This window comes from Streptomyces sp. NPDC024698 (assembly GCF_055559015.1).
This window is the reverse complement of sequence record NZ_JBVHLK010000016.1, coordinates 1-115,343: the sequence shown is the minus strand read 5'-3', so window position 1 is coordinate 115,343 and position 115,343 is coordinate 1. Positions and strand designations below refer to the sequence as shown.

General features: G+C 71.0%; 98 protein-coding genes, 1 pseudogene and 2 riboswitches. Of the genes and pseudogenes, 38 read left to right on the top strand and 61 right to left on the bottom strand.

The window, feature by feature from the left end; genetic code table 11:
• Nucleotides 1-74 precede the first annotated feature (74 nt).
• From ACZ4AA_RS28510 to ACZ4AA_RS28465, 10 genes are all read right to left on the bottom strand, one after another.
• On the bottom strand, nt 75-596 hold the full coding sequence (locus ACZ4AA_RS28510) for a hypothetical protein (protein WP_467609087.1): 522 nt from the start codon (nt 594-596) through the stop codon (nt 75-77).
• 99 nt (nt 597-695) lie between these two features.
• Nucleotides 696-2,210 carry an Asp-tRNA(Asn)/Glu-tRNA(Gln) amidotransferase subunit GatB gene (gene gatB / locus ACZ4AA_RS28505; protein WP_467609085.1) on the bottom strand — a complete coding sequence of 505 codons (1,515 nt, stop codon included), beginning with the start codon at nt 2,208-2,210 and terminating at the stop codon, nt 696-698.
• Between the two features lie 16 nt (nt 2,211-2,226).
• A complete protein-coding gene (locus ACZ4AA_RS28500; RefSeq protein WP_401337522.1) occupies nt 2,227-2,457 on the bottom strand; it encodes a hypothetical protein in 231 nt (76 codons plus the stop codon).
• 8 nt (nt 2,458-2,465) lie between these two features.
• Nucleotides 2,466-3,971, bottom strand: a complete 1,506-nt coding sequence (gene gatA, locus ACZ4AA_RS28495; RefSeq protein WP_467609083.1) for an Asp-tRNA(Asn)/Glu-tRNA(Gln) amidotransferase subunit GatA — start codon at nt 3,969-3,971, stop codon at nt 2,466-2,468.
• Between the two features lie 5 nt (nt 3,972-3,976).
• Nucleotides 3,977-4,273 carry an Asp-tRNA(Asn)/Glu-tRNA(Gln) amidotransferase subunit GatC gene (gene gatC / locus ACZ4AA_RS28490; RefSeq protein ID WP_015036350.1) on the bottom strand — a complete coding sequence of 99 codons (297 nt, stop codon included), beginning with the start codon at nt 4,271-4,273 and terminating at the stop codon, nt 3,977-3,979.
• Nucleotides 4,274-4,778: 505 nt separating this feature from the next.
• On the bottom strand, nt 4,779-7,016 hold the full coding sequence (locus tag ACZ4AA_RS28485; protein WP_467609081.1) for a putative bifunctional diguanylate cyclase/phosphodiesterase: 2,238 nt from the start codon (nt 7,014-7,016) through the stop codon (nt 4,779-4,781).
• Between the two features lie 262 nt (nt 7,017-7,278).
• Nucleotides 7,279-9,474, bottom strand: coding sequence for an NAD-dependent DNA ligase LigA (gene ligA, locus ACZ4AA_RS28480; protein WP_467609078.1), 2,196 nt, complete (start codon nt 9,472-9,474; stop codon nt 7,279-7,281).
• 15 nt (nt 9,475-9,489) lie between these two features.
• Nucleotides 9,490-10,497 carry a methionine synthase gene (locus ACZ4AA_RS28475; RefSeq protein ID WP_467609075.1) on the bottom strand — a complete coding sequence of 336 codons (1,008 nt, stop codon included), beginning with the start codon at nt 10,495-10,497 and terminating at the stop codon, nt 9,490-9,492.
• A gap of 30 nt (nt 10,498-10,527) precedes the next feature.
• A complete protein-coding gene (locus ACZ4AA_RS28470; RefSeq protein ID WP_467609073.1) occupies nt 10,528-11,226 on the bottom strand; it encodes an SDR family oxidoreductase in 699 nt (232 codons plus the stop codon).
• Between the two features lie 96 nt (nt 11,227-11,322).
• Nucleotides 11,323-11,862 carry an LOG family protein gene (locus tag ACZ4AA_RS28465; RefSeq protein ID WP_467609071.1) on the bottom strand — a complete coding sequence of 180 codons (540 nt, stop codon included), beginning with the start codon at nt 11,860-11,862 and terminating at the stop codon, nt 11,323-11,325.
• A gap of 50 nt (nt 11,863-11,912) precedes the next feature.
• Here ACZ4AA_RS28465 and ACZ4AA_RS28460 point away from each other — a divergent pair, with 50 nt between their 5' ends.
• Entirely contained in the window at nt 11,913-12,236 is a 324-nt protein-coding gene (locus ACZ4AA_RS28460; protein ID WP_467609069.1) for a DUF427 domain-containing protein, read from the top strand.
• A gap of 64 nt (nt 12,237-12,300) precedes the next feature.
• Nucleotides 12,301-13,086: an alpha/beta fold hydrolase gene (locus ACZ4AA_RS28455; protein ID WP_467609067.1), complete on the top strand. Its 786-nt coding sequence runs from the start codon at nt 12,301-12,303 to the stop codon at nt 13,084-13,086.
• A 207-nt stretch (nt 13,087-13,293) separates the two neighbouring features.
• On the opposite strand, the gene mnmA is transcribed toward ACZ4AA_RS28455, so the two are convergent.
• Nucleotides 13,294-14,415: a tRNA 2-thiouridine(34) synthase MnmA gene (gene mnmA, locus ACZ4AA_RS28450; protein ID WP_467609065.1), complete on the bottom strand. Its 1,122-nt coding sequence runs from the start codon at nt 14,413-14,415 to the stop codon at nt 13,294-13,296.
• Nucleotides 14,416-14,475: 60 nt separating this feature from the next.
• Here mnmA and ACZ4AA_RS28445 point away from each other — a divergent pair, with 60 nt between their 5' ends.
• The gene (locus ACZ4AA_RS28445; RefSeq protein ID WP_467609063.1) at nt 14,476-15,177 is read left to right on the top strand and encodes an N-acetylmuramoyl-L-alanine amidase; all 702 of its coding nucleotides are present in this window, start codon (nt 14,476-14,478) and stop codon (nt 15,175-15,177) included.
• A gap of 25 nt (nt 15,178-15,202) precedes the next feature.
• Here the strand turns inward: ACZ4AA_RS28445 and ACZ4AA_RS28440 are convergent, their stop codons facing one another.
• The 3 genes from ACZ4AA_RS28440 to ACZ4AA_RS28430 form a co-directional block, all read right to left on the bottom strand.
• Nucleotides 15,203-16,372, bottom strand: coding sequence for a cysteine desulfurase family protein (locus tag ACZ4AA_RS28440; protein ID WP_467609061.1), 1,170 nt, complete (start codon nt 16,370-16,372; stop codon nt 15,203-15,205).
• Nucleotides 16,373-16,538: 166 nt separating this feature from the next.
• Nucleotides 16,539-16,883, bottom strand: coding sequence for a DUF4190 domain-containing protein (locus ACZ4AA_RS28435; protein WP_467609059.1), 345 nt, complete (start codon nt 16,881-16,883; stop codon nt 16,539-16,541).
• A gap of 77 nt (nt 16,884-16,960) precedes the next feature.
• Nucleotides 16,961-17,128 (bottom strand): hypothetical protein, encoded by a 168-nt coding sequence (locus tag ACZ4AA_RS28430; RefSeq protein ID WP_339131743.1) that lies wholly within the window; start codon nt 17,126-17,128, stop codon nt 16,961-16,963.
• 185 nt (nt 17,129-17,313) lie between these two features.
• Between ACZ4AA_RS28430 and ACZ4AA_RS28425 the strand changes: the two genes are divergently transcribed.
• Nucleotides 17,314-17,940, top strand: a complete 627-nt coding sequence (locus ACZ4AA_RS28425; protein ID WP_467609057.1) for a TetR family transcriptional regulator — start codon at nt 17,314-17,316, stop codon at nt 17,938-17,940.
• Nucleotides 17,941-18,110: 170 nt separating this feature from the next.
• Here ACZ4AA_RS28425 and ACZ4AA_RS28420 read toward each other — a convergent pair whose 3' ends face one another.
• Together ACZ4AA_RS28420 and ACZ4AA_RS28415 are read right to left on the bottom strand one after the other, a co-directional pair.
• Complete coding sequence (locus tag ACZ4AA_RS28420; RefSeq protein WP_467609055.1) at nt 18,111-18,461, bottom strand: hypothetical protein; 351 nt, start codon at nt 18,459-18,461, stop codon at nt 18,111-18,113.
• A 136-nt stretch (nt 18,462-18,597) separates the two neighbouring features.
• Nucleotides 18,598-19,560, bottom strand: coding sequence for a helix-turn-helix transcriptional regulator (locus tag ACZ4AA_RS28415; protein ID WP_467609053.1), 963 nt, complete (start codon nt 19,558-19,560; stop codon nt 18,598-18,600).
• A gap of 103 nt (nt 19,561-19,663) precedes the next feature.
• Between ACZ4AA_RS28415 and ACZ4AA_RS28410 the strand changes: the two genes are divergently transcribed.
• Complete coding sequence (locus tag ACZ4AA_RS28410; protein ID WP_467609051.1) at nt 19,664-20,254, top strand: TIGR03086 family metal-binding protein; 591 nt, start codon at nt 19,664-19,666, stop codon at nt 20,252-20,254.
• 154 nt (nt 20,255-20,408) lie between these two features.
• Here the strand turns inward: ACZ4AA_RS28410 and ACZ4AA_RS28405 are convergent, their stop codons facing one another.
• Nucleotides 20,409-21,269 carry a thioesterase family protein gene (locus tag ACZ4AA_RS28405; RefSeq protein WP_467609049.1) on the bottom strand — a complete coding sequence of 287 codons (861 nt, stop codon included), beginning with the start codon at nt 21,267-21,269 and terminating at the stop codon, nt 20,409-20,411.
• A 160-nt stretch (nt 21,270-21,429) separates the two neighbouring features.
• Between ACZ4AA_RS28405 and ACZ4AA_RS28400 the strand changes: the two genes are divergently transcribed.
• Nucleotides 21,430-22,800: an alpha/beta hydrolase gene (locus tag ACZ4AA_RS28400; protein WP_467609047.1), complete on the top strand. Its 1,371-nt coding sequence runs from the start codon at nt 21,430-21,432 to the stop codon at nt 22,798-22,800.
• On the opposite strand, the gene ACZ4AA_RS28395 is transcribed toward ACZ4AA_RS28400, so the two are convergent.
• The 10 genes from ACZ4AA_RS28395 to ACZ4AA_RS28350 all read right to left on the bottom strand — a co-directional run bounded on the left by ACZ4AA_RS28395 (nt 22,700) and on the right by ACZ4AA_RS28350 (nt 34,218).
• Nucleotides 22,700-23,365, bottom strand: coding sequence for a trimeric intracellular cation channel family protein (locus ACZ4AA_RS28395; protein ID WP_467609045.1), 666 nt, complete (start codon nt 23,363-23,365; stop codon nt 22,700-22,702). The two genes, ACZ4AA_RS28400 and ACZ4AA_RS28395, sit on opposite strands and share 101 nt — an antisense overlap.
• A gap of 47 nt (nt 23,366-23,412) precedes the next feature.
• On the bottom strand, nt 23,413-24,804 hold the full coding sequence (locus tag ACZ4AA_RS28390) for a M1 family metallopeptidase (protein WP_467609043.1): 1,392 nt from the start codon (nt 24,802-24,804) through the stop codon (nt 23,413-23,415).
• Between the two features lie 107 nt (nt 24,805-24,911).
• Complete coding sequence (locus tag ACZ4AA_RS28385) at nt 24,912-26,207, bottom strand: ABC transporter ATP-binding protein (RefSeq protein ID WP_467609041.1); 1,296 nt, start codon at nt 26,205-26,207, stop codon at nt 24,912-24,914.
• Nucleotides 26,204-27,301, bottom strand: coding sequence for an ABC transporter ATP-binding protein (locus ACZ4AA_RS28380; protein WP_467609039.1), 1,098 nt, complete (start codon nt 27,299-27,301; stop codon nt 26,204-26,206). The genes ACZ4AA_RS28385 and ACZ4AA_RS28380 overlap by 4 nt, the downstream gene beginning before the upstream one ends.
• On the bottom strand, nt 27,298-28,305 hold the full coding sequence (locus tag ACZ4AA_RS28375) for an ABC transporter permease (protein WP_467609037.1): 1,008 nt from the start codon (nt 28,303-28,305) through the stop codon (nt 27,298-27,300). Before ACZ4AA_RS28375 ends, ACZ4AA_RS28380 begins: the two co-directional genes overlap by 4 nt.
• Nucleotides 28,306-28,374: 69 nt before the next feature.
• Nucleotides 28,375-30,126: an ABC transporter substrate-binding protein gene (locus tag ACZ4AA_RS28370; protein ID WP_467609035.1), complete on the bottom strand. Its 1,752-nt coding sequence runs from the start codon at nt 30,124-30,126 to the stop codon at nt 28,375-28,377.
• A gap of 59 nt (nt 30,127-30,185) precedes the next feature.
• Nucleotides 30,186-31,184 carry an ABC transporter permease gene (locus ACZ4AA_RS28365; protein ID WP_385400240.1) on the bottom strand — a complete coding sequence of 333 codons (999 nt, stop codon included), beginning with the start codon at nt 31,182-31,184 and terminating at the stop codon, nt 30,186-30,188.
• 476 nt (nt 31,185-31,660) lie between these two features.
• Nucleotides 31,661-32,461: an enhanced serine sensitivity protein SseB C-terminal domain-containing protein gene (locus tag ACZ4AA_RS28360; RefSeq protein ID WP_467609033.1), complete on the bottom strand. Its 801-nt coding sequence runs from the start codon at nt 32,459-32,461 to the stop codon at nt 31,661-31,663.
• 227 nt (nt 32,462-32,688) lie between these two features.
• A complete protein-coding gene (locus ACZ4AA_RS28355) occupies nt 32,689-33,465 on the bottom strand; it encodes an enhanced serine sensitivity protein SseB (protein WP_467609031.1) in 777 nt (258 codons plus the stop codon).
• An 87-nt stretch (nt 33,466-33,552) separates the two neighbouring features.
• On the bottom strand, nt 33,553-34,218 hold the full coding sequence (locus tag ACZ4AA_RS28350; RefSeq protein WP_467609029.1) for an AAA family ATPase: 666 nt from the start codon (nt 34,216-34,218) through the stop codon (nt 33,553-33,555).
• A 197-nt stretch (nt 34,219-34,415) separates the two neighbouring features.
• Nucleotides 34,416-34,512, top strand: a riboswitch (glycine riboswitch).
• Nucleotides 34,513-34,624, top strand: a riboswitch (glycine riboswitch).
• 34 nt (nt 34,625-34,658) lie between these two features.
• Here ACZ4AA_RS28350 and gcvT point away from each other — a divergent pair.
• From gcvT to ACZ4AA_RS28330, 4 genes are all read left to right on the top strand, one after another.
• Nucleotides 34,659-35,777 carry a glycine cleavage system aminomethyltransferase GcvT gene (gene gcvT / locus ACZ4AA_RS28345; RefSeq protein ID WP_467609027.1) on the top strand — a complete coding sequence of 373 codons (1,119 nt, stop codon included), beginning with the start codon at nt 34,659-34,661 and terminating at the stop codon, nt 35,775-35,777.
• A gap of 158 nt (nt 35,778-35,935) precedes the next feature.
• Nucleotides 35,936-36,313: a glycine cleavage system protein GcvH gene (gene gcvH / locus ACZ4AA_RS28340; protein WP_467609025.1), complete on the top strand. Its 378-nt coding sequence runs from the start codon at nt 35,936-35,938 to the stop codon at nt 36,311-36,313.
• 12 nt (nt 36,314-36,325) lie between these two features.
• Complete coding sequence (locus ACZ4AA_RS28335) at nt 36,326-37,585, top strand: serine hydroxymethyltransferase (RefSeq protein WP_467609023.1); 1,260 nt, start codon at nt 36,326-36,328, stop codon at nt 37,583-37,585.
• Nucleotides 37,586-37,749: 164 nt separating this feature from the next.
• Entirely contained in the window at nt 37,750-39,117 is a 1,368-nt protein-coding gene (locus ACZ4AA_RS28330; RefSeq protein WP_467609021.1) for an L-serine ammonia-lyase, read from the top strand.
• A 130-nt stretch (nt 39,118-39,247) separates the two neighbouring features.
• Here the strand turns inward: ACZ4AA_RS28330 and ACZ4AA_RS28325 are convergent, their stop codons facing one another.
• The 7 genes from ACZ4AA_RS28325 to ACZ4AA_RS28295 form a co-directional block, all read right to left on the bottom strand.
• Nucleotides 39,248-39,448, bottom strand: a complete 201-nt coding sequence (locus ACZ4AA_RS28325) for an acyl-CoA carboxylase epsilon subunit (RefSeq protein WP_467609019.1) — start codon at nt 39,446-39,448, stop codon at nt 39,248-39,250.
• A 20-nt stretch (nt 39,449-39,468) separates the two neighbouring features.
• On the bottom strand, nt 39,469-41,019 hold the full coding sequence (locus ACZ4AA_RS28320) for an acyl-CoA carboxylase subunit beta (protein ID WP_467609017.1): 1,551 nt from the start codon (nt 41,017-41,019) through the stop codon (nt 39,469-39,471).
• Nucleotides 41,020-41,205: 186 nt separating this feature from the next.
• Nucleotides 41,206-41,760 (bottom strand): NAD(P)H-dependent oxidoreductase, encoded by a 555-nt coding sequence (locus tag ACZ4AA_RS28315; protein WP_467609015.1) that lies wholly within the window; start codon nt 41,758-41,760, stop codon nt 41,206-41,208.
• A 589-nt stretch (nt 41,761-42,349) separates the two neighbouring features.
• On the bottom strand, nt 42,350-42,757 hold the full coding sequence (locus ACZ4AA_RS28310) for an OB-fold protein (RefSeq protein WP_467609013.1): 408 nt from the start codon (nt 42,755-42,757) through the stop codon (nt 42,350-42,352).
• A complete protein-coding gene (locus ACZ4AA_RS28305) occupies nt 42,754-43,614 on the bottom strand; it encodes an oxidoreductase (protein ID WP_467609011.1) in 861 nt (286 codons plus the stop codon). The genes ACZ4AA_RS28310 and ACZ4AA_RS28305 overlap by 4 nt, the downstream gene beginning before the upstream one ends.
• Before the next feature lie 213 nt (nt 43,615-43,827).
• On the bottom strand, nt 43,828-44,928 hold the full coding sequence (locus ACZ4AA_RS28300) for a hypothetical protein (RefSeq protein ID WP_467609009.1): 1,101 nt from the start codon (nt 44,926-44,928) through the stop codon (nt 43,828-43,830).
• 13 nt (nt 44,929-44,941) lie between these two features.
• Complete coding sequence (locus tag ACZ4AA_RS28295) at nt 44,942-46,300, bottom strand: FAD-dependent oxidoreductase (protein WP_467609007.1); 1,359 nt, start codon at nt 46,298-46,300, stop codon at nt 44,942-44,944.
• A 915-nt stretch (nt 46,301-47,215) separates the two neighbouring features.
• Here ACZ4AA_RS28295 and ACZ4AA_RS28290 point away from each other — a divergent pair.
• The 10 genes from ACZ4AA_RS28290 to ACZ4AA_RS28245 all read left to right on the top strand — a co-directional run bounded on the left by ACZ4AA_RS28290 (nt 47,216) and on the right by ACZ4AA_RS28245 (nt 57,486).
• Nucleotides 47,216-47,725 (top strand): PhzA/PhzB family protein, encoded by a 510-nt coding sequence (locus tag ACZ4AA_RS28290; RefSeq protein ID WP_467609005.1) that lies wholly within the window; start codon nt 47,216-47,218, stop codon nt 47,723-47,725.
• Between the two features lie 47 nt (nt 47,726-47,772).
• Nucleotides 47,773-48,939 (top strand): 3-deoxy-7-phosphoheptulonate synthase, encoded by a 1,167-nt coding sequence (locus ACZ4AA_RS28285; RefSeq protein ID WP_467609003.1) that lies wholly within the window; start codon nt 47,773-47,775, stop codon nt 48,937-48,939.
• 24 nt (nt 48,940-48,963) lie between these two features.
• Nucleotides 48,964-49,587, top strand: coding sequence for an isochorismatase family protein (locus ACZ4AA_RS28280; RefSeq protein WP_467609001.1), 624 nt, complete (start codon nt 48,964-48,966; stop codon nt 49,585-49,587).
• On the top strand, nt 49,584-51,449 hold the full coding sequence (locus ACZ4AA_RS28275; RefSeq protein WP_467608998.1) for an anthranilate synthase family protein: 1,866 nt from the start codon (nt 49,584-49,586) through the stop codon (nt 51,447-51,449). Before ACZ4AA_RS28280 ends, ACZ4AA_RS28275 begins: the two co-directional genes overlap by 4 nt.
• Complete coding sequence (locus tag ACZ4AA_RS28270) at nt 51,446-51,799, top strand: hypothetical protein (RefSeq protein WP_467608996.1); 354 nt, start codon at nt 51,446-51,448, stop codon at nt 51,797-51,799. The genes ACZ4AA_RS28275 and ACZ4AA_RS28270 overlap by 4 nt, the downstream gene beginning before the upstream one ends.
• A complete protein-coding gene (locus ACZ4AA_RS28265; protein WP_467608993.1) occupies nt 51,799-52,632 on the top strand; it encodes a PhzF family phenazine biosynthesis protein in 834 nt (277 codons plus the stop codon). The genes ACZ4AA_RS28270 and ACZ4AA_RS28265 overlap by 1 nt, the downstream gene beginning before the upstream one ends.
• A 13-nt stretch (nt 52,633-52,645) precedes the next feature.
• On the top strand, nt 52,646-53,293 hold the full coding sequence (gene phzG, locus ACZ4AA_RS28260; RefSeq protein WP_467608991.1) for a phenazine biosynthesis FMN-dependent oxidase PhzG: 648 nt from the start codon (nt 52,646-52,648) through the stop codon (nt 53,291-53,293).
• Between the two features lie 99 nt (nt 53,294-53,392).
• On the top strand, nt 53,393-54,493 hold the full coding sequence (locus ACZ4AA_RS28255; RefSeq protein ID WP_467608988.1) for a phenazine antibiotic biosynthesis protein: 1,101 nt from the start codon (nt 53,393-53,395) through the stop codon (nt 54,491-54,493).
• Nucleotides 54,493-55,857 (top strand): aldehyde dehydrogenase family protein, encoded by a 1,365-nt coding sequence (locus tag ACZ4AA_RS28250; RefSeq protein ID WP_467608985.1) that lies wholly within the window; start codon nt 54,493-54,495, stop codon nt 55,855-55,857. Before ACZ4AA_RS28255 ends, ACZ4AA_RS28250 begins: the two co-directional genes overlap by 1 nt.
• A 114-nt stretch (nt 55,858-55,971) precedes the next feature.
• Nucleotides 55,972-57,486 carry a GMC family oxidoreductase gene (locus ACZ4AA_RS28245; protein ID WP_467608982.1) on the top strand — a complete coding sequence of 505 codons (1,515 nt, stop codon included), beginning with the start codon at nt 55,972-55,974 and terminating at the stop codon, nt 57,484-57,486.
• A 160-nt stretch (nt 57,487-57,646) separates the two neighbouring features.
• Here ACZ4AA_RS28245 and ACZ4AA_RS28240 read toward each other — a convergent pair whose 3' ends face one another.
• From ACZ4AA_RS28240 to ACZ4AA_RS28210, 7 genes are all read right to left on the bottom strand, one after another.
• Entirely contained in the window at nt 57,647-58,699 is a 1,053-nt protein-coding gene (locus ACZ4AA_RS28240) for an Lrp/AsnC family transcriptional regulator (protein ID WP_467608979.1), read from the bottom strand.
• A gap of 805 nt (nt 58,700-59,504) precedes the next feature.
• Nucleotides 59,505-60,749 carry an amino acid kinase family protein gene (locus ACZ4AA_RS28235; protein ID WP_467608976.1) on the bottom strand — a complete coding sequence of 415 codons (1,245 nt, stop codon included), beginning with the start codon at nt 60,747-60,749 and terminating at the stop codon, nt 59,505-59,507.
• Nucleotides 60,746-61,795 carry an aspartate-semialdehyde dehydrogenase gene (locus tag ACZ4AA_RS28230; protein ID WP_467608973.1) on the bottom strand — a complete coding sequence of 350 codons (1,050 nt, stop codon included), beginning with the start codon at nt 61,793-61,795 and terminating at the stop codon, nt 60,746-60,748. Before ACZ4AA_RS28230 ends, ACZ4AA_RS28235 begins: the two co-directional genes overlap by 4 nt.
• A gap of 29 nt (nt 61,796-61,824) precedes the next feature.
• Nucleotides 61,825-62,799 carry a GlxA family transcriptional regulator gene (locus ACZ4AA_RS28225; RefSeq protein ID WP_467608970.1) on the bottom strand — a complete coding sequence of 325 codons (975 nt, stop codon included), beginning with the start codon at nt 62,797-62,799 and terminating at the stop codon, nt 61,825-61,827.
• A 120-nt stretch (nt 62,800-62,919) separates the two neighbouring features.
• Nucleotides 62,920-63,402 (bottom strand): LuxR C-terminal-related transcriptional regulator, encoded by a 483-nt coding sequence (locus ACZ4AA_RS28220; protein WP_467608967.1) that lies wholly within the window; start codon nt 63,400-63,402, stop codon nt 62,920-62,922.
• Nucleotides 63,403-63,485: 83 nt separating this feature from the next.
• A complete protein-coding gene (locus ACZ4AA_RS28215) occupies nt 63,486-64,943 on the bottom strand; it encodes an aldehyde dehydrogenase family protein (RefSeq protein WP_467608965.1) in 1,458 nt (485 codons plus the stop codon).
• Nucleotides 64,944-64,987: 44 nt separating this feature from the next.
• Complete coding sequence (locus ACZ4AA_RS28210) at nt 64,988-66,295, bottom strand: hydroxyacid-oxoacid transhydrogenase (protein WP_467608960.1); 1,308 nt, start codon at nt 66,293-66,295, stop codon at nt 64,988-64,990.
• 369 nt (nt 66,296-66,664) lie between these two features.
• Between ACZ4AA_RS28210 and ACZ4AA_RS28205 the strand changes: the two genes are divergently transcribed.
• From ACZ4AA_RS28205 to ACZ4AA_RS28185, 5 genes are all read left to right on the top strand, one after another.
• Nucleotides 66,665-67,960 carry an ATP-grasp domain-containing protein gene (locus ACZ4AA_RS28205; RefSeq protein ID WP_467608955.1) on the top strand — a complete coding sequence of 432 codons (1,296 nt, stop codon included), beginning with the start codon at nt 66,665-66,667 and terminating at the stop codon, nt 67,958-67,960.
• Between the two features lies 1 nt (nt 67,961).
• Nucleotides 67,962-69,224 carry an ATP-grasp domain-containing protein gene (locus ACZ4AA_RS28200; RefSeq protein ID WP_467608950.1) on the top strand — a complete coding sequence of 421 codons (1,263 nt, stop codon included), beginning with the start codon at nt 67,962-67,964 and terminating at the stop codon, nt 69,222-69,224.
• Complete coding sequence (locus ACZ4AA_RS28195) at nt 69,221-70,597, top strand: MFS transporter (RefSeq protein ID WP_467608947.1); 1,377 nt, start codon at nt 69,221-69,223, stop codon at nt 70,595-70,597. Before ACZ4AA_RS28200 ends, ACZ4AA_RS28195 begins: the two co-directional genes overlap by 4 nt.
• A gap of 176 nt (nt 70,598-70,773) precedes the next feature.
• Entirely contained in the window at nt 70,774-72,132 is a 1,359-nt protein-coding gene (locus ACZ4AA_RS28190; protein WP_467608943.1) for a M20/M25/M40 family metallo-hydrolase, read from the top strand.
• Nucleotides 72,129-73,148, top strand: a complete 1,020-nt coding sequence (locus tag ACZ4AA_RS28185; RefSeq protein WP_467608939.1) for a class I SAM-dependent methyltransferase — start codon at nt 72,129-72,131, stop codon at nt 73,146-73,148. The genes ACZ4AA_RS28190 and ACZ4AA_RS28185 overlap by 4 nt, the downstream gene beginning before the upstream one ends.
• A gap of 79 nt (nt 73,149-73,227) precedes the next feature.
• Here ACZ4AA_RS28185 and ACZ4AA_RS28180 read toward each other — a convergent pair whose 3' ends face one another.
• The 5 genes from ACZ4AA_RS28180 to ACZ4AA_RS28160 form a co-directional block, all read right to left on the bottom strand.
• Nucleotides 73,228-74,346, bottom strand: a complete 1,119-nt coding sequence (locus tag ACZ4AA_RS28180) for a M14 family metallopeptidase (RefSeq protein WP_467608934.1) — start codon at nt 74,344-74,346, stop codon at nt 73,228-73,230.
• Nucleotides 74,347-74,423: 77 nt separating this feature from the next.
• Nucleotides 74,424-75,191 (bottom strand): hypothetical protein, encoded by a 768-nt coding sequence (locus ACZ4AA_RS28175; RefSeq protein WP_467608931.1) that lies wholly within the window; start codon nt 75,189-75,191, stop codon nt 74,424-74,426.
• A 10-nt stretch (nt 75,192-75,201) separates the two neighbouring features.
• Nucleotides 75,202-75,930: a hypothetical protein gene (locus tag ACZ4AA_RS28170; RefSeq protein WP_467608928.1), complete on the bottom strand. Its 729-nt coding sequence runs from the start codon at nt 75,928-75,930 to the stop codon at nt 75,202-75,204.
• A 21-nt stretch (nt 75,931-75,951) separates the two neighbouring features.
• Nucleotides 75,952-77,040, bottom strand: a complete 1,089-nt coding sequence (locus tag ACZ4AA_RS28165) for a hypothetical protein (RefSeq protein ID WP_467608925.1) — start codon at nt 77,038-77,040, stop codon at nt 75,952-75,954.
• Between the two features lie 194 nt (nt 77,041-77,234).
• Nucleotides 77,235-78,320, bottom strand: coding sequence for a hypothetical protein (locus tag ACZ4AA_RS28160; protein ID WP_467608922.1), 1,086 nt, complete (start codon nt 78,318-78,320; stop codon nt 77,235-77,237).
• A gap of 302 nt (nt 78,321-78,622) precedes the next feature.
• Between ACZ4AA_RS28160 and ACZ4AA_RS28155 the strand changes: the two genes are divergently transcribed.
• Both ACZ4AA_RS28155 and ACZ4AA_RS28150 read left to right on the top strand, forming a co-directional pair.
• Complete coding sequence (locus ACZ4AA_RS28155) at nt 78,623-79,180, top strand: glycoside hydrolase family 25 protein (RefSeq protein ID WP_467608920.1); 558 nt, start codon at nt 78,623-78,625, stop codon at nt 79,178-79,180.
• 194 nt (nt 79,181-79,374) lie between these two features.
• The gene (locus tag ACZ4AA_RS28150; protein ID WP_467608916.1) at nt 79,375-80,547 is read left to right on the top strand and encodes a N(5)-(carboxyethyl)ornithine synthase; all 1,173 of its coding nucleotides are present in this window, start codon (nt 79,375-79,377) and stop codon (nt 80,545-80,547) included.
• Nucleotides 80,548-80,604: 57 nt separating this feature from the next.
• Here the strand turns inward: ACZ4AA_RS28150 and ACZ4AA_RS28145 are convergent.
• Together ACZ4AA_RS28145 and ACZ4AA_RS28140 are read right to left on the bottom strand one after the other, a co-directional pair.
• Nucleotides 80,605-81,303, bottom strand: a pseudogene (locus ACZ4AA_RS28145) (NADPH-dependent F420 reductase); the annotation flags it as partial.
• Between the two features lie 129 nt (nt 81,304-81,432).
• On the bottom strand, nt 81,433-81,645 hold the full coding sequence (locus ACZ4AA_RS28140; protein ID WP_328553301.1) for an EF-hand domain-containing protein: 213 nt from the start codon (nt 81,643-81,645) through the stop codon (nt 81,433-81,435).
• Nucleotides 81,646-81,835: 190 nt separating this feature from the next.
• On the opposite strand from ACZ4AA_RS28140, the gene ACZ4AA_RS28135 reads away from it, so the two are divergent.
• Entirely contained in the window at nt 81,836-82,471 is a 636-nt protein-coding gene (locus ACZ4AA_RS28135) for a GNAT family N-acetyltransferase (RefSeq protein WP_467608911.1), read from the top strand.
• Nucleotides 82,472-82,505: 34 nt separating this feature from the next.
• Here ACZ4AA_RS28135 and ACZ4AA_RS28130 read toward each other — a convergent pair whose 3' ends face one another.
• The 6 genes from ACZ4AA_RS28130 to ACZ4AA_RS28105 all read right to left on the bottom strand — a co-directional run bounded on the left by ACZ4AA_RS28130 (nt 82,506) and on the right by ACZ4AA_RS28105 (nt 89,290).
• Nucleotides 82,506-83,705 (bottom strand): YVTN family beta-propeller repeat protein, encoded by a 1,200-nt coding sequence (locus ACZ4AA_RS28130; protein WP_467608908.1) that lies wholly within the window; start codon nt 83,703-83,705, stop codon nt 82,506-82,508.
• Complete coding sequence (locus ACZ4AA_RS28125) at nt 83,705-84,544, bottom strand: polysaccharide deacetylase family protein (RefSeq protein ID WP_467608904.1); 840 nt, start codon at nt 84,542-84,544, stop codon at nt 83,705-83,707. Before ACZ4AA_RS28125 ends, ACZ4AA_RS28130 begins: the two co-directional genes overlap by 1 nt.
• Before the next feature lie 361 nt (nt 84,545-84,905).
• Nucleotides 84,906-85,409 carry an ATP-binding protein gene (locus tag ACZ4AA_RS28120; protein WP_365739183.1) on the bottom strand — a complete coding sequence of 168 codons (504 nt, stop codon included), beginning with the start codon at nt 85,407-85,409 and terminating at the stop codon, nt 84,906-84,908.
• A gap of 343 nt (nt 85,410-85,752) precedes the next feature.
• Nucleotides 85,753-86,520, bottom strand: coding sequence for an enoyl-CoA hydratase/isomerase family protein (locus ACZ4AA_RS28115; protein ID WP_467608901.1), 768 nt, complete (start codon nt 86,518-86,520; stop codon nt 85,753-85,755).
• A 123-nt stretch (nt 86,521-86,643) separates the two neighbouring features.
• On the bottom strand, nt 86,644-87,891 hold the full coding sequence (locus ACZ4AA_RS28110) for a L,D-transpeptidase (protein ID WP_467608899.1): 1,248 nt from the start codon (nt 87,889-87,891) through the stop codon (nt 86,644-86,646).
• Between the two features lie 181 nt (nt 87,892-88,072).
• Nucleotides 88,073-89,290: a L,D-transpeptidase gene (locus ACZ4AA_RS28105; RefSeq protein ID WP_467608896.1), complete on the bottom strand. Its 1,218-nt coding sequence runs from the start codon at nt 89,288-89,290 to the stop codon at nt 88,073-88,075.
• A 151-nt stretch (nt 89,291-89,441) separates the two neighbouring features.
• Between ACZ4AA_RS28105 and glgX the strand changes: the two genes are divergently transcribed.
• Nucleotides 89,442-91,766, top strand: coding sequence for a glycogen debranching protein GlgX (glgX, locus tag ACZ4AA_RS28100; protein WP_467608894.1), 2,325 nt, complete (start codon nt 89,442-89,444; stop codon nt 91,764-91,766).
• A 32-nt stretch (nt 91,767-91,798) separates the two neighbouring features.
• Here glgX and ACZ4AA_RS28095 read toward each other — a convergent pair whose 3' ends face one another.
• From ACZ4AA_RS28095 to ACZ4AA_RS28080, 4 genes are read right to left on the bottom strand one after another with little or no spacing between them, the layout of a single operon-like run.
• Nucleotides 91,799-92,440, bottom strand: coding sequence for a response regulator (locus tag ACZ4AA_RS28095; RefSeq protein ID WP_467608891.1), 642 nt, complete (start codon nt 92,438-92,440; stop codon nt 91,799-91,801).
• The gene (locus tag ACZ4AA_RS28090; RefSeq protein ID WP_467608889.1) at nt 92,430-93,695 is read right to left on the bottom strand and encodes a sensor histidine kinase; all 1,266 of its coding nucleotides are present in this window, start codon (nt 93,693-93,695) and stop codon (nt 92,430-92,432) included. The genes ACZ4AA_RS28095 and ACZ4AA_RS28090 overlap by 11 nt, the downstream gene beginning before the upstream one ends.
• A gap of 25 nt (nt 93,696-93,720) precedes the next feature.
• A complete protein-coding gene (locus tag ACZ4AA_RS28085) occupies nt 93,721-94,455 on the bottom strand; it encodes an ABC transporter permease (protein WP_467608887.1) in 735 nt (244 codons plus the stop codon).
• Nucleotides 94,452-95,354, bottom strand: coding sequence for an ABC transporter ATP-binding protein (locus ACZ4AA_RS28080; protein WP_467608884.1), 903 nt, complete (start codon nt 95,352-95,354; stop codon nt 94,452-94,454). The genes ACZ4AA_RS28085 and ACZ4AA_RS28080 overlap by 4 nt, the downstream gene beginning before the upstream one ends.
• Nucleotides 95,355-95,513: 159 nt before the next feature.
• Between ACZ4AA_RS28080 and ACZ4AA_RS28075 the strand changes: the two genes are divergently transcribed.
• Genes ACZ4AA_RS28075 through ACZ4AA_RS28060 form a run of 4 tightly spaced genes read left to right on the top strand, consistent with a single transcriptional unit; the run spans nt 95,514 to nt 102,980 of the window.
• Nucleotides 95,514-97,328, top strand: coding sequence for an ABC transporter ATP-binding protein (locus ACZ4AA_RS28075; RefSeq protein WP_467608881.1), 1,815 nt, complete (start codon nt 95,514-95,516; stop codon nt 97,326-97,328).
• A complete protein-coding gene (locus tag ACZ4AA_RS28070; RefSeq protein ID WP_467608878.1) occupies nt 97,325-99,229 on the top strand; it encodes an ABC transporter ATP-binding protein in 1,905 nt (634 codons plus the stop codon). Before ACZ4AA_RS28075 ends, ACZ4AA_RS28070 begins: the two co-directional genes overlap by 4 nt.
• 56 nt (nt 99,230-99,285) lie before the next feature.
• On the top strand, nt 99,286-101,112 hold the full coding sequence (locus ACZ4AA_RS28065; protein ID WP_467608874.1) for an ABC transporter ATP-binding protein: 1,827 nt from the start codon (nt 99,286-99,288) through the stop codon (nt 101,110-101,112).
• Nucleotides 101,109-102,980: an ABC transporter ATP-binding protein gene (locus ACZ4AA_RS28060; RefSeq protein WP_467608870.1), complete on the top strand. Its 1,872-nt coding sequence runs from the start codon at nt 101,109-101,111 to the stop codon at nt 102,978-102,980. Before ACZ4AA_RS28065 ends, ACZ4AA_RS28060 begins: the two co-directional genes overlap by 4 nt.
• Before the next feature lie 39 nt (nt 102,981-103,019).
• On the opposite strand, the gene ACZ4AA_RS28055 is transcribed toward ACZ4AA_RS28060, so the two are convergent.
• Nucleotides 103,020-103,469 carry a hypothetical protein gene (locus ACZ4AA_RS28055; protein WP_467608867.1) on the bottom strand — a complete coding sequence of 150 codons (450 nt, stop codon included), beginning with the start codon at nt 103,467-103,469 and terminating at the stop codon, nt 103,020-103,022.
• Nucleotides 103,470-103,555: 86 nt separating this feature from the next.
• A complete protein-coding gene (locus ACZ4AA_RS28050; protein WP_467608862.1) occupies nt 103,556-104,356 on the bottom strand; it encodes a TNT domain-containing protein in 801 nt (266 codons plus the stop codon).
• Nucleotides 104,357-104,882: 526 nt separating this feature from the next.
• On the opposite strand from ACZ4AA_RS28050, the gene ACZ4AA_RS28045 reads away from it, so the two are divergent.
• From ACZ4AA_RS28045 to ACZ4AA_RS28035, 3 genes are all read left to right on the top strand, one after another.
• Nucleotides 104,883-106,928, top strand: a complete 2,046-nt coding sequence (locus ACZ4AA_RS28045) for a M4 family metallopeptidase (protein ID WP_467608859.1) — start codon at nt 104,883-104,885, stop codon at nt 106,926-106,928.
• Nucleotides 106,929-107,235: 307 nt separating this feature from the next.
• Nucleotides 107,236-108,897: a M4 family metallopeptidase gene (locus tag ACZ4AA_RS28040; protein ID WP_467608856.1), complete on the top strand. Its 1,662-nt coding sequence runs from the start codon at nt 107,236-107,238 to the stop codon at nt 108,895-108,897.
• A gap of 67 nt (nt 108,898-108,964) precedes the next feature.
• A complete protein-coding gene (locus ACZ4AA_RS28035) occupies nt 108,965-109,465 on the top strand; it encodes a DUF1990 family protein (RefSeq protein ID WP_467608854.1) in 501 nt (166 codons plus the stop codon).
• 101 nt (nt 109,466-109,566) lie between these two features.
• On the opposite strand, the gene glgP is transcribed toward ACZ4AA_RS28035, so the two are convergent.
• Nucleotides 109,567-112,185, bottom strand: coding sequence for an alpha-glucan family phosphorylase (gene glgP, locus ACZ4AA_RS28030; protein WP_467608851.1), 2,619 nt, complete (start codon nt 112,183-112,185; stop codon nt 109,567-109,569).
• Nucleotides 112,186-112,514: 329 nt separating this feature from the next.
• Between glgP and ACZ4AA_RS28025 the strand changes: the two genes are divergently transcribed.
• Together ACZ4AA_RS28025 and ACZ4AA_RS28020 are read left to right on the top strand one after the other, a co-directional pair.
• On the top strand, nt 112,515-113,744 hold the full coding sequence (locus tag ACZ4AA_RS28025) for a S8 family peptidase (RefSeq protein ID WP_467608848.1): 1,230 nt from the start codon (nt 112,515-112,517) through the stop codon (nt 113,742-113,744).
• A 220-nt stretch (nt 113,745-113,964) separates the two neighbouring features.
• On the top strand, nt 113,965-115,343 hold a 1,379-nt coding region (locus ACZ4AA_RS28020; RefSeq protein ID WP_467608845.1), incomplete at its 3' end, for a maltotransferase domain-containing protein.

The following is a 115,343-nucleotide window of genomic DNA, read 5'->3' as shown; positions in this document are numbered from 1 at the left end:
CGTGGGCTTACTCACAGGACTGCGACCGAGGTCACAGCGGGTTCTCCCGCCCCCGTCACCCCGTCGGCCACACCTCAGTCCAGTTGGTCACCCACCGCCATGACCATCACACCGGCGATCATCAGCCACAGCGCCCGCCGGGTGCGGCCCTTGGCCCCGAGCACCGAAGCTCCGGCGCAGAGGACGGCCCCCGAGGCATAGGAGAGGGGTATGAGCGCCGTCCCGGACACCGAGGTGCGCAGCGCCGACGCGGCGAATCCCGCGACGGTCAGCAGCACTCCCGTCCCGGCAGCGGTCCAGCGCGCCCGGCGCGCCTCCGGGTCCTGATCCTCGTCGTCGGGGCGCTCGCCGTCGGGACTGTCCTGGTCGGGGTCCTCGGCGTCCGCGCCGTTGTCGTCCGCGTCCTCGGTGTCCGCGCCCTGGCCGTCCGCACCCTGGCCGTCGGGATCGGCCGGTATCGGGGCCTCGGCCTCCGGATCGGCGGGGGCGGGCTTCTTCTCGGCGGGGGGATCCGCCGGGTCCCGGGCATCGCCGCCGGGGGGCTCGCGGTCCTGGGCCGTGCGGTCGTGCGGCTCGGAGTCGGTGCTTCCACTCATGGCGCGGGAGCGTAGCGCGTTGACCTGAGCACGCCGACACAGACCCCAGGGGGTGCGCCGGTCACGACGCACCCCCTGGGATGTGGGAAAACCCGGATCTCAGCCTTCGGAGACGCCCAGCTTCTCCAGGATGAGCTCCTTGACACGGGCGGCGTCGGCCTGGCCGCGGGTGGCCTTCATGACCGCGCCGACGAGCGCGCCGACGGCCTGGACCTTGCCGCCGCGGATCTTGTCGGCGATGCCGGCGTTGCCCGCGATGGCCTCGTCGACGGCGGCGGTGAGCGCGCCCTCGTCCGAGACGACCTTCAGACCGCGCTTGTCGACGACCTCGTCCGGGGTGCCCTCGCCCGCGAGGACGCCCTCGATGACCTGACGGGCCAGCTTGTCGTTCAGGTCACCGGCGGTGACCAGCTCGGACACCCGGGCGACCTGGGCCGGGGTGATCGGCAGGTCCTCCAGGGCCTTGCCCGACTCGTTGGCACTGCGGGCCAGCTCGCCCATCCACCACTTGCGGGCGGACGTGGAGTCGGCACCGGCCTCGATCGTCGCGACGATCGAGTCGATCGCTCCGGCGTTGAGCATCGACTGCATGTCGTGGGCGTTGACGCCCCAGTCCTCGCGCAGCCGGTTGCGGCGGGCCAGCGGCTGCTCGGGCAGCTGGGCGCGCAGCTCCTCGACCCACTCGCGGGACGGGGCGACGGGGACGAGGTCGGGCTCCGGGAAGTACCGGTAGTCCTCCGCCTCCTCCTTCACGCGGCCCGAGGTCGTGGACCCGGTGTCCTCGTGGAAGTGGCGGGTCTCCTGGATGATCGTGCCGCCGGAGTTCAGCACCGCGGCGTGGCGCATGATCTCGAAGCGGGCGGCACGCTCGACGGAACGCAGCGAGTTGACGTTCTTCGTCTCGGAGCGCGTGCCGAACTTCTCCCGCCCGTGCGGGCGCAGCGAGAGGTTCACGTCGCAGCGCATCTGGCCCATCTCCATGCGGGCGTCCGACACGCCGAGCGCCCGGATGAGCTCGCGCAGTTCGGCCACGTACGCCTTGGCGACCTCGGGGGCCCGCTCGCCCGCGCCCTCGATCGGCTTGGTGACGATCTCGATGAGGGGGATGCCCGCGCGGTTGTAGTCGAGCAGCGAGTGCGAGGCGCCGTGGATGCGGCCGGTGGCACCGCCGACGTGCGTCGACTTACCGGTGTCCTCCTCCATGTGGGCGCGCTCGATCTGCACGCGGAAGACCTCGCCGTCCTCCAGCTGGACGTCCAGATAGCCGTTGAAGGCGATCGGCTCGTCGTACTGGGAGGTCTGGAAGTTCTTCGGCATGTCCGGATAGAAGTAGTTCTTCCGGGCGAAGCGGCACCATTCGGCGATCTCGCAGTGCAGCGCGAGGCCGATCTTGATGGCGGACTCGACGCCGGTCGCGTTGACGACCGGGAGGGCGCCGGGCATGCCGAGACAGGTCGGGCAGGTCTGCGAGTTGGGCTCGGCGCCCAGCTCGGTCGAGCAGCCGCAGAACATCTTCGTCCTGGTGCCGAGTTCGACGTGGACTTCGAGGCCCATGACGGGGTCGTACGACGCGAGCGCGTCCTCGTACGACACCAGGTCGGTCGTGGTGGTCACGGTGAAAACTTCCCTCTCAGCCCAGCAGGACGTCGTCGTCGCCCAGGCGCTTGAGCTCCCGGTAGAGGATGGCGAGGCCGGTGACGATGGCGGCGGCGGACACGGCCGCGTCGATGAGGCGCAGCGTGTCGTGTTCGTTGCGGGCCTTCTTGACCTGCTTCGCGACACCGAAGGCACCGAACGCCGTGCCGGCGATGGACAGATACGTGCCGGACTTGGACTTCTTGAAGCCCTTGGCCTTGGACATTGCCTTGCTCACAGCGACGGAGCCTCCTCAAGCAACGGGTGCCCCCACCTTTCCACGAAGGCGGCCTCGACGGCGGCTCCGACCTTGTACAGACGGTCGTCCTTCTGCGCCGGGGCGATGATCTGGAGTCCGACCGGGAGGTTGTCCTCGGGGGCGAGACCGCAGGGCAGCGACATCGCGGAGTTGCCGGCCAGGTTGGTCGGGATGGTGCACAGGTCCGCGAGGTACATCGCCATCGGGTCGTCGGCGCGCTCACCGATCGGGAAGGCGGTGGTGGGCGTGGTCGGGGAGACGATCACGTCGACCTGCTCGAACGCCTTGTCGAAGTCGCGCGAGATGAGCGTGCGGACCTTCTGGGCGCTGCCGTAGTACGCGTCGTAGTAGCCGGAGCTGAGCGCGTACGTGCCGAGCATGACGCGGCGCTTGACCTCGGGGCCGAAGCCGGCCTCACGGGTGAGGGCGGTGACGTCCTCGGCGGAGCGCGTGCCGTCGTCGCCCGTACGCAGGCCGTAGCGCAGGCCGTCGAAGCGGGCGAGGTTGCTGGAGCACTCGGACGGGGCGATCAGGTAGTACGCCGAAAGCGCCAGGTCGAAGGACGGGCAGTCCAGCTCGACGATCTCCGCGCCCAGTTCCTTCAGCAGTTCGACGGACTCGTCGAAGCGCTGGATGACACCGGCCTGGTAGCCCTCGCCGCGGAACTGCTTGACGACACCCACACGCATGCCCGCGACGCTGCCGTTGCGGGCGGCCTCGACGACCGGCGGGACCGGGGCGTCGATGGAGGTGGAGTCGAGCGGGTCGTGTCCGGCGATGACCTCGTGGAGCAGGGCCGCGTCCAGGACCGTACGGGCGCAGGGACCGCCCTGGTCCAGGGAGCTGGAGAACGCCACCATGCCGAAGCGGGAGACCGCGCCGTACGTCGGCTTGACACCGACCGTGCCGGTGACGGCGGCCGGCTGGCGGATGGAACCACCGGTGTCGGTGCCGATGGCGAGGGGCGCCTGGTAGGAGGCGAGGGCCGCGGAGGAGCCGCCGCCCGAGCCGCCGGGGATGCGGGTGAGGTCCCAGGGGTTGCCGGTCGGACCGTACGCGCTGTTCTCGGTGGAGGACCCCATGGCGAACTCGTCCATGTTGGTCTTGCCGAGGATGACGACGTCGGCGGCCTTGAGCCGCCTGGTGAGGGTCGCGTCGTACGGCGGGATCCAGCCTTCGAGGATCTTGGAGCCGACGGTGGTCGGGATGCCCTCGGTGGTGAAGATGTCCTTGAGCGCGAGCGGCACGCCGGCGAGCGGGCCGAGCTTCTCGCCGGCCTCCCGCTTGGCGTCCACGGCGCGCGCCTGGGCGAGGGCGCCCTCACGGTCGACGTGCAGGAAGGCGTGCACCTTCTCGTCGACGGCCTCGATCCGCGCGAGGTGGGCCTCGGTGACCTCGACGGCGGTCAGCTCGCCCGCGGCGATCTTCGCGGCGGTCTCGGCCGCGGTGAGCTTGATGATGTTGACGTTGGTGTCCGTCATGGTGATTAGTCCTCCCCCAGGATCTGCGGCACCTTGAAACGCTGCTGCTCCTGGGCCGGGGCGCCGGAGAGCGCCTGCTCGGGGGTGAGCGACGGACGGACCTCGTCCGCGCGCATGACGTTCGTCAGCGGCAGCGGATGAGAGGTCGGCGGTACGTCTTGGTCGGCGACCTCGCTGACGCGGGCGACCGCGCCGATGATGTCGTCCAGCTGGCCTGCGAAGTGGTCGAGCTCTTCGCCCTTCAGCTCCAGACGCGCCAGCCGTGCGAGGTGGGCGACCTCCTCGCGCGTGATGCCAGGCATGCAGCGATCCTCTGGGGTGAGTGCGGTGTGGTTTGGCCCAATCCTATGGGGCCCGCGCCCATGCCCGCGCCCGGGTTTGCCCCCACCCACAGCCGACCCGGGCAAACCGGCCTCTCCGATTCCCGGCCTGCGGCCGGAAGTCTCCCACCCACGCACCACCCGTGACCGCCCCCCGACCGGACGAGCTCTCACCCGCGGGTGCCCCACCATCGGCGGCCATCAGGCCCGTGGCACGTAAGCGACCACCGATAGCCGCCGACGGCGAGACACCCGAACGGGAGAGCCCGACCTCTCGCCGGACGGCGAACGGGTGGTGCGTGGGTGGGAAACGCCCGGCCGCAGGCCGGAAAGACCGACCGCCGCCGACGGCGGCACGCCCGAACGGGAGAGGCCAACCTCTCGGGGGGGGTGAACGGGTGGTGCGTGGGTGGGAGACGGCCGGCCGCAGGCCGGGAAGGCGGGGCGGGTGGCCGCAGGCCGGGAAGGCGGGGGCTGGTTGCCGGGGTTACTCCGCGGCCGGGAGGGCGGCTCGTGGGCGTTGCCAGCCGCGGGCCCCGCGGGCCAGCAGCCACGCCGTGGCCTCCTCGGGCGGCATCGCCGCGGCGACGAGCCACCCCTGGACGGCGTCACAACCCAGATCCCGCAACCGCTCCCACGTCTCGTCGTCCTCGACCCCCTCCGCCACGACGAGCAGCCCCAGCGAATGCGCGAGGTCGAGCGTGCAGCGCACGATCTCGGCGTCCTCGGCGTCCACGGCGAGCCGCGCGACGAACGAACGGTCGATCTTCAGCTCGCTGACCGGGAGCCGGCGCAGATGGACGAGGGAGGAGTATCCGGTGCCGAAGTCGTCCAGCGACATCTTCACGCCGTGCCCGGTGAGCGCCGCGAGCGTGTCGGCGGCCCGCTGCGGGTCCTCCAGGAGCACATGCTCCGTGATCTCCAGTTGGAGCGCTCCCGCGGGAACTCCGTGCCGGGCCAGCCGCGCGGCGACGGCCCCGGCGAACCCTGGTGTATGGACGTCACGCGGCGACACGTTGACCGCGACCGGGACGTACAGTCCCTGCGCCCGCCAGCGCGCGACCTGTCCGAGCGCCGTCTCCAGGACGTACTCGGTGAGGTGGGGCATCAGCCCGGAGGACTCGGCGATGGCGATGAACTCGTCCGGCGGGACCTTGCCGCGCTCGGGATGCACCCAGCGCACCAGCGCCTCGAGACCGGCCACCTGCCCGTCGAAGCGGACCTTGGGCTGGTAGTGCAGTTCGACGTCACCGGTGTCCAGCGCCCGGCGCAGATCGCCGAGCAGACCCAGCCGGTCGGGCGTGTTGGAGTCCCGCTTGGACTCGTACACCTCGACGCCCGTACGGTCCCGCTTCGCCTGGTACATCGCGATGTCGGCCAGCCGCAGCAGCCCCTCCGCGTCGAGCGCGTGGTCGGGGAAGACGGCGAGCCCGGCGCTGGCCTCCAGGACGAGGGTGAGCCCGTCCAGGTCGAGCGGTGAGCCGAGGGTGGCGACCAGATTGCGGGCGACCCGTGCGGCCGAGGTGGTGGAGTCCACGACCGGCAGTAACACGGCGAACTCGTCACCCCCCAGCCGCGCGGCCTCCGCCCCGCGCGGCAGCGCCAGCCGCAGCCGCTCGGCTATCTGGAGGAGCAGCCGGTCACCGGCGAGGTGTCCGAGCGTGTCGTTCACCGAACGGAAGCGGTCGAGGTCGATGAGCAGCAGGGCGGAGCGGGCGCCGATGCGCTCGGCGTCGTCCAGCGCCGTCCAGGTGCGCTCCAGCAGCCACTGACGGTTCGGCAGCCCGGTCAGCGGGTCGCGCAGTTGTTCCTCGGCCCGTGCGCGGGCTATCCACAGGGTGGAGTCGAGAGCGATCAGCGGGATCGAGAAGAGCGGCAGCAGGGTCGGCTGGGCCATCGCGACGACACAGACGAGCGGGGCGATGCCGAGCAGTGCCACGGCGACGAGACCGTGTCTGACCAGGGCCGTGCGGGCGACGGTCGGCAGGCCGCCGCCCGGCGTGTTGAGGTACCAGAGCAGGACGCGGGTGACGGCGAGATAGGCGCCGGCGACCAGCACCAGCTGGGGAACGGTGTAGATCGTCCAGGTGTCGGGGGCCCAGGGCGCCTCGACGCTCGGGAACCGCCCGAACGACGCGAGGACCAGGGCTCCGGCGCCGATGCCGAGGATGTCGGCGGCGCCGTGCAGGACGCCCTGGCGCCAGCGGTTGCGGCGGGCGGCGCCCACCAGGACCACGACGGTGAGGCTCACCATGCCGGCCGGGACCCAGCCGTACAGCAGCAGGACCGCGAGGGTCAGTGCGGCGCCGGAACCGGTGCCGCCCCACCAGCGGGCCCGGCCGAGCGCGACCAGGTGGCCGACGATCACACCGGTCAGCAGGGCCAGCGCCCAGCCGACGGTGCCGCAAGGGAAGAGCGCGTGGTGACCGGTGAACGCGCGGTAGAAGCCCGCGCCCAGGACGAACGCTGCGCTGCCCACGACCGCCGACGGCAGTGCGGGCCAGGGCAGATGTCGTTCGGGGTCCTGGCCGGGCAGGCCGGTGTCGCGTTCGGCGGTGAGGGCGCCGGCGACGGGGAGGGCGGGACGGGCGAGCGGCGCCGCGCCGAGCCGGCTCCGGGCGGGGCGTTCCGAAGGCCGTCCCGTCCGCAGGCCGGTCAGCCACGCGCCGGTCGTCCGGCGCAGGCGCAGCCGTGAGTCGGGAGCGGCGCTCTCGGTCGGTTCCATTCCCGTCCCTCTCACTGCCTGCGGTGCCCACGCCACACGTTCCGTTGCCGGCGACAACTGCCAACGGTGTCGCGTCGGAAAACCCTTCCCCCCGGGCTCGCGCGGAGCGGAGGATGCGCCGACCGCGGCCGGGCACGGGGGGCGCACACGTCAACAGTAGGCCGCGGAAGGCTTCCACGGGCAGCGGTCGTCGACGGTTGCCCGAATACGACCTGCTCACCCGTATGTCACCTAAATGCGCCGAACGGGTGGACTTCGCCCTCTATTCCTCGATCGGAAGCGCGACGTCCGCCGCCGCGTCCGGCCCCTGTCCCAACAGGACGGCGAAGCCCTCCTCGTTCAGGACCGGAACCTTCAACTGCATCGCCTTTTCATACTTCGAGCCGGGATTGTCGCCCACCACAACAAAGGATGTCTTCTTCGAAACAGAGCCGGTCACCTTTGCTCCACGGCTCTGGAGTTCCTCCTTCGCCCCGTCCCGCGTGTGGTGTTCGAGCGTGCCCGTGACCACGACGGTGAGGCCTTCGAGCGGCCGGGGTCCCTCGTCCTCGCCCGCGCCCTCGTCCTCCATCGGGACTCCGGCCGCCTTCCACTTGCGGATGATCTCGCGGTGCCAGTCCTCGGCGAACCATTCCTTGACCGAGGTCGCGATGATCCCGCCGACCCCGTCGACCGCGGCGAGTTCCGCCTCGGTGGCCTGCTCGATGCGGTCGACGGACCGGAACTCGCGGGCCAGCGCCTCGGCGGCCACCGGGCCCACATGGCGGATGGAGAGCCCGTTGAGGAACCGGGCGAGCGGACGCGTCCGCGCCTCGGCGATCTTCTCCAGCAGAGCAAGCGTGTTCTTCTTGGGCTCGCCCTTCTGGTTGGCGAAGACCGTGACGACCTTCTCCTCGCCGGTCTTCGGGTCCCGCTTGGGCAGGCCGCTGTCGGAGTCGAGGACGTACGCCTTGATCGGGAGCAACTGCTCGACGGTGAGGTCGAAGAGGTCGCCCTCGTCGACCAGCGGCGGGGCCACGGGCTCCAGCGGCCGGGTCAGCGCCGCGGCGGCCACGTCACCGAAGTGGTCGATGTCCAGGCACTCCCTGCCCGCGAGATAGGAGACGCGCTCTCTCAACTGGGCCGGGCAGGAACGGCCGTTGGGGCAGCGCAGGTCGATGTCGCCTTCCTTCATGGCGCGCAGCGGCGTACCGCACTCGGGGCACTCGGCCGGCATCACGAACTCCCGCTCGCTGCCGTCGCGCAGGTCGGCCACCGGTCCGAGGATCTCGGGGATGACGTCACCGGCCTTGCGCAGCACCACCGTGTCCCCGATGAGGACGCCCTTGGCCTTCACCACCTCCTGGTTGTGCAGGGTGGCGAACTCGACCTCGGAGCCCGCGACCGTCACCGGCTCGACCTGCGCGTACGGGGTGACCCGGCCCGTACGGCCCACGCCGACGCGGATGTTGACGAGCTTGGTGTTGACCTCCTCGGGCGCGTACTTCCAGGCGATCGCCCAGCGGGGTGCGCGCGCGGTGGAGCCGAGCCGTCCCTGGAGGGGGATCTCGTCGAGCTTGACGACCACCCCGTCGATCTCGTGCTCCACGGAGTGGCGGTTCTCGCCGTAGAACGCGATGAACTCCCTGACGCCGTCGAGGTCGTCGACCACCTTGGCGTACCGGGTGGTCGGCAGTCCCCAGGAGTGCAGCAGGCCGTAGGCCTCGGAGAGCCGGCCCAGGCCCTCGAACCCCTCCAGGGCGCCGATGCCGTGGACGACCATGTGGAGCGGTCGGGTCGCGGTGACGCGCGGGTCCTTCTGCCGCAGCGAACCGGCCGCCGCGTTCCGGGGGTTGGCGAAGGGCTTGTCGCCCGCCGCCACCAGCCGGGCGTTGAGCTCCTCGAACTTGTCCATCGGGAAATAGACCTCGCCGCGGATCTCCACGAGGCCGGGGACGTGATCGCCGGTCAGACGGTCCGGGATCTCCGTGATCGTACGGACGTTGGGGGTGATGTCCTCGCCGGTGCGTCCGTCGCCGCGGGTGGCCGCGCGGGTGAGACGGCCGTGTTCGTACGTGAGGTTGACGGCGAGCCCGTCCACCTTCAGCTCGCACAGGAAGTGGTGGTCGGAGGCGCCCACGTCCTTGGCCACGCGCTCGGCCCACGCGGCCAGTTCCAGGTCGGTGAAGGCGTTGTCGAGCGACAGCATGCGCTGCCGGTGCGCCACGGAGGTGAACTCCGTGGCGTACGCCCCCGCGACCTTCTGGGTCGGCGAGTCCGGTGTCCGCAGCTCGGAGTACTCCTCCTCCAGCGCCTCCAGGGAACGCAGCAGCGTGTCGAACTCCGCGTCGCTGACGACGGGGGCGTCCCTCACGTAGTACCGGAAGCGGTGCTCCTCGATCTGCTCGGCGAGCCGCGCGTGCTGCTCCCGTGCCTCGGCGGGTACCGATGTGGGCTCTGCGTGCTCTTCGCCGGCCACCGTTGTGTCCTCCCGTTACTCTGGGTTGTCCGCGAGGGATCTCGCCGCCCGGACGCAGTGGGCCAGCGCCCTGCGCGCGAAGTCGGGGGAGGCCCCCGCGAGTCCGCACGACGGAGTGAGCGTGACCGTCTCCGCCAGAAGACCCGGCCGCAGCCCCAGCCTGCGCCACAGCGTCCTGACACCCATGACGCTACCGGCAGGGTCCGACAACGGGACGTCCACGCCGGGGACGACACCGGCGAACAGCCGCGTACCGCCCTCGACCGCCTCCCCGATCGCGTCGTCGTCACGCTCGGTGAGCAGGGAGAAGTCGAACGAGACCGCCGCAGCGCCCGCCCGGCGCAGCAGGGCGAAGGGCACGTCGGGCGCGCAGCTGTGGACGACGACGGGACCGCCCCCGTTCACCCCGATGACGTCCCGGAGCGTGGCCTCGGCGATCTGGCGGTCCACGGCGCGGTGGGTGCGGTAGCCGCTGGCGGTGGACACCCGGCCGCGGAGCACGGCGACCAGGGACGGCTCGTCGAGCTGAAGGACGAGTCGGGCCCCGGGGATGCGGCGGCGCACCTCGTCGAGGTGGAGGCGCAGGCCCTCGGTGAGCGATCCGGCCAGGTCGCGGCAGGCGCCGGGGTCGGAGAGGGCGGACTCGCCGTTCCTGAGCTCCAGGGCGGCGGCCAGGGTCCAGGGGCCGACGGCCTGCACCTTGAGCGGTCCCTCGTACCCCTGGGTGAACTCCTCCAGAGCGTCGAGGTCCTCCCCCAGCCAGGACCGGGCCCGTTTGGTGTCCCGGCCGGGCCGGTCCCCGAAGCGCCAGCCGCTGGGCTCCACGCGCGCGTACAGCTCGACGAGCATCCCCGCGGTCCGGCCGATCATGTCCGCCCCGGGCCCGCGCGCGGGCAGTTCGGCGAGGAAGGGGAAGTCCTCGAAGGAACCGGTGACGGTCTTGGCGGTCTCCCGCGCGTCACCGCCGGGCATGGACCCGATCCCGGTGGCGGCGCCGAACCTGAACTCGCTGTTTTCGCTCACCCCGGAAGCCTACGGAACCCCGCGACCGGGTCAGCCTCCCGGGCGCACCGTCAGATCGTTGACCTCGGCGTCCCGGGGCAGGTCGAGCGCCATCAGGATCGTCGTGGCCACCGAATCGGGGTCGATCCACTTCGAGGCGTCGTACTCCTTGCCCTCCTGCTGGTGGACCTTGGCCTGCATGGGGCCGGCGGTGCGGCCCGGGTAGACGGAGGTCACCCTGACCCCGGCCGCGTGCTCCTCGTGGCGCAGCGAGTCGGCGAGGGCCTTCAGACCGTGCTTGGAGGCGGCGTAGGCGGACCAGTCGGCGTGGGCGGTGAGCCCGGCGCCGGAGTTCACGAAGATCACGTGTCCCTGGGAGAGGCGCAGCTGGGGCAGGAAGTGGCGGGTCAGCTCGGCGGGGGCGATCAGATTGACGTTGAGCTGGTGGCGCCAGGACTTCGGGGTCAGTTCGCCGACCGGGCCGAGGTCGACCACGCCCGCGATGTGCAGTAGGGAGTCGACGCCGCCGGGGAGCGTCTGGTGCGAGAACGCCCAGGAGAGCTTGTCGGGGTCCGCCAGGTCACCGACCAGGGTCTTCGCTCCGGGGAACGCGGCGGCCAGGTCCTTCGCGCGGCCGGCGTCGCGCGCGTGGAGCACGAGTTCGTCCCCGCGCGCGTGCAGACGGCGGGCGACGGCCGCGCCGATGCCGGAACCGGCCCCGGTGATCACATGTGTAGCCATGGACGCCATGCTCGCATCACCGGGCACCGGTCCCGAAACCGCGGAGCACGTGCCAGGCGTCGCCGGGCAGACGCGACTTTGCGGACACGACCTGGGGCCGGCGTCTCAGCGGGTGCCGGCGCTCTCCTCCAGGTAGGCCAGCGCCCCGACCGGCTCCTCGGCGAAGAACACCAGGTCGGTGAGCGGAACGGGCAGGAAGCCCTCGGCGTCCATGCGGAGGAACTGCTCCCTGAGGCCGTCGTAGAAGCCGGCCGTGTTGAGCAGGACCACGGGCTTGTCGGTCTTCCCGTGCTTCTTGAGCTCCAGGATCTCGGTCGCCTCGTCCAGGGTGCCGGTGCCGCCGACCATGACGACCACCGCGTCGGCCTTCGCCAGGAGCACGGCCTTGCGCTCGGCCAGGTCACGCGCGACGACCATCTCGTCGGCGCCGGGGCGGGCCTTGGCGGACAGGAAGTCCACGGAGACGCCGACCAGCCGTCCGCCCGCCTGCTGCACGCCGTCGGCGACGACCTTCATCAGCCCGACGTCGGAGCCGCCCCACACGAGCGTGTGGCCGCCCTTGCCGAGGAGTTCGGCGAACTCCCGCGCGGGGCGCGTGTAGCGGTCGTCGAGGTCGGCGGCGGAGAGGAAGACACAGATGTTCATGGCTTCACCGTAGCCGGGAACGAATCGGGGCCCGCGAGCGCTTTCCCTGTATGGCTGAAGGACACACGATCACCATCGAGCAGGAAGCGCGGCACGTCCGCGTCGTGCACGGCGGCCAGGTCCTGGCGGAGAGCGACCGCCCCCTGGTGCTGCGCGAGACGGGCTGTCCGGTGCGCTACTACCTCCCGCCCGAGGACGTCCGGCTGGATCTGCTGACGCCCTCCGAAACCCACACGTACTGCCCGTTCAAGGGCACGGCGTCCTACTGGTCCCGTCCCGGCGCCGCCGATCTGGTGTGGGCCTATCCCGATCCCAAGCCCGATGTCGACCGGATCAGGGACCACCTCTGCTTCTACGAGGCGGACGTGTCCTGAGTTCCGGCCGGGCGCGGGCGTGGTGACGCGATGAGTCGCCGCCGGCCCGGCAGTCTCTTCAGACATGGACAAGAAGACGATCTCGCGCGACGGGACCCCGATCGCGTACGAACGCCACGGTGACGGCCCCACGGTCGTCCTGGTCGGGGGCGCCATGTGCACGGGTGCCACGCTCGCGCCCCTCGCCGAGGCCCTCTCGGACCGCTTCGCCGCGGTCACCTACGACCGTCGGGGCCGCGGCGCCAGCGGCGACACGGCGCCGTTCGCGGTGGCCCGGGAGGTCGAGGACATCGCGGCGCTGATCGAGGTCTGCGGGGGCGGCGCGGCGCTGTACGGCATCTCCTCGGGGGGCGCGCTGGCCCTGGAGGCGGCCGCGAGCGGGCTGCCCGTCCGCGAAGTCGCGGTCTACGAGACACCGTTCGCCGTCGACGAGGCGGCCGGGGGGCAGCGCACGGAGTACACCCGGCGGCTGACCGAGCTGCTCGGGCAGGACCGGCGCGGTGACGCGGTCGAGCTGTTCCTGACCCTCGTGGGCACACCCCCGGAGATGATCGCCGGGGTGCGCATGTCCCACGCCTGGCCCGGCATGGAGGCCCTCGCGCCGACCCTGGCGTACGACGACGCGGCGATGGGCGGGAACCGGGTGCCGCGGGAACGGCTGGCCGCGTTGTCCGTGCCGCTGCTGTCGGTCGCCGGCGACGCGAGCCCGGCGTGGATGCGCGAGGCGGCCCGGACCGTCGCGGAGGCGGCGCCCCAGGGGTCGTACCGCACGCTGAAGGGACAGACACACATGGTCGATCCCGTGGTGCTGGCCCCGGTCCTGGCGGAGTTCTTCGACACGGACGCCTAAGGGCTGTCCCGTAATCCCCGGCGGGCGCACGACGACAGCTACGGCTCCCCCAAGCTCTTCGAGCAGGGGGGTGCCCCCACGCCGCGTTGTCGGATCGCCCGAATACGCCCAGTATGAGGACGACCCTCCGCCTTGCGATGCACCGCATCTGACGCCGCGCGCTGATCCACCGGGCATTACGGGACAGCCCTTAGGCCGTGCCCGGCTCTAGACGTCCGCCGTCGCGCGCGTGGTCGTCGCGATCGTCGCCGAGCCGACCACGCGGGTGTCCTCGTACAGGACGATCGCCTGGCCGGGGGCGACACCGCGGACCGGCTCGGTGAAGGAGACCCGCAGTTCGCCGTCCACCAGCTCGGCGTTCACCTCGGTCTCGCCGCCGTGGGCGCGGAGCTGGGCGGTGTAGGTGCCGGGTCCCGCCGGGGCCGCGCCGCACCAGCGGGGCTTGATCGCGGTCAGCGCGGACACGTCCAGGGAGGCGGCCGGGCCGACCGTGACCGTGTTGTTCACCGGTGAGATGTCCAGGACGTAGCGGGGCTTGCCGTCGGCGGCCGGGGTGCCGATGCGCAGTCCCTTGCGCTGGCCGATCGTGAAGCCGTACGCGCCCTCGTGGGTGCCGATCCTGACGCCGGCCTCGTCCACGATGTCGCCCTCGGCCTTGCCGAGCCGGCCCGCGAGGAAGCCCTGGGTGTCGCCGTCGGCGATGAAGCAGATGTCGTGCGAGTCCGGCTTCTTGGCGACGGCCAGGCCCCGCCGCTCGGCCTCGGCACGGATCTCGTCCTTGGTGGTGACCGTGTCGCCGAGCGGGAACAGGGCGTGGGCGAGCTGGCGGTCGTCCAGGACGCCGAGGACGTACGACTGGTCCTTGGCCATGTCGGAGGCACGGTGCAGCTCGCGCGTGCCGTCCTCGCGGACGATCACCTGCGCGTAGTGGCCGGTGCAGACCGCGTCGAAGCCGAGCGCGAGCGCCTTGTCCAGCAGGGCGGCGAACTTGATCTTCTCGTTGCAGCGCAGGCAGGGGTTCGGGGTGCGCCCGGCCTCGTACTCGGCGATGAAGTCGTCGACGACGTCCTCGCGGAAGCGCTCGGCGAGGTCCCAGACGTAGAACGGGATGCCGATGACGTCGGCGGCCCGGCGGGCGTCGCGCGAGTCCTCGATGGTGCAGCAGCCACGCGCACCGGTCCTGAACGACTGCGGGTTCGCCGAGAGGGCGAGGTGCACACCCGTCACGTCGTGCCCGGCCTCGGCGGCACGGGCGGCGGCTACGGCGGAGTCCACTCCGCCCGACATGGCGGCGAGGACGCGGAGGGGGCGCTGCGAGGTGTCAGTCATAACCCCTCCAGGGTACGGGGCCGCGGGAACCGGAGCCCGCGCATATCCGTTGAAGATCGCATGGGGGCGAAAAAGGGGAAGCCGGGAACGCCACGGAGCCGTGGGTCCAAGGGTGCCGGGGACGGGGACCAGCCGGTCGGGCGCCGGGTGCTGCTGGTCGGCGGTCTGGTGGCCGCCGTGAGCGCGGCGGGGCTCGCCCAGGAGAAGCTGTCCCACCTGTGGTGGCGGATGCCGGGTGTGGAGAAGGCCCGCGTCGCGGGGGCGGTGGACTTCCGGGGCGCGCGGTGGGTGGCGGCCTCGGCGGCGAACTGGCGACGGGCCGACCGCCCCGACGACTACGCGATAGACCGCGTGGTCGTCCATGTCACCCAGGGCGGTTTCGCGAGCGCCGTGCGGGCCTTCCAGGACCCCAAGCACGGGGCGGCCGCCCACTATGTCGTCCGCCGGGACGGTCATGTCACGCAGATGATCCGCGAGCTCGACGTGGCCTTCCACTCGGGCAACCGCGCCTACAACGAACGCAGCGTCGGCATCGAGCACGAGGGCTTCGTCGACCGCCCGTCCTCGTTCACGGCCGCGATGTACGAGGCCTCGGCGCGGCTGACGGCCGGGATCTGCGGGCGGTACGGCATCCCCGTGGACCGCGAGCACATCATCGGCCATGTCGAGGTGCCGGGCACGGACCACACGGACCCCGGACGGTACTGGGACTGGGACCGGTACATACGGCTCGTACGGCGGGCCCGGTCGGCGACGTCCTGACGAGGCCCGTCGGCCGCCGGAGAGGTCAGGTGAGGCCCGCCCTGCGTGCCCGTTCCACCGCCGGGCCGATCGCGCGGGCCACCGCCGCGACGTCCTCGCGGGTGGAGGTGTGGCCGAGGGAGAAGCGCAGGGTGCCCCGGGCGAGGTCCGGGTCGGTGCCGGTGGCGAGGAGGACATGGCTCGGCTGGGCGACCCCCGCCGTGCAGGCCGAGCCGGTGGAGCACTCGATGCCCTGCGCGTCGAGCAGCAGGAGCAGCGAGTCGCCCTCGCAGCCCGGGAACGTGAAGTGCGCGTTGGCGGGCAGCCGGCCGCCTGGCGCCGGGTCACCGCCGAGGATCGCGTCGGGCACGGCCTTGACGACGGCGTCGGCGAGGTCGTCGCGCAGGGCGCCGATCTCGGTGGCGAACCACTCCCGCCGCTCGGCGGCCAGCCGCCCGGCCACCGCGAAGGACACGACGGCGGGGACGTCGAGCGTGCCGGAGCGGACGTGGCGCTCCTGGCCGCCTCCGTGGAGCACGGGCACGGGGCTGTACTCACGGCCCAGAAGGAGGGCGCCGATGCCGTAGGGGCCGCCGATCTTGTGCCCTGACACCGTCATCGCGGCGAGGCCCGAGGCCGCGAAGTCGACGGGGACCTGGCCGAAGGCCTGGACCGCGTCGGCGTGCAGCGGGATCCCGAACTCGGCCGCGACGTCGGCCAGTTCACGGACCGGCATGATGGTGCCGATCTCGTTGTTGGCCCACATGACCGTGGCGAGGGCGACGTCGTCGGGGTTGCGGGCGATGGCCTCGCGCAGGGCGCCGGGGTGGACACGGCCGTACGCGTCGACGGGCAGGTACTCGACCGTGGCGCCCTCGTGCTCGCCGAGCCAGTGGACGGCGTCGAGGACGGCGTGGTGCTCGACGGGGCTCGCCAGAACGCGGGTACGGGCCGGATCGGCGTCCCTGCGGGACCAGTACAGGCCCTTCACCGCGAGGTTGTCCGCCTCGGTGCCGCCGGAGGTGAGGACCACCTCGCTGGGGCGCGCGCCCAGGGCGTCCGCCAGGCTTTCGCGGGCCTCCTCGACCGCACGCCGTGCCGTGCGGCCGGCGGCGTGGAGGGAGGAGGCGTTGCCCGTGACGGTCAGCCGGGCGGTCAGTGCCTCTACTGCTTCGGGAAGCATGGGCGTGGTCGCGGCGTGGTCGAGGTAAGCCATGGTGGGCTCGATTCTACGGGCCCGCTCCCCCTTGTCCCCGGCCGCCCGCCCGCCCCGGCCCGCGCGGGACGGCGGAGCGCTTCTCGGCGGCGCGCCCGGACCCTCGCGGCGGCCCCGGCGCCGCCCGCCCCGGTCCGTGCCCGGAGCCCCGGCTGCCGTGGCCGGCTCAGAAGCTCCAGGACACCGTGTTGTCGAACTGCATGAAGGCGACCAGGACGGCCAGGTCGGCGATTCCCAGGCCGAGGCCGAGGAAGGCGCGGCCCCGGCGGGCCGTTCCGCGCCAGAGGGCGACGGAGGCGAGGGCGATGGCGACGGGGCCGAGGAAGACGTTCAGCACGAGCAGGCCGAGCAGGCCGAGGACGAAGGAGGCGACGGCCATGCCGTCCGCGTCCTTGACGCCGGTACGACGCGCGGCGGGCGCGTCGGCGGTGCGGGGCGCCTCGGTGGTGCGGGTGTTGCCTGAGATACGGGTGGTGCGGGTCGTGCCGGTGGTGTGTGCGGTGAGTTCCATGACGTGAGTCAGCTCCCAACGGTCGGTCGGTGCGGGGTGGGACCAACAACCGGTCGGCAAAGGTGCGGGACCAACGGTCAGTTGGCGGAGGAGTGGCGTCGGCGGGCCCCGCGCTCACGCAGCGCGAAGACGATCAGCCAGACGCCGATGACGGCCGCCGCGGCGAGGCTGACGGTCAGCGGCGCGTGCGCCACGGAACCCATCACAACGCCGAGCAGCAGGAGTGCGGCGACGAGGAACAGCATGAGATGCCTCTCGAAGGAGTCTCGAAGTCCGGTCCTGGAACGTCCGGGACCTCAACGGTGAGGGCCCGATGTTTCCGGGACTTGACGGCTCGGTGAACGGTTGTAGTAACACTTGTTCACTGACTCTTGAGTCTAGCGCGCTCCACGGCTTTAAAATTCCAGAGAACAGTTGTTAACTGCATGGCATGAGTCACACTCTCGGCATCCGCCAGGCGCAGAAGCAGAAGACCCGGCAGGCGCTGCTGGACGCGGCGTTGGGGCTTCTGGAGGACCAGAGCCTGAGCAGCCTGGGGCTGCGCGAGGTCACCCGCGCCGTCGGAGTCGCTCCGACCGCCTTCTACCGGCACTTCCGCTCGACGGCGGATCTCGGTGCGGCGCTGGTCGAGGAGGCGCTCGGGAGTCTGCACCCGATGATCGAGGACATCGTGTCCACGGCCGGCGACAGCGACGAACGCATCGGCCGGGCCGTGGAACTGATCGCCCGCCACGTCGGGGCGCACCCGGCGCACGTCCGTTTCATCGCGCGCGAGCGGCACGGCGGGGTCCAGCCGGTGCGGGACGCGATCCGTGAGCAACTGGCCCGGTTCGCCGAGGAGGTCCGCGACGCGCTGGCCGAGCACCCCGAGTCGGCGGGGTGGAGCCAGGACGATCTGCTGATGCTGGCGGGACTGTATGTCGACCACATGCTGATGGCGGCCTCGGCGTTCCTGGAGGCGCTGGACGGCTCCGAGGCGGAGCGCGAGCGGGTGGCCGGGGTCGCGAGCCGTCAGATGCGGCTGATCAGCATCGGCCGCCGCCACTGGCTCGGCTGACCACCGCCACCGGCTCGGCCGACCCCGGCGGCTCGGCTGACCGCAAACGCCACCAACTCGGCCGGCCCCGGCCGCCACCGGCTCGGCCGGGCCGCCCGCGACGACCGGGCCCCGGCCCTCCGGCACGGGCTCAGCCCCGGCACTCCGGCCCCGGCCCCCGACCTCCGGGCTCAGCCTTGGCTCTGGCCCGTCCGGCCGCCGCCGGGTCCGCCGCAGCCGCCCTGACCGCCGCCCGTGCCACCACCGGGGGCACCGCTCGGCATGCCCGAGGGGAACCCGGAGGGCGCCTTCCCGGTGGGCATGCCCGAGGGGGTGCCGGACCGCGAGGGCATGCCCGTGGGAGCGCCGCCGGGACGGCCGCCGGGCCCGCCGCTCGGCATCCCGGAGGGGCGGGTGCAGTTCTGCTCGCCGGAGCCGGTGCCGTCCGAGGACGACGACGCGTCGCCGGAGCCACAAGCCGCGAGGAGGGGCGAGAGCGCGAGGACGGCGACGAGGGGGACAAGTCGTGCACGACGGTTCATTGGGGCAACTCCCAGTCAAGTCAGGTGGATCGGCCGACGAGAGCCGGACGAGCGGGAGCCAGAGCACCAGATCCAGGTAGGGCCCCGCTGTGCCGCGCCTGTGTCTTCCTGTGCGGCACGGGCCCCGCGCCGGGCCTCAACCCCCCTCGTACACCGCGCTGATGGCCGCCGCCGTCGCCGCCAGTTCCTGCCGGGCCTCGGCCGGCGCGAGGACCTCCAGCGCGTCCCCGAAGGCCAGCAGCGTGCGGGTCTCGCGCACCGAGCCGAGGGAGAGACGCGCGGTCGCCCACTCGCCCGCGCCGTCGTCCTCGGGCAGCTCGGCGAGGGAGGCCGCGTGGAGGCGTACGAACATGTCGAGACGGGAGCGCCGTACCCGGACCGTGACATCCACGCCTCCCGGCCGCTCCTCGACCTGGCGGCGCAGCACCTCCCAGGCGTCGGCGAGTTCGACGCCCGGACGACGCAGGACCGGGTCGGGCAGCAGGGTCGCCGAGCGGACCCGGTCGGCGCGGAAGAGCCGCGGTTCACCGCGCCGGTCGGCGACCAGGTACCAGACGCCGGCCTTGGAGACGAGGCCGTACGGGTCGACGGTGTAGGTGCGCGGTTCGGCGTCGCCGCCGTGGCGGTAGCGCAGCCGCAGCCGGCGGTCGGAGAAGACGGCGTCCTGCAACACGTCCAGATCGGCGGCCCGTCGGGGGCCGCCCTTCCAGCGGGTCGCGTCGACGAGGACCCGCCGGCTGGTGACCTCGGCGGCCGGCCGGAACGGCGCGGGCAGCGCGGCCATCACCTTGCGCAGCGCCGAGCCGAGCGCCGCGTCCAGGCCGAGCGCGGCGTGGGCGCCCTGCGCGGCCAGGATGAACAGCGACCGGGACTCGTCCGCGGTCAGTCCCGTGACGTCCGTACGGAATCCGGCGAGCAGTTCGATCCCGCCGTGCCGCCCGCGTTCGGCGTACACCGGGACGCCGGAGGCGGACAGGGCCTCGATGTCCCGGTAGATGGTGCGCACCGACACCTCCAGCCGGTCGGCGAGTTCGTGCGCCGGGACCCGGCCGCGGGTCTGGAGCAGCAGCAGGATCGAGAGGAGGCGGTCTGACTTCACGCGCCCAGGATCGCGCCCCGCGGAGACGGTCCGCAAATGCTGACGGAAACTGTCAGGTTATGGGCCGAGGGTGGGGGCACACCGAGACACGGAAGAGGTAGTCATGAACGCCATGGACCCCCGCCCCCTGTATGCCCGCGCCGCCGCCCAGATCGCCTCGCTCGTCGCGACCGTCCGGCCGGAGCAGCTGGACGGGCCCACCCCGTGCGCCGAGTTCGACGTACGGCTGCTGCTGTCGCACCTGGTCGGGGGCACGCGGCGGATCGCCGTGATCGGGGAGGGCGGCGACGGGCTCGCGGTGCGGCCGTTCGCCGACGGTGTGCCGGACGACGGCTGGGCGGCCGCGTACGACGAGGTCAGGACGCGGGTCGGGGAGGGCTGGGCGGACGACGCGCGGCTGGACGCGCCGGTGACGGTGCCCTGGGGCGAGGCGACCGGACGCATCGCGCTGGCCGGGTACGTCATGGAGGCGGTCACGCACACCTGGGATCTCTCGGAGGCGCTCGGCCGGCCCCTCGAACTCGACCAGGAACTGGCCGAGTTCGCGCTCATGATCGCCGAGCGGGTGCTGCCCGACGAGGGGCGCGAGGACCCCGCGCTGCCGTTCGGCGCGGTGGCGCCGGCCGCCGAGGGCACCGACGCCTACGGACGGCTCGCGGCCTGGACGGGCCGCACCCCGCTGGTGACCGCCTGACACCCCCGGGAGCCCGCGTCGACCCCACGGCCTGCCCACCGAGTCGGACAGGAGGAGACTGCGGGCCTCGCGGGTCGGGCAGGCGGCACTGAAGGACCCGCAGGGCTCGCTGGTCGGGCGGGTCCCGCACGCGGCCCGGAGGGAATCGTGGGGCTCAGGCGAGGCGGGCGCGGGCGAGTTGGCGGGACTGGGCGACCAGGCGGTCGGCGCTGTCCCAGACCTCCGCGTCCTCCTCCAGGAAGCCCCCGGCGAGATTGCGCGTGGTGATCGACACGCGTAGCGGGCCGGGCGCCGGACGGCAGCGGACGTGCACGGTCAGCTCGACGGTCGGGACCCAGCCGGAGAGGCCGATCTCGAAGGCCGTCGGCGGCAGCGCGTCGACCGCGAGGAGCAGCGAGAGCGGATCCGCGTCGCGGCCGTCGGCGAGTCCGAACCACGACCGCATCTCGCCCTTTCCGGACGGAGCGCCGAGCGCCCAGCCGAGGGTCGCGGGGTCGAGCTTGAGGAACAGCCGGTCGGTGATCGCCGAGCTGCCGGGGATGGGCGCGGGGGCGTCCTGCGGGCCGAAGCACTGGTCCATGGGCGGGATCGCCGGCGGTACCGCTGTCGTGCGCACGTCGTCGGGCAGGGCGTCGAGATCGCCGTACGAGGCGAGCACGCGGATCCGCTCGATCTCGCGGCCCTCGTCGTCGTACTGGAACAGGGATGCCTGTCCGGTCGACAGCGTCCGGCCGGTGCGCACGACGTGCGTGCGGATGACCGCGGGGCCCGGCTGGGACGCGGTCAGATAGTGCGCGGAAACCGTGAACGGGTCGGAGTGCGGGAGGGCGTCGGCGAGCGCGCGGCCGAGCACGGCCAGCAGGTAGCCGCCGTTGACCGCGCTGATGATCGTCCACCCGGCGGAGAGGTCGACGTCGTAGACGCCGGCCCCGCGCGGGGTGACGGCTGTGTCCCGGTCGAACTCGCTGTCGCCGATCGTGGCCCGTACGGCCTGTACCGAAGCTGCTTCTGGCATACATGAACCGTACAACAGGAAATTACTAAGCGGTAGCTTTTGCTGAAATGACCGCAGTGACCCCCCGCCTTCCGGCCATCCAGGTGAGGATTCGGCAATTTCTTGTTAAGTGTCCGCAATCATCCGTGACCAATCGGTCCTGGATCTCCTCTGATGGGACATGAGCCTCACCGGGACAACGTTCCTTCTGACCTGCTTCGTGCTGTGTGCCTTCGCGCTTCTGCTGCCCCTGGTCCTGTGGTCCCGGGTGCCCGGACCTGGGCCCGTACGCGCCGCGAGCCGGCTTCTGATGCTGCTGTTCGCCCAGGGGACGGCGATCAGCCTGGTGTTCGTCCTCGTGAACAACGCCAACAACCTGTACGACAACTGGGCCGACCTCCTCGGCACCGGCAACCACGTCCAGCAGGCCGCCGACCTCGGCGTGGACGGCACCGGGGGGATCTCGCTGAAGACCCTGCCGAGGGTACGGCAGGTCTTCCGGCCGGCCGACGGACCGCACATGCGGCAGGCCGGCGGCGTGCGCGTCACCGACCTGAGGGGACGCGTGTCGGGGGTGAACGCCGAGGTCTACGTCTGGCTGCCGCCCCAGTACGACCAGCCCGCCTATCGGCACCGGAAGTTCCCCGTCGTGGAACTGTTCTCAGGATATCCGGGCTCCGCCAAGGCGTGGTTCGGATCCGCCCATGTGCACGAGCAGCTGCGTCCGATGATGCTCGCCGGACGCGTCGCGCCGTTCATCCTGGTCGCGCCGCGCACCAACCTGCTCGCCCGCGCGGACACCGGCTGCGCGAACATCCCGGGGACGGTGAACGCGGACAGCTGGCTCAGCATCGACGTGCCGCGGATGGTCACGGACAACTTCCGGGCCGAGTCCGGCGCGGACGGCTGGGCCACGGCCGGATACTCGGCCGGGGCGCACTGCGCCACCAAACTGGCCGTCGCCCACCCCGACCGCTACCGGGCCGCTGTCAGCATGTCCGGCTACAACGACCCCAAGGGTGAACGCAGCTCACTCGCCGGACGCAGCCCCGAACTGCGCCGTCTGAACAACCCCTATCTGCTGCTGCGCGCCGACCGCGTCCCCCCTCGGATCGGCCTCTACTTCTCGGGCGAGTCCGGTGACGGGTACCAGGCGGCCGCGGCGATCCAGGCGATCGCCAAACCGCCGACGGCCGTGGACGTGGTGCTGCTGCCGCGCAGCGCGGGCGGCCACGACATGGGGCTGTGGCGGCCCCAGGTGCCGGAGGTGTTCCGCTGGCTGACCGAGCAGTTCGACTCCGGGCGGAGGGCACCGGCGGGCGCGGGAGGCACCGCGGGCAGGACGCGCACGGCCCCGGGTACGGCGGGTGGACGCGACGGCACGGCGACCACCGGACGCGACGGCACGGTCACCACCGGAGGTGCCGGCACGGCGGCCGGCACCGACCGGATCAGGAGCTCTCGTCCTCGCGTACCGTCGACCGGCGGTTCCACGCGCGCGGAGCTCGCCAGTGGAACCGCATCGCGAGCAGGCGCAGCACGAAAGCCGTGACGATGGCGAGGCCGCTGGTGAACGGGGTGAGCGCGTCGTAGCGGATGCAGAGGACCACCATCGTGGCGCCGACGATCGCGGGAACCGCGTAGAGGTCGCGGTCCCAGCGCAGTAGCGAGGGGACCTCGTTGGCGAGGACGTCGCGCAGCACACCGCCGCCCACGGCGGTCGCGAGGCCGAGGGCGGCGGAGGCGGTCAGGCCGAGCCCGTAGTCGTACGCCTTGACGGTGCCGCTGACGCAGAACAGTCCGAGCCCGGCCGCGTCGAAGACGTTCACGCCGACCTGGATGCGTTCCACCTGCGGGTGCAGGAAGAACACGAGCAGGGCGGCGACGAGCGGTGTGGTGAAGTACCCCAGGTCCGTGAAGGCCGCCGGGGGGACCGCGCCGATGATGATGTCGCGCAGGAGCCCTCCGCCCAGCGCGGTGATCTCCGCGAGGACGGCGATGCCGAAGACGTCGAAGTTCTTGCGGACGGCCAGCAGGGCGCCGGAGATCGCGAAGACGAAGATGCCGATCAGGTCGAGCGTGTGCTGGACGGAGGGGCTGAACAGTTGCTGGAACACCCCCACATTCTCACCTGTCGCGGGGTGTGCGCCTTACGAAGGACGGGTCAGAGGGCGGGCTTGCCTGTGGTGAACAGCCAGGTCTGGAAGAGATCGTCGAGCTGCTGCCCGGAGATCTTCTCGGCCAGGGCGATGAACTGGGCGGTGCTCGCGTTGCCGTACCGGTGCAGCTTCGTCCAGGCGGGCAGCAGCTTGAAGAAGGCCGTGTCGCCGATGCGCTCGCGCAGCATCTGGAGCGTCATCGCGCCCCGCTGGTAGACCGCGGAGGCGAACATCGTGTCGCGCTGCGGGTCGGCGACCGTGGTCTGCCAGAAGGCGGAGTCCGCGGGCCGCTGGTTGTACCCGGCGAGGAACGAGTCGTGCGCCGACCGGGTGCCCTTGTGCTCGGCCCACAGCCACTGGGCGTAGGTCGCGAAGCCCTCGTTCAGCCAGATGTCCTTCCAGTGCGCGACCGAGACGGAGTCGCCGAACCACTGGTGGGCCAGCTCGTGCACGATGGTCGTCTCCGAACGCACCGCCGAGTACGCGGGCTTCGACTGGACCTCCAGCGAGAAGCCGGCCTCGGGCATGTCGTCGACGATGGCCCCGGTCTCCTCGAACGGGTACGGGCCGAACAGCTGCGACCAGTAGTCGGTGGCCTCGGCGGTGACGGCGTACACGTCGACGCTGTTGCTGTTCGCCAGCACCGGGTCGATGGCGACGTAGATCGGGGTCCCGGCCGGGGTCTTCCCGGTCCGCACGTCGAACTTCCCGATGGTCGCCGTCGCGAGGTAGGTGGCCATGGGCCGGCTCTCGCGCCAGTGCGTGACCGTCACGGCGCCCTTGTCCCGGGTCGATATCAGGCGTCCGTTGGAGACCCCCGTCAGGCCCTTGGGCGCCGTGATGCGGATGTCGTAGGTCGCCTTGTCGGAGGGGTGGTCGCTGGAGGGGAACCAGGTGGAGGCCGCGTTGGGCTCACAGGCGACGAAGACGCCGTCCGGGGTCTTCATCCACCCGTAGTCGGAGCCGAAGACGATCGGGCCGTTCAGGGCCTCGGGGACGCCGCCGTAGGTGACGGTCACCGTGAAGTCCTTGCCCCGGGCCAGCGGGCCGCGCGGGGTGATGTGGATCTCGTCGCCCTCCCGCGTGAAGCGGGCCGCTCTGCCGTTCACCTCGATCCTGGTGACGTCCAGCTTCTGGAGGTCGAGGTCGAAGGCGGAGAGGTTCTGGGTGGCGCGGGCGGTGAGGGTGGTGCGGCCGTCGAGACGGTCGGTGTCGGGGTTGTACGCCACGTCCAGGGCGTAGTGGCGGGCGTCGAAGCCGCCGTTGCCGAGCTCGGGGAAGTACGGGTCACCGATGCCGGCCGCGCCGGGGGTGGGGGCGGAGGAGGCGGCGACGAGGAAGAAGGAGGCTGCCGCGGTGGCGAGCGAGCCTAAACGTGCCGAACGGGAGAGTGCCATTTCGCGTCCCTTTCGTACGTGTGCCGATCGTTTCCGATCAGACGGACACGCAGGACTCTGCACTCTCCCGTTCGGGCATGTTCATGACTTTGCCAAGTCGTCACGGCCTACTTGCCGGTTGACTCCTGACGATCGGCTTCCGCACCCTCGGACGCCGACGCGGAGCCGGCCTCGTCCGTGGCGGCGGTCTGCTCGGCGGTGGCGGCCTCCTCGTCCTTGGCGGCGAGCTCGGCCGGAGCCTTGCCCGACACCTCGGCGGATTCCACGCCGGACACCAGCTCGACCGCCTCGCGCGCGGCCGAGAGCAGGACGATGTCCTGCGGAGCCTGGTCCGGGGCGTTCTCCGGGTGGTGGCAGGCGACACGCTGACCGGGCTTCAGCTCGATGAGCGGCGGCTCGGTCGTCTTGCAGACCTGCGTGGCCTTCCAGCACCGGGTGTGGAACCGGCAGCCGCTCGGCGGCGCGATCGGCGAGGGAACGTCACCCTTGAGCAGGATCCGCTCGCTCTTGGCACCCCGGCGCTTGGGGTCCGGCACCGGCACGGCCGACATCAGGGCCTTGGTGTACGGGTGCATCGGCGCCTCGTACAGCGCGGAGCGGTCCGCGAGCTCGACGATCTTGCCGAGGTACATCACCGCGATGCGGTCCGAGACATGGCGCACGACGGAGAGGTCGTGAGCGATGATCACGTACGTCAGACCGAGCTCGGACTGAAGGTCGTCCATCAGGTTCACGACCTGCGCCTGGATCGACACGTCGAGCGCCGAGACCGGCTCGTCCGCCACGACGAGCTTCGGCTTCAGGGCGAGCGCGCGGGCGATGCCGATGCGCTGGCGCTGGCCGCCGGAGAACTCGTGCGGGTAGCGGTTGTAGTGCTCGGGGCTCAGACCCACCAGCTCCAGGAGCCGCTGGACCTCCCGCTTCACACCGCCCTCGGGCTCGACGTTCTGGAGCCGGAACGGCGCCGAGACGATCGAACCGATGGTGTGACGGGGGTTCAGCGACCCGTACGGGTCCTGGAAGATCATCTGGATGTCACGGCGCAGCGGGCGCATCTTCGAGGCGCTGAGCCGGGTGATGTCCTGGCCCTCGAACTCGATGGTGCCGCCGGTCGGGTCCTGGAGACGGGTGATGACCCGGCCCATGGTCGACTTGCCGCAGCCGGACTCGCCGACGACGCCGAGCGTCTCGCCCTTGCGGACCTCGAAGTCGATGCCGTCGACCGCCTTGACCGCGCCGACCTGCCGCTGGAGAACGCCCTTCCGGATGGGGAAGTGCTTCTGCAACCCTTGGACCCTCAGGAGGACCTCACGGTTCTCCGAGGACTTCGCGCGGTGCGCGGGAGCCGCGGCCTGCTGCGGAATCACCGCGCCGGCGCCGTCCGTCTTGTTGTTCTCGCTCACAGCTTCGGCGCAATCTCTTCGGTCCAGATCCGCGTGCGGTCCTCCTGCGAGAGGTGGCAGGCGGTGTAGTGGCCGCTGCCGATCAGCTGGAGTTCGGGGCGCACGGTGCGGGTGACATCGCCCTTGGGCAGGTCCGCGTACGGGCAGCGCGGGTGGAAGGCGCAGCCCGAGGGGACGTTGATGAGGCTCGGCGGCTGGCCCTTGACGGGAATGAGCCGCTCGGACGTCTCACGGTCGATACGGGGCATCGAGCCGAGCAGACCCCAGGTGTACGGGTGCTGCGGCTGCTCGAAGACCCGCTCGACGGAGCCGCGCTCCACGCACCGGCCGCCGTACATCACGAGGACGTCGTCGGCGATCTCGGCCACCACACCCAGGTCGTGGGTGATCAGGACGACCGCGGAGCCGAACTCCTTCTGGAGGTCGCGGATGAGGTCGAGGATCTGCGCCTGGACGGTGACGTCGAGGGCGGTCGTCGGCTCGTCCGCGATGAGCAGCTCGGGGTTGTTGACGAGCGCCATGGCGATCATCGCGCGCTGACGCATACCGCCCGAGAACTCGTGCGGGTAGCTGTCGACGCGCTTGCCCGGCTCGGGGATGCCCACGCGGTCGAGCATCTCGATCGCCCGCGTGCGGGCGACCTTCTTGCTGACCTTGTGGTGGGTGCGGTACGCCTCCACGATCTGGCTGCCGATCGTGTAGTACGGGTGCATCGCCGACAGCGGGTCCTGGAAGATCATCGCCATCTCGCGGCCGCGGAGCTTGCGCACCTCGTCCGGGTCGGCGTTGACCAGTTCCTTGCCGCCGAGCCAGATCTCGCCCGACATCCGGACGTTCTTGCCGCGCGCGCCGAGGCGGTGCAGGCCCATGATCGCCAGCGAGGTCACGGACTTGCCGGAACCCGACTCGCCCACGACGCAGAGGGTCTTGCCCTTCTCCACCGAGAAGCTGAGCCCGTCGACGGACTTGACCAGACCGTCGTCGGTCGGGAAGTGGACCTTGAGGTCGCGCACTTCGAGGAAGGCGCTCGGGGCGTCCGAGGGCGAGGAGACGGGCTCGCCGACCGCGGCGCCGGTCTTTGACAGTTCGGTCACGAGAGCCTCACCCGCGGGTCGGCGGCAGCGTAGAGCATGTCCACCAGAAGATTTGCGATGACAACGAAGAATGCGGCGAGAAGGGTCACGCCGAGGATCTGCGGCAGGTCGTTGTCCGTGATGCCGTCCACCGCGTACTCACCGACACCGTGCAGAGAGAACACGCTCTCGGTGATCACGGCCCCGCCGAGCAGCAGACCGAGGTCCATGCCGAAGACGGTGATGATCGGGGTGAGGGCGGCGCGCAGTCCGTGCCGGACCACGACCTTCCTCTCGCGCAGGCCCTTGGCACGGGCCGTGCGGATGAAGTCCTCGTTCATCGTCTCCAGCATGCCCGAGCGGGTGAGCCGCGCGTAGATGGCGGAGTACAGGAGCGCGAGCGAACACCACGCGGGGAACAGCGTGTTGGCCCACTGCGCGGGGTTGTCCATGAACGGGACGTAGGTGCGGCCGAAGATCGGCCACTTGTAGGTGAAGAGCAGCAGCGCCAGGTTGCCCGTGAAGAACATGGGCAGCGAGACACCGGCGAGCGCGACACCCATGAAGGTGCGGTCGAAGATCGAGCGCGGCTTGAGCGCGGAGACCACGCCGACGGCCACACCCGACACCAGCCACATCACCGCGGCACCCGCGGCGAGCGACAGGGTGATCGGAAGACGCGAGGTGAGCTGCGGCCACACGGCCTGGTGCGTCTTGAAGGAGTACCCGAAGCACGGCGCGTCGCAGTGCACCGTGGTGGGGCCCAGGTCATAGGTGGCGCCAGTGACGATCCCCTTGATGAAGTGCCAGTACTGGACGTAGACGGGCTGGTCCAGACCGAGATTGTGCTTGACCGCGATGATGTCGGCCTTCGTCGGGCTCTTCCCGATGTACTGCTGCGCGAGCTGGTCGGCGGTCTGGCCGGCCAGTCGTGGCAGCAGGAAGAAGATGGCGAAGGTGACCGCGGAGACGACCAGGAGCAGGATCGCTGCCGCTGCCGTCCGACGGAGGATGTACGAGATCACGGGGATCGGCGCTGGTGCCCGCGGGCTGTTGAGCCCGCGGGCACCAATGCCTTCACCTGCCTTCCGGGGCTACTTCTTCGTGGTGCCGATGTTGAGGTAGTCGTACTGACCGCTGAAGGCGGCCGAGGAGACCAGGTTGGTCGCGTACTGCGGCCGGGCCAGCAGGACCTTGAAGTAGGTCAGCGGCACGAGGACGGCGTCGTCCATGGTCTTCTTGTCGATCTCGGTGTACAGGGCGTTGCGCGCGCTGTCGTCCTGCGTACCGATCGCCTTCTCCAGGAGGGAGTTGACGTCCTTGTTGTTGTACTGCGACAGGTTGGTGTTACCCGACTGACCGATCGCGGAGCCGTTCAGGATCTGCTGCTGGAAGCCGTAGCCGGAAGGCCAGTCGGCACCCCACTGCATCATGATCAGGCCGATGTTCTGCTTCTCGGTGAACTTCGGGACACCCGCGTAGTCGGTGAAGTACTTGCCCGACGGGTACTGCTTCAGGGTGGCGTTGATGCCCGCGGCCTTCAGCGAGTTGATGATCGCCGTGGCGGCGTCGATCTCCTGCGGGCGGTCGCTGCGCGCGGAGATGTTGGTGCTGATGCCCGACTTGCCGCACGCCTTGAGCTGGTCCTTGGCCTTGGCCGCGTCACCCTTGCTGCCGGCGGTCGCGTAGACGTCCGACTTGGCGTAGCCCGGGATGTCCGGGGGCAGAACCGTGGAGGCGATGTCGCCACGGATCGGGCCGCCCTCGGCGGTCTGCACCGAGACCTTGTCGATCGCGAACTGGACGGCCTTGCGGCACGCCACGTTGTCGAACGGCTTCACCTTGGTGTTGATCGCCATGTAGACGAGACGGCCACCGTAGGTGTTGTCGGTGTTGGCCTTCTTGGCGGAGTCGGTGAGGAGCTGCGCCTGGGTCGCGGCCTGGACACCGCCACCACCGAGGTCGATCGCGTCGCCCGCGAGGACGTCCTTGTCGATCGTCTCGGCGTTGACCTTCAGGTTGACGACGATCTTGTCCGGGTACTGCTTGCGCAGCGGGTCGGTCTTCGCGTCCCAGTTCTCGTTGCGCACGAGGACGGCCTGCTTGCCGTCGGAGTAGCTCTGGAACTTGTACGAGCCCGAGGACACGATGTTCTTGACGTAGTCGACGCCGTTGTCCTTGGCCTGCGGGACCGGAGCGGTCTGCGGCGCGGCGACGAGGTAGTCGAACTCCTGGAAGGCCGTCTTCAGGTGGAAGACGATCGTCGAGTCGTCGGGGGTCGCGATCGAGTCGAGGCCCTTGCCGCTCTTGTCCTTGTAGGGACCCTTGTACTTGTCGCCGCCCACGAGGAACTGCTGGAAGTAGTTCGGGCCGAGGGAGAGCACGTCACGCGCGAAGTTGGAGCGCTCGACCGCGTACTTGACGTCCTTGGACGTGATCGCGGTGCCGTCCTGGTACTTCACACCCGTACGCAGCTTGTACGTCCAGGTCTTGCCGCCGTCGCTCGGGACGCCCTTGCCGGCCGCGAGGTCCGGGACGAGGGTGTTGCCCTTCGAGCCGGCGCCGGGCTGGAACGTCATCAGCGGACGAGCGTACAGACGGCTCAGGTTGTACATGAACGCGTAGTACGTGTTACCCGGGTCGAAGGAGTCCGGCACGTCCGAGTACTCGTACGTGACCGTGCCCCCCTTCTTCGTGGAGGCGTTGACGACGTCCGTGGTCGCTGCGTTGGCACCGGCCGACTTCGTGGTGTCGTTGTTCTTGTTGTCATCGGCCTTGCTACAGCCTGCAACAAGCAGGCTCGCGGAGCCGATGGCCGCGATGGCGGCCAGCGTAGACCTACGCATGATGGGCGGGTTCCCCTCCATTGTCGGAAACTTGGTGGTCTCTCGGTGTGCGGCAGGCATCAGCGGCTGCGCGGGTCGAGAGCGTCGCGGAGACCGTCGCCCAGCAGGTTGAAGGCGAGGACGGTCACGAAGATGGCGAGGCCGGGCACGATCATGAACTGCGGGTCGACCTGGTAGTAGGTGACCGCTTCACGGAGCATGCCGCCCCAGGAGGCCTGCGGGGGCTGGATGCCGACCCCGAGGAAGCTGAGGGACGCCTCGAAGAGGATGTTGGTCGGGATGAGCAGCGTCGAGTAGACGATGATCGGGCCGACCAGGTTGGGCAGCAGCTCCCGGAAGACGATGTACGGGCCCTTGGCGCCCATGCCCCGGGAGGCGTCCACGAATTCCCGCTCACGCAGGGCGAGCGTCTGGCCCCGGACGATACGGCCGAGGTAGGGCCAGTTGAAGAAGCCGATCACGAAGATCAGCACGCTGAGGTGGAGCGGGAGCCCTTCGAGGCCGAACGCGCCGCCCTGGAGCGTGGCGGAGATGGCGATCGCGAAGAGCAGGAGGGGGAATGCGAGGAAGGTGTCCATCAGGCGGCTGATGATCGAGTCGACCCGTCCGCCGTAGAAGCCCGCGACGACACCCAGGATCGCGCCGATCACGTTCGACAGGATGGTGGCGCCGAAGGCGACCACCAGCGAGACCCAGGAGCCCTCCAGCACGCGGGTGGCGAGGTCACGGCCGAACTTCGGGTCGACACCGAGCGGGTGGTCCACGCTCATGCCGCCCATGCCGCCCGTGGGCAGGGAGGTGTTGGGGTCGATCAGGTCCTGGTGGAAGGCGTTGGGGTCCAGCCCCAGCATCGCCTGGACGGGCCGGGCGAGGATCGCCACGACGATGAGCAGAACGACGATGACACCGCCGGCGACCGCCACCTTGTCGCGCTTGAAGCGCGTCCAGGCGATCTGTCCCAGCGAACGGCCCTCGATCTGCCCCTTGCCGGCTCCGGCGAGCACAGCCTCTGGCTGCGCTTCCGTTGCCGTCGCGGTGGTCTCGATCGGTGCGGTCACAGTGACCCGACCCCTCTCGCCGGTGGTGACCGGCCTACGCCTGCCGCTGTCTGCGGCTTGGTTCACTTGCTCGCCGGGGGGTCGACCGCAGATGGTGCGGTCCGATGACCCGGCTGATGGTTCGACTTGCGCTCGCTCACAGGGTCGAAGGCCCCGTGCCTGTTGGGGGAGTCTTCAGTGCTGCCACGATCAGGTGCCAGGCCTCATGGGGAATGTATGCGCAACCGTGATGCTTGTTGAGGGATTCCGTTATCCGAACAGTGGGTAACAGGAGCCGGACGATTGCCAATTGACACCAGAGCGGCCAGACGGGTCTTACCGGTGCGAAATGCCGCTAAAACGGGACAACTGACACAAACGTCCGCTTCCCCGCAGGTCAGCAGCATGGAACGCACGACTCGTGAAGGCCGTGTGCAGGGTCATGATGCCAGCCGTTCTCGCACGGACATGCGAGAGGTCCGCGATTCGGGACGCTCTCAGTAGCCGCCGCGGGCCGGCGGATAGCCGTAGCCGCCCGCGGCCGGCGCCTGCGCCGGGGCCCCGTGCGCCTCGCGGTCGTAGAACGGACGCGCGTTCGCGCGCAGCCACATCGCCACCGGGTCGAACTCGTCCGACATCGCGACGGTGGAGACCGGCAGCCCGTCCGGGACGGCGCCGATCGACTGCTGCATCATCGCCCGCACCGAGTCGACGGCAGGCGGTGAAGTGTCGTACACGTCAAGGCCGATGGCCAGATAGGGCGTCCCGAAGGCGGGTTGGACCCAGGCGCGGCGCAACGACCGTACGGCCGGGGTCAGATGGGCGTTCTGCGTGATCAGGGCGTAGAACTGCGGGATCTCGATGGCGGGCTCGGACAGCCGGAGCGGGCCCGCGGGCTGGCGCTCCAGGCCCGTGGCGATCCGGCGCAGATCCAGCCAGGGCACACCGAGGCCGCCGCCGGGGGCGTGCGGGTTGAGCCAGAGCCCGAACTGGTCGGGATACAGGGTCCGGGCCACGTCGAGCGCGTCGACGACCTCGTAACTGCGGTTCCAGCCACTGGCCGAGAGCTCCTGGGCCGAGGTGACACAGGGCGCGTACCCGAAGCCGTCGACCGACATGTTCCCGTACTGGGCGTCCGGGGAGCCGGCCTGGCCGTGCCACAGGAGCATCCACACCTGGCCGGACGACGGGGTCGCGAGCGCGCGAAGGAGCGCCTCGTAGGCGTCGTAACGCCCGGGCGTCACCTGGCGCAGCATGTGCTCGACCTGCCCGGCCGCGGCCGTGCCCGACGCGCTCACCCTCAACCGCCCCTTCGCGAACATTTCACGACGAACTCATCCCTTACGCCCGAGGCACCGGTCGCCGATGTGCGTCAACGCCTCGTCCAGGCCATGAAACCAGCTTATGCGGCGAACGTGCTCCGCCGGGGGAAGCGGGAGAGAGCCGGTGGCCCCCCTGCGGGCCGGCCGGGCCCCCGACGCGGCGGGCCGGCGGCCCCGCCCGGCGCACTGCGGGCGGCCGCCGTTCAGTGACCGTGCTGGTAGAAGGGGCGCACCTGGGCCCGCATCCAGTCGCCGACCGGGTCCTGCGCCACGTCGAGCAGGACCAGGTTCACCAAGATGTTCACCGGGACCCGGCCGAGGGCCCGGCCCAGGGCGTCCAGCGGCAGGGCACGGGCGTCACCCTCCCACACCGCCAGCTCGACGCCGATGAACATGACCGGCTCGTCGCCCTCGATGCTGGCCAGACAGCGGCGGGCGCTCAGGACGACGCCGGTCGCGGCGAACTCCGCCGAGGCCGCGGCCAGGAAGTCCATCGGGTCGTCCTGCCAGTCGGGCTCGAAGAGCCGCACACGGCCCCCGCCGGCCGACCCGTCCAGTTCGGTCCGCCCGGCCCGGCACAGCTCGGCGACGGCCGGCGGCGGCAGCGGCACGCCGACCACGCCGTCCGGGTTCAGGGCGATGCCCACCTGCGGCGGGAGTCCGCGGGCGAACTCCACGGCGGGCGCGATCGTGAACGACATGTGGCTGCCGACGACCTGGCGGAACTGCTCCTCTGAGCTGAACACGGGGACGTACACCTGGCCCCCGAGGTCCATCGTGGGCAGATCCAGCGCGCCGCTCTGCGGGCCGCCGCCGTTGGGCAGCGGCACCCACACGAAGCTGCGGCCGAGCACCTCGACGATGCGAGCGGCCGCCGAGGGCCCCGCGGGCACACCGAGGGAGGAGGACAACACCTCCTCCAGTTCGTTGCCTGGCCAGCCTCCGTGCGGCTGGGGGTGCGCCTGTGCCGGGAAATCCATCTGTCCACCGCCCGCTTCGAACCACTGTTCCGGCTGGAAAGGTTAGGGCCTTTCCGGCGGATCGGGCCCATGGGCCCGATCCGCCGGTCAGTGGCCGAAGTCGATCCTGCGCAGCACGTCCGCCGCGTGCCGGTCGATCAGCACCGCCGAGCCGCATCCCGCGGGCAGGTCCCCCCGCTCGGCGGCGCGCAGCAGCCGGGCGACCGCGCCGCGATGACGGGCGAAGGCGTAGCGGGAGACGCCCCGGCCGCGCTCGCGCTGACCCTCCAGCGCGGTGCCCGGCGTGACGTCGAGCAGCAGCAGGTGCAGCGCGCCGCCGCGGCGCCGGGCCTCGCGGGCGAGCCAGCGGCGCACCCAGGCCTGCGTGCCGCAGTCGTGCACGACGAGTCCGCCGCCCGCGCGCAGGGCGCGGCGCAGGCCTGCGTAGTGCGCGAGGCGGACCAGGGGACGGTAGAGGGCGTACGGCAGGCGTCTGGCGATCCGGCCGTCCCAGCGGTCGCGGGTGTCCTGCGAGTCGACGCGCGTGCCCCGCACCGCGCGCCGCATCAGTGTCGACTTGCCGCTGCCGGGCAGTCCGGTGACGACGACGAGGTCGTGCGCCCCGAAGCGCAGCCCGTGCGGGCTGTGCCCGACCCGGTCGCGCAGATCCCGGACGACGGCCGCCGGACGCGGCCCGCCGGCCTTCCGGGCCGCGCCGGGCTGCTCGGGCAGGGCGAGACCCGAGGTCGTCACGTACGCCGTGGTCCTGTCCACCGTGGCCGTCCTCCCCTCGGACGTGGAGTCCCGTCTCCTCGGACAAGGAGTCCCGTCTCCATCGAGTGTAAAGAGAAGGTAATGCCCGGCGCTTCCTCTTTCCGTGCACGGACCGCAACAGCCGTGTCACGGATGGCGGGCTGCCGTGATCGGGGAACGCGTGCGATGATGGCCGCGCCAACTGCATACCGGCCGCTTGAATCCGCGCGGGAGAGTCCTGGGTACGTGTACCCGGGCGCCGAAGGAGCAAGTCCCTCCCTTGAATCTCTCAGGCCCCGTTACCGCGCGGGCGAGGCACATCTGAAAAGCGGGCCGCTCCGCGTGGCTCCACCCAAGGTGCAAGTCAGGACCACCGTTTCGCGGGGTCCCGATGAACCTCTCAGGTTCCGATGACAGATGGGGAGGAACGACCTCGCCGTCATGCCTTGGGAGCCAGACCGATGAGCAGCAACGCACCCCGCCACACCGCGCTCGATGCCCTGCATCGTTCGCTCGGCGCGACCATGACCGACTTCGCGGGCTGGGACATGCCCCTGCGCTACGGCTCGGAGCGCGACGAGCACGTCGCCGTCCGTACGAAGGCCGGCCTCTTCGACCTCTCCCACATGGGCGAGATCACCGTCACCGGCCCGCAGGCGGCGGCTCTCCTGAACCACGCGCTGGTCGGCAACATCGCCACCGTCGGCGTCGGCCGCGCCCGCTACACCATGATCTGCCAGGAGGACGGCGGCATCCTGGACGACCTGATCGTCTACCGCCTGGCCGAGCACGAATACATGGTCGTCGCCAACGCCTCCAACGCCCAGGTGGTGCTGGACGCGCTGACCGAGCGCGCCGCCGGTTTCGACGCCGTGGTGCGCGACGACCGTGACGCCTACGCGCTGATCGCCGTGCAGGGCCCCGAGTCCCCCGGCATCCTCAAGGCGGTCACCGACGCGGACCTGGACGGCCTGAAGTACTACGCGGGCCTGCCGGGCACGGTGGCCGGCGTCCCGGCCCTGATCGCCCGCACCGGCTACACCGGCGAGGACGGCTTCGAGCTGTTCGTCGCCCCCGCCGACGCCGAGAAGGTGTGGCAGGCGCTCACCGACGCGGGCACCCCGGCCGGTCTCGTCCCCTGCGGCCTGTCCTGCCGCGACACGCTGCGCCTGGAGGCCGGCATGCCGCTGTACGGGCACGAGCTGACCACCTCGCTGACCCCCTTCGAGGCCGGTCTCGGCCGGGTCGTGAAGTTCGAGAAGGACGGCGACTTCGTGGGGCGCGCGGCGCTCGAGGAGGCCGCCGCCCGCGCCGAGCAGAACCCGCCGCGCGTGCTCGTCGGTCTGATCGCCGAGGGCCGCCGGGTGCCGCGCGCCGGTTACCCGGTCGTCTCCGGCGGCGAGGTGATCGGCGAGATCACCTCCGGCGCCCCCTCCCCCACGCTGGGCAAGCCGATCGCCATGGCCTACGTCGACGCAGCGCACGCCGTGCCGGGCACCGCCGGTGTGGGCGTGGACATCCGGGGCAGCCACGAACCGTACGAGGTCGTGGCACTGCCGTTCTACAAGCGCCAGAAGTGACACCGGTCCGCACCGTCCGGGCATGACACCGATGCCCGCAGGGCGCCGGTACCGACGGGTGCCCCTCGCCGGGCCCCGGACGTGACCCTGGGCACATCGGCCCGGTCACTCTCGCTTCCCTCCATCAGCACTCCACCGCGTACAGGAGAATTCAGGCCATGAGCAACCCCCAGCAGCTGCGTTACAGCAAGGAGCACGAGTGGCTGTCCGTCGCCGAGGACGGCGTCGCGACGGTCGGCATCACCGAGTTCGCGGCCAGCGCGCTCGGCGATGTGGTCTACGCCCAGCTCCCGGAGGTCGGTGACACCGTGACCGCGGGCGAGTCCTGCGGCGAGCTGGAGTCGACCAAGTCGGTCAGCGACCTGTACTCCCCGGTGAACGGCGAGATCGTCGAGGCCAACCAGGACGTCGTCGACGACCCGGCCCTGGTCAACTCCGCTCCCTTCGAGGGCGGCTGGCTGTTCAAGGTGCGCGTCGCGGACGAGCCCGAGGACCTGATGTCCGCCGACGAGTACACCGCCTTCACGGCCGGCTGAGGAGTCACCCGCATGTCGCTTATGAACACCCCTCTCCACGAGCTCGACCCGGACATCGCCGCCGCCGTCGACGCCGAGCTGCACCGCCAGCAGTCCACCCTGGAGATGATCGCCTCGGAGAACTTCGCTCCGGTCGCGGTCATGGAGGCCCAGGGCTCGGTCCTGACCAACAAGTACGCCGAGGGCTACCCGGGCCGCCGCTACTACGGCGGCTGCGAGCACGTCGACGTGGCCGAGCAGATCGCCATCGACCGGGTCAAGGACCTGTTCGGCGCCGAGTACGCCAACGTGCAGCCCCACTCGGGCGCCTCCGCCAACCAGGCCGCGCTGTTCGCGCTGGCCAAGCCCGGCGACACCATCCTCGGCCTGGACCTGGCCCACGGCGGCCACCTGACCCACGGGATGCGGCTGAACTTCTCCGGCAAGCAGTTCGACGTGGTCGCGTACCACGTGGACGAGGCCGGACTGGTCGACATGGCCGAGGTCGAGCGGCTCGCCAAGGAGCACCGCCCGAAGGTGATCATCGCGGGCTGGTCGGCGTATCCGCGGCAGCTCGACTTCGCCGAGTTCCGCCGGATCGCGGACGAGGTCGAGGCCTTCCTGTGGGTCGACATGGCCCACTTCGCGGGTCTGGTCGCGGCGGGTCTGCACCCGAACCCGGTCCCGTTCGCGGACGTGGTCACCTCCACCACCCACAAGACGCTCGGCGGCCCGCGCGGCGGGATCATCCTGGCGAAGCAGAGCTTCGCCAAGAAGCTGAACTCCTCGGTCTTCCCCGGCTTCCAGGGCGGCCCCCTGGAGCACGTGATCGCCGCCAAGGCCGTCTCCTTCAAGGTCGCCGCCTCGGACGACTTCAAGGAGCGCCAGCAGCGCACGCTGGACGGCGCGCGCATCCTGGCCGAGCGTCTGGTCCAGGACGACGTGAAGGCCGTCGGCGTGGACGTCCTGTCCGGGGGCACGGACGTGCACCTGGTCCTGGTCGACCTGCGCGACTCCGAGCTGGACGGGCAGCAGGCCGAGGACCGCCTCCACGAGGTCGGCATCACGGTCAACCGCAACGCCATCCCGAACGACCCTCGCCCGCCGATGGTCACCTCGGGCCTGCGCATCGGCACGCCCGCCCTCGCCACCCGCGGCTTCACCGCCGAGGACTTCACCGAGGTCGCGGACATCATCGCCGAGACGCTGAAGCCGTCCTACGACACGGAGTCCCTGAAGGCCCGCGTGTCCGCTCTGGCCGACAAGCACCCCTTGTACCCCGGCCTGAACTAGTTCCGCAGGATTTCCATCCTGTCTTTTTCACCCGTACGGTCTGTATTCGTACGGACATCCGGGGCACCGCGCACACTGGAAGCAGAGCGCGGTGCCCCGTTCCATGCGGTCCCGCACCACCTCCGTCGGACAACGGCGTCCGGCGAAACCAGCAAGGAGTTCCCGTGGCCATCTCGGTCTTCGACCTGTTCTCGATCGGCATCGGCCCGTCAAGCTCCCACACGGTGGGTCCGATGCGCGCCGCGCGCATGTTCGCCCGGCGGCTGCGCAACGAGGACCTGCTGGCCCCCGTCGCGTCGATACGCGCCGAGCTGTACGGCTCGCTGGGCGCCACCGGCCACGGCCACGGCACCCCCAAGGCGGTGCTGCTGGGCCTGGAGGGCGCCTCGCCCCGGACGGTGGACGTGGAGGGCGCCGACGAGCGGGTCGAGCAGATCAGGACCTCGGGCCGGATCCGGCTGCTCGGCGAGCACGAGATCGGCTTCTCCTTCGACGACGACCTGGTGCTGCACCGCCGCAAGGCCCTGCCGTACCACGCCAACGGCATGACGATCTTCGCGTACGACGCCTCGGGCGAGCTCGTCCTGGAGAAGACGTACTACTCGGTGGGCGGCGGCTTCGTGGTCGACGACGACGCGGTCGGCGAGGACCGCATCAAGCTCGACGACACGGTCCTGAAGTACCCGTTCCGCACGGGCGACGAGCTGCTGCGGCTCACCAAGGAGACCGGCCTGTCGATCTCCGCCCTGATGCTGGAGAACGAGCGGGCCTGGCGCACCGAGGAGGAGATCCGCGAGGGACTCCTCGGGATCTGGCGTGTGATGCAGGCGTGCGTCTCGCGCGGCATGACCCGTGAGGGCATCCTGCCCGGCGGTCTCAAGGTCCGCCGCCGTGCCCCCCTCTCCGCCCGCCAGCTGCGCGCCGAGGGCGATCCGCTGGCGCACGCGATGGAGTGGATCACCCTCTACGCGATGGCGGTCAACGAGGAGAACGCGGCGGGCGGCCGGGTGGTCACCGCCCCCACCAACGGCGCGGCGGGCATCATCCCCGCGGTGCTGCACTACTACATCAACTTCGTGCCGGGCGCCGACGAGGACGGGGTCGTACGGTTCCTGCTCGCGGCCGGGGCGATCGGCATGCTGTTCAAGGAGAACGCCTCCATCTCGGGCGCCGAGGTCGGCTGCCAGGGCGAGGTCGGCTCGGCCTGCTCCATGGCGGCCGGCGCGCTCGCCGAGGTGCTGGGCGGCAGCCCGGAGCAGGTCGAGAACGCCGCCGAGATCGGCATGGAGCACAACCTCGGCCTGACCTGCGACCCGGTCGGCGGCCTGGTCCAGATCCCGTGCATCGAGCGCAACGGCATGGCCGCGGTGAAGGCCGTCACCGCGGCCCGGATGGCGATGCGTGGCGACGGCTCGCACCTGGTCTCCCTCGACAAGGTCATCAAGACCATGAAGGAGACCGGCGCCGACATGAGCGTCAAGTACAAGGAGACCGCGCGCGGCGGCCTCGCGGTGAACATCATCGAGTGCTAGGCCACGACCTAGGGGCACGGGCCCTGACCAGCGCGTTCGTATCTCTCGGCGCTGTCAGGGCCTTCCCTGACCACGCAGCGGGGATGCTGACCCCGTTCGGTTGCGCCACGGTGCGCCGAGGCGGGTGGCGTCAGCGCCAGGAGACGGGGCTGCGGTAGCCGGTCACGCGCTCCAGGCGGCGCCAGCGGGCCTGCGAGCGGCGGTCGCCATGGGCGAACCGCGGAGGGTCGGCGCGCTGAGCGGCGGTGCGGGCCGCCAGGACCGCGATCAGCGCGGCGAGCTCCTCGGGAGTGGGATCGCCGTGGATGATGCGGAGGTCCCCCTGGTCCATCTGCTGCCCCTTCGGCGCGCTCACTGGGGTGGGTTGCCGTGCTTGCGGGCGGGCAGGTCCGCGTGCTTGGTGCGAAGCATCCGCAGGGAGCGAATGAGCACCTCGCGGGTGGCGGCGGGGTCGATCACGTCATCGACCAGGCCGCGCTCGGCGGCGTAGTAGGGGTGCATCAGCTCGTCCTTGTACTGCCGCACCAGCTCCACGCGCCTGGCCTCCGGATCGTCCGCGGCGGCGATCTCGCGGCGGAAGACGACGCCCGCGGCACCCTCGGCGCCCATCACCGCGATCTCGTTGGTCGGCCAGGCGAACGCGAGGTCCGCGCCGACCGAGAGCGAGTCCATGACGATGTACGCGCCGCCGTACGCCTTGCGCAGCACGAGCGAGATCCGCGGCACGGTGGCGTTGCAGTACGCGTACAGCAGCTTGGCGCCGTGGCGGATGATGCCGCCGTGCTCCTGGTCCACGCCCGGCAGGAAGCCCGGCACGTCCAGCAGGGTGACCAGCGGGATGTTGAAGGCGTCGCAGAGCTGCACGAACCGCGCGGCCTTCTCCGAGGCGTGGATGTTCAGCACACCGGCCAGCGACTGCGGCTGGTTGGCGACGATGCCGACGACCTGCCCGTCCATGCGGGCGAGCGCGCAGATGACGTTGGTGGCCCAGCGCTCGTGGATCTCCATGAACTGGCCCTCGTCGGCCAGCTCCTCGATCACCTTGCGCATGTCGTAGGGGCGGTTGCCGTCGGCCGGGACCAGGTCGAGGAGCGCCTCGCAGCGGCGGCCGGCCGGGTCCTCGGTCGTCTCCGCCGGCGGGGTCTCGCGGTTGTTCTGCGGCAGCATCGACAGCAGGAACCGGACCTCCTCCAGGCAGGTCCGCTCGTCGTCGCAGGCGAAGTGCGCCACGCCGGAGACCTCGGCGTGCACGTCCGCGCCGCCCAGACCGTTCTGGGTGATCCGCTCGCCGGTGACGGCCTTGACCACGTCCGGTCCTGTGATGAACATCTGCGAGGTCTCACGGACCATGAACACGAAGTCGGTCAGCGCCGGCGAATAGGCGGCGCCGCCCGCGCACGGGCCGAGCATCACGGAGATCTGCGGGATCACACCCGAGGCGCGGGTGTTGCGCCGGAAGATGCCGCCGTAGCCGGCCAGCGCGGTGACGCCCTCCTGGATACGGGCGCCCGCGCCGTCGTTCAGGGAGACCAGCGGAGCACCGGCCGTGATGGCCATGTCCATGATCTTGTGGATCTTCGTGGCGTGGGCCTCGCCCAGCGCGCCGCCGAAGATACGGAAGTCGTGCGCGTACACGAACACCGTGCGGCCGTGGACGGTGCCCCAGCCGGTGATCACGCCGTCGGTGTACGGCTTCTTCGCCTCCAGGCCGAAACCGGTGGCACGGTGCCGGCGCAGCTGCTCGACCTCGTTGAACGAACCCTCGTCCAGCAGCAGCCCGATCCGCTCACGCGCGGTCAGTTTCCCCTTCGCGTGCTGCGCCTCCGTCGCCGCCGCACTCGGCCCCGCCAACACCTGCTCACGGATCGCGAGCAGCCCGGCCACGGCGGACATCACCTTCATCCCCTCACTGAGATCCGAACGGAGTCCGAGTCGGGCTTCCTTCGCTGAACTGCCGTCGAGTTCGGCGAAGGAAGCGGCGGTGACACGCGGGACGCGCCGCCCGGGGCCGGGCCCCGGAGCGGACATCGCGATTACTCGTGAAACTCCGAGAATTCACGAACAGTCGAGATTCGCGCATGACCGAGGTCAGCCGACCGGCGTCTCACTGTTCGCGATGAGCCGACGGTATTCCTTGGCGTTCAGCACGAGGTCCTCGTCCAGCGGGTCGAAGATCATGCCGTAGACGGAGTGGAATCCCTGATAGTCGAGCTGGCAGAACTCCAGCGTCTGGGAGACCGGGGCGAGGTACTGCTCGAGGGTCCGTCGGGCGAGGCCATCCGCGGCGTAGGTCTCCAGGGTGCTGCCGACCGTGACGGCCAGCCAGGCCTTCTTGCCCTGCAACGCGGAGGCGGAGCCGTCGAAGGTGAAGGCGAAACCGTGGACCAGCACCGCGTCGAACCAGGCCTTGAGCAGCGGAGTCACGCTGTACCAGTAGACCGGGAACTGGAGGACGACGGTGTCGTGCTCGCGCAGCAGCTCCTGCTCGCGTGCGGCGTCGATCTTGAAATCGGGGTAGGTCTCGTAGAGGTCGTGGACGGTGACGTTGTCCAGGTCCTTGATCCCGGCGAGCCAGGTGGCGTTGCCACGGGACTCCGCGAGGTTCGGGTGGGCGACAATGACGAGGGTGCGATTCGTGGTCACTGAATGTTCCATTTCTCGTGTAGGACGCGAACCCGTGTGCGCCCTCACTGTCAATGTTGGTGAGCGGGTCGGTCGTGTCCGCGGTCATGCGTTCCTCGCGATCGCTGTGAAAGGGCGATCGTTTCGGAACGAGCGGCTGTGCCTCTGTAAGTAAAGGCAGTCGGTGATCCGAGCGGTATTTGTCACGCGATATTGACGGACTCGTTCCACCGGCGACGGTCCGGGTGGTGGATATTCACGCGCACCCCCGACGACTCCGGGGCTTCGGTGCAGTCGGTGGGTCGGCCGGCGGGAAGGTGGCCCCGGTCAGGACCGCGCACGCGGCCGGGGCGGGGACGACGGCCGACGCAGGCAGGCACGGCCTTCCACGTGGATCACGGGGCGTGGAGACGTCCGTGATCCGGGAGACCGTGCCTGTCGTGCTTCCCGGCCCGCGCTGCCCGGCGGACCGTCATGAACCCGGACGCCGGCCGGCCTTGCCGGAGCCGTGCCGGGCGAGACGGCGCATGCGGCACAGGCGGGAGACCGAGTTCGGACCGACCTCACGTGTGCCGGTCGTCAGCCGCTCCGGGAAACGGCCCGCGGGGACTCACGGGGTGAGGAGTTCGCACTCCTTGATGACCAGCACTGTCCCGTCCTCGCTGAAGACCCGGACTTCTCCCTTGACGGTGACGGTGACACCCAGGGGGACGCTTCGCACGATCCGGAACGATTCCTTGATCCGGTGGTCGAACGGCAGCACGAAGATGGCGAGGTGGGGGCCTCCGACGGCATCCGACACTTCCACCACCGGCGTGCCGTACTGGCTTTCGCCCGTCCGGATCGAGATTCCTTCGAGAGTGAGGTATTTCCCGTAGTAGGCGCGTTCGGCGGCGGCGCGGTCCGCGGTGAACTCGTCGTGGAGGTCGCGAATGTTCATCGTTTGTCGCCTTCTCTGTGGTCGCGTGATCCTGCTGGTGTTGTTCGCGTTGTCGTCAATCGGTACCCACGGGGTCACCGCCCGATGGTGTCGAGTTCGGCGATCGCCTCGTCGGGCAGTTGCAGATCGGCCGCGGCGATGTTCTCCCGCAGGTGGGTGACGCTGGAGGTTCCGGGGATCAGCACCGTCGACGGCGAGCGCCGCAGCAGCCAGGCGAGCGCCACCTGCTGCTCGGAGGCGCCGAGGCGGCGGGCGACGTCGCGCAGGATCCGTGACCGCAGTGGGCTGAATCCGCCGCCGAGGGGGAAGAACGCGGCGTAGGCGATGTTCTCCGCGGCGCAGCGATCGACGAGGTCGTCGTCGGCGCGGTCGGCCAGGTTGTACTGGTTCTGCACGGTGACCACGGGAGCGATGGCCTGGGCCTCGGTGAGCTGGGCGTCGGTGATCCCGCTGAGGCCGAGGTGACGGATCAGGCCCTGCTCACGCAGGTCGGCCAAGGTGCCGAACGGCTCGGCGACGGAGGACCCGTCACCGCCGAACGCGGCCGTGCGCAGGTTGACCACGTCCAGGGTCTCCAGGCCGAGGTGCCGGAGATTCTCGTGGACCTGGGCGTTGAGGTCGGCGGGGTCCAGGGAGGTGATCCAGCCGCCGGTGGCACTGCGGCGGACGCCGACCTTGGTGACGATGTGCAGACCGTCCGGGTAGGGGTGCAGGGCCTCCTTGATCAGTTTGTTGACGACGGTCGGCCCGTAGAAGTCGCTGGTGTCGATGTGGGTGATGCCGAGCTCGACCGCCGCGCGCAGCACGGAGATCGCCCGGGTGCGGTCCTTGGGCGGTCCGAAGACACCGGGACCGGTCAGCTGCATCGCGCCGTATCCCATCCGCGTGATGCTCAGGTCGTCGGCGAGGGTTAACGTCTGCGGGGCGGGGATCATCCGAAGGCCTCTCGGGTCTGTTCGCGGAATCGTCGTGGACCGCTCTGCGCGTCCGGTGGGTACGTTTCCACGGGCGCGGCGGAGGCAGGGACGCGGTCGGGTGGCCAGGGGCGCGAGCCCCTGGCCACCCGGTGGAACGCGAGCGGTCCTCGACCATGCGTGAGGTCTTCGAGTTTTTCACGCATGGTCAGGCTGCTGCTCCGAGGCCGGTCCTCAGACCCCTCGGCTTCCGGCGGCCGCCTTGACGGAGTCGTCCTGCGGGGAAGTCCGGCGGACCGTCGCGAAGTTGAACGCCTTGTCGCGAATGGTGATGGTCCACGAGAGTCCGGACCTCTCGCCCACGGTGAGTCCCAGCACGATGAGCGGCATGTGCCACTCGTACTTCACGAGCGTGCCGTCGTCCGCCTGAACGTCCGAGCCGTCGTGCGCCGATACGTTGCCGTAGTTGTTGACGGCGAAGACGTCGGGCGTGGCGATCATCTTCCCGATGCGGGCGTGGCCGGCTTCGACGAAGTCTTCCCGCCGCTCGATACGGGACAGTGCGTCTATCTCGCGCTGCTCCTCGGCGCGGTAGTAGTCACGGATCTGGATTCCCGTGCTCTGCTCGATGACGCTTCGCGGCACCGTCAGAAACCGAAGTGTGTTGCCGAGGGGCAGCTTCGGCGAGTAGAGGCTGTTCTTGAGGACGAACATGTTCGCGCTGTCGCGGTCGAGGAAGTCGGTCCTCATCCGCTCCAGGAAGGAGCCGATCTTGACCGGCGCGTCAGAGCCTTCGGTGAAGGTGACGGGGAGTTCCTTGCTCGCGCCGGAGGGCGAGGTCTGAGCGGGCGGCAAGAAGGCTTCCAGCTCATCGGCCCGGATCTCCAGCTCCGCGAGACCTTCGGCGATCCGGAATCCGTCCTGCCGCGTCTTCAGGGTGCTCATCAGCGCCTGGTGGAATCGGAAGACCTTGTAGCCGTCCTGCAACGGGAACGGTATGCACGTGAAGATGCCCTGGAGGTGCGGGTCGGAGCGATAGGTCACGGAGGCGAGCAGAAAGCTGTCGTAGTAGCTTTCGTACTTTTCCGCAAGCAGCTCTTGGAATGACGAGAGGGGGAAGTCCTCAGGAGTGTCGAAGGTCAGCTCCACCAGGTGGCACTTGGAGAAGAGCGGGTTCCCCCGGAAGAAGTGCTTCATCGCCTCCTCGAACTCGGGGAGCTCGAAGGCCCTGTCGACCTTGTACGTGGAGAGCGATGGAAAGAACTGTGACGCGTCTATGAACGGGAACGTGGTCAGGGAGAGCCGAAGGATTTTGTCGGCGATGGAGAGGGGCATTTCGTTACCTCCATTAACTGGTGTGTGCTGCGGAGCGTCGCCGGCGATTGGCCGTGAAAACGCGCCACATGATGCCCGGGGTGCACACCGCTGTCGGCGGTTCGAGCAAGTACTGGACTTTCAGGAATCTCTCGGCCACGACCATGTCCGTCTCGGCCGCGGCGAGCACCTTGTCCATGTAGGAGTTGATGAGCCGCACGGGAAGCGGCCTCGGGCCTTCGATCTGAGGCAGGGCCAGGTCACTGCCGGTCGCCATCTTCCAGGCGACGCCGATGGGCTTGGCGGCCTTGCGGAAGAATCGTGGCCCGACCTGGTCCAGGTCGCCGCTCAGCGAGTCGCGCAGCGCCATCGCCTGGAGCGAGGCCACCGTCATCCCCTGGGCGTAGATGGGGTTGAAGCTGGAGATCGCGTCGCCCACCACCAGCAGCCTGCGCGGGAATCGGGTGAGCTTCTCGTAGCGGCGGCGCACGCTCGCCGGGAACCGGTGCGCGGATATCTCGCTGAGCGGCTCGGCGTCGCGGATCGCGGCGAAGACGTGTTCGGGAACCAGCGGCCTGGCGAACTCCACCCACCCGGCCGGGTCGGTCGGCGGGTGGTGGTCGCGGTATCCGATCAGCGTCAGGACCCAGCGACCGTCCTCTTCCTCCAGGAATTCCGCGCCCTTGGGGCTCCCCGGCGCGTGCCCGATGATCACGACCTTCTCACGGCCCATCGAACCCGGGGCCGGCCGCAGATACCGGCTGGTGTACATGATGTCGACGTCGATGCGCTCCTCGAGCGGCGGCTCGTATCCCATCTCGACCAGCCACTTGGTGGTCCGTCCGGACCGGCCGGTCGCGTCCACCACCAGATCGGCGGGGATGACGTCCTCTGAGCCGCTGCCCACGTACCTGACGCGCACACCGGTGACGGCGTCGTTGTCCGAGGTGGTCTCCAGGCCGGTGACCTGGCACTCGTCGATGACCTTGATCTTCGCGAGATCCCCGATGCGGGCGCGGAGCCTGCTCTCCAGATGCGGCCGGCTCGGCTGATAGGTGCGGGACAGATCGGCGTACTCGCCGTCCATGCACAGCAAGTGCCCGCCCAGGCTCATCCGCAGCTCGGCAGGTCCGTCGATGACGGGCGCGCCACCGTCGACGAAGTCGTCGAGTATCCCGGGGAACAGCTCCTCGAATATCTTCGCGCCCTTGGAGAGCAGGCCGTGAGCGTGACGGCCCTGCGGCACACCTCGCCGCTGAGTCCGCTGCCCCTCCGGCAGCTGGTCACGCTCCACCACCGTTACCCGGTCGAATGCCTCGGAGAGCACCCGGGCGGCAAGCAGACCCGAAATACTCGCTCCCAGCACCACCGCATGTTCACCGATACGCTTCACTGGAATTCCTTCTGGTTGGGCAAATGTCTTGTGTGGAGTACGTCATGCAAGATATGGGTGATCGCGGCCGATGCTCGGCGTTAGATTCCCGCATCCTTCGCCATGGAAATCATCGAAGTGTGCGGTGCGCACCGCGAACATAGGTGCCCGATAGGTTTGGCCACCGTGCAGGGCGCGGTATTGGCTTGTTCGTTCCATCGAGCGCGGCTCGCGTGGCCGAAATTCACGTCGGAGGCGAGGCTTCAGCGCGTCGGCGGTCAGGCAGGCGTCACCTGTCCGGCCACCGGTGCCGAACCGGAGCTCCTGTCCCCTCTATAGGGGGGCGCGGGCTCCCTATAGAGGGGACAGGAGTGCGGGCCGGCGGGCGGGCCGACTCCCGGGCGGACGGTTGGCCGGCCGGCCCGCCGCGGACGGGACCCCGGCCGCGGACGGACGTCGTCGACCAGGGCGAGTGCCCGGGTCACGTCGGGGACGTCGCCGCCGGGCGTGATCACTTTCAGCGGGGTGCCGCTGCCGTCGCGGATCAGGTGATGTCCGGTGGACCTCGTCGAACACTCCCGCTTCCGCCCACCGGCGCAGCCGGCGTCGGAGGAATCGTCACGCCGGACACGGCCCGACAGCCCGCGGCCACAAGATCGTTTACGAGTCCTCGGGCGAAAACGCACCCGCCGTGGAGCAGATCCCTCAGACGGTGATTCCGGCTGGAATTTTTCGGTCAGACAGCGGTGATCGGCTTCCCGAACCAGCCAGGGTATGAACAAGATTTCGCCTACTCGCCGTGCGCGAGAGGGGGGTTCAACAGAAATCTCATGAACCGATGCATGACTGTGCTCTTTCGGCGTCGTCATGTCTGGTCGTGTCTGCCCTTGTGCGCGCGGTGCCTTCCGCTTTACTTCGGCACTACAGGAAGAGCCAATGGCCGACATCACCGGCACCACTGAAATCACCGATACGCTGTCGAGTTCCCGCGGCGAAGCGGAACTGCGAGCGAGCAACCGGGCGATCGTGAAGCAGTACATGAATACCCGCGGGGAGGATCGCCTGCGCCGTCACCTTCTGTTCACCGAAGACGGCTCCGGTGGTCTCTGGACCACCGAAACCGGGCAGCCGATCGTCATCACGGGCAGGGACCGACTGGGTGACCACGGCCAATGGTCACTCAAGTGCTTCCCCGACTGGGCCTGGACGAACATCGAGATCTTCGACACGCAGGACCCCAACCAGTTCTGGGTCGAATGCGACGGCGAGGGGACCATCCGCTTCGCCGACTATCCCGACGGCCACTACACCAATCACTTCCTGCACTCCTTCCTGTTCGAGAACGGGAAGATCAAGCGCCAGCGCGAGTTCATGAACCCCTGCCAGCAGTTCAGGGCTCTGGGCATCCCCGTCCCTCAGGTCAAGCGGGCCGACATACCGACCTGAACGCCGTTCGCCGGGCGGCTTCTTACCCATCAATGGAGAAGGTCGTTATGGGAAACATCCTTGCCGACATCGACAGAGCCCAGGCGCGCCATCAGCCCGAATGGGACAATCCCTCACAGGTCGAGCTCGTACGAGCGATGCTGTCGTCCGTCACCCCGCTGGTGACCGCGGCGCAGGTAGAGAACCTCCGCTCCCACCTGGCCCGCGTCGCCATCGGCGAGATGCACGTGCTCCAGGCCGGGGACTGTGCGGAGGACCCGGCCGAGTGCACCGCCGGGCACATCCGAGGCAAGACCGGACTCATCGATCTGCTCGCCCAGAACCTGGAGAACGCCACCGGCAAGCAGACGCTGCGGGTCGGGCGGATCGCGGGGCAGTTCTGCAAGCCCCGCTCCAGCCAGGTCGAGAAGCTCGGCGACGACGAACTGCCGTCCTTCTTCGGGCACATGATCAACGGGCCGGAGCCCACCCACGAGAGCAGGCGCCCCGATCCGCTGCGCATGCTCACGGGCTACATGGCGGCGCGGGAGATCACGACGCGGCTCGGGTGGGTCGGCTCGGCACCCCGGCCCGACGGGTCCGTCGTCTGGACCAGCCATGAAGCGCTGCTCCTGGACTACGAGATGTCGATGCTCCGGGAGCTCGACGGCGGCCGGTACCTGCTCGGCTCCACCCACTGGCCGTGGATCGGCGAGCGGACCCGGCAGATCGACGGCCCGCACGTCGCGCTGCTCGCCCAGGTGGCCAACCCGGTCGCCTGCAAGGTCGGCCCGTCGATGACCGCCGGCGAGATCGTCGAACTGTGCGACCGGTTGGACCCGGAGCGGGAGCCTGGCCGGCTCTCCCTCATCGTGCGCATGGGCGCCGACCTCGTCGCCGACAGGCTGCCCCGGCTCGTCGAGGCGGTGCAGTCGGCCGGGCACCCGGTGGTCTGGCTCAGCGACCCGATGCACGGGAACACCGATTGCGCGGCCGACGGCACCAAATACCGGCTCGTGGAGACCGTCGCCCGGGAAGTCCGCGGCTTCCGGCGGGTCCTGGACCTGGCGGGACTCCCTGCCGGGGGGCTTCACCTCGAAGCGACCCCCGACGACGTGACCGAGTGCGTGCTGGACACGGCCGAGCTGGGGTCGGGCCCCGTCACCAGCCTGTGCGATCCGCGGCTCAACACCCCCCAGGCCATCAAGGTGGTCGCGGCGTGGTCCGAGTACTGAGATTCCTAGAGAGGGAGCCTTGTGATGACGGGAATACCGCCGATCGCGCCTTACAGACTGCCGCGAAGGGACGCACTGCCGGAAAACACCGTGAGCTGGACCGTCGACCCGGATCGGGCGGTGCTCCTCATCCACGACATGCAGAGCTATTTCCTCGAACCCTTCGAGGAGGGCATGCGCGGCGAATTGGTGAGTAACATCGCCGACCTCAAGAAGCGCTGCGGAGCACTGGGGGTGCCGGTGGCCTACACCGCCCAGCCCGGTGGCATGACGGAACAGCAGCGTGGGCTCCTGAAGGACTTCTGGGGACCCGGCATGCGCACGGACGAGACCGAACGCGCGGTCGTCCCCGAACTCGCACCCGACGCGGACGACTGGATGAGCACGAAGTGGCGCTACAGCGCGTTCTTCGGGTCGGAGCTGCTCCAGCGCATGCGCGCGCAACAGCGTGACCAGCTGATCATCTGCGGCGTCTACGCGCATATAGGTGTGCTGTCGACCGCTCTGGAGGCCTTCTCCCACGACGTCCAGCCCTTCCTGGTCGCCGACGCGCTCGGCGACTTCTCCGAGGACCGTCACACGATGACCCTCGAATACGCGGCACGGTGCTGCGCCATGGTGGTCCGGACCGAGGACGTGCTCGCATGAGCACCCTTCTCGAACAGGTACTCGCGCTGGAAGTACCCGCCTTCGCGATCATCCACCGTCCCGAAAGCGGCTCCCCCGGCACGCTGGACGTCCTGACCGGCCAGGTGACCGAGTACAAGTCGCTCGACGACATCCCGTTGGCCGACGACCCCGGGCCGGGGCCCGCGCTCGACACGCTGGTGCTCGTCCCCTACCGGCAGCTGGCCGATCGCGGCTTCGCCGCGCTGGACGACGCCACGCCCCTGCTCGCGATGAGCCTCACCGCCCGCGACACGGTGCCGGTCGCCGAAGCTCTCGCCGGCTTCCCGCAGGTCCCGACGGAACTGACCGACGGCCACTTCGACATGGACGACGCCGCCTACGCGCAGATGGTGCGTCAGATCGTCACCGAGGAGATCGGCACCGGCGAGGGCGCCAACTTCGTGATGAAGCGCTCGTTCGTCGCGGACATCGGCGACTACTCGCTGACCAGCGCCCTGTCCTTCTTCCGGCGGCTGTTGGAGCGCGAGGAGAAGGCCTACTGGACCTTCATCATCCACACCGGCCGCAACACTCTCGTCGGTGCGACACCGGAGCGCCACATCTCGCTCACCGGCGGCACGGCCGTCATGAACCCGATCAGCGGCACGTACCGGTATCCGTCCGGCGGCCCCACCTTGCAGGGCGTCATGGAGTTCCTCGCCGACACCAAGGAGACCGACGAGCTCTACATGGTCCTCGACGAGGAACTGAAGATGATGGCCCGGCTGTGCGACGACGGGGGGCGCGTCCACGGGCCGTACCTGAAGGAGATGGCGCGGCTGGCGCACACCGAGTACCTGATCGAGGGCAGGACCAGCCGCGACGTGCGCGAGGTCCTGCACGAGACGATGTTCGCCCCGACCGTCACCGGGAGCCCGCTGGAGAGCGCCGCCAAGGTCATCTCGCGCTACGAGCCGAAGGGCCGCGGCTACTACAGCGGGGTCGCCGCGCTGATCGGACGGGACGCGGCCGGACAGCAGACACTCGACTCGGCGATCTTGATCCGCACGGCCGACATCGATCCCGGCGGCCGGATCAGCATTTCCGTGGGGGCCACCCTGGTGCGCCACTCCGACCCCATGGCCGAGGCCGCCGAGACCCACGGCAAGCTGGCGACCCTGCTCAACGCGCTCAAGTCCGGCCGTTCATCGAGCTACGCGGCCGACCCGGAGGTCCGCGTCGCCCTGGAGCGCCGCAACGAGGGGATCGCGGACTTCTGGCTCCGGGGCAAGGACGAGCGCCCGTCGGCCGGGGCCTCGCTGGACGGCCTGACGGCACTGGTCGTGGACGCGGAGGACACCTTCACCGCGATGCTCGAACAGCAGTTGCGGTCACTGGGGCTGTCCGTGGAGGTCCGCCGCTTCGACGAGCCCTACGACGTGACGGCCCACGACCTGACGGTCTTCGGCCCCGGTCCGGGAGATCCGCGCATGACCTCCCACGCCAAGATCGCCAAGCTGCGGCAGTCGATCGACACCGCGCTCGCGCATCGCCGGCCGATGCTGGCCGTGTGCCTGAGCCATCAGGTGCTCAGCACGAAGCTCGGCTTCGAACTGCACCGCCGCGAGGTACCCAACCAGGGCGTACAGCGCGGGATCGAACTGTTCGGCGTGCCCGAACGCGTGGGCTTCTACAACACGTTCGCCGCGCACAGCGCGGTGAGCGAGCGGACCGTCGAAGGGATCGGCGTGGTCGAGGTGAGCCGGGACCAGGAGACCGGCGAGGTGAACGCGCTGCGCGGGCCGGGCTTCGCCTCGATGCAGTTCCATGCCGAGTCCGTGCTCACCGTCGACGGCCCGCGCATCATCGAGAACGCGATACAGGGGGTACTCGGCCGATGAGAGTGGATGTCGTCTGGTGGGACCTGGCCAGGTCCCACCAGACCGTCGAATCCCTGGAGAGGGATCTTCGTGACGGCTCCGTCGAGCCGTGGCACGAGGTCAAGGGACTGCGCCTGAAGCTGTGGATCGCCGACCGTGAACGCGGCCGCTGGGGCGCGGTCATGTGGTGGGACGCGGACGTCCCGGCGGATCAGCAACTGCCCCCCAACCGGGCGGCCGAGCTGATCGGGTACCCACCCGACCACCGCACCGGCTTCGACGTCGCGGCGGTGGCCGAGGGGATCGACTCGCTCGGCCTCGCCTTCTCCGCCGGGCCCTCGGTACCGGCACAATCCCTGGAGCGCAGGTAATGCACCACTACATGGTCGTAGACGCTTTTGCCAGCGAGCCCCTGCTGGGCAACCCGGTCGCCGTCTTCTTCGACAGCGAGGATCTGACCGGTGGGACGATGCAGCGCATCGCGAAGGAGATGAACCTCTCCGAGGTCACCTTCGTGCTGCCGGCCGAGCAGGAAGGCGACGCACGGATCAGGATCTTCACCCCGGTGAACGAACTGCCGTTCGCCGGGCACCCGATGCTCGGCACGGCCTTCGCGCTCGGCCGGACCTGGGGCCGCGACAGGCTGCTCCTGGAGACCGCGATGGGCGTCATCCCGTTCGAGCTGGGCACCCGCGACGGCGCCGCGTGGGTCCAGATGGAGCAGCCGGTTCCCAGTTCGAAGCCCTACGATCTCGCCACGGACCTCCTGGCCGCACTCGGCGTCGAGTCGTCGACGGCCCCGGTCGAGATCTACCACAACGGGCCGCGTCACGTGTTCGTGGGGCTGAGCGACGTCGAGGCGCTTTCCGCTCTCCACCCGGATCATCGCGCCCTCTCGCGCTTCCCCGACATGGCCGCCAACTGCTTCGCCGAGGAGGACGGGGGCTGGCGGACACGGATGTTCTCCCCCGCCTACGGCGTGGTCGAGGACGCGGCGACCGGTTCCGCCGCCGGGCCTCTCGCGATTCACCTGGCCAGACACGGGTTCGCCGAGTACGGGCAGGAGATCAGAATCACCCAGGGTGTGGAAATGGGACGCCCGTCGGTCATGAGGGCGACCGCCGAGGGGGTCGGCGAGTCGATCAGCTCGGTCACCGTCGGCGGGCACGCCGTCATGGTCGCCGAGGGAACAATCAATGTCTGACGGGGGCCCTTTGATGGACGCAAGTGGATTCGAGTCCCTCAGCGGGAAGGTCGACCTCCCCTTCCCCGAGTACGACCAGCCGCCGTCGGAGCCTCTCGGGCTGGTGCGCGGCTGGCTCTCCGAGGCGAAGGAGATCGGAGTCCGCGAGCCCAGCGCGCTGTCGCTGGCCACTGCCGACTCCGAAGGCCGCGCCTCCAACCGGGTGGTCGCCATCACCGAGGTCACCGACCTCGGTCTGGTGTTCACCAGCCACAGCCGCAGCCAGAAGGGGCGCGAACTCGCCGCCACGGGCTGGGCGTCGGGATTGCTGTACTGGCGGGAGACCGGTCAGCAGATCATCCTCTCCGGTCCGGTCGTGCTGCTGCCCGACGCCGAGTCGGACGCGCTGTGGTCCGCCCGGCCGATTCCGTTGCACGCCATGTCGACGGTCACCCGGCAGAGCGAGCCCCTGGAGGACCTGGAGGACGTCGAGGCCCTTCGCACCAGGGCACGCGGCCTGGAACTGACCGGGGAGGCCCAGCCCCGGCCGGAGTTCTTCGTCGGCTACCGGCTGGAGCCCGACGTCGTCGAGTTCTGGTCCGCGAGCTCGGACCGGCTGCACCGCAGGCTGCGCTACGACCGCGACTCGCTCCAGTGGCGTACGAGCCGGCTGCAACCGTAGTCCCGCTTCTCCGGCCAACCACCCTGGCGCACACGGCCTTTCACCGCTTCGGCGTCGTCGTGCCCGGACACACCCGACCCTTTCCCTGAGGAAGAGACCATGCCTCTCACCGCAGACCAGATCCTGGATCTTCCGTTCGACGTCCAGCCCGATCCGGACGAGTTCATCCGCGCCGCCATGGAGTGGCACTTCAATCCCGAGACCGGCTGCACGTTCTGGCTGGACCGAGCCGCCACTCTCGGCTTCGATCCGCGAGCCGATGTCAAGACGCACGAGGACCTGCGGCTCTTCCCGAACGTGGCCGCGGAGCTTCGTGACGTCCGTGGCGAGGACCTGATACCCAGGGGATACGGGAATCAGCCCGACGTGATCGGGTTCTTCGAGAGCGGCGGCACCACCGGCGCCCCCAAGCGGGTCGTCCTGATGCGGGACTGGCTGGTCCGCATGGTGAGCTGGAGCAACGCGAACCTCGACCGTCACGGTGTGCCGCGCGGAGCGAACTGGCTGGGAATCATCCCGACCGGACCGCACGTCGTGGGCACCCTGTTCCGGCAGCACGCCGTCACGCACGGCCGCCACGGCTTCACGATCGACCTCGATCCGCGCTGGGTGAAGCGGCTCATCTCCGAGGGTCAGTTCGGGCAGGTCGACGCCTACGGCCAGCACCTGATCGACCAGGCCGCCGAGGTCCTGCGGACGCAGGACGTCGGCCTGCTCACCATCACTCCCCCGCTGCTGGAACGGCTCTCCAGGGACGAGAAGCTGGTCGCCCTGGTGAACGAGCGGGTGAAGTGCATCAGGTGGGGCGGCACGCAGATGGACGCCGACTCCCGGCGCATCTTCAAGACCGAGGTGTTCCCCGACGTCGCGCTGTGCGGCGAGTACGGAAGCACGATGATCATCGGGGTCGCCGGCGAGCGTGCCGGGATCTCCCTCGACGATCCGTGTGTCTTCGACTCGTTCTCCCCCTACGTGACCTTCACGGTCGTCGATCCGAAGAGCCTCGATCCGGTGCCCTACGGAGAGCGGGGCCGGGTGCTGGTCAACCACGTCAGCAAGTCCTTCCTGCTGCCCAGCAACCTGGAACGTGACCTCGCCACGCGCATTCCGCAGGAGAACGGCCTGGTCGGGGACTCGGTCGCCGACATCTCCACGGTCGCGGTGTTCGAGGACGAGGACGTCATCGAGGGGGTCTACTAATGATCGACCTGCCCGCGCTCGGCGCGAAGGGCGCCTTCCGCGCCAGCAACAGGCAGACGGTCACCGATGTGGCGGGCACCGCCCGCGCGGAACTGAGCCTCGTGCCGCCGTTGTACGTCAACCGCACCATGGCGGCGCTGCGGCGGGGCGGCGTCCTGCCCGCCGACGAACGGGCCGGCGCGCTGATCCGTGCGGCCGAGCTCTTCGCGACCGCCACGATCGACGGCCTGACCGTCGAGGAATATCAACACGCCGTCAGCCGGGTCGGTGGAGTCCCGATCTCCTCCGTCGTCACGGCGACCACGACGGTCGCCGAACGGGTGGCGAAGGCTCATGCGAGCGTCCAGTACGCACGCCCCCGTGGCGCGGTCGACAACTGGCGCGATCCGCTGACGCGGACCGGGCGTGCGGTGTGGACACGGCGCGGAGACGTGTTCGCCGTGCACGCCGCGGGCAACCACCCCGGCACCCACAGCATCTGGCCGGAGGCACTGGCGCTGGGCTACCGCGTCGCGGTCCGTCCGTCGAGCCGCGATCCCTTCACCCCTCACCGGCTCGTGGCGGCCCTGCGGAGCGCGGGATTCGCCGACGACCAGGTGGTGCTCCTGCCCACCGACCACGCCGGTGCCGACGCCGTTCTGCGCGGCGCCGACCTGGGGATGGTGTACGGCGGCGAGGAGGTGACCCGCAAGTATGGCGGGGCCGCGACGGTGCTGCCGCAGGGGCCGGGCCGGTCGAAGATCCTCATCACGGCCGATGTGGACTGGCGCGAGCACCTGGACGTGATCGTCTCCTCCGTGAGCGGCCACGGCGGGACCGGATGCGTGAACACGACGGCCATCTTCGTGGAGGGCGACCCGACTCCGCTCGCCGAGGCGGTCGCGGCGCGGTTGTCCGCCGCGACACCCCTGCCGCCCGAGGACGACAAGGCCGTACTCCCCGTACAGCCGGTCGCGGTCGCCAAGGCGATCGAAACGCACCTGCTCAAGAAGGCGGCGGGCACCCGGTCCTGGCTCGGCGGCGACGGCGTCGTGGGCGAACTCGGGGACGGGAGCGCCGCGTTGATGCCGGCCGTCCACCAACTCGATGATCCGGCCGCTCCGCAGGCAGGCGTGGAACTGCCGTTCCCTTGCGTGTGGATCGCGCCGTGGACACCCGAGGCCGGTACGGAGCCGTTGAGGAACACGCTCGTGCTCAACGCGATGACCCACGACAGCCGGCTCATCGACCGCCTGCTCGACGAGCCGACCATCGCCAACCTGTACCTGGGAAGCCAGTACACCCACTGGATGGATCCCTCGGTGCCGCACGACGGCTACCTCGCCGACTTCCTCATGCGGAACAAGGGTGTCGTCCGGAACTGATGGTGGTTCCGGCGACGCTCCCGTGCGCACCGTGAACGCGGTTCCGACGGCGTCCGCGGCGGCTCGCCGCCCGGACGCCCCCTCCAACTCCCACGAGACCGAAAGGCTCCTACCTTGTCCCACTCCGTCGAACCGGCCGACGTCCTGATCGTCGGCGGCGGGTCGGCCGGTGCAGTGCTCGCCGCGCGCCTGAGCGAGGACCCCGCCCGGCGCGTCGTGCTGCTCGAGGCCGGGCCGGACTACGGCCCCACCCAATTCCCCGACTCGCTGCTCGACGCCAACCGCATCGCCGATCTCGATCACGACTGGGGATACACCTCACGGGGCGGGCGGCTGAGCCCCTCGATGGTCGCCCTGCGCGGCAAGGTGATGGGCGGGAGTTCCGCCGTCAACGCCGGCGCCGCCCTCCGCGCCCGGGCCCGCGACTTCGCCCGCTGGGCGGAGAACGGGCTCGACGACTGGGACTTCGCCGACGTCCTGCCGTACTTCCGCGACCTGGAGAACACCCCCACAGGCGAGGACGAGTTCCACGGGCGAAGCGGGCCGATGCCCGTGCGCCAGCTGACCGACTCCGAGCTGACCCCGGCGCATCGTGGCTTCATCGACGCCGCGGTCTCCCTCGGCCACAAGCGGATCACCGACTTCAACGGCGCCGAGCAGGAGGGCGTCGGGGCCTTCGCGGTCAACGTCCTCGACGGGATCCGGCAGAACACCGCACTGGTCTACCTCACCGCCGCGGTGCGCGCCCGCCCGAATCTCACGGTGCGCGGTTCCGTCGCCGTCGACCGGGTCCTGTTCCGCGGTGGCAGCGCGACCGGAGTGGTCACCACCGACGGGACGGTGCACCCTGCCGACGAGGTGATCCTCTCCGCCGGGACCTACGGAAGCGCGGCGATCCTGCTGCGCTCCGGCATCGGCCCCGCCGGCGAACTGGCCTCGCTCGGCATCGAGCCGCTCGCCGACCTGCCCGTCGGCCAACACCTCCAGGACCACCCCTTCTGCCCCGCGGTCCACGCACTCGCCCCGGGGCGAGGGGAGATGGCTCCGGCCCTCGGCGCGCTGCTGTGGACCGCCTCCAGCGAGGCCGCGGACGGTGAACTCGACCTGAACGTCGTCGCCGTGCATCCGGGCGGGGCTCCGTTCATGCCCGACGGCGGCGTCATCGCCCTGTCCACGGCTCTCGTGCTCCCCGAGTCGCAGGGCACGGTGCGCCTCACCAGTCGCGATCCGCTGGCCCAGCCCCTGATCGACCACAACTACCTCGGCACCGAGCGCGACCGCCGACGCATGCTCGAAGGCGTACGGATCGCCCGTGATCTGGCCCGTGACCCGGCACTCGCGCCGTCGCTCGCCGGGCTTCTGATGCCGCGCGAACTGCCCTACGACGCGGAGGAGTTGACGCGAGTGATCGAATCCAGTCTCTCCATCTACGGTCACCCCACCTCCACCGCCCCCATGGGTGCCGCCGACTCGCCCCGGGCCGTCGTCGACTCCCGCGGAGCCGTGCACGGAATCGCCGCCCTGCGTGTCGTGGACGCCTCGATCATTCCGTACGTGCCCTCCAGCGTCACCAACCTCACCACGATCATGATCGCCGAACGCATCGCCCACGTCGTCTACAGCCACTGATGACCCGGGGCTGCCGAGAGGCTCGCCACTGGCCTCGATGAATCCGGGGCCGCGCCCCGGGCCGCGCGTTCCCGCACGGAAACGCCGCTTCCCCTGGCCGAACTCGGCAAGAGTTCGGCCAGGGGAAGCCCGGCTCACTGACGGAGGCCCAGAACCCGCGTCAGGCCGAATTGATGCGTCGTGGGCTGCTGTGCAGGAACGGACTGCATGATTTCAGGGTCCTCTGCACAGGACTTGTTTCGAGGATGCGGATGGAGTCCAGCGCGCTGAGACTGTCGGCCAGGTAGTCATGCAGTTCGCTGGGGCTCTTGCACAGGACGAGGGCCACCAGGTTGGTCGGGCCGGTGGTGGAGGCCAGGAAGGCCAGCTCCCTGTGCTGGATCAGGGTGCTCGCCACCTGGTTCAGATGCGCAGGGGCGACGGACATCCACAGCAGGGCTTGCGTGGTGATGCCGTACACCTCCGCACTGATCTCGACGTCGAAGGTGAGCATGCCGCCGGCCTGCAAAGCAGCGAGTCGGCGCGTGATGGTCGAGGTGGACTGGCCGGTCTCGGCGGCGAGATCCGTGTAGCTGATGCGGCCGTTGTTCTGCAACGCCGCCAGCACGTGCCAGTCCGCCTCGGTCAGGGACGAACGGAGCTTGGGCTCGTCGGCGTCGTCCGACGAGTCGCGTGCTCGGCGCAGGTGTTCCTGCTGCTCATCGGTGAGGGCGGTCGTGTGCCCCTGCCATGCGGTGGGACCGCCCAGATAGGTGTGCAGCAGGCGGTGGGCCGACACCTCGGCGATGTTGGCCACACGAGGGATCTCGCGGAACAACAGCGTATGGTGCGCCGCGGAGTTCATGACGAAGCATATTTCGGTTCCCCCGGACACGAGCCGCACCCAGGTGGTGTCGTCGCGCCGGGCCAGGCTGTACGCGACGCTCTGTGCGGTGTTCGGGCTGGCCGTGAGCCTCAGAATCCACTTTCCGCCCGACGGCTGCCGTGGATTCACCACCCCGACGACGCGAAGCGACAGTTCGCTGCTCAGCCGTCCGTAACGACGGGCGACCGTTTGGGTGGAGACGCCCAGAACCTCGGCGATCCGGCTGAATGGCGCCCGGCCGTCAATGCGCAGGGCATGAATGATACAGTGGTCTAATTCATCGACTGCGGGAACCGTTGGCTCAGGAAAATCGCCCGCTGGCCGTCTAGGACCATGGACGCTCAGCAAGGCTTGCTCAGCAAGGTTCGCGGCACCAGTTTCCCCCGGTTAGCCTAGGACAGGACCTCGTCAGTGGGCTTGACTGTCGACGACGGCGTTTTCATCGCCAGGACCCCGGCGAGTTCCGTTCCACGATGATGGTCAGTCAGTTCTCGTGATCGGTCATGCTTTGCCGGAACTTGGCACGCGGACATCGAGTCCATACTCGCGCTTCAAGGAATTCACGTTCGGTGTCGCCGGCCTGCCGGCCTCGGATACGAGACCTGGCGACCTGACGGTCCGTCAACAGCCGCGCCGGTCCGCCGAATACCGGCATCACGTCCGCGCCGTACGCCTGCCGGGGAGTCTCTCCGTCCCGCACGGCCTGGTCAAGGCCGAACGATTCAGCAATATCGCACGCAGTCGTTGCCACTACACCAGCCCCCCGACCAGCTCCTGAACCACCACGGACCATGACCATCACCACGAAGTGGATATCGATAGGTCAAGAGGAATTCACCGGAATCCTGACTCATCGTCAGGGTTCGATCGGCGGAATCCACTAGGTTCACACTTCGGGCGAGCATACATGTTCTAGCCCTTCGTGGGTACGTCGGTCCGCCACCGGACCCCCGGGGACCGAGCCGAAGATCCGGGGCGGCGATGGCGCCAAGAAGCCGCCGTCGTACCGAACTTGAGCGGTGTGTTCCAGCGGACGACGGGCCCCTGACCGGCGGTTCCGCGTCGCCGTCCCTCACCGGCCGGCCCGTTCCGTCGTCCCGGCGGTCCGTTCCGCCCGCCCCCCTCCGCGCGCTCCCTCCGCCCGGTCTCCGGGTCAGTCAGGGCACTCGTCCTCCGGGGCGGAGGCCGGGACCGGCGCCGGGACAGGCATCTGGGCCGGGGCTCGCGCCGGGCCGACCAGGACGTCGCTGTGGGCGGAACGGGCCTTGGCGGGCGAGGGCCCGGCCGGGCCCGGGGCGCCCGTGGCGCCCGTGGCGGCCGGGTACAGCAGGCCGTGGCGTCGGCGGGCCTCGGCGGCGGCCTCGGCACGCGGCACCAGGGTGTGATCGGCCCGGCCGTCCGCCCCCAGGGTGGTGACCAGGCACAGGCCGTCAAGGAGGCGCGCGGTCCGCACGTGCCGGGCCACGCCTCGCGCCCCGGCCGGCACCGCCAGACACACCTCGCTCGCGGTGTCGAACTCGGTGACCGTCAGTCCCTCGGCCCGCAGCCGTCCGCCCACCGACCGGCGTTCCCGTCCTGACCGGAAGCACCACACGTCACTGTCCTTGTGCACGACGACCGCGGCCGCCGCCGGCCCCGTCCCGACGGCCGTGCCGCGTTCCGGTCCCCCGCTCCAGGGGAAGGGCCGGCACAGCACCCGCACCCCCTCGCGCTCCGCCCAGTCCACGGCGCCCTCGTGGACGACCTTGGCGCCGTGGCGGGACATCCGGCGCACTCCCTCGTAGCTGATCCGGGTCAGGGTGCGGGCCTCCGGCACGAGGTGGGGGTCGGCGGTGCACACCCCGGGCACGTCGGAGAAGAGCTCGCACGTGTCCGCGCCCAGGGTCGCGGCCGTCGCCACCGCGGAGAGGTCCGAGCTGTTGCGGCCCAGCATGACGGTCCGTCCGGCCGCGTCGACGGCCTGCCCGCCGGGGACCACGGCGATCGGACAGTCGGCCAGGGCCCTGGACAGCGCCTCGGAACTGGCCGAGACCAACTCCGCCCGGTCGCCCGGCCCTTCGGCGAGGAGTCCGGTGGCCGCCGCCGGCAGCGGGCACCCGGGCACGCCCGCGGCGTCCAGGGCGGCCGCGAGCAGGGCGACGCTCACCGTCTCGCCCGCGGTCAGGAGCATCGCCGCGGCGTGGGCGGGCGGGTCGGCGGCCAGGGCGTCCAGGGTCTGCTGGAGCCTGCCCGTCGTACCGGACATCGCGCTCACCACGACGACCACCGGGCGCTCCTCCTCCCTCCCGCGGCGCACCGCGTACCGGGCGACGCGGCGGTAGCCGTCGAGGTCGGCGAAGGCGGAACCGCCGAACTTCAGGACCAGCGGCCGGCCGGCAGGCGCGGGACGGGCCGTCATCCCAGCCAGCCGTTCTTCAGGGCGAGCGCGACGATGTCCAGCGCGTTGAGCGCGGCCCCCACCCACAGGTTGTCGGCGACCACCCAGAAGGCGAGGGCCCGGTCGTCCTCCGGCTCGACGCGGACGCGGCCGACGTGGACCAGCGCGCGGTCCTCGCGCCGGGCGAAGACGCTACGGGGCATGGGGTACGAGGGGCTGTGGGAGCGGCGGTGGACCCGCAGGCCGGGGGTAGCGGCCAGGGCCTCCTCGACCGAAGCGGCGCTGACCGGCTCGCGCAGCCGCAGGTGGACGGCCTCGGAATGGCAGTCGAAGACCGGCACCCGCACCGCGGTGGCGCTCACCCGCAGATCCGGCAGACCGAGGATCTTGCGTGGTTCGCGGACGAGTTTGCGTTCCTCGTGCGTGAACCCGTCCTCGTCCTGGAGCCCGATCTCGGGCACGAGGTTGAAGGCCAGCGGCTGCCCGAAGCGGCCGCCGGACGCGCCCTGCGTACGGGGGTCGTCCAGGACGGCCCTCGACTCCTCGGCCAGTTCCTCCAGACCGCGCAGCCCGCCGCCGGACGCCGCCTGGTAGGTCGCCACCACGGCGCTCTCCAGACCGGCCAGTTCGTGCACCGGGTGCAGGGCGCGCACCAGCTGGATGGTCGAGCAGTTGGGGTTGGCCACGAGGCCCGACGCCGGCCGGTCGTCGAGTGCGCCGGGATTGACCTGGGACACCACGAGCGGGACGTCGGGACGCATCCGGAACGCCGAGCTGTTGTCGACGACCAGCACCCCGGCCGAGGCCAGCCGCTCCGCCTCCCGGGCGCTGACCTCCGCGCCCGCGGAGAAGACGGCGACGTCCAGACCGCGGGGGTCGAGATCGTCGAGGGTGACCAGGTCCGTCAGGGGCAGGGACAGTCCCCGTTCGGCGCCCAGGTCCCGGCCGACGCTGCGCGCCGATCCCACGGGCACCACCTGTTCCACGGGCACGATCCCGCCGTCGAGCAGGGCCAGGCATTCCCGGCCCACCGCTCCGGTGGCGCCGACTACCGCGATGCGCAGCATTCCCGTCCTCCTGTCGCCCCGTCCGGGGCTCAGTACGTCGTCGCGTCCGGTGACCGGCCTCTGAAGGCCCGCCGGTACGCGTTGGGAGTGGTGCCGAGGAAGTGCACGAACTGGTACCGCAGGGCGGCCGCGTTGGCGAATCCCGTACGGGCCGCCACGGCCTCCATCGTCTCGTCGGTGTTCTCCAGCAGCCGCTGGGCGCTCAGCACCCGCTGGGCCAGCAGCCACCGGTAGGGCGTGGTTCCCGTCTCCGCCCGGAAGCGGCGGGCGAACGTGCGCGGTGACATGCAGGCCCGCGCGGACAGCTGCTCGACGCTGATCTCCTGGTCCAGGTTCTGTTCCGCCCAGGTCAGCACCTCGCGCACCCCGTCCTCGCCGTACTGGGCCACCGGCCGTTCGATGTACTGGGCCTGGCCGCCCTCCCGGTGCGGCGGCACCACCATGCGCCGGGCGATGGCGTTGGCGACATCGCTGCCCTGGAGCTTGCGCACGAGGTGGAGACAGGCGTCGATGCCCGCGGAGGTGCCGGCCGAGGTGAGGATCGGGTCCTCGTCGACGTACAGCACTCCGGGTTCGACCAGGGCCTTGGGATAGCGCTCGGCGAGTGCCTCGGCGTACCGCCAGTGGGTGGTGCAGCGGCGTCCGTCCAGGAGCCCCGCGGCCCCCAGGACGAAGGCGCCGACGCAGACGCTGACCACCCGGGCGCCGCGGGCCACCGCCTGGCGCAGTGCCTCCAGCAGGGCGGGCGGGAACTCCCGGGTGTGGAAGTCGTCCCCCACCGGAATGGCGATGAGGTCGGCCTCCTCCAGCCGGTCGAGGCCGTAGGGCGTGCTGATGGTGAACCCGGGCACCGCCCGCACCGACGGGGATTCCGCGGCGACGAGCGCGAAGTCGTACGCGGGCAGCCCCTCTTCACGGCGGTCGATCCCGAATACCTCACAGACGACACCCAGCTCGAAGGGATGGACGTTGTCGAGCAGGACCGCGGCTACGTTTTTCAGCATGTTTTCCAATGTGGCAGTAATACATGGTGTTCTGACAGTCCCTCCGCTGTCGCATGGCCGGATCGGCGCTCATACTCACGGCATGGACCCGGAAGCCGCTGGGGATTCACTCATCGGTGCTCAGGGGTGGGACACATCGTCGACGGGCTGGCCGATGGACACGATCCCGCTGCGGATGCCCATGACGACGGCTTGCGTCCGATCGGACGCGCCGACCTTCATGAACACCGCGGACAGATGGTTCTTCACCGTCTTCTCGGATATCCCGAGCGCCTTGGCCACCCTCCGATTCGAATTCCCCTGGGAGATGAGCACCAGGATCTGACGCTCGCGGGCCGTCAGGACGGCGAGGGCCTGGCGTGCCCCCGGCGTCTCGGCGGCCGGCGGCGGGGCGGCGACGGCCGCGCTGCGGCGGCCGTCGGCCCGTAAGTCCTCGATCAGCTGTTCCTGGGCCTCGAGGGCGTCCTGCGCCTCGCCCAGGGCTTTGTGCACCTTGGCGACGCCCTCGGCCAGGGCCGTCACGGGCGGGGCCGGTGCACCGCAGACCGCACAGCACTGCCGAGTCCTCAGTTCCTCGACCGAACCGCGCACAACAGGCGACATCAGATGAACTCCCTCCACCGAGGTGAATTGACCGAACCGCTCTTCTCCGTAGGGCCGAGGGCGTGGGAAATTCCGGCGCCGGGTCAGGAAGGAAGCTGGGCGTGGATCGCCACCGTCTTGCACCGCGTGTATTCACGCAGCGCCTCCAGTCCCTTCTCCACTCCGATTCCCGAGCGGCGGTAACCGCCGAAGGGAAGCTCGACTCCCCCGGCCGCGCTGTAGTTGTTCACGAACACCTGCCCCACCCTCAGCCGCTGGGCGAGCCAGTGGGCGCGGGTCACGTCGGACGTCCACACTCCGGCGGCCAGTCCGTACGTGGTGTGCTCCGCGAGTGCGACCGCCTCCTCCAGCGAGTCGAAGACCGATACGCACAGCACCGGCCCGAATATCTCCTCGTTGAAGACCCGGTGCTCCGGGGTGACCCGGTCCAGGATGGTGGGCTCCACGAAGAAGCCGTCGGCATACGCCGTGCCTTCGGGGACACCGCCGCCCGTGCGGAGGACGGCGTCACGCCGGCCCCCGGCCAGATGGGCGAGCACCCTGGCGCGCTGTTTCGCCGAGATGAGCGGTCCCATGTCGGGATCGGTCCTGCCCGGCCCGATGGTCAGGGCGCGGAACCGTTCGACGAGCGCGTCCACCAGTTCGCCGTGGACGGAGCGGTGGACGAGCAGCCGGCTGCCGGCCGAGCAGTTCTGCCCCGCGTGCTCGGTGATCGACTCCACGATCTGCGGCACCGCAAGGCCGGCGTCGTAGTCGGGCAGCACGAGGTGCGGGGACTTCCCGCCGAGTTCCAGGGTGACCGGCACGATGGTGCGTGCCGCCGCGGTCATCACGGCCTCGCCGACCTCGCGCGAGCCGGTGAAGGCCAGCCGGTCCAGGCCGGGGTGCGCGGCGAGCGCGGCGCCCGCCTCTTCCCCGAGGCCCGGTACGACGTTCAGGGCCCCCGGCGGGAGTCCCGCCTCCTCGGCGATGCCGGCCAGTCTCAGTGAGGTCAGCGGAGCGTCCTCGGCCGGTTTGAGGACACAGCAGTTTCCGGCCGCGAGGGCGGGTGCCAGGGTTCTGGCGGCGATCTGGAGCGGGTAGTTCCAGGGAATGATGTGCCCGCACACGCCGTACGGTTCGCGCAGGGTGAAGGCCGGGCGGTCCGGGCGCTGCTGGATGGTCTCGCCGCCGAGCCCTTCCACGGCGTTGGCGTAGAACTCGAAGTAGCGGGCGGCCACGTCGGCGTCGGCCAGCGACTGGCGCAGCGGCTTGCCGGTGTCGAGGGTCTCCAGCGCGGCGAGTTCCTCGCGCCGGGAGCGCAGGATGTCGGCGATGCGGCGGCAGACCCGGGAGCGCTCCTCCGGCGTCGTGAACCGCCACACGCTCTCGTGGGTGTGCCGGGCGGCCTCCACCGCGGCCCGTACCTCCGCCGGGCCGCAGCGTGCGACGCGCGCGACGGTGCGGGCGTCCGAGGGATCGAGGACGTCGATCCACCGGTCCGTGGGAACCTGCTTCCCCGCGATGACGGCCGGGTGTTCCGGTATCGCTGCATCACTCACGGGTGCATCCAGCTCCTTGGCGTGGGGGGCGCTCTGACGGTGGGTCAGTGGGTCATCGAGCCGGCGATGACCCGTTCGAGATCGTGCGCGTCGACGTCGCGCGGGCAGCACACGAGCAGCCGCCGTTGTTTCAGCGCGCCTTCGACGAGTCGGGGGAGGTCCTTGGCGGAGTAGCCGAAGTCCCGTAGCCCGGTGGGTCCTCCGGTGTCCGCCACGATGCTCAGCAGGGTGGCCGGAAGCACGTCCGCGCCGTTCGCCACCGTCACCCCGGCGAGGTTCGCGCCCAGCAACTCGGCGGCGCGCAGATGCCGTTCGGGAGAGGTCGGATAGGTGAACTCGAAGGCGGCGGCCGCCGTGGACACGACCGCGGCGCCGTGCGGCACCATGGCGTGGTCGACCTCGTACCCGTCGGGCCGGTAGTCCCGCACCATTCCCGCCACGGGATAGGCGCAGGCGTGCGGGATGTGCGTTCCCGCGTTGCCGAATCCCATGCCCGCGAAGCTCGCCGCCCGGCTCATTCCCGTACGGGCCTCCAGGTCGGCGGAGTTGAGCACGGCCCGCCGCAGATGGCGGCCCACCAGTTCCAAGGCCTGTTCCGCCCACACGTCGCTGATCGGATTGGCTCCGATGTACAGCGGCCGGTCGCCGGGCGTGGGGTAGGCGGGGCGCCGGTCGTAGGCGCGGGCCGTGTACGACTCGCAGGCGTGCGTCAGGACGTCGTACCCGGAGGAGGCGGTGACGGCCGGGGGCAGTGTCAGGGTGTTCGCCGGGTCGACGAGCGCCAGGGAGGGCATGAGCCGCAGGTCGCTGATGCCCGTCTTCACGTTCAGGTCCGTGACGCCGAGGGCGACCATGGCGGTGCACTCGCTGCCGCTGCCGGCCGTGGTGGGCACGGCCACCAGGGGCTTGAGCGGGCCGGGGATCGGGGCTCCGGCGCCGATCGGGGCGTTCAGGTAGTCGCGTACCGGGCGGCCCGGGTGACTGAGCAGCAGGTTCAGCATCTTGGCGGTGTCGATCGAGCTGCCGCCGCCGAGACCGACGTACCCGTCCACCTGGAGGTGCTCCAGTTCACGGGCCGCCTCGGCGACGCTCGTGTCGGTGGGTTCCACCCGGGCCCGGTCGAACAGCGTGACCGAGATCCCCTCCTGCTCGATCTGTTTGGCGACCTGTGCGGGCAGGCCGAGGCCGGCCAGGACGGGATCGGTCACCAGCAGCACCGACGCGACGCCGGCTCTGCGCAGCTCGTGTCCGATCTCCCCGGTGGCGCCGACACCGAATTTCAGCGGCGGTGCCTGCCAGGCGATTATTCGTTCCTGCTCCGGAGTCCGACCGCCCCACCCGAGCGATTCCACAGTCCGTCCCCGCCTTCATCGACTTGACTCGGAATTCCGACCGAGAAATTGCATGACGAACGGCGACGCGCACCCAGACGTCTCGGCCGGCTCGGCGAATCGACGTCACCTTCACACAGAATTTCGACCGGGCGTGGGCCACAGTAGCCAGTCGGCCTTGCTCCCGCCATAGGTCCCTTGCCCTATGACAGAAACGGCTCAATCACAACCACCGGCGCATATCGGAAGTCAGCGGATCAACACCCCGCTCCGGCCTCCGCACCAGCCCGGCCGCACCCTCGGGCCAGGGACACCCGCTGGCAGGAAATCGCGGTTGCGTGTCAGTTCCGCCACTGTCGCCGGAGCCGTCCCGGCCAGCAGAGTTGAGTCATGAAGTCCACTGGGCGGCGGCACGTGATCGTCGTAGACGGCTACCACATCAGGGACGGCGAGGACCGGGGCTTCGCCAGCGCCTTCCGGGCCAGGGGCGTACTGCCGGTCACCGTCATGAGCACCCCGAAGCCACTGGTGAAATTCGTCAAGAAGAATATCTGGTACCCCGACGACTTCGAAGCCGTCCACTATTACGACGGCGACTTCGAAGCGATGGTAAAGCTTGTGGAATCTTATGACCCGGTGGGGATCGTCACCGGCAACGAGAGCGGTGTCGAATTCGCCGCGCGGCTCGTGGAACGTCTGATGCCACAGTTCCAGAACGTACCCGGGACCGCCCGATATCAGCGCCACAAAGGGGAGATGGCTCTGGCCCTGGAGCGCGCCGGAGTGCCCGGTCCGCGCACCCTGTCGACCGCCGACCCCGCCGAGGCCGCCGCCTGGATCGAGTCGAGCGGTCTCACCGGCCGGCCGATCATCCTGAAGCCGCCGCACAGCGCCGGGACCGACAACGTGCACTTCGTGCCGGCCGGCGGCGAGTGGCGCGGCCACTTCACCCATATCCTCGGCCAGGTCAACGGGTTCGAGCTGCGCAACGACACCGTGATCGTGCAGGAGTTCCTGGAGGGACCCGAGTACATCGTCGACCTGTACTCGGTGGACGGGCGGCACGGACTGGTCGACACCTGTGTCTACGCCAAGCACGACCGGGGCCCCCGCTACGGCATCTACGACGTCGCCGACTTCCTGGCCCCCGACCACCCCGACGTGGCGGTCCTCGCCCCGTACGTGATGCGCGCGGCCGACGCCGTCGGCATCCGCAACGGCTCCACCCACGCCGAGGCGATCATGACGCCCGACGGGCCACGTCTGGTGGAGCTGGCGGCCCGCTACTCGGGCAGCTGCATGATGATCTCCGGCTCCCTGGCCACCGGCGACAACCAGATCGAGCGCACCGTACGGCACGTCCTCGACGGGGAGTTCGTGCCGTCCTTCGAGCTGGTCAAGGAGGTCCGCACCCTCTGGCTCTGCTCGGACCTGGCGGGACCGGTGCACAACATGGAGATCCTCCGGGCGATCGCCGACCTGCCCACCACGTACTCCATGGCGATCCCGCCCGAGGGCCGGGACATGCCGCTCACCAACGACGTGACCACCAGCCTGGGCTGGGTCATCCAGGGCGCGGACGACTGGGACGCCATCGAGAAGGACTCGGCCCGCATCCGTGAGCTGGAACGCGCCTGGAACGCGGCCCGGACCGAGGACGCGGCCGACGGACGGGGGACCGCCTGACATGCCGGGCCAGTCGTACGGGACCCACGTACCCCACCTCCTGCTCATCTGTCCCCGCCACGACGTCCTGGGCAAGTTCGTCGGCCTGCCGGTCGCCCTCACCGTGGTCCACCGCCCCGGCGGGGACCGGGAGTTGGAGGAGTCCCTCGCCCTCGCGGTGGTCGACGCCGACTTCACCGACCCCGACGCCCTGCTCGCCGTCGCCCGCGAGGTGCACGCCCGGCGGCCCGTGGACGCGGTGCTCGGGCTCACCGAGCTCTCGCTGCGCCCGGCGAGCGTGGTGGCCGAGGCACTGGGCGCGCGCGGCAACTCACCCGCCACGCTCGCCCTGACCCAGGACAAGGCCGCCATGCGCGCCCGTCTGCGCGACCGCGGCCTGGGCGCGGTGGCCCACCGGGTGTGCGCCGGGGCCGACGAGGTCCGCGAGCTGCTGCGCGGCTGTCCGTCCGGTGTGATCCTCAAGCCGGTCGACGGCAACGGCGGCACGGGCGTCCATCTCGTGCGCACCGAGGAGGAGTTGACCCGGGCGTGGGCCTGGACCAGCGGCGCCAGGACCGGTTTCGCCTGGCCGCAGGGCGAGTCGGCGTCCCATGTGCTGGCCGAGGAGTTCCTGACCGGCCAGGAGTTCAGCGTCGAGTCGCTGTCCGCCGCCGGACGCCACCAGGTGCTCGCGGTCACCCGCAAACACACCTCGGGCGCCCCGCACTTCGTGGAGACGGGACACGACCTGCCCGCTCCGCTGCCGCCCGACCCGTACCGCAGGATCGTCGGGGCGGCGCTGGACGCCCTGGACGCCGTCGGCTACGCCTGGGGCCCCTGCCACACTGAGGTGATGCTCGCCGAGGACGGCGAGCGCGCCACGGTCGTCGAGATCAACGCCCGGCAGGGCGGCGACCAGATCTGGGAACTGGTCCACCTCGTCACCGGCATCGACATGCTCCAGGGCGCCGTCCTCGCCCTCGCCCACGGCGTCCTGCCGGGGGCGGCCACGGGCCATGCCGGAGGCGCCTCGATCCGCTATCTCACCCCACGGCCCGGCCGGGTCACCGAGGTGACGGGCACGGCCGGGGCCCGGGCCGTGGAAGGGGTCATCCGGATCGGTGAAATCCCCGCCGTGGGAGCCGAACTGGTGCCGCTCGGCGACTCCTGGAACCGGGCCGGGCATGTCGTCGCCGCGGGCCCGGACCCCAAGGCCGCCGCCGACGCGGCCGACGCCGCGGCCGCCCGGATCACCGTCCGTACCGACCCGGAGACCGCCCGATGACCTCGAAGAAGGGAGACGGCGTGACGCTCGCCGGGAACTCCGGGGCGCGGGCGGAGCACGCCCCGGGGGCGCGTTCCGGCCGGTTCCTCGCGGGCCGGGGTCCGGCGTACGTCGTCATCCTCGGCCGCTTCACCACCAACATCGGCTTCTTCATGGTCGTGCCGTTCCTCGCGGTGCACCTGACCAAGGACGAGGGGCTGAGCAGCTTTCAGACCGGTCTGCTGTTCGCGGTCATGGAGTTCACCCGCCGCGGGCTCGGCATCCCGTCCGGCTGGGTCAGCGACCGCTTCGGCGCGGCCCGGATCCTGACCCTGGGTCTCGCCGTCGAGGCGGGCGCGTACGTCGTGTTCACCGTGGCCGGCGGCAGCTTCGCCTTCTGGGGCGCGTCCGTCGCGCTGCTGGGCGTCGGCGGCTCCCTCAACAACAACGGCGCCCGCAGCGTCCTCGCCTCCAGCAGGTCGGGCGGGGTCGCGGCCGACCTCAGCCGCTACTACGTGTCCATCAACGGGGCCGCCCTGATCGGCCCGCTGATCGGCACCGCGCTGATGGCGGCCGGCGCGATGCGGGCGGGCTTCCTGATCGCGGCCGCGCTGCACCTGGGGTTCGCCGTGACCTCCGCGGTGCTGCTGCGCGGGCTGCACGCCACGAACGCGGCTCCCATCAGGCCCGCCGCCATGGCCGAGGCCCTGCGCGACCGCCCGCTGATGATCTTCTGCTCGCTCGCGGTCGGCGGCTGGTTCCTCATCACCCAGTACCGCGTCGCGCTGCCGCTGACCGTCGTGCACCAGAAGCTCTCCTCCGACCTGGTCGGCGTGTTCACCGCGGGCAACGCCGTCGTGGTGATGCTGACCGTGTGGCTGATCGGCGCACGCGTCGAGCGGCGCTCCACGGTCGGCCGCCTCGATCTGTTCACAGCGTCCGGGGTGCTGCTCGGCGGCGGCTGGCTGCTGTGCTCGGTCGACGGGATCAGCCCCGTCGTCGCCGCCGTGATCGTCACCTCGATCGGCGAATCGCTGTTCTGCGGCGTGGTCGACGCGGTCGTCGCGGGCCTCGCCACCGAGGGCCGCACCGGCCTGTATCTGGGCTACTCCACGATGGCCTGGGGCGTCGGCGGCATGCTGGGCGGCTTCGTCGGCGGCGGCTTCGACCTGGCCGCCGGCCATGGCGCGCTGCCGCTGTTCTGGCTGGTGCTGGCCGTCGTGGGGATCGGGTACGGGGCGGGCACCCGCGTGGTGCGCCGCTCGCTGGCCGAAGCGGTGGACCGGCGCCGCACCGCCGAACCCGCCGGACCCGCCGAACCCGCCGGACCCGCCGGACCCGCCGGACCCGCCGAGGACGGCACACCGTCACCGTCACCGTCACCGTCCGGCTGACCGGCCGACCTGCTGCCCGACGGGCCGTACGACCTGCCCGTCGGCCCGCCCACCCTGCGGCTTCGTGCGCTTCGGCCGTCTCATGCGCCACACGCACCGCAGGCACCGCACGCGCCGCAGGCATCCGTACGCAACGACCCGGAACACCCCCGAACACCGACCGAGAAGGAGGCCGTATGCCGCCCAAGGAGTTACGCGCCCGGGTGCGCGAACTGATGGGCCGGGCGCAGGAGGATCTGCGGGACCTGGTCGCGCACCGGTCCGTCGCCGACCCCCGGCAGTACCCGGTGGAGGAGTGCGAGAGCGCCGCCGGCCTGGTCGCCCGGCTGTTCACCGAGGCCGGAGTCCCCGGGGCACGGCTGCTGGACACGCCGGACGGCAGCAAGGCGGTGTTCGGCCATCTGCCGGCCGCCCCCGGCTTCCCCACCGTCCTGCTCTACAGCCACTACGACGTGCAGCCGCCGCTCGACGAAGGCGCCTGGACCACCCCGGTCTGGACCCTGACCGAGCGTGCCGACGGCCGCTGGTACGGGCGCGGGGCCGCCGACTGCAAGGGCAACATCGTCATGCAGCTCACCGCGCTGCGGGCGCTCGGCGACCTGACCCGGCTCGGGGTGGGCGTCAAGGTCATCTCGGAGGGTGCCGAGGAGCAGAGCACCGGCGGGCTCGCCACACTGATCCGGGAGAACCCCAAGCTCCTGTACGCCGACACCGTGCTGGTGTGCGACACGGGCAACTCCGAGGCGGGCGTGCCCACCGCGACCACCGACCTGAGGGGCGTCGTGCACGCCACCGTGACCGTGCGCTCGCTGGCCGGGCCGGTGCACTCCGGGTCCTTCGGCGGCCCCGCCCCCGACCCGCTCAACGCGCTGATCGCCATGCTCGCCACCCTGCACGACGCCGACGGCAACACCACCGTGGAGGGCCTCGACCGCGACGGGCGCTGGCAGGGCGCCGAGTATCCCGCCGAGCGCTACCGCCGTGACATCAAGGTGCGCGACGGCGTCCGTCTGGTGGGCGACGGCAGTGTGGCGGACATGCTGTGGGCCAGGCCCGCCCTGACCGTGGTCGGCATCGACTGCCCGCCGGTGGTCGGTTCGGCGCCCGCCGTGCTCGGCGAGGTGACCGCCAAACTCAATCTGCGCATCCCCTACGGAACCGAGCCGGACGCCGCCTGGGAGGCGCTCAGGGCGCACCTGGCGCGCACGGCCCCCTGGGACGTCGAGGTGGACACCGTCCGGCTCTCCTCCAGCCGCCCCTTCCGGGCCCGCACCGACGGCCCGGCCTACGCGGAGCTGGGGAAGGCGCTGCGGGAGGCGTTCGGACGGGAGCTGACGACGGCGGGGCAGGGCGGTTCGATCCCCACCTGCGACGCGTTGCAGGAGACCTTCCCCGACGCGGAGATCGCGCTGATCGGCGTCGAGGAACCCCAGTGCCTCATCCACGCGCCCGACGAGAGCGTGGACCCCCGGGAGATCGAACGCATGGCGCTCGCCCTCGCGCTCTTCCTGGAGTCCACGGGAGAGCGGCCGTGAGCGAACTGACGGGACAGCAGGTCATGTTCACCGAGGCCGACATGGCGGATCACCTGAGCCGGCTCGGCCGGGCGGCCCCCGATCTGCACGCGTGCGTCGACCCGGAACGGGCCCGGGCCTCGGCCCGGCTGCTGGCCGGTGCCACGGACTTCAGGGACGACTTCGGCGACGACGGAGCCGGCGGCCGGGGGTCCTCGTACATCCGCGCGCAGGCCCGCAACCTCACCGCACGCGCCCGGGGCATCTTGCATCTGCTCTCCCTGGTGCCGGCCAGGACCGACCGCGGGCCCGCCGTCGTGGTGGACGTGCTCGGCGGCGACGGCCTGGTCCGCAGGGTCGCGGACGCCCGGCGCCTGACCGGCCTGTCCGTGCTGACCTGCGACGCCTCCCCGTACATGGTGCGTGCCGCCTGGACGGCGGACTGTCCGGCGCTGGTGCAGCGCGCCGACCGGCTGCTCATGCGCGGTGGCAGTGTCGACGCGGTCCTCGTCGCCTACGGGTCGCACCACATCGCCGCCGACGACCGTGCCGAACTGTTCCACGAGGCCCACCGGGTGCTGCGGCCCGGCGGGGTCCTGCTGCTCCACGACTTCCTCGTCGGCTCGCCGATGGACACCTGGTTCCGGGACGTGGTCGACCCGTACTCACGGACCGGGCACGCCTACGACCACTTCACCCGGGAGGAGTTGTGGGGCTACTTGAGGAAGGCGGGCTTCGCGTCCGGTGAGGTGACCGAGATGGCCGATCCGTACGTCGCGACCGCGGCCACGGCCCCGGAGGCCGAACTGGAGCTGGGACGCTACCTGCTGGACATGTACGGGCTCGCCGGGATCGAACGGAGCCACGCGGGGGACGCCGCCCGCCACACGGTGGAGCTGGCCGGGACGGTCTTCCGCGACCGGCGCGCGGACGGCTCCCTGGAGGCGCTCTCCCTGGAGTACGACCCGTCGGCCCGCGAGTGGACCTGCACCGTACCCAGGACGGCGGTCCTCGCGATCGGCCGGAAGGCGGGCTGAGGCGGGGCCGTGACACGCCGGCGGCGGCCACCCGAGGGGGGTGGCCGCCGCCGGCGTGTCACGGGGAGTCTCCCGGGGGTCAGCCGGGCTCGGTGTCCTTGGCGTCGGCGAGGCCGGCGAGGGCCTGGTCGAAGACCTCGCGCGCCCGCTGGAGGACCTGTTCGCGCCAACGGGCGTCCTCCGCCGGGCAGAAGGCGCCGCGGATCAGCCGCTTGAGGCCGGAGCCGACCGCCTCGGCCGGGGGGCGGTGGTGGTGCAGCCAGTTGTCGGCGCACAGCGCCAGCAGCACCTCGGGGCCCGGCTGGGTGCCGAACTCCAGGGTGATCGCGGTCAGCAGGCTGCCGGGTCCCAGGCCGTCCGCCACGGCGGTCGCCGTGTTGCCCACGATCGGCGTGGAGGAGGAGGTGCCCTCCTCCGAGGCGGTGAGCGCGTCGCCGTACCACCGGCGGGCCCGCTGCCGGGCGTCCGCGTCACGGCCGCCGCGGAAGATGGGTTCGCCGACACCGCGCTCGCCGAGTCCGGTGTGCAGGTCGATGTAGGCGACGTGCCCGGCTCCGGCGATCTGCTCGGCGACCACGGTCTCGAACACCCGCCGGGACCAGGCCGGTGCCTGTCCGCCGTAGAACAGCCCGTCGGGGTGGCGGTACTGGCCGCGGGTGACGGCCTCCTGGAGGCGCTGGGGGCCGAGCCGCTCGCGGAGCGCGGTGAGGTCGGCGACGAGTTCCGCGGGGGTGAAGGCCTCGGCCTCCGCCGGCACCAGCGTGGGGTGCACGGCGTCGTAGGCGTCGTTGTGCGGCGGGGCCCCGTGGTCGACGAAGTTCCGGTTGAGGTCGATGTTGTCCTCGTTGACGCGCCGCAGATACGCGAAGCCGTGGGGGTTGAGGGCGTGGACCAGCAGGACGCCGGTCCCGGACCCGGCGGCGGCCTTCGCCACGCCTTCGCGCAGCAGGACGCCGGTCTGGCAGGCGGAGCCGCAGAAGCCCTCGATGCCGTGCGTCCCGGAGACCGTCACCAGGAGCCTCTCCGGGTCCGGCGGCCCCAGAACGGCGGTGTCCACGCGGAGTTCGCCGCCGTCGGGCCCGAGGTGCCCCGGCAGGGTGAAGGTCCTGTGCCGTGCGCCGGCCTCCTCGGCGGCGGCCAGGAAGGCGGCCCTGGCCCGGGCGTAGTCGAGGGGAAAGGTGTCCGCTGTGTCCGCCATGCTGCCTCGCGTTCCTGGAGTGGGTGCCGGGCGTCACGACGGGGCGGGCGCCGCCCGCCGCGGCACGGGGGCTGGACTCAGTTCCGCCCCGAGGGCTCCGGCACCCCCAGGGCCGTGAGGATCGCGTGCGCCCCCGCCCGTGTGGGCACGTGCAGCAGGCACAGCACCCGGTCGCCCGGCTCGGTGTGCTCGGCGAAGTACCGGTTGGCCTCGGGGACATGGCTCAGCGGCCGGTCCCGGTAGAGGTCGAGCGGACGGCCGATGCCCGGGAAGACCCCGCGCGCCGGGTCGAACGCGGCCCGGGGCGCGAGCGCCGCGGCCACCTCGGCGGCCAGCGCCTCCTGACTGTCGTCCTTGCCCGCGAGGTCCGGGTACATGCTGATGTCCGGATGGGCGCTGAACGCCGACATCGCGCAGTGCACCACGGGGTTGTACGTCTTGAGCGCGATCACCTCCGGGAACGGCCGGCCCTCGGCGAGCAGCCGGGCGAAGTGCAGCGCCCAGCTCTCCCTGAAGACCGTGGCTCCCCGGTACGCGTCCCCGACGAACTGGATCATGATGTGCAGGCAGGGCCGCCCCGAGGGGATCTCGGCCCAGCGGGAGGTGAGCAGCGACACGACCCGGCCGCGCTCACGGTCCACGCCCGCGACGACGTAGTCGGCGTCGGTCAGCATCTCGCGGCGGAGCGTGAACAGCTGGCGGGTGTGGAGCCCCGGCATGGCGAGGACCAGGCCGTCCACGATCCACTTCTCGGTCGCGGTCGGCAGCTCCCGGCCGGGCGGCAGGGTCAGTACCTCGACCCCGGGCCGCCCGCCGGGCCGCGTGGCTCGGTCGTCGTCGGCCACCGCTGCCCGCTCAGACCTCGGCCGCGGTGGGCAGCGGGATCTGGGCGTCGCTCTTGCCGAGCACGGTGAGCTGGTGCAGTTCCACGAAGTAGAGCTTCCACAGCCAGTAGACGTTGTGGAGGTGCTCGACGACCTTGCGCTCGTCGGCCTCCGAGTGGATCAGCGTGGACAGCACGCGCCACACGAAGTCGTCGTGGTCGTCGTCGAGGTCCGTGTTGACGTGCGCGCGGGCGCCCTTGACGTTCTCCTCGCCGAGGACGTCGCCCAGGTTGTCCAGCCAGTCGGGCTGGGTGCGCGTGGTGACGTACTCCACGAAGTACACGCTGGTGATCAGCGCCATCGGGCTGTCCTCGAACTCCATGCCGAACTGGAGGTATCCGGTGAGGAGTTTGGTGGAGAGCAGGGGTTCCGTGGAGTAGATCTGGTCCTTGGTGACGCCGACCTTGGCGAGGTCGGCCGCGAACAGCCGGTCGTGCAGCATCTCGTCGTCGGTGTAGTGCGCCCACGCCTTGGCCTGTACCGGGTCCACCTTGGTGAAGTACTTGATGGCCAGGGCGTCCACGGTCCGCTTGCGGCGCAGCCTCAGGATCGTCTCGATGTTGTGCCGCTTGTAGTAGTCGAGGTTCAGCTCGGAGGCGTCCTTCTGGTGCTGGGCGTACGGGACGGTCGCGTAGAAGTCCTTGATGAAGGTTTCGAGGACCGCGTCGACCTTCTTGCGCAGTTCGGAGTTGATCGTCATGGCGTGCTTCCCTCCTTGGGGTCAGTGGCAGCCGCAGCTCGCGCTGGAGACGCGCTGCATCCGCCCGCGGCGTACCGCCTTGCGGGCGCCGAGGACGGCGGTACCGTCCGATGTCACCAGTGAGCTGCGGGGGCACAGGAAGGCCAGGGCGAAGCGCGTGGCCGGCGTGATCCCCAGTCCGAGGTTCACGACTCCGGCGGTGCCGCCGTAGACCTCGTTCGGGCCGCAGTTCGCCGGGATGATCTCCGTGGTGGTGTTGATCCCGAAGCCGAGCTCCCAGATGACGCGGTAGCGCGGATCGTCGGTGAGGAGCTTCTCCAGCTCCGTGGCGGCCGGTGCCGCCCCCGGGGTCTGCGGGGTGACGCCCTCGATGCTTCCGCCGCTGACGTGCAGCGTCACGGCCTCGGAGACGAGCGGCGTGAGCGCTTCGAACAGCCTTCGCTGGTCGGCGGCGTCGGCCGGGTCCCGGTGGCGGTGGACGATCGGCCAGCCGCGCAGGGTCAGGTCTCCGTGGAGGCCGAGCAACCGCGCTTCCGGTTCGAAGGTGGTGATCTCGGCGGCGGTGACGCTCAGCTTGCCGGACGGGAAGATCTGCTGGTCGCCCTCTTCCAGGACGCCCGCCTGCATGTTCCAGACGCAGGCGCCGACCGTGTGGTCGAACTCGGCCTCGGTGCCGGAGACGTCGTCGGTGATCGTCAGCCGGTCGCTGTCGCCCACCAGGTCGAAGAACTCCTCGGCCACCCGGGCGTGCGCGGCGGCATCGGTGCGAGCGGCGGTGCGCAGGAAGTAGCGGACGTGCTCGTCGGTCAGCGGGGTGGACCCGGCCGGCAGCACGGCCAGTCTGCGTCCGCCGAGTTCCCTCGGGGTCGGCGAGTCGAGGAACTGCCCGGGGCAGACCGCCAGCACATGGGCGTCCTCGGGGACGCTGCTCTCGATGAGTTCTCCCAGGCGGGTACCGGGAGAAAGCGTCAGCCGGAGCACCCGGGAATATCCGTCACCGGAATTCAGGGAAAAGAGCTCGCCGTTCCGTTCGCTCGTGATCAGGCAGAATGTCCCGGCCGGCGGGCCGAACTGGTCGAAGTCGCTCGTCGTGAGTTCCAGCGGTGGCACGGGAAACTCCCTGGAGAGGAGAAAAGGGGAACCCCGCGGCGGGGCTTCGCGAACACCCCGCCGCGGGTCGGTACTCAGCCCAGGAGCGTGCCCAGGTAGTTGCGGTTCTTCTGCACCTTGATCTTCTTCATGGGGAGTCACCTCCTGTTGGGTTGATTTCCTTGCATTCACCCCGGCCGGGCGGTCGCGACCCTTTATGCGAGGGGCACGACCCGCTCCACGGTGGGGTGGTCCGGGTGTCCGATCACCGCGACTCCATTGCTGGTCAGCACGCGGGTGTCGGGCGAGATGATGTCCAGGTGGTACTGGGTGTACGGGGTGAGCCCGAGGCCGAAGTGCAGGCACCCCTCCGTGCCGCCGTACACCTCGTTCATGGCGTGGTTGCCGGGCAGGATGTCGTGCGAGACGTTGAGGGCGTGGCCGATCTCCCAGACGATCCGGTACCGGGAGTCGACGGCGAACATCTGCTCCAGCATCGCCACGGCCGGCGCCGCCCCCGCGTCCAGCGCCCGAAGGCGCGTGATCCGGCCGTCCTCGACGGTGGCCTTGATCGCGTTGTCGTGCATCGCCCACAACTGCGCGTGGACACGGGCCTGGTCGGCGCGGGAGAAGGAGGGGGTGCCGTTGTGCAGGATCGGGTAGCCGCGCAGCGTGATCTCGCCCTCCAGCGGCAGCTTCAGCGCCTCGTCGAACTCCCTGATCTCGACGGGCAGCACGCTGATCTCACCGGAGGGGACGATCTGCTGGTCGCCCCAGTCCAGCGGGCCGGCCTGCTGGTTCCACACCAGTCCCTCGCGCAGATGGTCGAGGGTGGCCCGGGTGCCGTGCACCGGGTCGACGTAGACGAGCTGCTCGGAGTCCTCGGCGAGTTCGAAGAACGTGTCGCAGAACGCCGCCTGCTCGGTCGCCGAGGTCCGCTCCATCACCCCGAGGAAGTGCCGGATCTCGTCGAGACCGGTCGGCGTCGAGTTGCACGCCATTCCCATGATCTTCCGCCGGCCCACCAGGGAGGGATCCGGTGACTCGAAGAAACGGTGGGGCGAGACCACGAGGACGTGCGCGGGTTCCGGGATCCTTTTTTCGAGAATGTCCTCGAACCGGTCGCCGGCGTCCAGCGTGATGGTGATGAATTCCCGGTACGGCGCCGTCTCGACGACCTCGAAACGGTCCACCAGTTCGGAATTCGTGATCAGACAGAAGGTGCTTCCGGTGGCCTCACCGAACTGGCTGAAGCGGCCGGGATCAATGGCTATCTGCGCGGACACGATCACTCCCGTCATGACCTTTTCTTTGTTTCTCGCCGTGGTCACCAATTTGACGGGTGAAGGGGTCCCGGGGCTATAGGGCGATGGTCCCTGCCGCCTCGCCGGCGGCTAGGACTTCCGCCTGTCTCCGCGACTTCCGCGGTGCGTCCGCGCGGGCACGACGTGGTCCCCGCACGGTCCCGGCGCGCTCCGGGCGGTCACGCGTGCGAGCGTCAAGGGGGCTAAGTGGGGTAATTCCAAAGGAAGTTGTTGTTCCGCACGGGCCCCGGGCGTCGCCCCGCGCGGCCCGTCTCCCCCCATGCACGGAGGCTCCACCCATGCTGCGAGGCATCGACGTCAGCGCCTACCAGTCGTCCGCGTACGGCACCGCCGGACTCTCCTTCGTCTTCGTCAAGGCGACGGAGGGCCGCTCGTACGTCAACCCGAAACTCACCGCGCAGGTGAGGACCGCCCGCGACGCGGACTGCGTCGTGGGCTTCTACCACTTCCTGTGGCCCGGGGACATCACCGCCCAGGCCGAGTACTTCGTCGGCAAGGCCTCCGAGCGGGCGGGCGACCTGCTCGCCGTCGACTGGGAGACCACCGGCGACGGCACCCACGCGAGCAACGCGGAGAAGGACCGCTTCATCCGGAAGGTGAAGGAACTCCGCCCTGACAACCGCGTGGTGCTCTACACGAACCGAGACTTCTGGCTGAACATCGACACCACCTCGTACGCCGGCGACGGTCTGTGGATCGCCGACTACGTGAGCGCGGGCGAGCCACGCGTCCAGGCGAAGTGGCGCTTCCACCAGTACACCTCCGATCCGGTGGACCGGGACGTCGCGGACTTCGGCACCAAGGCCGCCCTGCGCGCGTGGGCCGACGGCGCCTAGGGATTTCAGCGCCCAGGGGGCATCGCGCCTCCCCGCCCGCCGGGCTCGGACGAGCGGCGGGCGGTCGGCGACCTGGACCGGAGTACGGTTGCGGTACCGAGCGCACCTCGCACGCCGCCATCCGTCGCGGCGTCGCCCTCGGGGAACGGCAAGGCCGGAGCGCATCGCGTCCGGCAGGAAATGAGCCGCCCCACATGAGTCTGATGAGTCTCGGAGTACTGGCCTCCTCCCGCAAGGAGAACGAGTTCCGGTTGCCGCTGCACCCCGGCCACCTCGACCGGATCGCCCCTGACGTGCGCGAGAGGATCTTCCTCGAAAAGGGCTACGGCCGGCGTTTCGGCGTCGGCGACGACACCCTGCGCCCCCTGGTGGCCGGATTGCGCTCCCGCGAGGAACTCGTCGCCGAGTGCGACATCCTGCTGCTGCCCAAGCCCCTGCACGAAGACGTCGCCGAACTGCGCGAGGGCCAGGTGCTGTGGGGATGGCCGCACTGCGTGCAGGACGAGAAGATGACCCAGATCGGCATCGACAGGCGGCTGACGCTGATCGCCTGGGAGGCCATGAACCACTGGACCTCCACGGGCGCCTTCAGCGTCCACGTCTTCCACAAGAACAACGAGCTCGCGGGCTACTGCTCGGTGCTGCACGCCCTCCAGCTCGGGGGGCTGACCGGCAGCTACGGACGCCGGATGCGCGCGGTGGTGATCAGTTTCGGTGCCACGGCACGCGGAGCGGTCACGGGCCTGGGGGCCATGGGGGTCTCCGACGTCACGGTGCTCACCCAGCGCGAGGCCGCGGCGGTGGCCTCGCCGATGCCCTCGGTCGTGATGGGCCACTTCGAGGAGCAGCCGGGCGACCCCTCACGTCTCCAGGCCTCCACTCCGGCCGGACCCGTACCGCTGGCGGAGTACCTGGCCGGGTTCGACATCGTCGTCAACTGCATCCTTCAGGACACCGACGCGCCGCTCACGTTCGTCACCGAGGAGGAACTCTCCCGGTTCCGGCCGGGCACGTTCTTCATCGACGTCGCCTGCGACGAGGGCATGGGCTTCGCCTGGGCCCGCCCGACCACGTTCGGCGAGCCCATGCCCACCGTCGGCGCGGGCTGTCACTACTACGCGGTGGATCACAGCCCGTCCCACCTGTGGAACTCCGCCACCTGGGAGATCAGCGAGGCGCTCCTCCCCTACCTGCGCAAGGTCATGAGCGGCCCCGCCGCCTGGGACGCCGACATCACGGTCCGCAAGGCCATCGAGATCCGTGACGGCGTCGTCCAGAACCCGAAGATCCTCTCCTTCCAGCACCGGTCCGCCGTCTACCCGCACGCCCCGAGGATTCCGGCGGACGCCTTGAGGCAGGCGGTCTAGAGACCGCGCGCCAGGCGTCGCCGGGCGGACGAGACCGTGCGGGCTCGACCTAGGCGATCACCCGCGGAAGTCGGCCTGCCGCTCCGGGGACGCCTCCGCCAGGGCCTTCGTCACCGCGTCGCGGCCTTCGCGGAGGCCGTAGACGGGGGTGCCGGGCTGCTGGCGCCAGGAGTCGTCCAGGCCGCCGGAGTCGACGGTGTCGAAACCGATCTCCTCGATCAGGTCGCGCACGCGCCGCTTCGCCGCCTCGTCGTCGCCGGCCACCGGGAGGGCCATGCGGTCGGGGGCGCCGGCCGGCCGGGCACGGTCGAGGATGTCCTGCGCGAAGGTGCCGTTGAAGGCCTTGATCACCGTGTGACCGAGCTGCCGGGCGGTCCAGCGGCTCTCGGTGAGACCGTCGTCCTCGATCCCGGCGATCCTGCCGTCGCGCTGCTGGGGGTAGTAGTTGCCGGTGTCGATGACGGCGGCGCCCTCGGCGGCTCCGTCCAGGACGCCGTCCGGCAGGTCGGGCACGGCCTTGAGCGGGATCGTGACGATCACGACGTCCGCGCCCTCGGCCGCCCGCTCGACCGCGACCGGGGTCGCCCCGGTCTCCTCCGCGAGCTCGCCGAGCGTCTGGGGACCACGGGAGTTGGCGACGAGGACATCGTGACCGGCGGCCGTGAGCCGCCGTGTGAGGTTGCCGCCGATGTTGCCCGCGCCGATGATGCCGATCTTCATGAGAGACAGACCCTTCCGGAGGTGATGCTCCTGATGGGCATCACCAACCCCAGGGGTGCGGGCGCTATTCCGGACCCGCGGCGTCCGGGTGAACGCCCTCGCGCCGGGCTCCGTACGGCGAAGGGGCGCCCTCCGGAAGACCGGTGGGCGCCCCTTCGGCGGACGTCACTTGCTCAGGTGGGTCCAGAACTCGTCGAACGAGAGGACCTTGTCGCCGTTGAGGTCACGGGTGGCGATGACGGCCTCCGCCACCGACTCGGTGACGTTCCAGTCGCCGCCCTGGGCGAGAGCGGTCTTGAACTCGGCCGCGGTGATGAACCCGTCACCGTCCGTATCGATCCGCTCGAACTGCTTACGTGCTTCCTCGATGTCGGCCACCGATCCGCCCCTTCGTCGTGCATCACTGCATGCGTTACTGCCTTGTGTACGGAGGTCAGATTAACGGTCCGGATGAGCGCGCAGTGCGGCGAGTACCCGGACGAACTCCTCACAGTGCCCGACAGCCCTGCCGGCGTCGACCACGTCTGCGAGTCTGGCCCTTGCGGCGGGTGGAGACTCAAGGAGCGCGATGGACACGGTGCGGGACCTGCTCGACGCGGTCGCTCGCGGTGTCTTCCCGCCGGACGACGGCGCCACCGCGATCGTGCCGGCGCCCTCGCGCCGTGACACGGGGGTCCTCTCCCTCACCGGGCACTCGGTCGTCTTCACGGACGAGGACCCGCGGTGGGTGCGGTCCGCGCTGCGGGCGGTCGGCTGCGACCCGCTCGCCGCGCCGCTCAACCCCCGTTTCCTCGCGGCCCTGATGGACCGCACGGGCCGCGCCCACGACACGGTGGACGCGCTGCTGGTGGGCACGCCGCTGCCCGGCGGGGCGCCGCTCGACCTGGCGGAACTCGCCGGTCCGGTCCACCCGCGCCTCGCCTACGCGCGCGAGCGCCGTGACGAGGTGCGCGCCTGGGCCGCGGACGGCGGTGTGGTCGTGCTGGGGCGCGGGGTGGCCGGCCGGCTGGAGGTCTCGGTCGAGGTGGCGGACGGGCTACGGCGGCGGGGACTGGGCCGACTGCTGGTGACGGCCGCCCGGCACCTCGCGGCGGAGCCGGTGTGGGCGCAGGTCTCACCGGGCAACGCCCGCAGTGTGCGGGCGTTCCTGGCGGCGGGCTATGTGCCGGTGGGCGCGGAGGCGCTGCTGCTCCCGGCCCGCTGAGCGGGGCGGACGCGGAACGGCCCGCGCGGACGGGTCAGCGGAAGATGCCGGTGTGGCCGAGCGAGTAACGGCCGGGCTGGGGGTAGACGGCGAGGCCGTGCGGGCCGCTGCCGACGTGGATACGGGCGATCTGGTGGCCGGTGCGGGTGTCGATGGCGTACACCTCCGAGTTGTAGCGGCCGGAGAGCCACAGGACCTTGCCGTCGGCCGAGACACCGCCCATGTCGGGGCTGCCTCCGTCGGGCAGGCGCCACTTGTCGGTGAGCCGGTTCCGGGCGAAGTCGAAGAGGGAGATGGTGCCTTCGCCGCGGTTGGAGATGTACATCACGCGCGAGTCCCGGCTGACGTAGAGGCCGTGGGCGCCCTTGCCCGTGTGCAGCAGCGTCGGCCGGGTGAACTTGTCGCCGTCGAGGATCCACACGCCGTCGGCCATCATGTCGGCGATGTAGAACCGCTTGCCGTCCGGGGAGATCTTCACGTCCTGCGGCATCGCCCCGTGGAAGGGCAGCTTCTGCTGGCCGATCACCTTCATCTGCTCGGTGTCGACCTTCAGGAGTTCACCGCTGAACTCGCAGGACACGATGAAGTAGCGGCCGTCCGGGGAGAAGTCGGCGTGATTGACGCCGTAGCAGCTGACCGGCTCGGTCTTGACGGTCTTCATGGTGTGCGCGTCGCGGAAGACGAGTTCGCGGTCGAGGGAGGCCATCACGATCGCGTACTTGCCGTTGGGCGTGAAGTAGAGGTTGTACGGGTCGTGTACGTCGACCGGCTTGCCTGCCTTGCCGGTCTTCGGGTCGATGGGGGTCAGGGTGTTGCCCCGGTCGTTGTTGACCCACAGGGTCTTCAGATCCCAGGAGGGGACGACGTGCTGGGGCTGGACGCCGACCGGGATCGTCTCGATGACCTTGTACGTCGCCGGGTCGATGACGGAGACCGTGTCGGAGTTGGTGTTGGGCACGTAGACCCGGGAGGGGAAGTCCTTGACCACCGGGGAGAGCCGGCCCGGGCGGTCGGCGGCGTACACGTCCGTGGGGTCGAGCAAGGGGGGCATGCCGGGCAGTCCCTGGGCGGCCGGCTTCTTGACCGGGGCGGGCGGGACGGCCGCCTTGGTGGTGGTGTGGGTCCGGTCGGCGTGGCTCCGGGAGGGGGCGCCGCAGCCGGCGAGGGCGGCGAACGTGGTGAGGGCGGCGCCCGCGATCAGGACGCGGCGCAGGCAGGAGGGTGGCGTCAGCATCAGCTCAGCAACTCCGTGGTGGTGACCGCGCCGAGGCCGCGGCGGTCGAGTTCGTGCAGCAGGGCGGGGAGGGCGGCGACCGTGTCGGCGTATCCGAAGTGCAGGCTCACGACGGAGCCCGGACGGACCTCGGCCAGCACCTTGCGGGTGACGGCGGCGGCTCCCGGCGAGGTGTAGTCGAGGGAGTCGACGTCGTAGGAGAGCGTGTGCGGGTAGCCCGCGTCGCGGGCGAGGCGCTGGACCAGGGGGGAGGCCCGGGGGCTGCGGGAGGGCCGGAACCAGGTGCCGATCGAGCCGGTGAGCTTCTTGAGACGGTCCGCGCAGCCCCGGATCTCCGCGGCCGCCTCCGCCTGGGTCATGGCGTTGATGTCGAGGTGGCGCAGGGTGTGGTTGCCGAGGTCGTGGCCGCCGTCGAGGATGCGGCGGGCGAGGTCCGGGTGCTCGTCCAGCCAGGTGCCCACGGCGAGGACGGTGACCCGGGCGCCGGCCTTCTCGGCCTCGCCGAGCAGGGCCTTGGCCACGGAGGGGTCGCCCTGGCCGTGGAAGGTGAGGGCCACTCTGGAGGGATGGCTGCGGGGGCCGTGGGTGATCTCGGGCGGCTGGGAGGGATAGAGGCGGGGTCCGGGGGCGAGCGCGGGGGCTCCGCGGGTCGTCGTGGCGTGGGGTGCGCTGGGCGCGGCCGGAGGTGTCGTGAGGTTCTGGGCGTGGGCGGTTCGCGGGGCGGAACAGCCCGCGGTCACTCCGGCGGCGAGGGTTCCTGCGGTGAGCGCGAGTCCCGTGAGCAGGGCAGCGCGCCGGGGCGGGGCGGAGGCTGCGGGGTCTTCGGCGGGCGAGGTCACCGGACCATTTAAGGGTGAATCGGCCGAAAAACCGGCGATTGGTCCCACTGGGTGGTGGTGCGGGTCGCTTCACGCTCCCCGGCCACGGAGCCGCGCGCTCCGGAACGTCGGTCCGCTCATCACGACCCCGGGGACCGGAAAGCGGAGCGGGCGGCCCTGTTTTGGATCAGTCGCCCGGGTCTGCGATAGTCGGCGGTGCGACCTCCACCCATTGACCCGGGCCACGGTTGTCGCCGGTGGCGCGGTTCACACCCCATTCGTTCCGCGACACCCCGCAAGCCCCGGCTGCCACGCGGCCGGGGCTCACGCGTACCCGGCCGGGCGGACCCGCGGGCCAGGTGGACATGGCGGACCCGGCGGGTCAGCGGTCCACGACACGCATCTCGAACCAGGTGGTCTTGCCGCGGGGCAGCAGGTCGACGCCCCAGCGGTCGGAGAGCTTGTCGACGAGGAAGAGGCCCCGCCCGCTCAGGTCCATCTCCTGGACCGGCATGAGACAGGGAAGGCCGCGGGAGGGGTCACGGACCTCGATACGGATCCAGCCGCGGCGGCGGCGCATACGGAGTCCGAAGACGCGGGCGCCGGTGTGCCGTACGGCGTTGCCCACGAGTTCGGAGACGAGTAAGACCGCGTCCTCGGTCAGCTTCGGGGACAGCCCCCAGTGCCTCAGGACCACGACCTGGGTGAGGCGTCGCGCGGTGGCCGCGGACTCCGGGCGGGACGGCAACGGCACCTCGCCCTCGGTGGGATTGCCGAACAACTCCAGTGCCTTGAGCGCCCGTTCGTCCTCGACCGCAGGTGTCCAGCGCGCCGCGGTCGCACTTCCGTGCCGCCGCGGCTGTTCCATGCCCTCCAGCCCCGCCATGCCCCCCATCATGGCCGCCCCGAGCCCCCTCCGGGGCCGTTCCGAAGGAATAGGCCCCCCGGAACGCGACATTCCACCCCATCCGATCGGCATATGCCAGAGGCAGTTCGGCGACCTCCGGAGCCGCTCCGACCTGCCGGAACGTACCGGTCCGGGGCAATCGCCGCCGCGTCGGGACAAGGCGTGCTTAAGGTTGCCTTAAGCCTGGGATAAAGCGCCCCTTCGAGGGACACCGTCCCGACACCCCGTCAACCGTGAGTGGACCAAGGGGAGAAGCGAGGGTGAAAACAGCCGCGCCGGCCCGGGAGGCGGACGCCTCGTCGCGGGCCGGCGCGGCGGACGGTCAGAGGAACTTCGCCTTGCCGGGACCCTCTTCCACGAAGCTCCGCATGCCCCGCTCGCGGTCCTCCGTCGCGAACAGACCGGCGAACCAGTTCCGTTCGATGGCCAGTCCGGTCTCGATGTCCGTCTCAAGACCCGCGTCGATCGACTCCTTCGCGGCGCGCAGCGCGATGGCCGGGCCCTGCGCGAGCCTGGCGGCCCAGGCGTGCGCGGCGGTGTGGACCTCGTCGGCGGGGACGACCCGGTCGACCAGGCCGAGCACGAGGGCCTCGTCGGCCTTGACCATCCGGCCGGTGAAGATGAGGTCCTTGGCCTTGGAGGGGCCGATCAGCCGGGAGAGCCGCTGGGTGCCGCCGGCTCCGGGGATGAGGCCGAGCAGGATCTCCGGCTGGCCCAGCTTGGCGTTGTCCCCGGCGATGCGGTAGTCGGCGCACAGGGCCAGTTCGCAGCCGCCGCCGAGCGCGTATCCGGTGACGGCGGCGACGACGGGCTTGGGGATGCGGGCGACGGCGGTGAAGGAGTCTTGCAGGGCCCGGGACCGTACGACCATCGCGGCGTGGTCCATGGCCTGCATCTCCTTGATGTCCGCGCCCGCCGCGAACACCTTCTCCCCGCCGTACAGCACCACGGCCCGCACGTCCGGGCGCAGGGTGGCCTCCTCGGCCAGTTCCTTGAGGCGGTCCTGCGTCGCCACGTCCAGGGCGTTCATGGGAGGGCGGTCCAGGCGGATGGTGCCCACGCCTTCGGCCACTTCGAGATGCACAGTCATGGAAGCAGGTTAGTGGCCGTTAACGGAACCGGGCCGGGTGTGCTGGGTCACAGCACACCCGGCCCGGTGCGAAACGGCCGCGCGACCGACGCGGAGGCGGTCACCCGTTCAGGCGGGACGGCCTCACTTCGTCCAGTCCGACCAGGACATGTTCCAGCCGTTGAGGCCGTTGGCCGGGTCGACCGTGCGGTCGTGGGAGCGCTTCACGATCACCACGTCGCCGATCATCGAGTTGTCGAAGAACCAGGCCGACGGCACCTTGCTGTCGTAGCCGCCGCGCACGTCGCGCAGACCGACGCAGCCGTGACTGGCGTTGACGTTGCCGAAGGCGCCGCCACCCCAGTAGTTGCCGTGGATGAAGGTGCCCGAGTCGGTCAGGCGCTGGGCGTGCGGCACGTCCTTGATGTCGTACTCACCGCCGTAGCCGACCGTCTCGCCGTTCATACGGGTCACCTTGAGGCGCTCGCTGATGACCATCTGGCCGTTCCAGGTCTCGTATCCCGGCTTGCCCGTCGTGATCGGGATGGTCCGAAGGACCTTGCCGTCACGCTTGACGACCATCTTGTGGGTCTTGGCGTCGACCGTGCTGACCTGGCTGCGGCCGATCGTGAACTTCACGGTCCTGGCCTGCTTGCCGTAGACGCCCGGGCGGCCCTCGACGCCGTCGAGGTCCAGGGTGACGGTGACCTTCGTGCCGGCCGCCCAGTAGTGCTCGGGGCGGAAGTCGAGACGGTCGTTGCCGAACCAGTGGCCCTCGACGTCGACCGCGGGCTCGGTCTTGAAGGTGATCGCCTTGCGGACCTCGTCCGGGTGCGTGATGCCCCGGGTGAAGCGGACCGAGAACGGCATCCCGACGCCGACCTTGGAACCGTCCTCCGGCTGGTAGATGCCGACGAACGTGTTCTTCGGGGTCAGCGTGGTGAACGCCGCCTCCTCCGCCGCCTCACGGCCCGCGGAGTCCTTGGCGACCGCGTGGACCTTGTACTTGGTGGCCGCGGCGAGATGGGTCGAGGGCGTCCAGGTGGCGCCGCCGTCCGTGATGCTGCCCTTGACAGCGTTGCCCTTGGTGTCCTGCACCTCGACCGCGGTCAGCTTGCCCTTGGCCGCGGTCACCTTGAGGACGCCGCTGGTCTTCACGTCGGCCGCGCCGTCCTTCGGCGCGATGGTCACCACGGCCTGCGAGGCCTTGGTGTCCGCGCTCGCGGCGCTCTTGCCCTTGCCGTCACCGGAGCCGGACTCCTTGTCCGCGCCCCCGCCCCCGCCGCAGGCGGTCACGGCCAGCATCAGAACTCCCAGCAGCAGCGCCAGGATTCCCGTGCTCGTCCGTGTCCGCGCGCCAACCGACGCCCCCGATATCGGTCGCCCGTTCAAAATGTGTCTCTCCCCTCGCACGGCCTGATCAGGCCCGCACTCCAGCGCGTCCCACGCGCGTATCGCGCTAATTAATCACACGGCCAGGAGCGATGGATCCCCGGGAAGGTCACCGTTCAGTCCCAACTTCGGCCGTACGGGGCGCGGCTGGAGCCCGTCGTGCGCATACCCGTATATCGGGTTACTTCACCGCCCCACCCGATTTCCACGCCTTCCAGCCCATGTTCCAGCCGCCGAGTCCGTTGTCGGGGGCGACCGTCCTGTCCTTGCTGTGGACGACCTCGATGACGTCCCCGACGAGGCTGCGGTCGAAGAACCAGCCCGCCGGGGTGTCCGAGCTGCCGCCCTTCACGTCCCGCAGACCCACGCAGCCGTGGCTCACGTTGGTGTTGCCGAAGGCGTCGGGCGCCCAGTAGTTGCCGTGCAGGAAGGTCCCGGAGTCGGTCAAGCGCATCGCGTGCGGGACGTCGGGGATGTCGTACTCGCCGCCGAAACCGACGGTCCTGCTGTTCATCCGGGTCACTTCGAGCATCTCGGTGACGACCATCTTCCCGTTGTACGTCGTCGTCTTCGGCGCCCCGGCCGTGATCGGCACCGTGGCCAGAAGACTGCCGTCGCGGCGCACCTCCATCGTGTGGGCGCGGGCGTCGACCAGGGACGTCTGGTCACGGCCGACGGTGAACGAGAAGGTCCTGGACTGGAGTCCGTAGACCCCGGGAGCCCCTTCGACGTCGCGCAGTCCCAGCGCCACGGTGACCTTCGTGCCCGGCTTCCAGTACCGCTCGGGACGGAAGTCGACGCGGCCGCCGCCGAACCAGTGCGCGCGGATCTCGACCGCCGGGTGCGCCTCCACGTGGATGGCGCGCTCGACGGCGGCCCTGTTCTCGATCTCCCGGTTGAACTCCAGGGAGACGATCATCCCGGTGCCGACGACCGAGCGGTCCTCCGGGGTGACGTACCCGATGAACCGCTCGTCGGGTACGGCCGTGGTGAACGTCGTGTGCCGGGCCGAGCGGTGTCCGGCGCCGTCCAGGGCCACCGCGTCCACGGTGTACTTGGCGGCGAGGGCGAGCCGGGCGCCGTCCGGCTTCCAGGACAGGCCGTCCTCGCTGATGTGCCCCGGCACCGCTGACTCCTCGGCGTCCTGGGACCTGACGACCCTCACGGACTCCAGGCGCCCGCCGGGCACCCGTACGAGCAGTGGCTCCCGCGGGCGTACGCCCTTGCTGTTGTCGTCGGGCGAGACATGGATGGCGTCCGCGGGCGACCGTGGTTTGCCGAACGCCTCCCCGATCCCGCCGGAGGTGCAGCCGGAGGCTCCGGCCAGCAGGCCGGCCCAGGTCAGTACGGCGGCCAGCGCGGCCCCTGCGCGCCGCGCGCGCGTCTGTACGTGCTTCACAAGGGACCCAACGACGCCGCCCCTCCCGGGAAACGTGAGTGCGAGCCACGCTCTGGGCAGAACAGTGGGGAGGACGACGCGCCAAGGAGCCGCGGCCGGGACGCCGTGCACCCTTTTCCGTGCCGTTCCACGAGCCGTGGGAGGCTGACCGGTGTCGAGCGCACCCGAGCAGGAGGCGGTCCACGAGGGACGCGCCGCGGGCGGCGGGCTGCCCGCGCAGACCGTCACGGACCCGGCGGGACCGTCCGCCGCCGCACCTCCGGCCGCGGACCCCGCGGTGGAGCCGGCGGCACCCGCGCTGAACGGCTCACGTCATCCGGCGGCGCCGGCCGTGACCGCCTGGCCGGGCGCCCCGACGCCGCTCGGCGCACGCTTCAGGGTCGGGCCCGACGGCACGACGGGCACCAACTTCGCGCTGTGGGCGGGCGGTGCGGAGGCCGTCGACCTGTGTCTCTTCGACGAGAGGGGCGCCGAGACCCGCGTCCCGCTCACCGAACTCACCCACGAGATCTGGCACGGCTTCGTCCCCGGAGTGCTCCCCGGCCGCCGCTACGGCTTCCGGGTGCACGGCCGCTGGGACCCGTGGACCGGCGCCCGCTGGAACCCGGCGAAGCTGCTGCTCGACCCGTACGCCCGTGCGGTGGACGGCGACTTCACGCTGCCTCCGGAGGTGTACGGGCACGTCCGCGACTGGCCGCAGCAGCAGGTCGCCGACACCGTGCGCGACGACCGCGACTCGGCGCCGCTGGTCCCCAAGGGCGTGGTCGTCCAGGACGACGATGACTGGTCGGACGACCACCGCCCCAAGACCCCCTGGGCCGACTCGGTCATCTACGAACTGCACGTGCGCGGATTCACCCGTCTGCACCCGGGGATCCCCGAGGAGCTGCGCGGCACCTACGCGGGACTGGCGCACCCGGCCGCGATCGAGCACCTGGTGAACCTCGGGGTGACCGCGGTGGAGCTGCTGCCGGTGCACCAGTTCGCGCACGAGGACCACCTGCTGCGCCGGGGGCTGAGGAACTACTGGGGCTACAACTCGATCGGCTACTTCGCCCCGCACGCCTCCTACGCGGCCTCCGGCACCCGGGGCCAGCAGGTCGGCGAGTTCAAACGGATGGTGCGCGCGCTGCACGCGGCGGGGATCGAGGTCATCCTCGACGTGGTCTACAACCACACCGCGGAGGCGGGCGAGCTCGGCCCGATGCTGTCGCTGCGCGGCATCGACAACCGGGGGTACTACCGGCTCCAGTCGGACGCCCGCCGCTACGCGGACTACACGGGCTGCGGCAACACCCTGCACGTCGTGCAGCCCCAGGTGCTGCGGCTGATCACGGACTCGCTGCGCTACTGGGTCACCGAGATGGGCGTCGACGGCTTCCGCTTCGACCTGGCGGCGGCCCTGGCCCGGTCCATGCACGACGTCGACATGCTCTCGCCCTTCCTCGCCGTCATCGCCCAGGATCCGGTACTGCGCCGGGTCAAGCTGATCGCCGAGCCCTGGGACGTGGGCTCCGGCGGCTACCAGGTCGGCGCCTTCCCTCCCCTGTGGACGGAGTGGAACGACCGCTACCGCAACGCCGTGCGGGACTTCTGGCGCGGGGCCCTGCCCGACGTACGGGATCTGGGCTACCGCCTGTCGGGGTCGAGCGACCTGTACGCCTGGGGCGGCCGGCGCCCGTACGCCTCCGTCAACTTCGTCACCGCGCACGACGGTTTCACCCTGCGCGACCTGGTGTCGTACGAGCGCAAGCACAACGAGGCGAACGGCGAGGGCAACCGGGACGGCACCGACGACAACCGGGCCTGGAACGGCGGGACGGAGGGAGAGAGCGAGGACGAGGGACTGCGGGCGCTGCGGCGGCGCCAGCTGAGGAACCTGCTGACGACACTGCTGCTGTCGACGGGGGTGCCGATGCTGGTCGCCGGGGACGAGTTCGGGCGTACCCAGCGGGGCAACAACAACGCCTACTGCCAGGACAACGAGATCAGCTGGGTCGACTGGTCGCAGCTCGACGACCCGCACTGGCGGGCGCTGTTCGAGCTGACGTCCCGGCTGATCGCGCTGCGGCACGCGCATCCCGTACTGCGCCGCCGTGCGTTCTTCTCCGGGCGGGCGCATTCGGCGGACGGGCTGCGGGACCTGGCCTGGTTCACCGCGCGGGGCACGGAGATGACGGAGCGGGACTGGTACGCGCCCGCCGCGACCCTCGGCATGTACCTGTCCGGGCGGGACATTCCCGGCCGGGACGCGCGGGGCGCCCCGGTCGTGGACGACAGCTTCCTCGCCGTGCTGCACGCCGGGGACCGGCCGGCCCCCTTCGAGCTGCCGGGGGCGCCCTGGGCCGGCGGGTACGAGGTGGTCGTGGACACCTCCCGGGAGGAGCAGGCCGAGGCGCCCGCGCTCACGCACCGGGCGGGCACCGCGATCACGGTGCCGCCCAGGACCGTGCTGCTGCTGCGGGTCCGCCGGTAGCGGGGCCCTCGCGGCGGCCCCGGCGCGGACGGTCAGCCGAGAATGCCCCGCTCGTACGCCGTCGCCACCGCAGCCGCCCGGTCCTTGACGCCCAACTTGCCGTACACGTGCGTGAGATGGGTCTTCACGGTCGCCTCGCTGATGAACAGTTCGCGGGCGATCTCGCGGTTGGGGGTGCCGCGGGCCACCAGGACGAGCACCTCGCGTTCACGGGCCGAGAGGGACTCGGAGGCGGAGGCGGGCGCGCGCACCGCCGACACCAGGCGGGAGGCGACGGCCGGGGACAGCACGGTCCGGCCCTGGGCCGCGGCCCTGACCGCAGTGAACAGGTCGTCGCGGGGCGCGTCCTTGAGCAGATAGCCGGTGGCGCCCGCCTCGATCGCGGGCAGGGTGTCGGAGTCCGTGTCGTACGTGGTGAGCACGAGGACCCGGGCACGGGAGCGGCGCCGGGTCAGTTCGGCGATGGCGTCCACTCCCCCGCCGCCCGGCATGCGCAGGTCCATCAGGATCACGTCCGGGTCGAGGGCGGCGGCCCGCTCGACGGCCTCGGCCCCGTTCACCGCCTCGCCGACGACCGTGAAGCCGGGCGCGGACTCGAACATGCCGCGCAGGCCGTCGCGTACGACGGGATGGTCGTCGACGATCAGCAGCGAGATACGGGTGTCATCGGTCATGGCGCACCAACGGTACGCGAGCCGAGAGCGCCGTGCCGTGGCCCGGTTCGGACTCCACCGCGAGGTGCCCCGCGATGCGTTCGGCGCGGGCGCGCATGCCGTCGAGGCCGAATCCGCCGGAGCCGGTGCGGGCGGGGACGGCGATCGGGTCGAAGCCGCGGCCGTCGTCGCGGACGTCGAGGGTGACCTCGTCGCCCATGAAGCTCAGGGTCACCCCGACCCGGGTGGCCGCCGCGTGGCGCCCGGCGTTGGAGAGGGCTTCCTGGGCGATGCGCAGGAGGGTGGCCGCGACCTCGTCGTGGAGCTGCTCGCTGGTACCGGTGACGGTGAACTCGGAGCGCACGCCGGTGCGTTCGCCCCACTCGGCGACCGTCTTCTTCAGCGCCTCCGGCAGACCGTCGTCCGCCAGCGCCACCGGGGCCAGGTTGTGCACCGAGCGGCGGGCCTCGCCGAGGCTGTGCCGGGCGAGCGCCGAGGCGCGTTCGAGGTGGACGCGGGCGCCGGCCGGATCGGAAGTGCCCGCCACGACCTGGAGCTGGGCGATGATGCCGGTCAGCCCCTGGGCGATGGTGTCGTGGATCTCGGCGGCCAGCCGGCGGCGTTCCTCCGCCACCCCGGCCTCCCGCGCCTGGACGAGCAGTTGGGCGTGCAGGGCGGTGTTCTCGTCGAGGGCCCGCTGCAACGCGGCGTTGGTGAGCTCCAGTTCGGCGATGGTCTCGGTGCGCTCACGGACCCGCTGCGCCTCCTGGGTGGTGAGGTGGGCGACCACCATCTGTAGACCGGAGTTGGCGGCGAGGAGCCCGGCGAAGACGATCCACTGGGCTCCGCTCCCGAACGGCATTCCGCCCGCCTGCGCGCCGGCCACGGTGACCGCGCTCGCGAACAGTCCGAGCCGCTGCCCTCCGCGCGGTATCAGTTCGTCGGCGTCCATGTAGCCGCAGGCGGCGTAGAACGCGAAGAACGGGGTGATCCAGGTGAGGGCGAAGGCGAGGGCCCACCGCAGGGCGTAGTACGCCGTCCCGGCCCGGGACGGCGTACGGCCGCGTCCGGGCCTGTGGGGACGCGTGCTCTGCCACCACAGCTGGAGCACGACCCCCGCGCCGGACAGGGCCCAGGCGGCGTACCACTCGACCGGGGCGGCGTGCGGATCGGCGGAGGCGACCGCGAGGACGACACTGATGCCCAGCAGCCCGTAAGGGCCCCAGGTGTGGAACTGCTCCCAGCGTCGGTCGAGTTGCCGGTCCGTCACGGTCATGGGCCCAGTCTGCACGGCCGGCCGCCTACTCCCACCGGAACCAGCGGACCGCCGCACCGGTCAGCAGCAGGACCCACACCGCGAGCACGCCGAGATGACCCCAGCCCGGCCAGTGACCGGCCGCCGCCTGGTTCAGGGCCTGCGCGGCCGCGCCGAAGGGGGTGAAGCCGACGATCCGGGCCATCAGGTGCGGCATGGACTGCACCGGCAGCCACACGCCCGCGCAGAACATCGAGGGGAAGAACACGGCCGATCCGATCGCCCCGGCGATCTTCGTCGTACGGGACAGCGCCGACACCACCGATCCGAGAGCGAGGGCGACCAAAACGGCCGACAGCAGGGCGAGGAGGTAGCCGAGGGGCTGCCTCGGCAGTCGTACGCCGAAGGCGAGCCGGCCGACCGCGAGCACGAGCAGCGCCGACGCCAGGGCGGCACCGCCGTACACCGCCGTCTGCGCGGACAGCAGGGCACCCGGGCGGACCGGGGTGGTGGCCATGCGGCGCAGGACGCCGCGCTCGCGGTAGCCGGTGAGGGTCTGCGGCATCGACTGGAGTCCGCCGACGATCAGTCCGAGCAGTACGGCCACCGGGACGTAGACGTCGATGGTGCGCAGGCCGCCGAGATCCGCCTGGTGCTGCCGGAAGGAGGGGATCGAGCCGAGGATCACCAGCAGGAGGGTCGGGAAGAGCAGAATCCAGAACAGGGCGCCCGGTTCACGTCGGAAGAGGCGGATCTCGGTGCGCAGGACTGCGGTGTTCATGCCGTGACCTCCGTAAGGTCCAGGAACGCGTCGTCCAAGGTGGCGTCGGTGACGCGGAGTTGGTGGGCTGTGACGCGATGCCGGGCGAGCAGGGTGATGACCGCGTTCACGGTCTCGTCGGTGCCGGACAGCGTGAGGCGGCCGTCCCTGTGCTCGACGGACGCGAGCGCGGGGAGCGCCGCCAGGTCACGCTCCTCCAGCGGCGCGGACGGTGTGAAGCTGATGACGGTGGAACCGGCGGAGCGGCGGATCAGCCCGGCCGGGGTGTCCAGGGCGGCCACGCGTCCCTTGTCGATGACCGCGATCCGGTCGCACAGCCGCTGCGCCTCCTCCATGAAGTGCGTGACCAGCAGGACGGTGACGCCCCGGTCGCGGACGTCCTCGATGAGCGCCCAGGTGTCGCGGCGGGCGCGCGGGTCGAGTCCGGTGGTCAGCTCGTCGAGGACGACCACGCGCGGGCTGCCGATGAGCGCGAGCGCGATGAACAGGCGCTGCTTCTGGCCGCCGGAGAGCTTGCCGAAGCCGGTGCCGAGCCGGTCGGTCAGGGCAAGGCGTTCGGCGAGCGTCCGCCAGTCGGCCGGGTCCGGGTAGAACGAGGAGTACAGCTCCAGCGCCTCGCGCACGGTGAGTTTCGGCTGGAGTTCGCTCTCCTGGAGCTGTGCGCCGAGGACGCGGCTGGTGGCCTCGCGGTCGGTGAAGGGGTCGAGGCCGGTGACCCGGACCCGGCCCGCGTCGGGGACCCGCAGCCCCTCGACGCACTCGACGGTGGTGGTCTTGCCGGCGCCGTTCGGGCCGAGGATCCCGAAGATCTCGCCCTCCTCGACGGTGAAGGAGACGTCGTCGACGACGGCCCTGCCGTTGTAGGACTTGCGCAGTCCGCTCACTTCGATGACTGACATGCCCCGAGCGTCCCAGCGGGGACCCCGCCGTCACATCGGCCATCGCGCTCGGACCGGCATCAGCCGATCGGTTGATGCGGCGGTACGACCCTTCGAACGATCCAGGTGCGCCGAAAACTCGGTGGGCACTGTCAGTGGTGAATCGTAGGCTCGGTCCTGATGAGCACCTCCGACGCAGCCACCCCGGATCACCCCGACCGTTCGACCGTACGCAGCCTGCTGCGCCTGTGGCCGTATGTACGCCCGGTGCGGGCGAGGCTGTTCGGCGCGGCGGCCGTCGCGGTGGTCGCCTCCTGTCTCTCCCTCGTGTTCCCGCTGATCCTGAAGTGGATGGTGGACGGTCCGGTCGCCGGGCACGATCCCGCGGGTGTCTGGCTCGGGGCGCTGTATCTGCTGCTCCTCGGCATCACCGAGGCCGGTCTGTTCGGGCTGCGCCGCTGGCTGGTGGCCCGCCCGCTGGCCGGGGTCGAGGCGGACATGCGGGCCGGTCTGTACGCCCGTCTCCAGCGGCTGCCGGTCGCCTTCCACGACCGCTGGGCCTCCGGCCAGTTGCTGTCCCGGGCGACCACCGATCTGATGCTGGTCCGCATGTTCCTGGCGTTCCCGCTGACCTTCCTGCTGGTGAACGGCGTGACGATCCTCGCGGGCATCGCCATCATGCTGGCCCAGCAGTGGACCCTCGGGCTGGTGCTCCTCGCCCCCGCCGTCCCCGTCATGGTCGTCTGCTGGTCCTTCGAGCGGCGCTACTCGGAGGTGGCGCGGCGGGCACAGGACCAGGTCGGCGACCTGACGACGGTGGTCGAGGAGAGCGTGCTGGGCATCCGGATCATCAAGGGGTTCGGGCGTCACCGCAGCCAGGCGCGCGCGTTCCGCGAGCTGTCCGGGACGCTGCGCGGCACGGAGCTGGTCAAGGCCCGGCTGCTCGCCTCCATCTGGGGCGTCATCGTGACGCTGCCCGAGTTCGCCATCGGCGCCGCCCTCGTCCTCGGCACCGTCCAGGTCGCCGACGGCCGTCTGTCCGCCGGCACGCTGGTCGCGTTCCTGTCGACCGCGCTCGCGCTGCGCTGGCCCGTCGACTCGATCGGCTTCCTGCTCGCGATGAGCCAGGAGGCGGCGACGGCCACGGAACGGTACTTCGAGGTCATGGACGCGACACCGGAGTCGGACGGCGCGGCCGCGCGGGACGACCGCCGGACGGCGCGGCGGGGCTCGCGCGCCGCCGACGGCGAGGGCGGGCTGCGGTTCCACGCCGTCGAGTTCCGCTATCCCGACGCCCCCGCGGACGCGCCACCCGTGCTGGCCCGGATCGACCTGCACGTCCGCCCCGGCGAGAGCATGGCGCTCGTCGGCGCCACCGGCACCGGCAAGACCACCCTCACCGCGCTGGTCCCCAGGCTGCACGAGGTGACGTCCGGACGGATCACCCTGGACGGCCGGGACATCGCCGGGATGCCCCGCGAGGAACTGCGCGAACTCGTCGCCGTCGCCTTCGAGGAACCCACCCTCTTCTCGGCCACCGTCGGCGAGAACGTCCTGATGGGCGCCCCCGACACGGCCGGCCGCGCGGAGCTGGACCGCGCCCTCGCCGTCGCCCAGGCCGACTTCGCGCACACCCTGCCCGAGGGCACGGACACGCAGGTCGGCGAACAGGGCCTCAGCCTCTCCGGCGGGCAGCGGCAGCGGCTGGCGCTGGCCCGCGCGGTGGTCGGCCGCCCGCGCTTCCTGGTGCTCGACGACCCCCTGTCGGCGCTGGACGTGCACACCGAGGCGGCGGTCGAGGCCGCGCTGCGCCGGGTGCTGGCGGAGACGACCGCGCTGATCGTGGCCCACCGCCCCTCCACCGTCCTGCTGGCCGACCGCGTGGCCCTGATCTCCGGCGGCCGCATCACGGCGGTCGGCACCCACCACGAACTGCTGCGCACCCATGCCGAATACGCCCACCTGATGTCGGGTGCAGAGGAGGACGACCGATGACGGCGGCGCCCACGACCACCGCACCGGACAAGGAACCCCACGAGGAACCGGACGACGGACCCGGCGGCCGGGAGCACGAACGGCGGGCCGCCCCACGGACCGAGGCGTCCCGGGACCCCTTCGACCACGACACCCTGCCCGCTCCCCCGGGCGCGACCGCGACGCTGCTGCGCTCGCTGCTCGCCCCGCTCCGGGCCCGGGTGGCCGTGACCACCGTCCTGCTGCTGCTCCAACAGGCCGCGGTGCAGGCGGGCCCGCTGCTGGTGGCGTACGCCATCGACCGTGCCGTACCGGCCTTCCGGCAGGACGACCACGGACCGCTGATCGCCGTGGGGGTCGCCTACGCGCTGTGCTCGGCGGCCTCCGGCGCCCTCCAGTACGCGTTCATCATCACCTCGGCCCGGGTCAACCAGGACGTCCTGCTCGATCTGCGCGGCCGGATCTTCCGGCACGCCCAGGCGCTCAGCGTCGACTTCCACGAGCGCTACACCTCGGGCCGGCTGATCTCCCGCTCCACGACGGACGTCGAGTCGTTGCGCGAACTGCTCAGCGAGGGGCTCCAGGAACTCGTCACCGTGATCCTGTCCTTCGTCTACATCTCCGCGATGCTGCTCTGGCTGGACGCGGGTCTGGGCGCGGTCGCGGTGGTCTCCTTCGTGCCGCTGTATCTGCTCATCCGCCGCTACCAGCGCCGCGCGGGCCGCATCTTCGCGATCCGCTCGACGACGATCGCCGCGGTGATCGTGAAGTTCGCGGAGACGATGAACGGCATCCGGCCGGTGCGCGCGTTCCGCCGGGAGGTCGCCAACGAGGCCGAGTTCGGGGTGCTCAACCAACGGCACCAGAAGACCAACGGCGACGCCCTGCTGGAGATGGCCCGTTATGTCGTCGGCTCCCGCCTCGTCGCCAACACGGCGGTCGCGGGCATCGTGCTGTGGGGCGCCTACCGGGTCGCGTCCGGTTCGCTGGCGCTCGGCGTGCTCGCCGCCGCGGTCCTGTATCTGCGCAGGCTCTACGACCCCATCGACCGCCTCGGCATGTTCCTGAACTCCTACCAGTCCGCGGCGGCCTCGATGGAGAAGATCGCCGGGCTGCTGGCCCAGACGCCGACCGTGCCCGAGCCGGCCGCGCCCCGGCAGTTGCCCGCCCTCGCCTCCGAACACCCGGGCCGCGCGGTCGAGTTCGACGAGGTCCGGTTCGCGTACCGCACCGGCGGGGAGGTCCTCGCCACCTTCTCGCTCACGCTGCCGGCCGGACAGACGGTCGCCGTGGTCGGCTCGACGGGCGCCGGCAAGTCGACGCTGGCCAAACTCCTGGCCCGGTTCTACGACCCCTCCGACGGGCGGGTCCTGCTCGACGGCGTCGATCTGCGCGAGCTGCCGGTGCCCGAACTGCGGCGCGGGGTCGTGATGGTGACCCAGGAGGCGTTCCTGTTCTCGGGCACCGTCGCCGAGAACATCGCGATCGGCCGCCCCGAGGCCACCCGCGAGGAGATCGAGCGGGCGGCGAAGGCGATCGGGGCGCACGACTTCATCAGCGCCCTGCCCGACGGCTACGACACGGACGTCCGCAAGCGCGGCGGCCGTATCTCCGCCGGCCAGCGCCAACTCGTGTCCTTCGCGCGGGCCCTGCTCGCCGACCCGGCCGTCCTGATCCTCGACGAGGCGACCAGTTCCCTGGACATCCCGGGCGAACGGGCCGTGCAGCGCGCCATGTCGACGGTCCTGCGGGGGCGGACGGCGGTCGTCATCGCGCACCGGCTGTCGACGGTGGCGATCGCCGACCGGGTGCTGGTGATGGAGCACGGGCGGATCGTCGAGGACGGCACACCCGGCGAACTCGTCCAGGGCACCGGCCGGTTCGCGGATCTGCACCGGGCGTGGCGCGACAGTCTCGTCTGACGGCGCCGGACGCGACCGGCGGTCGAAGGGGCGGCATCAGTGACGGAAGAAGACCGATGATCGACACGTACACCGATCCGGGGACACCGGACCGGCGGGGCGGCTGGCACTTCCTGTGGTGGCTGGTCACCCGGCAGACGCGCCGGTCGGTCACCGGCGCGGTGGTCTCCTCCGTGTGGATGGGGCTCACGGCACTGACGCCGTATCTGCTGTCCCGGGCCATCGACGAGGGACTGGCACCGGGCGACGGGCCCGCGCTGGCGGGCTGGACGGCCGCCGTACTCGCCACCGGGGTGTTCAACGCCGGTCTCGGCGTGCTGCGGCACCGCACCATGACCAAGATCCGGATGGACGCCAACTTCCGTACGGTCAAGCTCGTGGTCGAGCACGCCGCCCGGCTCGGCGCGGCACTGTCGCGGCAGACCGGTACGGGGGAGATCGTCACGGTCGGCGTCCGCGACGTGGACACGATCAGCACCTCGCTGACGATCGTCGGGCCCGGTCTGGCCTCGGTCGTCACCTACGGCGTGGTGGCGGCGCTGCTGCTGCCGGTCTCGGTGCAGCTGTCTGTGGTGCTCCTGCTCGGGGTTCCGCTGACGGCCGGGCTCATCGGGCCGCTCACGGTGCGCCTCCAGGGGACGGAGACGGGGTACCGCGAGGGGCAGGCCGTGCTGACCGCGCGGATCGGCGACCTCGCGGGGGGCCTGCGCGTCCTGAACGGCCTCGGCGGCAAGGGGCTGTTCGCGGACGCGTTCCGCCGCGACTCGCGCAAGCTGCGCGAGCAGGGCTACCGGGTCGGCGCGGTGACCAGCTGGATCCAGGCGCTGGGCATGGGGCTGCCGTCCGTCTTCCTGGCCGTGGTGACCTGGCTCGCGGCCCGGCTGGCCGCCCAAGGGGAGATCACCATCGGCCAGTTGGTGTCCGTGTACGGCTACGCCGCGGTCCTGGTCCTGCCGGTGTACTTCTTCATCGACTGCGGCTACGAACTCTCCCGGGCCGTGGTCGCCGCGCGGCGCGTCGTACGGTTCCTGTCCCTGGAGCCCGCCGCCTCTCCCCCGGACGCGCTCGACGCCCCGGGGTCCCCCGCCGTGCTGCACGATCCGGAATCCGGGGTCCGGGTGGTCCCGGGGAGGCTGACCGCGCTGGCCGGGGCCCGGCCGGAACGGTCCGCGGCCGTCGTCGACCGGCTCGGCCGGTACTCCGCCTCGGACGTGACCTGGGGCGGCGTACGGCTCGACGCGGTCGCCCTGTCCCAGGTGCGGGAGCGGATCCTGGTCGCCGACAACGAGGCCGACCTGTTCGCCGGCACACTGCGCGAGGTGGTCCGGGGGCACCGGGAGCCCGCCGAGGAGAGGGTCGCCGAGGCCGTGCGCACGGCCGCCGCCGACGACATCGTCCTCGGGCTGCCGGGCGGCCTCGACGCGGCCGTCGACGCCCAGGGCAGGAACCTGTCCGGCGGGCAGCGCCAGCGGGTCCGGCTCGTCCGCGCGCTCCTCACCGATCCCGAGGTGCTGCTCGCCCTCGAACCGACGTCGGCGCTCGACGCGCACACGGAGGCGAGCGTCGCGGCCCGGCTGCGCGCCGCCCGTTTCGGCCGTACGACGCTCGTGACCAGCACGTCGCCGCTCGTGCTCGACCACGCGGACACCGTCTGTTTCCTGGTCGACGGGAAGGCCGCGGCCACCGGCACCCACCGCGAACTCCTTCGGACGGAACCGGGGTACCGCTCGCTGGTGGCCCGCGACACGGAGCCCGACGCGGACCCGGACCGGGGCGCGGAGCCGGACCGGGGCGCGGAGCCGGGTACGGAAGCGGAGCCGGGTACGGAAGCGGAGGGGGCCGTGGGTCCCGTGGCGGGCGTGGACGAGGAGGCGGCGCTGTGACGGACCGGCTGCCGGTGGCGGGGCGCGCCGAGGTGCGGCGGGCGGCGACGCGGCTGATCCGGGCGGACGGGCGGATGTTCGCCGCAGTCCTCGCCCTCAACGCGCTGGCCGCGACGGCCGGTCTGGTCGGCCCCTGGCTGCTCGGCCGGATGATCGACGACGTGCGCGGCGGCGGCGGTGTGGAGGTGGTGGACGGGCCCGCGCTCGTCATCCTCGCGGCCTCGCTGGTCCAGCTGCTGCTCTCGCGCTGGGCCGGCTATGTGGGCTACCGCTTCGGCGAGCGGTCGCTCGCGCGGGTGCGGGAGGAGTTCGTGGAGCGGACGCTGACCCTGCCCGCCTCGGTCGTGGAGCGGGCGGGCACCGGCGATCTCACCGCTCGCGGCACCGCCGATGTCACGGTGGTGGGCGACACCCTGCGCGACACGGGACCCCAACTGCTGATCTCCGGGGCGCAGGCGCTGTTCGTCCTCGTCGCCGTCTTCGCCATCGACCCGCTGCTCGGCGCCTGCGGGGTGCTGGGCCTGACCGGCATCGGGTTCGCGCTGCGCTGGTATCTGCGCCGGGCGCGCGCCGCCTATCTCGCGCAGGGGGCCGCCGGCTCCGAGGTCGCCGAGATCCTCGCGGCCACCGCGTCCGGCGCCCGCACGGTGGAGGCGTTCGGGCTGGGCGGGCACCGGATCCGGGCGAGCCGGGACGCGCTGGAGGTCTCCCGGGTGACGCGGATGCGGACGCTGTTCCTGCGCAGCGTGTTCTTCCCGGCCGTGGAGACCTCGTACGTCCTGCCGGTCGTGGCCGTGCTCCTGGTGGGCGGCGCGCTGCACGCCCGGGGGACGCTGAGCCTCGGGACCGTGGTCGCCGCGACGCTCTATCTGCACCGGCTCGCCGACCCGCTGGACCAGATCCTGAACCGGGTCGAGCAACTCCAGAGCAGCGGCGCCTCGTTCGCCCGCGTGGAGGGTCTCGCGGGCGCGCCGCGCGCGGCCTCGGCCGGCTCCCCGGTGCCGGTGGACGACCGGATCGACGTCACCGGGGTGCGGTACGCCTACGAGCGGGGCGGCGAGGTGCTGCGCGGGGTCGATCTGACGGTGCGGCCCGGGGAGCGGCTGGCCGTCGTGGGCCCCTCGGGCGCCGGGAAGACCACGCTCAGCCGGCTGCTGGCGGGGGTCGACGCTCCGGGCAGCGGGACGGTGACGGTCGGGCGGGTGCCGGTCGTCGCCCTCGACCCGGAGCAGCTGCGACGGCACGTCGTCCTCGTCACCCAGGAGCACCACGTGTTCCTCGGCACGGTCCGTGACAACCTGCTCATCGCCGAACCGGGCGCCGGTGACGACGCGTTGTGGGCGGCGCTCGCGGCGGTCGGGGCGGCCGACTGGGCCGGGGAGCTGCCTGACGGTCTGGACACCGAGCTGGGTCCTGAGGCGCTGCGCGTCGACGGATCGCGGGCCCAGCAGCTGGCGCTGGCCCGGGTGGTGCTCGCCGATCCGCACACCCTGGTCCTCGACGAGGCCACGGCGCTCCTGGACCCGACGACCGCCCGGCACACGGAGCGGGCGCTGGCCACCGTGCTGGAGGGCCGGACCGTCATCGCGATCGCCCACCGGCTGCACACCGCGCACGACGCCGACCGGGTGGCGGTGATGGAGGACGGCCGGCTCAGCGAACTGGGCACGCACGACGAGCTGGTGGCGGCAGAAGGGCCGTACGCGGCGTTGTGGCACTCGTGGCACGGCGACGGGGCCGGCACCGGGAACGGGAACGGGGCCGAGAACCGGGTCGAGGACGGGATCGAGGACGGGGTCGGGGTCGGGATCGAGGACGGGATCGAGGACGGGGTCGGGGTCGAGGACGGAGGCCCCGCGGCCGGCTGACTCACGTCCTCCGGCCCGGACCGGTCCGGACGACGGCCCCTACCCGGGACCGTCCCCTTCAGCGGATTCCCCGGGGTGCTCGCCGCCGGGTCCACCGTCGGCGCGGCGGCGCAGTGCGGCGAGGGCCGCTTCGAGCTCGTCGTCCGCCCGGCGTTGCAGCGCTTCGGGATCGGGCTCCGTACCGGCCGGCTCTCCGAGCACGGGCACGGGTACCGGGGTGGGCGGGGACGCGGGTGATGTGTCCGTGGCGGGCGGCTGACCGCCGAGGAGCCGGTCGTAGAGCCACCGGCAGGCCTCGCCCTCGTCGGTGAACCGCTCGAAGACCTCCCGGGTCCCCCGCTCGTGGACGCCCACGGTCCAGTCCCCGTCGTGGCCGTCGAGGAACCAGCGGTCGGCCGCACGACGGTCGCCGGGGCAGTCCGCGAGCTCGTAGGAGGCGGCGGGAACCCCGGCCTCCCGGAGGGCCCGGCACAGGGCGAAGCGGTCCATGCGATCGGCCTTCCGCCGGGGCGGAGCCGGCCCGGTCGTCGCCGGGTCCGGCTTCCGCGCGGTCGTGCGCCACCCTGGGGGCGGGATCAGCGGTCGGTGCGCACCAGCGTGCCGTTGCTCACGAGGTCCGCCACCGTGGTGCGGGGGATGTCCGGGCAGAACCTGCTCGACGTCACGTACTGGGTGCCGAGGCCGGGCTGTTCGAAGCCGGGGGCGGTCTTGCCCGCGCAGACCGTCACGTCCTTGGCCAGCCGGTAGGAGTGGTAGTTGTTCGGGTAGCGCGGGTCCATGGTGTCGAGGCTCGACGGCGGGATGGCCCGCTTGCCGTACTTGGTGCCCTTGGGGGCCAGGAAGCGGCCCGCCTCGCTGCCGAAGCGGTCGAGCCGCAGACCGGCGTGCAGCAGGAGCGGGGCGGCGAGCACGGTCCCGTTCCGGTGGGTGTAACCGTCGTCCGGCGGGTAACGCCAGTCGCCCTGGCCCGAGTCGGCGGTGGGGTCCCACCACTTGTCGAGGAACTTCACGGCGGTGAGACCGCCGAGCCGGTCGTACCGGTCGAGGATGCGTCCGAGGACGCCCCGGGTCGGCAGCCACCTGGGGCCGAGGCGCCAGTCACCGCAGAAGTACAGACGGCGCAGCCTCGGCGAAATGGGGTCCGGTACGAGCCCCTGGCACACGCGCGAGGGGTCCGACCCGGCGTGCTCGTCCGCCGGCTTCACATGCCCGGGGGCCGGCTTCGGCTCGGGGGTGGCGGACAGGGCGTGGACGCCGGTCGCGGGGCCGGCGTCCGGACGGTCGGGCGCCGCGGACGAGACGGAGGCGCCGAGCATCAGAGAGCCGGTCAGGCCTCCCAGCGCCGCCAGGCTCGCACACCAATGTGACCTTCTCACCAAACCTCCTGCGGAAGTACGTGTCCGGCTCGCACCGCTGCGCCCGGTCCGGGGCGCCCGGTGCGGGCCGGAATGCCGTGGATCACTCAAACCGCAGGGGCGGGGGGCGGGCGAGCTGACGTGCCGGAAGCCGCTCGAAAGGGTCTGGGCTTCATTCCGTTGCTGACGGCGGGCCGGTCATCTGGCGGTACGGGCGCCCGGCCGGAGGTCCGCCCTCCCGCCGGGCCTCGCCCTGTCTCCATCACGCCGAGACGAACACCCGAAGGCCAGTCCGTATATCGAACATGACTAACCGGACAACGGACCGTTTCCGGCCATTTTCGTGATGTGGTCCTGACAGAAAGGGTTATCTCCTGCCACTCTTCCCTCGGCAACTTCACAGCAACCTCACAGCAAATCCGCTGTGTTGTGCCGAACGACCCCATGCACCTGGTTCCGCGTACCGCCCAGTTCTGCCCGGACGGGTCCCTCCATCGTCCGGTCTCCCCTGGCCGCGCGACCCGCGGCCATGCAGAAGGAGTCAGTGTTGAGCAGCAGTTCTCCCCACAGACGCACCTCCCACATCACCAAGCGCCGCGTCGCCGGTGTCGCCCTCGTCGGCGTCTCCGCGCTGCTGGCCGCGGCCGTCCAGTCGGGCGCCGCGAGCGCCGCCCCCGAACAGGCCCCCCGGGCGGGCAGGATCAACCCGGGCGCCGTCACCATGAAGCTCACCGCCTCACAGCGAGCCGAGCTGATACGCGACGCCGACGCGGCCAAGTCCACGACCGCCCGGGACCTGGGTCTCGGCGCCGGCGAGAGCCTCGTCGCCCGTGACGTCATGAAGGACGCCGACGGCACCGTCCACACCCGCTACGAACGGACGTACGACGGACTGCCGGTGCTCGGCGGCGACATGGTCGTCGACACCGCGAAGTCCGGAGCGACCGGGCACGTCTACAAGGCGACGGGCGCGTCCCTCAAGGTCGCCACCCTCAAGCCCTCGGTGGCCGCCGGCACGGCGGAGAAGCAGGCGCTGTCCGCCGCCAGGGCCGCCGGTTCGAAGAGCACCGCCGCCGACCGCGCGCCCCGCAAGGTGATCTGGGCGGCGAGCGGCAGGCCGACCCTCGCCTACGAGACCGTCGTCGGCGGTCTCCAGGACGACGGCACCCCCAACCAGCTGCACGTCATCACCGACGCGGCCACCGGCAAGAAGCTCTACGAGTACCAGGGCATCGAGACCGGCATCGGCAACACCCAGTACAGCGGACAGGTGAGCCTGACGACCACGCAGTCGGGCTCCAACTTCACCCTCACCGACGGCGCGCGCGGCGGCCACAAGACGTACAACCTGAACCGGGGCACGTCGGGCACCGGCACGCTGTTCTCCCAGACGAGCGACACCTGGGGCAACGGCACCACGTCGAACGCCGCCACGGCCGGCGCGGACGCGCACTACGGCGCCGCGGAGACCTGGGACTTCTACAAGAACACCTTCGGCCGCAGCGGCATCAAGAACAACGGCGTCGGAGCGTACTCGCGCGTCCACTACGGCAACGCGTACGTCAACGCGTTCTGGGACGACACCTGCTTCTGCATGACCTACGGCGACGGGACCGGCAACGCCGACCCGCTGACCGCGCTGGACGTCGCGGGCCACGAGATGAGCCACGGTGTCACCTCCAACACCGCGGGCCTGAACTACTCGGGCGAGTCCGGCGGCCTCAACGAGGCCACCTCGGACATCTTCGGCACCGGCGTGGAGTTCTACGCCAACAACTCGACCGACGTGGGCGACTACCTCATCGGCGAGAAGATCGACATCAACGGCGACGGCACCCCGCTGCGCTACATGGACAAGCCCAGCAAGGACGGCGGCTCCGCCGACAGCTGGTACTCCGGTGTCGGCAACCTCGACGTGCACTACTCGTCGGGCGTCGCGAACCACTTCTTCTACCTGCTGAGCGAGGGCAGCGGCGCGAAGGTCATCAACGGCGTCAGCTACAACTCGCCCACCTCCGACGGGCTCCCGGTCACCGGCATCGGCCGCGACAAGGCGCTCCAGATCTGGTACCGCGCGCTCACCACCAAGTTCACCTCGACCACCAACTACGCGTCGGCGCGCACCGGCACGCTCGCGGCGGCGGGTGAGCTGTACGGCACGACCAGCGCCGAGTACACCGCCGTGGCGAACGCCTGGGCAGCGGTGGCCGTCGGTTCTCGGCCGGGCGGTGGCGGCGGTGGCGGCACGTCGTTCGAGAACACGACCGACGTATCGATTCCGGACAACGGTCCCGCGGTCACCTCGTCGGTCACGGTCACCGGCCGCACCGGCAACGCCCCGTCGAACCTCGCGGTCGCCGTGAACATCGTGCACACCTGGCGCGGTGACCTCCAGATCGATCTGGTCGCCCCGGACGGCTCGACCTACCGCCTGAAGAGCACCAGCTCGTCCGACTCGGCGGACAACGTGAACACGACCTACACGGTCAACGCGTCCTCCGAGGTCGCCAACGGCACCTGGAAACTGAAGGTCCAGGACAAGGCGGCCCAGGACACCGGCTACATCGACAGCTGGAAGCTGACCTTCCCGTAGGCCGCGGCCGAGGTCCGCGAGCCACCGGCACACCAGGGCGCCGCCCCGGGGATCCGACTCCCCGGGGCGGCGCCCCCGTCTGCCCGCACGCGGGTTCGCGCCGACCCGTTCCCGACGGCGATCGGCCGCCGCCGGAGAACCCGATTGTTCACCTGATCGACGATTTTCGGCCAAGGTCCTTAGGGCCTCCTGACATGTACGCGTCTGGGATGGCACGCTTCACCCGCACGGCTCACCCGCACCGCAACTTCACAACCGTCCTTCTGGCCCCCACGCCGTACGGACGTCCCCACAAGAAGGAGCTTGCGTGACTCCCCTCTACGCGCGTCACAAGCGCACCACTCTGGCCATCGCCACCGCTGTCGCCGCCGGAGCCCTGCTCACCACCGGTCTGACCACCGGTGCCGTCGCCCAGACGGCTGCCGCTCCCGCCGGCAAGACCACCCCCCTCGCCGGTTCGCCCGTCCTGCTCTCCGCCTCCGCGCGCACCGCGCTCATCCAGAAGGCCGACGCCGCAACGACGGAGACGGCCCGCCGAATAGGTCTCGGCGCCAAGGAGAAGCTGGTCGTCAGAGACGTCGTCAAGGACGCCGACGGCACGGTGCACACCCGCTACGAACGCACGTACAACGGACTTCCGGTGCTCGGCGGCGACCTGGTCGTGCACGAGAAGGCCGGCAAGACCGAGGGCGTGACGAAGGCGACCAAGACGTCCATCAAGGTCGCCTCGCTCAAGCCGCTGGTCACCACCGCCAAGGCCGAGAAGCAGGCGCTGACCGCCGCCAAGACCGCGGGCTCGGCCAAGACCACCGCCGACCAGGCACCCCGCAAGGTGATCTGGGCGGCCACCGGCAAGCCGACCCTCGCCTACGAGACCGTCGTCGGCGGTCTCCAGGACGACGGCACCCCCAACGAGTTGCACGTCATCACCGACGCGGCGACCGGCAAGAAGCTCTTCGAGTACCAGGGCATCGAGACCGGCACCGGCAAGACCCTCTACTCGGGCACGGTCACCCTCAACACGACCCTGTCGGGCTCGACGTACAGCCTGACCGACGGCACCCGCGGCGGCCACAAGACGTACAACAAGTCGCACACCACGTCCTCCTCCGCGGGCACGCTGTTCACCGACGCGGACGACGTCTGGGGCACCGGCGCGGCCTCCAGCTCCACCACCGACCAGACCGCGGCCGCCGACGCCGCCTACGGCGCCCAGGAGACCTGGGACTTCTACAAGAACACCTTCGGCCGCAGCGGCATCAAGAACAACGGTGTCGGAGCGTACTCGCGCGTCCACTACGGCAGCGCGTACGTCAACGCGTTCTGGGACGACAGCTGCTTCTGCATGACCTACGGCGACGGCACGGGCAACACGCACCCGCTGACCTCGCTGGACGTGGCCGGTCACGAGATGAGCCACGGCGTCACCGCCAACACCGCCGGCCTGAACTACTCGGGCGAGTCCGGCGGCCTCAACGAGGCCACCTCCGACATCTTCGGCACGGGTGTCGAGTTCTACGCCAACAACTCCTCCGACGTGGGCGACTACCTCATCGGCGAGAAGATCAACATCAACGGCGACGGCACCCCGCTGCGCTACATGGACAAGCCCAGCAAGGACGGCGGCTCCGCCGACTACTGGTCGTCCAGCGTCGGCAACCTCGACGTGCACTACTCGTCCGGTGTCGCGAACCACTTCTTCTACCTCCTCTCGGAGGGCAGCGGCGCCAAGACGATCAACGGAGTCAGCTACAACTCGCCCACGTACAGCGGCACCACGGTCACCGGCATCGGCCGCGCCGCGGCGCTCCAGATCTGGTACAAGGCGCTGACGACGTACTTCACGTCCTCGACCAACTACAAGTCCGCCCGCACCGGGACCCTCTCGGCGGCGGCGGCGCTGTACGGCTCCGGCAGCACCCAGTACAACGCGGTCGCGGCCGCCTGGAGCGCGGTCAACGTCAGCTAGCGAATGTGATCGAACCGAGGCGGCACCCGGCACCGAACGTGCCGGGTGCCGCCCTACGCTTGCCCCCATGCCCTACACGTACGAGGACGTGGGCGCGACCCGCGAGGACCGCTGCCCCCCGGGTTTCCACCGACTGCACGTCCGCTCCCGCATCGGCGAGGGCGAGGCCGTCTTCCGTCGCGCCTCCGAGGCGCTGATGACCTGGGAGCTGCACCGGGCCATGGGGATCCGCATGGTCTCCGAGGCCGGCAAGGCGGCACCGGGCGTCGACGTCACGGTCGCGATCGGCCCGGTCAAGGCCCCCTGCCGCATAGTCTGGACCGCCGAGGAACCCCGCCGCACCGCGTGGGCCTACGGCACGCTTCCCGGTCATCCCGAGTGCGGCGAGGAGGCCTTCGTGGTCTCCCGCACCGGCGACGGCACCGTCTGGCTGACGGTCACGGCCTTCAGCCGGGCGGCCACGTGGTACGCCCGCGCGGGCGGCGCGGCCACGCGCGGACTCCAGCGCGCCTACGCCCACCGCTGCGGCAAGGTGCTCAGACGTCTGTGCGCGGGCCTCGACACCTGAGACATCACCCCGCGCCGCGCACCGGCCGGGACCGGCCGACGCGAAGGGGTGAGCCGTCGTCCACGGCTCACCCCTTCGCGTACCGGTGAGGTCGTCGCGTCTCACCGCATCAGCAGACCCGCGCCCTCCCCCGTCTCCTCGGAGGGCACCGCCACCAGGCCCAGTTCCGCTCCGGAGGCCAGCAGGCGGTGGGACGGCAGGATCCGGACGGTGTAGCCGAAGGAGCCCGTGCGGTCGAGGGCCAGCGGACCCTCGTACGCCCAGCGGCCCTCCAGGTCGGGGCCGCCGACCGGTTTCAGCGGGACACAGACCGCGTCCGCGATGCGGTCGTCGGTGTCGACACGGCCCGCGACCGCTTGCACCTCCACGTCCTCGGGGGCGAGGTCGCCGAGGCCGACCCGGACCCGCAGCGACAGCATGGTGCCCAGTTCGGCCGTCGTGGTCGCCGAGGACGCCTCGACGTGATCGACGGTGATCCGCGGCCAGGCGGCACGGACCCGTGACTTCCAGGCGGCCAGTTCGGTGGCCGCCTCGGCGGTCAGGGAGCGGTGGGCGTGGGCCGCGGGCGCGTACAGGCGCTCCACGTACTCGCGCACCATCCGGCCCGCCAGGACCTTCGGACCGAGGTGGGTCAGCGTCCGGCGGACCATCTCGATCCACCGGTCGGGCAGGTCCTCCCGGCCGCGCTCGTAGAAGCGGGGGGCCACCCGCTCCTCCAGCAGCTCGTACAGGGCGCCGGCCTCCAGCTCGTCGCGCCGGTCGTCGTCGGTCGCGGTGCCGTCGGCGGTCGGGATCGCCCAGCCGAAGTCGGGCTGGAACCATTCGTCCCACCAGCCGTCCAGGACGGAGAGGTTGAGACAGCCGTTGAGCGCGGCCTTCATCCCGCTCGTGCCGCACGCCTCCAACGGGCGCAGCGGGTTGTTGAGCCAGATGTCGCAGCCCGGGTAGAGCTTCTGCGCCATCGCCATGCCGTAGTCGGGCAGGAAGACGATGCGGTGGCGCACCCGGGGGTCGTCCGCGAACCTGACCAGCTCCTGGATCAGCCGCTTGCCGCCGTCGTCCGCGGGGTGCGCCTTGCCGGCGACGACGATCTGCACCGGCCGCTCGGGATGCAGCAGCAGGTCCATGAGCCGGTCGCGGTCGCGCAGCATGAGCGTCAGCCGTTTGTACGAGGGGACGCGGCGCGCGAAGCCGATGGTGAGGACATCGGGGTCGAGCACGCCGTCGATCCAGCCGAGTTCGGCCGTGCCGGCGCCGCGCTGCCGCCAGGACGCCCGCAGCCGGTCCCGTACCTCCACCACCAGCTGTTCGCGCAGCACCCTGCGCAGGTCCCAGATCTCCTGGTCGGCGATCTCGGCCACGGCGTCCCAGCGGTCCGAACCGCCCACGGTCAGCGCGTCCTCGGTGCGCTGCGCGCCGACCTGCCGGGCGCCGAGGCGGACGACCTCGGGCGCCACCCAGGTCGGGGCGTGGACGCCGTTGGTGACCGAGGTGATCGGCACCTCCTCCGGGTCGAAGCCCGGCCAGAGACCGGAGAACATCTCCCGGCTGACCTGGCCGTGCAAGAGGGAGACGCCGTTCGCCCGCTGGCCGAGGCGCAGGCCCATGACCGCCATGTTGAAGAGGTTCGGCTCGCCTCCGGGATAGGTCTCCATGCCGAGGGCGAGGACGCGCCCCACGTCGATGCGCGGGAGTTCGGCGTCGGCGCCGAAGTGCCGGGCGACCACCTCCCGGTCGAAGCGGTCGATGCCGGCGGGCACCGGGGTGTGGGTGGTGAAGACCGTACCGGCCCTGACCGCCTCCAACGCGGAGTCGAAGTCCAGTCCCCGGTCGCCGAGTTCGGCGATCCGCTCCAGGCCGAGGAAGCCCGCGTGCCCCTCGTTGGTGTGGAACACCTCGGGCTGCGGGTGCCCGGTCAGCCGGCAGTACGTCCGGACCGCCCGTACACCTCCTATGCCCAGCAACATCTCCTGGAGCAGCCGGTGTTCGCTGCCACCGCCGTAGAGCCGGTCGGTGACCCCGCGTTCGCCGAGGCCGTTCTCCTCGACGTCGGAGTCGAGCATGAGCAGCGGGACCCGGCCGACCTGGGCCAGCCAGATCCGGGCGTGCAGGGCGCGGCCGCCGGGCAGCGCGAGGGACACCTGGGCGGGGGTGCCGTCGTCCTCGCTCAGCGGCACCACGGGCAGTTCGTTGGGGTCGAGGACCGGATAGTGCTCCTGCTGCCAGCCCTCGCGGGACAGCGACTGGCGGAAGTAGCCGTGCCGGTAGAGCAGGCCCACGCCGATCAGCGGGACGCCCAGGTCGCTGGCGGCCTTGAGGTGGTCGCCAGCGAGGATGCCGAGGCCCCCCGAGTACTGCGGCAGCGCGGCGGTGAGGCCGAACTCGGGCGAGAAGTAGGCGATGGCGGCGGGCAGGTCGGAGGTCTGCGTCTGGTACCAGCGGTCGCCGCTCAGGTACGTGCGCAGGTCGTCGCGGACCTCGGCGAGCCGGTGCAGGAAGCCGCTGTCCGCGGTGAGTTCCGCGAGCCGCCCGGCCGGCACGCTGCCGAGCAGGCGTACGGGGTCTGCGCCGCACTCCGCCCAGCGCTCGGGGTCGACGGACCGGAAGAGGTCGCGGGTCCCGGCGTGCCAGGACCAGCGGAGGTTGCGGGCCAGGTCACTGAGCGGGTGAAGGGCTTCGGGGAGAACGGGTCGGACGGTGAATCTGCGGATCGCCTTCACGAATTCCACCTTCACGGAGGACGTACGCGGCTAAGGGACGCACGGCGTTGTGCGGCCTTCGTCACCCACGACGTTAGCGGCGAGGGTGCCTTCGCGACACGGCGCATCGCGGCACGGCCCCCGATCGGGTCCGACCGTGTGACATCAGCGTGAAATAGACGCAACCCTCACGGACACCTCACGGACAGCATGGCCGATTCCGCCCGCATGGGCGGCCTTGTGGTGCTTCGCGCCGCACGAGAGGCTCACCGGGTGACGTGCGGCCGGACCCTGCCCGCGGCGGCCGGCTCCGGCCTCGGTGCGTCCAGTCGAGGAGGGGAAGTCAGGTCATGGCACGGACGAGGAAGTGGCGTCTGCGCTGGGCGGCGGGGGTCACCGCGGTCATGACGGCCACGGTGGTTTCGGCCATCGCACCGCCCGCGCAGGCGGCTCCGGTGGGGCGGATACTCGGCGCGGGGGCGCCCGGGTCCGTCGGCGGCAGCTACATCGTGACGCTCAGGGGGGACGGACGGGCTCCGTCGGGGGCGGGGGCTGCGGCGCTCGCCGCGCGGTACGGAGCGAGAATCAGCCACACGTACGACGCGGTCCTCGACGGCTTCGCCGTGCGGGCCGGCCGGAGAGCGGCCCGGCTGCTCGCCGCGGATCCGCGGGTGGCCTCCGTCGTCCAGGACACCCGGGTGACGTTCGCCGGGGTCCAGGACACCGGTACGGCACCGGGCCGCGTCCAGGAGAACCCGCCGTCGTGGGGTCTGGACCGGATCGACCAGAGGGGCCGGCCGCTCGACGGGCGGTACACGGCGCCCGGGCCGCGGGGAGCGGGGGTGACCGTCTACGTCATCGACACCGGCATCCGCATCACGCACCGGGACTTCGGGGGCCGGGCGAGCTACGGCTGGGACTTCGTGGACGACGACGCGACGGCGCAGGACGGCAACGGCCACGGCACCCATGTCGCCGGAACGGTCGCCGGGACCTCGTACGGCGTGGCCAAGAGGGCCAGGGTCGTCGCCGTCCGCGTCCTCGACGACCGGGGGGCCGGGTCCACCGCCCAGGTCATCGCGGGCATCGACTGGGTCACCCGGCACGCGAGAAAGCCCGCCGTGGCCAATCTGAGCCTGGGCGGGTACGCCAACGCCCAGCTGGACGCGGCCGTCCGCACCTCCATCGCCTCCGGTGTGACCTACACGGTCGCGGCCGGCAACTCCGGGCTGCCGGCCTCGCTCTACTCCCCCGCCCGGGTCGCCCAGGCGCTCACGGTCGGCGCGACCGACCGCAACGACGCGCGGGCGCCCTTCTCCGACACGGGATCCTCGCTCGACCTCTTCGCGCCGGGGGTGGACATCACGTCGACTTCGTACACCGGTGATCTGGCGAGAGCGACCGGTTCCGGTACGTCGATGGCGAGCCCGCACGCGGCCGGGGCGGCGGCGCTGTATCTGGCGGAGCATCAGCGGGCCACACCGGACCAGGTGGTGAAAGCGCTGGTGAGACACGCCGTACCGGGAAGGGTGTCGAACGCGGGTCCGGGTTCGCCGAACAGACTCCTGAACGTCGGCTGACCCTCGCGCGACGCCGGTGCGACCAGGGTGATTCGGCCACACCGCACCGGCCTCGCCTGCCCGGGACGAGGCCGGTCTTGTGTGTAGACATACGCGTGAGTAGTTAACAAAGTGCCGGAATGCCCACCCGCATAGGGTGGGAAGGCTCCTCCGGTACGCCCGCAGGCCCCACCTCCCCACACTCATCCGCCCACCCACGTTGACGCGGACAGGAGCGGTCATGCCCGCCACGCACCACACGTCGCCACTCCCGACGAACACCCCCGAGACACCCCTAACCCGCGCGGCAGGGGACGGGCCCCGTACTCACGGAAAACCATCGACCGCCGGCGCGTCCGACTCCGGCGCGCGCCCGGCGAGCGCCGGTGCCTCCGGCCCGCGCACCGGTGCGCCCGCCGTCGCCGCACCCGTCCTCGGCACACCACCGGCCGGCGCACCCGTCGCCCCGCAGCCGCCGTCCTCGGACACGTCCGCTCCAGGATCGTCGTCCTCGGACGCGTCCGCTCCGGGCACCCCGGCTCGCCGCGCCGCCTCCAAGCCCCGGACGGCCAAGTCCCCCGCGAAGCCGGCCAAGACGTCCGCCGCCAAGACGGCCAGGACGGCCAAGACGGCCAAGTCGTCCGCCGTGAAGGCGGGGAAGAACGTTCCGGCGCCGGAGAAGACCGCGCCGAAGGCGGCCGGGACCCCTCCGAGGGCGGGCCGGGTCGCCGTCCCCGCCACGCGCACCCCCGACGCGGCCGACGGCCCCCTCGCCCCGGCCGCCACCCCGGTGACGGCCGTCGGGCGGATCCCCGTCCTGGACGTCCACCCGGTCGTGCAGCAGGGGCGCCGTCCCGCCAAGGCCGTGGTGGGCGAGGAGTTCGAGGTCTCCGCCACGGTCTTCCGCGAGGGCCACGACGCCGTCGCCGCGAACGTCGTCCTGCGCGACCCGGACGGCCGCCCCGGACCGTGGACGCCGATGCGCGAACTGGCCCCCGGCACCGACCGCTGGGGCGCACGGGTCCGCGCGGGCGCGGAGGGCCGCTGGACGTACACGGTGGAGGCGTGGGGGGACCCCGTCACCACCTGGCGGCACCACGCGGGCATCAAGATCCCGGCCGGCCTCGACACCGAACTGGTCCTTGAGGAGGGCGCCCTGCTGTACGAGCGGGCGGCCGCCGCCCTGCCCAGGGGTGCCAAGGGCAAGCGCGCCAGGGACACGGTGCTCGGGGCCGTGGACGCGCTGCGCGACACCGGCCGGCCCGTGGCCTCGCGTCTCGCCGCCGCGCTCACCCCGGAGGTGGACGCCGTGCTCGCGGAGCATCCGCTGCGCGATCTGGTGACGTCCTCCGAACCGTTGCCGTTGCTGGTGGAGCGGGAGCGGGCGTTGTTCGGTGCGTGGTACGAGTTCTTCCCGCGTTCGGAGAACGGGCGGGGCGGTGCGTCGGCGCACGGCACGTTCCAAACGGCCGCCGGGCGGCTGCCCGCGATCGCGGAGATGGGCTTCGACGTCGTCTACCTCCCGCCGATCCACCCCATCGGCACCAGCCACCGCAAGGGCCCGGACAACACCCTGTCCGCGGGACCCGAGGACGTCGGGGTGCCCTGGGCGATCGGCTC

Bases quoted from the DNA above. Each gene is read 5' to 3' on its own strand.
- ACZ4AA_RS28510 (WP_467609087.1), bottom strand. From the start codon at position 596: ATGAGTGGAAGCACCGACTCCGAGCCGCACGACCGCACGGCCCAGGAC.
- ACZ4AA_RS28500 (WP_401337522.1), bottom strand. From the start codon at position 2,457: ATGTCCAAGGCCAAGGGCTTCAAGAAGTCCAAGTCCGGCACGTATCTG.
- gatA (WP_467609083.1), bottom strand. From the start codon at position 3,971: ATGACGGACACCAACGTCAACATCATCAAGCTCACCGCGGCCGAGACC.
- gatC (WP_015036350.1), bottom strand. From the start codon at position 4,273: ATGCCTGGCATCACGCGCGAGGAGGTCGCCCACCTCGCACGGCTGGCG.
- ACZ4AA_RS28485 (WP_467609081.1), bottom strand. From the start codon at position 7,016: ATGGAACCGACCGAGAGCGCCGCTCCCGACTCACGGCTGCGCCTGCGC.
- ACZ4AA_RS28470 (WP_467609073.1), bottom strand. From the start codon at position 11,226: ATGGCGTCCATGGCTACACATGTGATCACCGGGGCCGGTTCCGGCATC.
- ACZ4AA_RS28465 (WP_467609071.1), bottom strand. From the start codon at position 11,862: ATGAACATCTGTGTCTTCCTCTCCGCCGCCGACCTCGACGACCGCTAC.
- ACZ4AA_RS28460 (WP_467609069.1), top strand. From the start codon at position 11,913: ATGGCTGAAGGACACACGATCACCATCGAGCAGGAAGCGCGGCACGTC.
- ACZ4AA_RS28455 (WP_467609067.1), top strand. From the start codon at position 12,301: ATGGACAAGAAGACGATCTCGCGCGACGGGACCCCGATCGCGTACGAA.
- mnmA (WP_467609065.1), bottom strand. From the start codon at position 14,415: ATGACTGACACCTCGCAGCGCCCCCTCCGCGTCCTCGCCGCCATGTCG.
- ACZ4AA_RS28445 (WP_467609063.1), top strand. From the start codon at position 14,476: ATGGGGGCGAAAAAGGGGAAGCCGGGAACGCCACGGAGCCGTGGGTCC.
- ACZ4AA_RS28440 (WP_467609061.1), bottom strand. From the start codon at position 16,372: ATGGCTTACCTCGACCACGCCGCGACCACGCCCATGCTTCCCGAAGCA.
- ACZ4AA_RS28435 (WP_467609059.1), bottom strand. From the start codon at position 16,883: ATGGAACTCACCGCACACACCACCGGCACGACCCGCACCACCCGTATC.
- ACZ4AA_RS28430 (WP_339131743.1), bottom strand. From the start codon at position 17,128: ATGCTGTTCCTCGTCGCCGCACTCCTGCTGCTCGGCGTTGTGATGGGT.
- ACZ4AA_RS28425 (WP_467609057.1), top strand. From the start codon at position 17,314: ATGAGTCACACTCTCGGCATCCGCCAGGCGCAGAAGCAGAAGACCCGG.
- ACZ4AA_RS28420 (WP_467609055.1), bottom strand. From the start codon at position 18,461: ATGAACCGTCGTGCACGACTTGTCCCCCTCGTCGCCGTCCTCGCGCTC.
- ACZ4AA_RS28410 (WP_467609051.1), top strand. From the start codon at position 19,664: ATGAACGCCATGGACCCCCGCCCCCTGTATGCCCGCGCCGCCGCCCAG.
- ACZ4AA_RS28405 (WP_467609049.1), bottom strand. From the start codon at position 21,269: ATGCCAGAAGCAGCTTCGGTACAGGCCGTACGGGCCACGATCGGCGAC.
- ACZ4AA_RS28400 (WP_467609047.1), top strand. From the start codon at position 21,430: ATGAGCCTCACCGGGACAACGTTCCTTCTGACCTGCTTCGTGCTGTGT.
- ACZ4AA_RS28390 (WP_467609043.1), bottom strand. From the start codon at position 24,804: ATGGCACTCTCCCGTTCGGCACGTTTAGGCTCGCTCGCCACCGCGGCA.
- ACZ4AA_RS28370 (WP_467609035.1), bottom strand. From the start codon at position 30,126: ATGCGTAGGTCTACGCTGGCCGCCATCGCGGCCATCGGCTCCGCGAGC.
- ACZ4AA_RS28355 (WP_467609031.1), bottom strand. From the start codon at position 33,465: ATGGATTTCCCGGCACAGGCGCACCCCCAGCCGCACGGAGGCTGGCCA.
- gcvT (WP_467609027.1), top strand. From the start codon at position 34,659: ATGAGCAGCAACGCACCCCGCCACACCGCGCTCGATGCCCTGCATCGT.
- gcvH (WP_467609025.1), top strand. From the start codon at position 35,936: ATGAGCAACCCCCAGCAGCTGCGTTACAGCAAGGAGCACGAGTGGCTG.
- ACZ4AA_RS28335 (WP_467609023.1), top strand. From the start codon at position 36,326: ATGTCGCTTATGAACACCCCTCTCCACGAGCTCGACCCGGACATCGCC.
- ACZ4AA_RS28325 (WP_467609019.1), bottom strand. From the start codon at position 39,448: ATGGACCAGGGGGACCTCCGCATCATCCACGGCGATCCCACTCCCGAG.
- ACZ4AA_RS28320 (WP_467609017.1), bottom strand. From the start codon at position 41,019: ATGAAGGTGATGTCCGCCGTGGCCGGGCTGCTCGCGATCCGTGAGCAG.
- ACZ4AA_RS28305 (WP_467609011.1), bottom strand. From the start codon at position 43,614: ATGATCCCCGCCCCGCAGACGTTAACCCTCGCCGACGACCTGAGCATC.
- ACZ4AA_RS28300 (WP_467609009.1), bottom strand. From the start codon at position 44,928: ATGCCCCTCTCCATCGCCGACAAAATCCTTCGGCTCTCCCTGACCACG.
- ACZ4AA_RS28290 (WP_467609005.1), top strand. From the start codon at position 47,216: ATGGCCGACATCACCGGCACCACTGAAATCACCGATACGCTGTCGAGT.
- ACZ4AA_RS28285 (WP_467609003.1), top strand. From the start codon at position 47,773: ATGGGAAACATCCTTGCCGACATCGACAGAGCCCAGGCGCGCCATCAG.
- ACZ4AA_RS28280 (WP_467609001.1), top strand. From the start codon at position 48,964: ATGACGGGAATACCGCCGATCGCGCCTTACAGACTGCCGCGAAGGGAC.
- ACZ4AA_RS28275 (WP_467608998.1), top strand. From the start codon at position 49,584: ATGAGCACCCTTCTCGAACAGGTACTCGCGCTGGAAGTACCCGCCTTC.
- ACZ4AA_RS28270 (WP_467608996.1), top strand. From the start codon at position 51,446: ATGAGAGTGGATGTCGTCTGGTGGGACCTGGCCAGGTCCCACCAGACC.
- ACZ4AA_RS28265 (WP_467608993.1), top strand. From the start codon at position 51,799: ATGCACCACTACATGGTCGTAGACGCTTTTGCCAGCGAGCCCCTGCTG.
- phzG (WP_467608991.1), top strand. From the start codon at position 52,646: ATGGACGCAAGTGGATTCGAGTCCCTCAGCGGGAAGGTCGACCTCCCC.
- ACZ4AA_RS28255 (WP_467608988.1), top strand. From the start codon at position 53,393: ATGCCTCTCACCGCAGACCAGATCCTGGATCTTCCGTTCGACGTCCAG.
- ACZ4AA_RS28250 (WP_467608985.1), top strand. From the start codon at position 54,493: ATGATCGACCTGCCCGCGCTCGGCGCGAAGGGCGCCTTCCGCGCCAGC.
- ACZ4AA_RS28235 (WP_467608976.1), bottom strand. From the start codon at position 60,749: ATGACGGCCCGTCCCGCGCCTGCCGGCCGGCCGCTGGTCCTGAAGTTC.
- ACZ4AA_RS28230 (WP_467608973.1), bottom strand. From the start codon at position 61,795: ATGCTGCGCATCGCGGTAGTCGGCGCCACCGGAGCGGTGGGCCGGGAA.
- ACZ4AA_RS28225 (WP_467608970.1), bottom strand. From the start codon at position 62,799: ATGCTGAAAAACGTAGCCGCGGTCCTGCTCGACAACGTCCATCCCTTC.
- ACZ4AA_RS28220 (WP_467608967.1), bottom strand. From the start codon at position 63,402: ATGTCGCCTGTTGTGCGCGGTTCGGTCGAGGAACTGAGGACTCGGCAG.
- ACZ4AA_RS28205 (WP_467608955.1), top strand. From the start codon at position 66,665: ATGAAGTCCACTGGGCGGCGGCACGTGATCGTCGTAGACGGCTACCAC.
- ACZ4AA_RS28200 (WP_467608950.1), top strand. From the start codon at position 67,962: ATGCCGGGCCAGTCGTACGGGACCCACGTACCCCACCTCCTGCTCATC.
- ACZ4AA_RS28195 (WP_467608947.1), top strand. From the start codon at position 69,221: ATGACCTCGAAGAAGGGAGACGGCGTGACGCTCGCCGGGAACTCCGGG.
- ACZ4AA_RS28190 (WP_467608943.1), top strand. From the start codon at position 70,774: ATGCCGCCCAAGGAGTTACGCGCCCGGGTGCGCGAACTGATGGGCCGG.
- ACZ4AA_RS28180 (WP_467608934.1), bottom strand. From the start codon at position 74,346: ATGGCGGACACAGCGGACACCTTTCCCCTCGACTACGCCCGGGCCAGG.
- ACZ4AA_RS28170 (WP_467608928.1), bottom strand. From the start codon at position 75,930: ATGACGATCAACTCCGAACTGCGCAAGAAGGTCGACGCGGTCCTCGAA.
- ACZ4AA_RS28160 (WP_467608922.1), bottom strand. From the start codon at position 78,320: ATGACGGGAGTGATCGTGTCCGCGCAGATAGCCATTGATCCCGGCCGC.
- ACZ4AA_RS28155 (WP_467608920.1), top strand. From the start codon at position 78,623: ATGCTGCGAGGCATCGACGTCAGCGCCTACCAGTCGTCCGCGTACGGC.
- ACZ4AA_RS28150 (WP_467608916.1), top strand. From the start codon at position 79,375: ATGAGTCTGATGAGTCTCGGAGTACTGGCCTCCTCCCGCAAGGAGAAC.
- ACZ4AA_RS28135 (WP_467608911.1), top strand. From the start codon at position 81,836: ATGGACACGGTGCGGGACCTGCTCGACGCGGTCGCTCGCGGTGTCTTC.
- ACZ4AA_RS28130 (WP_467608908.1), bottom strand. From the start codon at position 83,705: ATGCTGACGCCACCCTCCTGCCTGCGCCGCGTCCTGATCGCGGGCGCC.
- ACZ4AA_RS28120 (WP_365739183.1), bottom strand. From the start codon at position 85,409: ATGGCGGGGCTGGAGGGCATGGAACAGCCGCGGCGGCACGGAAGTGCG.
- ACZ4AA_RS28115 (WP_467608901.1), bottom strand. From the start codon at position 86,520: ATGACTGTGCATCTCGAAGTGGCCGAAGGCGTGGGCACCATCCGCCTG.
- ACZ4AA_RS28095 (WP_467608891.1), bottom strand. From the start codon at position 92,440: ATGACCGATGACACCCGTATCTCGCTGCTGATCGTCGACGACCATCCC.
- ACZ4AA_RS28090 (WP_467608889.1), bottom strand. From the start codon at position 93,695: ATGACCGTGACGGACCGGCAACTCGACCGACGCTGGGAGCAGTTCCAC.
- ACZ4AA_RS28085 (WP_467608887.1), bottom strand. From the start codon at position 94,455: ATGAACACCGCAGTCCTGCGCACCGAGATCCGCCTCTTCCGACGTGAA.
- ACZ4AA_RS28080 (WP_467608884.1), bottom strand. From the start codon at position 95,354: ATGTCAGTCATCGAAGTGAGCGGACTGCGCAAGTCCTACAACGGCAGG.
- ACZ4AA_RS28075 (WP_467608881.1), top strand. From the start codon at position 95,514: ATGAGCACCTCCGACGCAGCCACCCCGGATCACCCCGACCGTTCGACC.
- ACZ4AA_RS28070 (WP_467608878.1), top strand. From the start codon at position 97,325: ATGACGGCGGCGCCCACGACCACCGCACCGGACAAGGAACCCCACGAG.
- ACZ4AA_RS28065 (WP_467608874.1), top strand. From the start codon at position 99,286: ATGATCGACACGTACACCGATCCGGGGACACCGGACCGGCGGGGCGGC.
- ACZ4AA_RS28055 (WP_467608867.1), bottom strand. From the start codon at position 103,469: ATGGACCGCTTCGCCCTGTGCCGGGCCCTCCGGGAGGCCGGGGTTCCC.
- ACZ4AA_RS28035 (WP_467608854.1), top strand. From the start codon at position 108,965: ATGCCCTACACGTACGAGGACGTGGGCGCGACCCGCGAGGACCGCTGC.
- ACZ4AA_RS28025 (WP_467608848.1), top strand. From the start codon at position 112,515: ATGGCACGGACGAGGAAGTGGCGTCTGCGCTGGGCGGCGGGGGTCACC.